Below are 115,343 nucleotides of genomic sequence, written 5' to 3'. Positions count from 1 at the left end.
CCAGTTGTTGGATGCAGGCATTGGTTTTGGAACTATGCCGTCAAGATTGAAAGCCGTATCCACTTTGCCGCTCTTTGAACCCATAAGCTCGGAGGCGGGAATATCACTGAGCTTTTTAGTTTCATCCACAGGCAGCGAGTATCCGGAATAGACGGGAAAGAGCCAGGGCATCTTTTCATATCCGAGCCTGGATGCAAGAACGAGGAAATCCAGTTCCTCATAGAGATTATAAGACAGTCCATAGCTCACCGCGCTGAAGCAGTAAAGGCTGTCAGCCGGCGTCCATGGGTCAGGTTTGTATCCCGTGATTGAAAATTCCGGCGGCAGTTTTTTGTGTGTGCTGATATATGCATTTACCCCTTTCGAAAAGCTTTCAAGGGATGCAAGGTGTTTTTTATCAAGGGTTGCAAGAGCTCCGTTTACAAGCTCCTTTATTCCCAGCGTTCTGAAATAGATATCGGTCTCAAGGGTGTCCTTCCCGACAATCTCGGAGAGCCTCCCCTGCATAACCATACTCCTTAAATACATCTGCCAGAGCCTGTCGGAGGCCATTGCATAACCTGTGGCGAAAAAGAGGTCGTCTTCACTTTCCGCCTCAATATACGGTATGCCCAGGTTATCCCTGCTGATAGTTACCTTTGATTTGATACCATCCATCTTCAATGTGCCTGATGGTTTGTCAACCGAGGCATTGAAGTTTTTCTTGATGATTGCACATCCGGAAAAAAGAAAACTTGCGGCAACCAAAAGGATTAATATTTTTCTCATACGGCCTCCCTTCTCCGCAAGAGTCTAGACTTTCTCTTTTATGGATGAAAGCACTTCATAGACTTCAATTACGGGGGCGCCATCCATCAAAGGGGCTATTTTTTCGAAAAGCTCTGCAAAATACGGCGTCGAGCTGTGAAAGGCAAGCGCTTCCTTGTCCCTGTACCTCTCATACATGAGAAAGCTCTGCGGCTTCTTCTTCATGCGGTGAAGGACATAAGCAAGAGTCCCTTCCTCTGATTCCACCTTCGGGATAATGTCTAGAAAGGCCTTTTCCATCTCTTCCTCTTTTCCGGTCTGCGCATTCATCCGGGCAACAACAATCAGCATCATGACCTCCAATATTGATTTGGTTTATTTGTTAATGTCCTCCTGATCAAATACCGCCTTTGAGCTCAGGAATTAATTAGTTTTTATGCCACACTGATTGGAGTTTAATCAATCAGACAATCTGATACCCCTCATGGCCGGCGATTTTTATCTTCAGCCAGTTTCATGTCTATATATCCTCTGGTTTCGTCAACCGATGCAATCAGCACATCCACCTTGTCGCCCATTGAAATAACATGCCTTCCCATCCTTACTTTCCGGCCTTCCGATATCCTTGCACCCGGAATATCAGCCGCCCTTACCAGACCGTCAACAGGAGGATCCGAAATTTCAACAAAAAAACCGAACGGCAGTATGCCTGTCACAATGCCGCTGAACGTCTCTCCGACATGGCGCTTCATGTATGACGCCGTCTTCAATTTTACGGCCTCCATCATGGCCTCGTTTGTAGTACGTTCTTTCCTGCTTATGTCTGGGGCCAGTTTTTTAAGCCTTCTGGCAAATTTTGATTTTTCATGATCCTTGACGCCTTCCGGCCGGAATAAGCTTTTCAGGACCCTGTGGACCAGCAGATCGGAATATCTCCTGATCGGAGAAGTGAAATGCAGATAACCTGAAAAACCAAGACCGAAATGGCCGATATCCACTATTGAATATTCGGCCTGTCTCAGAGAACGCAGTATATGCCTGTGTACAAAAGCCTCCAGTTCATGTCCTCTGTATGCATCGGCAACCTCATTCAAGACCCTGTTAAGATGCCTGCCGGAAGCTGCCGACTGCGACAGTCTTCCGGTAAGCGCTTTTGGGCAACCAAGGTCATCAAGGATCTCCACCAGTCCATCGATATCTTCCTGCGCAGGCTTGTCATGAACCCTGAAAAGCACTGGCATGTTTCTCTCTTTCAGATAGGAGCATACGGCCCTGTTCGCAAGCAGCATCATTTCTTCAATAAGGCGTTCTGCAGGCCCTCTTGGTCTTCTGGATATGTCCTCGATATAGCCGCTCTCAGATATTTCTATCTCAACTTCAGGCAAGTCAAAATCAAGGCTGCCCGCTTTTTTCCGGGCCCTCATAAGATGGCCTGCCAGCACATTGAGCATTTTCAGTGACTTGTTGACTTCCGCATCCATGCTGGGCTCACCACCCTTGCCTTCAAGGTAGGGCGAGGCTGTTTCATACATGAGCCTTGCCCTTGAACGGATAATGGCTTCATAGCATCTGGTCGAAATAAGTCTTCCCCGGGGGCCGAGTTTCATCTCGGCGACGACGGCAAGCCTTTCCTCGCCGGGTTTCAGGCTTAACACACCGTTAGAGAGAGCCTCGGGAAGCATGGGCAGACATGTTTCGGGGAAATACACGCTGAATCCCCTTTCCTGCGCCTCTTTGTCGAGAACAGAGCCGGTTCTGACGAGCTCTGCTACATCTGCAATTGCAACCCTCAGCAGAAAATTACCGTCATTCAGCTTTTCCATCCCGACGGCATCATCAAAGTCTCTGGCGTTTCTGCCGTCGATCGTGAACAGGACACTGTTTCTCAGATCAACACGGTTTGCAGCACATTTATATAGATCCACAGACGATACTTCATCAGCCTCTTTCAGCGCCTCCTCTGAAAAGCCTGCGGACAGTGAATATTTGATTATTATATGCCTGAGGTCGTCTTTAATATTCTCAGGCATATCAAGTATGGCGTCAACTCTTGCTGCAATGGAATCAATCCTGCCCGAACCCTTTGGTGGTGAAAGGATGGCGGTTACCATATCCCCGTGCCTGGCGCCTGTTTCCCAGCCCTGAGGGACAATAACCGTATAAGGTATCGGTTTTACCGGTTCGATCACTCCCCATTTTTTATATCGGATATACCTGCCGGATATTCTGATGTTATCGCGCTTAAGCACACAGGTCACACACCCTCTGAAGCCTTTGCCCTGCCTGAATATCCTTGCCTCGACCCTGTCTCCGTGCATTGCGCCGCAAAGGTCGGCCGCTCTCAGAAAGACATCCTCTCTGCCGTCGTCCCTTACTAGAAATGCGTATCCCTTTTCATTCCAGACGATAGTACCCTTGGCTTTCATCTGTTTCTTCTTACCACCTGAACGAATAAATTAGTATAATTATGAAGTCTAATTGTTGCATTATCTCATTTCGGATGTTAGTTTTTTATTAAAGACAATGACAAAACTCAAACAGAGACAAAGATACAGTCCTGACGTCCATGTTACCGATGAAGGGATGGTTGAAAAAACATACAGGACAAAGGCGCTTCCTTTAAGGATTTTCGGCGCCCTGTTCATATTCTGGGAATCCTTTATCTATTCCAAGCTGAACGGCATTGAAGGGATCCCCCGCTTCCTTGGCAAACCTGATATATACTCTCTCCACATATCGTTCATGGGTGGCAAGAACCTGAGAGAGACATCAAGAAAACCGGATGCCTCATATTATGAAAGACTTGGCAGGATTATCTCATGCATGCATGAAAGGGATGTCGTTCACATAGATATGCGCAATCGCAGGAATTACGGTATCGATGAAGAAGGCAGACCCTATCTGATAGATTTTTCCCCGTCGCTCTACATACCCTGGCCCAAAACACTCAAGAGGCTGCTCACCCCTCTTGACTGGCTCGGCATGCTTAAAATCAAGGGAAAGGTTTCTCCTGAACTTCTGACTGAAAAGGAAACAAGGAGCATGAAAATAGGCTGTTTCTTAAGCTATTTGTGGCTCCCGAAAAAAATATTCAACCTCGTGAAATCCTTTTTCAAACTCCTTCACTCGGTTTTGCGGCACTAAGGCTTTTCAGGGATTTTTCAATATTTTTCTTCTTGAGCTTAAGTTCTCTCATGTTTTTCATGAAAGCGGTTTTTTCCGGTAAACTTACCAGTATAATCGGCAGCGTACCTGACAGAAACGACAGCAATATCAAAGCCCATAAAGGAATATCCGGGATAAGCCTGTATGAGAGAAATGAAAGCGTACAGGGCATGGGATTGTGTATGCCGAATATTATTGCCGCCAGGATAGATAGGACAAGAATAAGCACTTTTATATATCGCACGGCTTTTTACCTGTTATATATATCCTGGGCATCCTTCTGCCTGTATTGCATATCACCTCATAAGGTATGGTACCGGACCATTGAGCCAGATCCTCGGCGGTTACAATCTCCCGGCCGAACATCATTACCTCCTGGCCGGGGGGATAGACATCATCGCCAAGCTCGACAAGACACTGATCCATGCAGATCATACCCACAAGGGGATATTTTTTCCCATCGATTACGCAGAAGGTCTTGTTGGAGAGGGACCTCATATACCCGTCGGCATAGCCGACAGGAACCGTCCCTATATATGTGTCCCGGCCGGTCTTGTAAGTCAGACCATAAGAAAGGCCGGTACCTTTTCTGACACGCTTGATGAAAACGATACTGGACTTCATGGTCATTGCGGGGATAACGTTCAGTTTTCTTGTGCATTCGGGCGACGGGTAAAGCCCGTAGCAGAGAATGCCGGGCCTCACCATATTCATATATGAATCGGAATGGTTTACAATCGCCCCTGAATTGGCGCAGTGCATATATTTAATGTCCCTGCCCAGGAATCTGGCCTTGTCTATTATCTGCTGGAACATGAATATCTGCTCTTTTGTAAATTCCGTATCGAGAGAATCGGAAACAGGAAAATGCGTGTATATGCCCGAAACCTTTATTTCGTTTATCCCTGAAAGGCTGTTCAAAACATCAAGGGCTTCCTCTGGAGGAAGCCCGAGCCGTCCCATTCCAGTGTCTGTTTTAAGATGAACCTCTATGGGTCTTCCCCACCTCCTTGCCCCGTCCACCATTACTTCGAAATGGTAATTGTCTGTGATAGTAGGGGTAAGGCGGTACTCGAAAAGGGCGTCAATATCTTCCTTGGTCTTATCGACAAGAGTGAATATGAGAACAGGGAGTTTAACACCGGCATCCCGGAGATCGATTCCCTCCTCAATGCTCGAAACACCTAGCATATCAACAAGGCGTTCCCTTTCGACAAGCCTTCCGACTTCACGGGCACCGTGGCCATATGCATCCGCCTTTATCGCCATCATGATGCCTGTGCCGGTAAGTCTTCTGATCTGCTTCAGATTATGGCTTACGGCACCAAGGTCGATTTCAACCCTTGTCGATCGCATACATCTCCTAGTCTGCTTTTTTCCTCAAGAAAGTAGGTATATTGTATGCTTCCATATCCACCATGGTATCATCAATCACCATACCCATCTTTATGACTTCCTTTTCCTTCTTTTCCTTGTTCCTTATATATGTTGGGGTATTATAGTCGACCACCCTGGCCTGAAGAACCCTCACATTATCGGCTTCCTTCTCGTCCTTCATCCTTATCGCCGTTTTGTTCGCATAACCGGTTGCAATAACCATGAGGTTGAATTCGTCAGCCAGATCTTCATTGACTACAAAGCCCCAGATGATGTTCGCATCTTCATGTGCATACGCCTGGATTATCTTGGAGGCCTCGTTGATCTCCTTTATGGTTACCGTTGGATCACCGGTGATGTTGAGGAGTATCCCTTTCGCACCGGAAATGTCCACATCTTCAAGAAGAGGGCTCGATATGGCCATATTGGCCGCTTCCGCCGCCCTGTTTTCGCCTGAGGCCGAACCTATTCCCATAAGGGCCTTGCCCTTTTCGCACATTACCGATTTGACATCGTTGAAATCAACATTCACTACGCCGGTGGTATTTATAAGGTCTGATATGCCCTTTACCGCATTGGTAAGAATCTCATCGGATTTTTTAAATGCCTCCATGATCGGGACACCCTTTGCATCAAGCCCGAGAAGTCTGTTGTTGGGGATTGTTATTATTGCATCGACATTTTCAGAGAGGTCTTTCTCGCCTGCGATGGCAAGCTTCATCTTTCGCGGTCCCTCGAATTCAAAGGGCTTCGTCGCAACGGCCACTGTCAGGGCACCCATTTCTCGTGCTATCCTTGCAACTATCGGTGAAGCCCCCGTCCCGGTTCCTCCGCCGAGACCCGTCGCAATAAAGACCATATCGGCACCTTTGAGGGCTTCCCTTATTTCCTCCTCGCTCTCGCCTGCGGCACTTTTCCCGGTCTCGGGATTTCCGCCCGCCCCCATACCCTTGAGGAGCTTTGATCCGATCTGAACCCTGTTTGCCGACAGGGATTTCTTCAGCGTCTGCGAGTCCGTATTACAGGCCAGAAAGTCAACACCCTTGATGTTGCTGCCGATCATGTTGTTAACCGCATTGCACCCGCAGCCGCCAACACCTATGACCTTGATTTTAGCCCCTGACTGCTCGACTTCTTCCAATACGAACATATCCCCTCCTTATTTTTTTAAAAAACCTCTTTGAACCAGCGGATCATTCTTTCCCAAATCTTTTCGAAAATGCCTTCACCTGAAAAACCTGTGGAAAACGACGGACTCTCGGTTCCGTAAAGACAAAGCCCCACAACCGTTGCATAAGCCGGATTGTCGACAAGTTCGGCAAGGCCTTTGGCCCCCCTGGGTTTTCCTATGCGGACCGGCATATGCATAATTCCTTCGGCAAGCTGTGCAAGACCTTCAAGACAGCTGGCTCCGCCCGTGATAACAAGCCCTGCATGCATGTCTTCAGCAAGGCCCGTATTTCTCATCTCGGTATATGCGATCTTCATGAATTCGACCATTCTGTCCTCGATGATTTCACAAAGATGCCTTCTTGGGATGTTATTAATCATATCGCCGCCTATTGACGGCACTTCTATATGCTCATCCTGGGGCACTTTTGATGAAATTGCATGACCGTATCTTATCTTGATCCTTTCCGCTTCAGCAATCGGCGTCCTCAACCCGACTGCAATGTCGTTCGTCACATGATCGCCGCCGAGCGGAATAACCGCCGTATGTCTGATCGCCCCGTCATTGAATATGGCTATGTCGGTGGTTCCACCGCCTATATCCATCAGCACCACCCCCAGCTTTCTCTCGTCGGGCGTCAGAACGGCCTGCGCGGATGCGATCTGCTGGAGCACTATGTCATGAAGGCCCAGACCGGCCTTCTGTGCACATTTGGAGATATTGCTGACTGCGGATACAGACCCGGTCACAATATGCACCTTTGCCTCAAGCTTTGTCCCTGCCATGCCGACAGGATCGGTTACACCCGGGATATCGTCAACGGTGAATTCCTGCGGAAGCACATGTATTATCTCGACGCCGACAGGTTTCGCAAAATCCTTTGCCTGCTCGACCACACGCTTCTTGTCAGTTTCGGTTATCTCCTCTCCCTTGATAGCGATTACACCGTTCGTGCTGATGCCCTGAATATGGCCGCCCGCAATCCCCGTATATACATCGTCGATCCTGATACCCGCCATTTTTTCCGCATCTTCCACTGCCCTGCGTATGGCCTCGACGGTTTGCTCCATGTTTACGACAAGGCCCCTTCTCAGTCCCATGGACTCGGACTGTCCGAAGCCCGTCACTTCCAGCGAATTTTCCCTTCGCTCGGTAATGAGGCAGCATATCTTTGTTGTGCCTATATCCAGGCCAACTATAATCCTATCCCGCTTTGCTGACACCTGTTTTTAATCCCTCCTCCCTAAGGGGGTTATGCAAAACAATCTTGTCTTCACAGCTCAAATCAAGCATGGTCCCCGGCCCCGGCCCGAGTTCCTGCATGACATACAAAGCGGTATCGATTTTGGCCGGAGTTATGTCTCCCAGAGTTGTAATACTTATACCTGTTTTAAGTCTTATTGTCATCCGTTTACAAGACTCAATTTCAATACTTTCTATATTTAATTTTTTCGAGGCCAGGAGCCTGTTTGCGGCCATGCACCTCGTAAGGATTTCAACCATTTCATCAGCGTTAGGGACATAACCAATTGATTTTATGATAAGACCCTTATATCCCTTCGGCAATGGGGCAAATATTTTTCCTTTTGCGTTCGCCACATACCATTTTTCGTTTATGTTTATCGCCGCGGCAGGCACCTGTTCCTTTACTGAAACTACGATCGAAGCAGGTAATAGTCTTCTTGAAATTGTGAGGTCTTCGATCCATAGATGTTCCTTCAGCCTGTTCCTCGCGGCGGTAAGATCGGCTTTGAAAATTCCGTCTCCCTTTTCGATGTCGAGAAGTGCAAGAATCTCCTCCTGCCTCAGATATGAACACCCCCTTATCGTAATGTTCTTTATATTGAAAATCTTGCTGCTTGAAATATACGCAACAGCGCAGAATATCAGTATGGCGAATGACAGGCCCAGGCTGGACCACATTAATACCCTCAAAAAGGCATTGATCCTTATGACCTTTTTTTTCGAGGACTTAACCCTGAACCTGTCCCTGTAATCCTTAAGCAATTATTACAACCTCCTCTTGAAGTTCTATTGAGAACTGTTTTCTTACCTCATCTTTGATAATCGCTATAAGTTTCAGAATGTCCGTTGTCGAGGCGCTGCCCTCGTTGATTATGAAATTGGCGTGCACGTCCGAGACCACAGCACCGCCCACACGGCACCCCTTGAGACCCGCCTTGTCTATAAGATAGCCGGCGGAAGAACCTTCGGGATTCTTGAATATGCACCCGCTTGACAGTCCTCTCGGCTGATTTCTGCGTTTGTCCATGAATGAAGAGATCCTGGCCCTGACATCATCGGGAGATGTAACCTCAAGGGATAACCCGACGCCGGTTATCACCGCCTTTGACGGCAGTTCCGTATGCCTGTAGCCGTAATCGATTTCGGCCTTTTCCATCCTTCTTGAACCGGTTGCATCCATCAGTTCGACAAACGATACGACATCCATAATGCCTTTATCATTCGTTCCTGCATTCATCCTGACCGCACCGCCTATGGTCCCCGGAATGCCGGCCATGAACTCCATGCCGGAAAGCCCCTTTTCCCTGCACAGGGTAAGTATCGAGGCAATGCTCGCACCGCCGCCTGCATAAAGCATCCCGGATTCATCCGCGTCTACCGCCTCAAATGCCTCCCCCAGTCTTATTACTGGCGTAAGCGTCAATCCGTCGGAAAATATCGTGTTAAATCCTCCGCCCAATATGATATATTCATTTATTCCGGCTAATAGTCTCATCAGTTCATCCCGGGATTCGACGGTAATGAACTGTGCGATACGGCCCCCGCATCGCATCGAGGTAAGGTTCATTGCCTGCGCATCACCTGTTTTCATTTTTTTAATATCTCAAGCAATCTGGGCCCCTGTCTCCAGACATCACCCGCTCCGAGAAAAACCAGCAGATCTCCCTCTCTTAGTTCATCCTTCAACTTCTCCGGAATGGTATTCTTGTCTTCAATATAATACACATTCCTGTGACCGTGGCCTTTGACCTCTTCATAAAGTTTCTGACCGGTGACCCCTGGAATCGGATCTTCCGAAGCCGGGTAAATATCGGTTATGTAGAGGACCGAAGCATCATAAAATGCCGTAATGAAGCTTTCGAACAGATCCCTTGTCCTTGAGTACCTGTGCGGCTGGAATACGGCGATAATCCTTTTATCGGGAAAACCGTTCTTTAATGCTTTCAGTGTCATCCTGATCTCGGTCGGATGATGGCCGTAATCATCCATAACGGTAACGCCCGCCTCTTCGCCCCTTACATGGCATCTTCTCTGAACACCACTGAAAGATTCCATCCCTTCCCTGATCACCTTTATATCGACGCCAAGCTCCATTGCAGTGGCGATTGCCGCCATCGCATTCAGGCAGTTATGAATACCCGGAACCTTAAGTGAAATATCACTCAGGAAAGTGCCGTTCTTATGTGCCTTGAATGTAGACCCGAAACCGCTGAAGCGGGCCTCCTTGAACCGGTACAGTGCCTGGTTATGCGAACCGTATGTGATGACCTTCCTGTTGAGCCTCGGCAGAATATGCTGGATGTTCTTGTCGTCCAGACAGACCATGTTGAATCCGTAGAAGGGGACCTTATTGAGAAACTCTACGAAAGTTTCTCTGATGTCATCAAGGTCTCTGTAGCAGTCCATATGTTCTTCCTCGATGTTCGTGACAACAGCGATGATCGGCGCCAGCTTCAGAAATGACCTGTCGCTTTCATCCGCCTCGGCAACCAGCAGATCACCGTCGCCCAGCTTAGCATTCGAATTGAATATATCGACCTTGCCACCGATTATGGCCGTGGGATCAAGACCGGCACGCGACAGTATAGTCGCAAGCATTGATGTGGTTGTTGTCTTGCCGTGAGTGCCGGCAATGGCAATGGAATATTTCATCCTCATCAGTTCGGAAAGCATCTCGGCCCTTGGTATCACCGGTATAGCCCTGTCTTTTGCGAGCCGGCATTCGGGGTTGTCTGCAGCAACGGCGGATGAAAATACGACCACCTGTGCGTCTTCGAGATTTTCCGCCTTGTGGCCCACGCTTATCCTGGCGCCCATGGCAATGAGCCTTTCTATCGTCTCTGATGAGGCCACATCAGAGCCCGAGACCTTGAACCCGAGATTAAGAAGCAGCTCGGCAATGCCGCTCATGCCTATGCCGCCTATACCGACAAAATGAATTTTCCTTATTCCCCTGAACATTTTATGAGCTCCTCTGTTATATGCTCTGTCCCGTCACCCAGTCCCAGCCGTCTGCCGGCCGATGAAGCAGATGAAAGAGCCTCTTCGTCATTAAGTCTGTTGCTGATCTCGGCCGCAAGCGCCTCGGGCGTCAGCCCAGCCTGCTCCAGAATCCATCCGGCTCCTGCATCGGCTATGTATCTGGCATTAAAATACTGATGGTTGTCTGCCGCATTGGGAAGCGGAATCATTATGGCCGGCACGCCCATGCGTGACAGCTCGGAAAGTGTTATCCCGCCAGCCCTGCATACAGCAAGCTTCGTTCTTGAAAAAACCTGGGCCATGTCTTCGATAAAAGGCTCGACCTTAACTTTTATGCCCTTTTCCTCATAGGCCTTCTTAACCCAGCCCGCATCCGCTCCGCCTGTCTGGTGGATGATCTCAAAACCGTTCAGGCTTTTTCTGATCAGCCCCAGCGCACTAACGGCCGCCCTGTTGATGCTTGTCGCACCAAGGCTTCCGCCCATAATCAGAAGAATCTTCCTGGCAATGCCGTCAACTGGCTTGAATTCCGGGCGCAATGGATTGCCCGTAACTATGGATTTGCCGGCCGGAAACGATCCCGCCGCATCGGGGAATGAAAGGAATATCCGTTGAGAAATCCTTGCAAGTATCCTGTTAGTCAGTCCGGGAATGCTGTTCTGCTCCTGTATCGCACACCTTGCACCTGTGAGCCTTCCTGCGAGAACCACCATCCCGGTCACATAGCCGCCTGCGCCTATGACCCAGTCTGGTCTGAATGAAGACATGATCGTTAATGCGCTTGCAAACGCCCTGATATTGACTGAAACAGCCGAAAGTATGCTCGCAAATGATTTGCCTTTGATGCCTGCTGATTTGAGAGGCACAAATCCAATATTGTATTTTGCTGCAAGCTTCTCTTCAAGCCCGCGGTCTGTGCCTATGAAAAGGATTTCGGTATCCGGCCTTTTTCCCTTGAGCGCCTGAGCAACAGCAAGAGCAGGAATTATATGACCGCCTGTGCCGCCTGCAGTAATGACAAGCCTCATGTCCTGGCCCCCCTTGACACCGACAGGATTATGCCGCAGGCAAGCATCGTCGAGACAAGCGTCGTACCGCCGAAACTGAAAAAAGGAAGAGGTATTCCCGTAGTTGGGAAGAGGCTCATCGCCACACCGATGTTTATGATCGCCTGAAGCCCTACAAGTATTACCGATGACACCGCAAGGAAAAAACCGAAAAGATCGTTCGTGGCCTTGGCAATCTTAAGCCCCCTCCAAACCCATATCCCGAAAAGGACGACAATGACAGCAACGCCAATGAATCCGGTCTCTTCACCAAGAACCGCCATTATGAAATCCGTATGAGGTGCTGGCAGGAAGAACAGTTTCTGTCCTCCTTCGCCAAGACCGGTTCCAAGGAAACCTCCTTTGGAAAAGGCCACCATGGATTGTATTATCTGATAACCGTTGCCCTGCATGTCCTGCCAGGGATTGATGAATGCAGTGAGCCTGGCCCTCCTGTACGGTTCAAAAACCATGAAAAGTACACCAAGGGGTAATGTGGCCGCACCAAGGATCAGAAGGTGCTTTATCCTCATCCCGGCAATAAAGAGCACCATGACCGTCCAGACAAAAAGTATCCCCGCCGTCCCGAAATCGGGTTCAATCAGTATAAGCCCGGCCGCAATCGAGCATATGAAAAGCACGGGGAAAACCCCCACCGAGAATACCTCTATGTTCTTTGATTTCGACGAAAGGAAATATGACATGTAAACGAGCATGGCGATTTTCATCAGCTCGGATGCCTGATATTTTATAATTATCAGATTAACCCATCTTTTAGCATGACCTGCCGTTATGCCCACTCCGGGTATGAAGCACAGGACAAGAGATACAAGCCCTGCAATCAGCAGCAGATATGTAACAGGCCTTGTAAAAACCTTCCTGTAGTCAATGAACATCGCGGTAATCATCACGATGCAGCCGATAACCAGGTGGAAAAGCCTTTTCATAATTATGGCCGAACCGTTGCCGTACATCTCCTTCGAAAGGAAGAAGCTGGCCGAATAGACCATGACCGTACCGGCAACCATAAGCGCCAGCGTTGCCAGCAGGAACGGAACGTCGAAACTCAGTTCCTTTTTGTTGTCTTCAGCTTCTTCACGCAATCTGTAAACACCTCTCCCCTGTGGGCATAGCTTTTATACATATCAAAACTGGCACATCCCGGACTGAGCAACACGATATCCCCTGGGCTCGCCGAATCAAAAGATTTTGTAACCGCATCCATCATGGATTCCGCATACTCGAAATCAGTGATCCCTTTTATTTCGGAAGCGATCCTGGCCGCCGCCTCACCGATGAGAACGGCCTTCCTCAACTTGCCGGAGTGCCTTGCGATAATCTCTCCGAAGTCACCCCCCTTGTCCTTTCCGCCGAGTATTATGACGGCCTTTTTATCCACACTCGCAAGCGCCGTGTCTATGGCTCCGACATTGGTGCCTTTCGAGTCGTCAATGAATACCACACCCCCCAGTTCCCCCGCATATTCGAACCTGTGGTGGATAACCCTGAACGAGAGAAACACGTCTTCCATTATCTTTGGTTCGACACCGAGGTAACGAGTGACGACTGCGGCGGCAAGCATATCCTCGATTGTCCCTTTGCCTACTGCCGCGGCATCAGGCACCTTCGGGCCCTCACCCTCAATCTCACCGTAAAATATTATCCGGCCATCCCTGATATATGCCCCATGCTCGATGTCAGCCTTCGAAAACGAAAATCCCGCTCTGCGCGGGGTTCTGATCATTTCCCTGTACGGGTCGTCATTGTTTATGACGGCTATATCGCCATCAGTCATATTCTCAAAGAGCCTCAGCTTATAATATACATATTCTTCCATAGTATTATAGCGGTCGAGGTGGTCAGGCGTGATATTCATGCAGACGCCGATTGACGGCCTGAACTTCTCTATCCACTCGAGCTGGAATGAGCTTATTTCGGAAACCACATATTCCGGGTCCGCATCGACAAGGCTTATAAGCGGAGGCGAAATGTTGCCGCCTATCCCGGCATTTAATCCCGCTTCAGATAATATCCTGTGGATGAGCGTAACCGTTGTGGTCTTCCCGTTTGTGCCCGTTACCGCAACAAGCCTTCCGGTAAGCATAGAAGCTGCGACCTCTATCTCGGAAAGCACCTTTTTCGCCATTGCGAGCATGGGATGCCCCCTGGGTACACCCGGACTCGGAATTACCAGGTCGGCCCAGGCGATATCGGCTTCCTCAAGCCTACTAGCAGGAAAAGCAAGACCTTCCCCTGGCTCGATCTCATCGACAAGCCTGACGTCATTACCCCTTGCAGCCATCACCCTGGCCGCCTCGATCCCGGTTTCACCGGTTCCCCATACCAGGACTTTCATTTTTTACCTCAGTTTAAGTGTAGATATCGCAAGCATTGCCAGCAGTATCGAGATGATCCAGAACCTTACGATTATCTTGGGTTCCGGCCATCCCTTGAGTTCAAAGTGGTGGTGTATGGGTGCCATGCGGAATATGCGTTTGCCTCTAGTGAACTTGAAGAATCCCACCTGGAGAATTACCGACATGACTTCCATCACAAATATCCCGCCCACTACAACGAGAAGTATCTCCTGTTTTGTTATGACCGCGACAGTACCGAGTATGCCGCCAAGGCTCAGGGAGCCGACATCACCCATGAAGACCTGGGCGGGATATGCGTTATACCAGAGGAATCCCATGCCGGCGCCCACCATGGCGCCAAGGAACACGCTCAGTTCGCCGACACCTGCGATATAATGTATCTGCAGGTACGCGGACGTCTTGAAGTTGCCTGTCAGGTAAGCGAACAGCAGGTATGTTGCGGCAGCTATCGTGCTCGGGCCGATGGCAAGCCCGTCGAGACCGTCGGTCAGATTTACGGCGTTTGCCGCACCCACAATGACCAGCATGGAAAAAGGTATGAAGAACAGGCCCAGGTCAAACTGTACATTTTTAAAAAACGGCACGGTGACAACCGTACTGAATCCCGGGATGGTGGTCAGTATATATCCTACGACGCCGGCGGCCGCAAATTCGATTGCAAGCCTCAATTTCCCGGGCAGCCCCTTCATGTTGCCTTTCCTCGTTTTCACATAATCGTCGATAAACCCCAGTGCGCCGAAGACAATCGTTATGAAAGTAACCAGCCAGACGAACCTGTTCGAAAGGTCTACCCACATGAGCGCCGAGAAGACTATCGTGAATACGATAAAGAGCCCTCCCATCGTAGGGGTACCCGCCTTGTTGTTGTGACCGGGCGTATATGTGCTTATCCTTTCCCCGAAGCTCATCATCCTGAGCCTTTCGATAAACCAGGGTCCGAGAAGCAGGGCAATCAGAAGCGCGGTTATTGTCGCGTAAATGCTCCTGAACGTAAGGTATTTGAAGACATTGAATAACGAATGATATATGTGCAGAGGATAAAGAATATGGTAGAGCATCTACGCCGCCTCCTTGAGGTATGCAACTACACGGTCGAGTTTGAGCGAGCGGGAAGCCTTCACCAGAATGATTGCGTCTTTCAGACTCCTCCTTGCAAGCGTGTTCTTTATATCCTCAACATTTTCCGCAATGGTAATCCGCCTTATATCGAGTCCGGCATTATAGGCCGCCTCTTTTACCGTAAGGGCCATTTCCCCTGTTATGATAAGCTGGCTGATGTTCGATGAGGCAGCCCATCTGCCAAGCTCTTTATGCCAGAACAGTGCATCTTCACCAAGCTCCAGCATATCGCCCAGGACCGCAATCTTGACAGAATGAGACGCTGTGGAGAGTATGTCGAGCGCCGCCTTCATCGAACCGGGATTTGCATTATAGCTGTCGTCGATTATGGTAAGGCCATCGGAGACTACGATCTCGGAGCGCATTCCAGGGAATACGGCCTTTTCAATCCCTTCCTGTATCATCCCGGGTTCAATATCGAACGCAAGGGCGCACGCGCATGCGGCAAGGGCGTTCTGGACATTGTGCATGCCGGGCAGACTGGTCTTTATCTTGATTTTTACATCTCTTAATGCCGCGGTAAAAATTGTTCCCGTGAGGTCCTGTCTGTGAACCTCGCAAGGAAAAACATCGGCGGGATATTTTAAAGAAAATGTGATTTTCCTGAGGCTTTCCGGAACGACCACATTTTTCGTATATTCACCGTTCGGGTCATAGACCGCCGTACCTGTCGTATATTCGAAGATGCTCTGCTTTTCACTGATGATGCCTTCCATGCTTCCAAGACCCTTGAGATGCGCCGGTACAATACCGGTCAACACCGACACGTCCGGCATCGTCATCCCGGCAAGTCTTCTGATCTCACCGGGCGAGTTTGTGCCCATTTCTATGACGGCAAAATCGTGTTCGTCCCTAAGGTCCAGGAGTCTCATCGGCACGCCGATGAGGTTGTTATAGTTTTTCTGTGTTTTAAGGACGTTTCCCGCAAGCGCCAGAATGGATGCAATCATCTCCTTGACAGTGGTCTTGCCTGCAGAACCGGTAATGCCTGTAATTTTTGCATCGTATAAGCGTCTGTTATACGCGGCAAGCGCGCCAAGAGCGGCGAGAGTGTCTTCTACCTGAATAATGTTCAAACCCTTTGCATCCGGCGTGAGTTCAACGACAGCCGCTGCCGCACCCCTTTCAAAAGCCTGTCTGACAAAGTCGTGGCCGTTGAAATTATCACCCTTGAGCGCAATAAAGAGTTCGCCTTTGGTTACCAGCCGCGAGTCGGTCGATATTCCGGCAAAGGGCGTTTCAGGATTGCCTTCTAAAAGGGTGCCGCCGGTTATGCTGGCGGCATCAATCAATCTGCCCCTCATGACATAACCTCCAGAACAGCCCTCCTGGCCATTGCCCGGTCGTCAAAAGGATACTTTTTTGTCCCGATGATCTGATAATCTTCATGGCCTTTGCCCGCAATGATAAGCAGGTCCTCAGCCTCCATCAGCCCCACACCAAGCTTGATAGCCGTTGCCCTGTCAGGTTCTACTATCGGATTGCAGCCGGGTGAAAATCCGGCAAGTATTTCCTTGATAATAGCATTCGGATCTTCCGTTCTCGGATTGTCCGATGTAACTATCACGGTATCTGAATATTTTTCCGCAATGGCCGCCATTAAAGGCCTTTTGGCCCTGTCACGATCTCCGCCGCACCCGAATATGGTATGAACCTTCCCGTGGGAAAGCGCCTTTGCAGCTTCAAGCGCATTTTCAAGCGCTTCGGGCTTATGCGCATAATCTACCAGAATCCTGAGCCCCCTGCTGTTCGGAACAGGTTCCATCCTCCCGGGCACAAACCTGAGATTTGCAATGCCTTCGATTATCGCCACGGTATCAATCCCGAGGCTCATGGCGGCCCCTGTTGCAGCCATGATATTATAGACCTGAAAACGCCCGAGAAGATTGCTCGCCAGTTCGAACCTTCCTCTGGGGGTGTCAAGATTGATTATCATCGAACCTTCGTCAGTCCTGACCGAATTTGCCCTTATATCAGCATTCTTTGAATTGCCGAAAGTTATTGCATTCTGGATCTCGATCTTCAGTTCTTTACCCGCTGAATCATCAATATTTATGACAGCGCCGCCTCTGAGGTATTCCGTGAAAAGCCTCTTCTTAGCATTGAGATATTCCCGCATGTTCCTATGATAGTCAAGATGCTCATGGGAGAGGTTCATGAACACACCTGCATCGAACATAAGACCGTCAACACGTCCCTGGTCAAGGGCATGCGAGCTGACCTCCATTATGCATATGTCCACGTCTTTGCTGGCCATGTCATCGAGCATGCCGAAAAGTTCGACCGGACCGGGGGTGGTTACATTTGCAGGAATTCTTTCTGAGCCGTATCTTATTTCTATGGTTCCTATCAGACCCGGGTTTTTCCACGCGGCCCTGGCAATGGATTCAAGCAGGTACGCAGTCGTTGTCTTCCCGCTTGTGCCTGTTATACCCGCAAGCGTCATTTTCCCTGCCGAAGGGAAAAGGGCCGGAAGTATTACCCTGAGAGCCTTTCTTGTATCAGGCACTTCGATAACCGGTAATCCAATCCGGGAGCTGTCATAACCCGAATTGCATACAATCAGTCCGGCGCCGTTTTTCCGGGCCGTCCTGATATAGTTATGACCGTCAGTCACCGAGCCTTTCAGCGCTATGAATGCCGCCCCTTTTATGATTTTCCTTGTATCGTCGGTTATGCCTGAAACTTCCACGTCAGGCCCTTTCAGGACCGCAGCCGGAATCATGCCTGCAAGAGTCGATGCCTTCACCCCCGTCCCCCTTCTTTTGCCAGTGTTATTATGGGTCGCATATCCATGATATTTGTACACTGCATGGCGATATTCTTGAAAACGGGACACGTAACGATACTGGCATAGTAATACGGATGAGGTTCATCTATGCAGACCAGCATAGTCATAACAGGTTTTCCGGATGAATCCATTATCCCGCCGATGAAAGAGGAAACATGAGCTCCAGCCGAATAGCTTCTTGTCAGAGGATCTACCTTCTGGGCGGTCCCGGTCTTGCCGAATACGGTATAGTTGTTCATTCCTGCAGCCTCACCAGTTCCGCCTTTCAATACCACTGTTTTCATAATGTCAACGATTTCTTCGGATGTCTTTTCAGACATAACCTTCCTCAGAATTTGAGGCTGATATTTGGAGACCCTGCCTGTCGGGTCCGATATGTAGTCGATGAAATGAGGCCTTATGATGACGCCTCCGTTTACCAGGGAATTGAAGGCGGTGATAAGCTGTATGCCTGTTATGGCAAATCCCTGCCCGAAGGCCATGGTCGCCTTGTCTATCATTCGCCAGCCTTTCGGGTTCCTGACAAGTCCTGCAGGTTCGCCTGGAAAGTCGATCCCTGTTGGAAAACCAAATCCGAATGCCTTCAAGCAGTTATACAGTCTGGATGTATCCACAGGACTGAACAGCTTTACCATACCGATATTGCTGCTGTATTTAACGACCTCGCTTACGGTAAGCCAGCCTTTTCCTTCATGGTCGTTTATTGTCGAATGATGAAATTTATATGCCCCGTTCTCACAGAAAACACTTTGGGATGCATTGAGATAATTGGTATCGAGTCCCCATGCGACCCATATCGGTTTTACAACCGAGCCGGGCTCAAAGACATCGGTGATAGCCCTGTTGTGATGGCCTGAAAGATTCCTGTATGAACCGATATTCGGGTCAAATCCTGGATAGGAGGCCATGGAATAAATCTCTCCGGTATGGGGATTTGTTATTATGACAAAACCGCCCTTTGCATTGTTGCTCTCGACCGCATCCTTGATAAATGCATATGAAATATACTGCAGTCTTTTATCGATCGTAAGACCAAGACTGTTGCCGTCCTTGCTGTCATTCACATCCGGCTTTACACCCTGGGCGCATATTATACGCCCCAAACCGTCCTTCTCTACCTCTATGTGTTTCGGCATCCCCTTAAGAACATGGTCATACTGAAGCTCAAGCCCTTCCAGACCGTTTCCGTCAACGCCGACAAAACCCAGAATGTTCGACAGGGCTTCACTTTCGGGATAAAACCGCTTTTTTTCGTTGAAAAAACCAATCCCCTTGATTTTAAGATCTTCAACAGCCTTTATTTCGTCGGGTGTTGCCTGACGCTTTATCCATGCGAAATACTTGCCTTCTCCAAGACGTTTTCTGATATATGAACGGTCCATATCAAGGGCCCTGGCAAGCTTTACTGATGCATCATTATGATCCTTTATAAGCCTCGGGTTTGCCGCAACTGATTTCACGTCCAGACTGATAGCAAGAGGGTGACCTCTCCTGTCATATATGATCCCCCTGCTGGGGCTTAGGTTAACGCTGTGCTCAAATTTCCTGTACGCCCTGGATATTACGTCTTCTGCCTTGAGCACCTGCAGATGAAATGCCTTTGCGCATAAGCCGGCCATGAGGAAAAGAAAAACGACTAATATGACGTTTACTCTTTTTTCCATAGATACACCATCTGTTCAGGTGACGGCGGCGTCATGCCGAGGTTTTTGACGGCGATCGATTCCAGCCTGTCGGTTCTTTTCAGTGTTGAAATCTCCAGCCTGAGCGCCTTGTTTTCGTTTGTAAACTCCTCCTTGATACCCTGCTCCCTGGAAATCTGATATCCAAGGTCCATGGCGAATGTCCTCGTCCAGACATGAAACATGGCCCACAAGCAAAAGGATGAAATAAAGACAATACCGGCAATGAGCATCGTCTTCCTGCTGACTCTTTTCATCCCCTCCTCCTGGCCGCCCTGAGTTTGGCGCTTCTGGACCTTGGATTTGCTTCAATTTCCATTGGTGACGGCAGAACAGGTTTTTTCGTTACCCTTTCCATAACGGGCGTATCAGGTTCGATAAGAACCGGTATACCCCTTGCAGATACATCATGGACAGGACCTGCAAAAAAGCGCTTTACAATCCTGTCTTCGAGTGAATGAAAAGAGATCACAGCCATTACGCCGCCCGGTTCGAGAAGAGATGCCGCTTTGGGAAGAAATTCCCTGAGATTATCAAGCTCTCTGTTTACCTCTATCCTGATTGCCTGAAACGTCCTGGTCGCAGGATGGATATTTGCAGGCCAGTACTTCCTGGGAATCGCTGAAGCTATAATACCGGCAAGTTCCTTAGTGGTCTTAACAGGCCTGCTGTCTGTGATTTTTTCTGCAATTCTCCTTGAAAACCTTTCTTCCCCGTATTCCCGTATAATCCTTGCAAGCTCTTCCTCGTCATATCCGTTGACGACATCATAGGCAGAAAGTTCTGCGCCGGATTCAAACCTCATGTCGAGAGGAGCATCCTTTGAAAAGGAAAAGCCCTTTTCCGGCATATCAAGCTGAAAAGAGGAAACTCCAAGATCAAGAACTATACCCGAAAGGCTGTTCCATCCGAGAGTTTTACAAATCGTGTCGATCGAAGTGAAGTTGTCTCTGAAAAAATGCGCCCTTTCGCCGAAAGGTTTGAATGTCTCCGAGAGTCTTGACAGGGCATCCCCGTCAAGATCGGTTCCTGCGAGCATACCCGAGGGTGAACTTGCTTCTAGGATGGCCAGTGAATGGCCTCCGCCGCCAAGCGTTCCATCGAAATACTTGCCGCCATCCCTTGGAGCTATCACCTGAACGACCTCCTTAAGGAGTACCGTTACATGCCGCATCAGTCTAAAGCCCGAGCTTCGCGAGCTCTTCGCGAAGGTCTCCCGTGCTGGCCAGCGCTTCTTTCATGATCTTTTCATAAGTTTCATGATTCCAGATTTCGAAGCGGTCGGTGATTCCGACAAACAGGCATTTATTCTTGAGGCCCGCATAATCTCGCAGACTCGCATGGACAAGTATCCTACCCTGTGCATCTATCGTGCATTCATCGGCCGATCCTATCACATGCCGTTTGTAGAATATGCCAGCAGGCTTATAACTTGAAAGGCGGGAGGCCTTCTCCTCGACCTTTTCCCATTCATCCGGAGAATACGCAACGAGACAGGATTCTATCCCTTTCGTTATAATGAGCTTATCGGTACCACAGAGATTAAGCTCGTCCCTGAAACGGGACGGAATGCTTAACCTTCCCTTGTCATTAATAGAGTTTACAAAGTGCCCTTTAAACATGTAAACCTCTCATGCCACTTTTTGGCACTATTTAGCCTATATTACAATCATTATTATCGGTCAATAATAATATAACACTTTAACTTGATTTTTATTTTATTTTTTCATGTAGTTATATGGTAACAACAAAATGTCAAAAAGTGTCATAATTGAGTGATTAGGTTTGCACTTGAACAAACTATTCTTTAAAATATATATGAAGGCTGAGATGTTGAACAAACTACCTTAAATAAAGTTTTTAACGGGAGGTACTCATGTTAATGCTGGCTGCTACGGCGTTAGCTGCTCCGGGCCAGTTCAGGGGCGATATTGGGGCCATGGTCATCGATTCTGACCCTATTGTTAAGATCGTGCTTCTTTGTCTGCTGGTTTTTTCAGTTGTTTCATGGGCACTGATCATACAGAAATGGATAGTTTTCAAGAGGGCGAGAAAGAGCGGGGAAATCGTCCTGAATGCTCTGGCGCACGGAGGAACACAATCCAAAATATCGGAAAGGATCAGGCAGGCCGGTGACTCCCCTGTCACAAGGCTGTACAGCGCTGCACAGCTTGAACTTGACAGGATAAGCGGCACCGCCACATCGATATCTCCCGCACTGCTTGAAAATATCGAGGGTATAATCAAAGGCAATTCAGCCGATGAATCGATGTCACTGGGCAGGGGGCTTGGTTTTCTTGCCAGCATAAGCAGTGCATCTCCTTTTATCGGCCTGTTCGGCACGGTCTGGGGTATAATGGATTCGTTCAGGCAGATAGGCCTGATGGGTTCCGCAAACCTTTCAACAGTTGCTCCGGGCATATCCCAGGCGCTTGTTGCAACGGCGGCAGGGCTCTTTGTCGCAATACCGGCAGTCCTGTTCTATAACTATTTCACCGGTGTCATGGATCATATACACCGTCAAATGGATCAGTTCATGATCGAATACATGAACTGGGCCAGAAGGAGCCTGTATGGAGACAGGAAACAGCAAGGGTAAAGTCTTATCAGGCATTAACGTTACACCGATGGTCGATGTAATGCTGGTGCTTCTTATAATCTTCATGGTTTCCGCGCCTATGATGAAGGAAGGCATGAATGTAAACCTTCCCGAGGTTGAATCAAAGGCGCTTCCCGGCCAGTCCCAGGACATAATCGTTACCATAAGCCAGGACAGGAAGATTGATATCAACGGCTCCACAGTGGAAATAGGCAGACTGACCCCGCTGCTTGAACAGATAGTGCAGCAGAGAGGAATTGAAAATGTCTTTCTGCAGGCCGACAAGGGCGTGCCGTACGGGTATGTCGTAGAAGTCATGGCCCTCATCAGGAATTCGGGCCTTACGAAGCTGGGGCTTGTCACTCAACCTCCGATAAACAGGTAAGGATGAGAAAATTTCATGTCTTTCTGGCAATATCCCTTCTGCTGCACATAGGGCTTTTTGCAGCAGTGCTGGTGCCTGATTTTTCATCGAAGCCAAAGACGGTTCCGGTTGTTTACGAGGTCGATATTGTGCCCGGAGTGCCGGGCGCCTCTGTTTCCGGCGGCGCATACAGAAGTTTCTCCATGCCGACATCTGTACCGAAGATTAAAGATTTCGGGGAAATTTCAAGAGACGTTCCTGTCAATGACGGCCCGTCAAGACTGCCGAGCCCTGATCTGGATTCGGAACCTGCACGGTCTTCGGGTTCAGCCCAGTCGGGTCAGTATGACCGTCATGGAGACGACGATTCTACCGGTGGAAGCGCATATGGCGAGGTTGCAAGGAAGGATGCATGGATAGGAATTGTAATGGCAAGATTCAGGAATGTATGGCAGATACCGGAAGGCGTGCCTATAAGACCCGATCTGCAGGCGACATACACCATCAGGATTTCCTCAACAGGCGATATAATCAGCAGAAAGCTTCTGGTCTCCTCGGGAAACAGGCCTTATGACCGCTCGGTTGAAATCGCATTGAGCAGGATCAAGCTTCCGCCGCCCCCGGGCGGAAGATATGAATGGACATTATCGTTCGTCCCGCCCTACAGTAATTAAGGAGATAGCAATGAAACGTAACAGAATGGCCGGTTTATCGGCAATCATTTTTATATTTCTTATATTCAACATCTCTATTGCCCAGGATCACGAAATCATAGTGATTCAGGCAGGCGGCGTAAAAAAAGCAAAGGTGGCCATGCCCTTGTTTGCCGGGCCTCCCGATCTGGCAGGTCCGGCATGGGCGATACTGAAAAAAGATCTGGAAATCGCACAGGTCTACGATATTATCGACCCTAAAACCTATCCGTCGCAGGCATCCATCTCCTCTACATCCCAGGCGAAGCTTTCCGACTTCAGCTCGATCGGAACAGACTTCATTATTACGGGCTCGCTCACGCCTGCCGGAGACAAGTCGGTAAACTTGAAGCTGGAGGCCGCGGACATAACGGGAAAAGTAATTACATCCATTGACTATAAGCCCTTCAAGGATGCCGTTTACCTGAGCATCAACAATTTTGTGGATTCCTTTCTCAAAGATTCCCTGGGCCTTTCTCCCATATTCAACTCGAAGATAGTCTCAGTCATGCAGACGGGTTCAGGCCGGACGCTGTACACATGCAGGCCGGACGGGACCGGTGGTTACCCGCTTTTAAAGTCAAAACCGGACGATATCGTATTGAGCCCCGCCTTTTCTCCGGAGGGAAACCGGATAGCATTCGTTTCCTATGCAAAGAAAAATCCGGATTTGTGGCTTATAAATTTTTCGCAGGGCAACGCTACCCTTCTTTCAGACAGCAGGGGGCTCAATACCGCTCCGGCTTTTCATCCGTCAGGTCAGAAGCTGGCGCTTACAATGTCAAAAGACGGAAACCAGTCCATATATTTGATGGACCTCAATACAAAAGCAGTATCACGTCTGGTCAGTTCGGCGGGTATCGACACCTCGGCAAGCTTTTCCCCGGACGGCGGCAGTATGGTCTTCTGTTCGGACAGGGGCGGCACTCCTCAGCTCTACATAAAGGATTTATCAACAGGAAAGGAGACCAGGATCACCTTTCAGGGGAAAAAGAATACCGAACCCAGATTCTCGCCTAAAGGCGACCTGATCGCTTTTACATATGTCGATGGCGGGGCATTTCATGTTGCCACAATAAGGCCGGACGGCTCAGACCTGAGGGTCTTCGAGGGAACCGAATTCGAAGACTTCTCTCCAGCATTCTCACCCGACGGCAGGCTCATAGTCTTCGCCGCCGGTGACGGCAATCTGTATATAACCGACCTGATCGGAAGCAAACCCGTCCGCATCACAACTTCGGGGGGCAAATTCAGCCAGCCGGTATGGAGTGCTCTTCTAAAATGAAGGCAAATAAATTCTGAGAACAAGGATTTATTTCTGAACCGGCCGTCGAACAACTACATTTGTTTTTTTATAGATACACCTATTCTCAAAGCTGTGATAAAATTTTAGGTGTTAAGAATTTGCTTGCAAGGAGAATTTGATGACTAGGCGGAAAATAGCCTTTATCGTTCTTTTAATGTTTACAATGACTATTCTCTGCTCATGCGCAAAGAAAAAGGTTGAACAGATGTATGGCCCAGCCAACCAGAATCAGGCACAGAGCAGTGTGTCACAAAGTGATTCACAGTCACCGGAAATGCTTCCGCAGCCGATCGAGATACCTCCTTCGCAGTCTCCCGGCTTAACAGGCAACGTTACAGCAACAGAGAGCCTGAAAAAATTCGAGGATGAAGATATATATTTCAATTTTGACGACTTCACCATTTCAGAGGAAGGCAAGAATATACTTGCTTCAAAGGCGGATTTTCTGAGAAGCATGCAGTCGCTCAAAGTCATTATCGAAGGGCATTGTGATGATCGCGGAACTACAGAGTACAACCTTGCACTCGGAGAAAAGAGGGCGCGTGAAGTCAGGAAATACCTTATTTCCCTGGGTATTGACGGAAACAGGCTTTCCGTTATCAGCTACGGCAAGGAAAAACCTGCGGCCAAAGGCCAGAATGAAGCCGCATGGGCAAAAAACAGGAGGGCACACCTTGATGCATTTGAAAAATAAAAAACTATCGGTAACGGTCATACTTCTAATTTCGGTTGCAGTTTTAATGCTTGCCGGATGCGCATCGCAGCGGGATTTTACCAACCTCAAGACCGAGCTTGACGCTGTGAAGGTCAGCAATGACAAACTTGTAAAGGATATTGGAACGATAAGCAGTGACAAGACTCAGGCATTGAAAAACCAGGCGGCCATCCAGGCACAGTTCAATGATCTTCAGACTCAGATCAGGGAGATACAGGGAAGAATCGAGGAACTGTCCGCAACGCCAAAAACCGACATTACAAAGATCAACTTACTGGAGGCTAGAGTCAAGGCGCTTGAAGACTCCATAAAGGGTCAGGCTGCTTCGGCCTCGGCCAGATCTCAGTATAATATGGCAATAGACAAATTCAATGCCGGCAAATTCCTTGAAGCACTCAAGGCATTCGACGCCTATATTGCAGCCAACCCGAACGGCGATCTGGTTGACAATGCAAATTTCTGGGCAGGAGAATGCCTTTTTGCGGAAGGCAATTTTGAATCTGCCATAGACAGGTATGATGTTGTGCTCAAGAATTATCCTAAAAGTCCGAAGGTACCGGATTGCCTGTACAAGGAAGGTCTGGCGCTGATCGAGCTTGGAGATTCCGAGGCAGGCCGCCTGTCGCTGAAAAAAGTGATAAATGAATATCCAGACAGCGATGCAGCAAAAAAAGCGAAGGTGAAAATGGGGGAAAAGTCCTCCGCAAAACCGAAAACCATAAAGGGTAGATAACTTAAAGGCCGCAAACATCTGACAAAATCGAAAAGCCGGGGAACTGGCGGCATGAATTCGACAGGCAGCAGCCTGTATTCACATTGAAAGGGGTTCGCATGCAGATAAAGAAAATACCTTACTGGGTAATGCCGGCACTACCGGAAATGCTCAAGCCTGTTAAAGAGCTGGCCATGAATCTGTGGTTTTCATGGAACCAGCAGGGGCTGAGACTTTTCAGACATATGGACAGGGACCTCTGGGAAAAAATCGCCCACAATCCAGTCAACATGATATCGAAGATTTCCCAGTCAAGGATCATGGACCTCCTTGAGGATGAAGGCTTCCTCTCACAGATGGAGAAGACTTACGAATCTTTTACCGATTACATGTCCGAAAAAGGTGTGTATTCATTCCTTATTTCACAGCCAATCGATTTTAAAATCGGCTATTTCTCTATGGAATACGGCATCACGGAAAGTCTGCCTATATATTCAGGCGGACTGGGAATACTGGCGGGCGATCACCTGAAAAGCGCAAGCGATCTGAGACTGCCTCTGGTCGGCGTCGGTCTCATGTACAAGCACGGCTATTTCACCCAGCAGCTCAACGTTGACGGCTGGCAGCAGGAAAAGGATACGGACAATGACTTTTATCACATGGCGCTAACGCTCGAGAAGGACAGCCAGGGCAATCCCCTAAGGATACCTCTCAGGATGGGGGACCATGATATAAAACTGCAGATATGGCGCTGCAATGTTGGAAGGATTCCGCTTTATCTTCTTGACACCAATATCTCCGAGAACAACGAGGACGACAGGCAGCTGACAGCCAACCTCTATGGCGGCAACGAGGAATACAGGCTGAAACAGGAAATCATCCTTGGAATAGGCGGGATCAGGGCACTCAAGGCCCTCGGCATAGACCCCATGGTCTATCACATGAATGAAGGTCACAGCTTCCTTGTCGGTCTTGAAAGAATAAGGAATTACATGCTGAATACGGGCCTTGATTTTCGCACTGCATTCGCCCTGGTAAGGTCATCCATGGTATTCACAACGCATACGCCGGTCCCGGCGGGCAATGATGTCTTTAATCCAAACCTTGTCGAAAAATATTTAAGGCCGTATGTGGATGAAGTGGGCATATCATGGAACAGCTTCATGAGGATGGGAAGGCAGAACACGAATGACAGTTCGGAACCATTCGGTGCAACCGTTTTTGCCCTCAAAACCTCCGAATTCAGAAACGGGGTAAGCAAGCTTCATGCAGTAGTTTCCAGGAACATGTGGAAAGATATCTGGCCCCATGTATCGTCCGATGAGGTTCCTATTTCATCCATCACCAACGGTATTCACATCCCCTCGTGGATATCCGCAGAAATGGCGGATCTCTTTGACCGGTATCTGGGCCCCGAATGGAAGGAAGACCCGGACAGCAGCAGGCTCTGGGAGAGGATGGATGAAATACCTGACACCGAACTCTGGTACACGCATGAAAGAAGACGCAGAAGGCTTGTCGAATTTTCGAGAAAACGCCTGATCGACCAGTTGAAAAGGCAGGGAGTAAACCCCAGAGAGATCGAAAGGGCCAAGGAGGTGCTTAAGCCCGATGCCCTTACAATAGGCTTTGCAAGACGAATGGCAACATACAAGAGAGGCCTTCTTATCTTCAAGGATATTGATCGTCTGAAGGCTATTCTTTCAAGCAAAGAAAGGCCTGTGCAGCTTATTATTGCAGGAAAGGCCCACCCGAGGGACAGCGAGGGAAAGGACATTATACAGAGGATTATCCATGAAAGCAGGCAGGACCCGTTCAGGGATAAAATCGTGTTCCTCGAAGACTACAATATGAATATCGGAAGATACCTTGTTCAGGGTGTCGATATCTGGCTCAACAATCCGCGCAGACCATTTGAGGCCTGCGGTACCTCCGGAATGAAGGCTACAGCAAACGGCGCCTTGAACTTGAGCATCGAAGACGGATGGTGGGATGAGGGCTATGCACCGGGTCTCGGATGGTCCATCGGCAAGGATGAAAAGTACGACAACTGGCAGAATCAGGACATGGCTGAAAGCAAGGCCATCTACGACCTGCTCGAGCGTGAGATAATCCCGTTATTCTATGAAAGAGGTCTTGACGGTCTTCCGAGGGGCTGGATATCCATGATGAAGAAGTCCATGCGCACATTGTGTCCGGCTTTCAATTCAAACAGGATGGTCGAGGAATATACCGACCGCTGCTATATGGAGGCGGCCCTCAACCACAAGACCCTTTCTGCAAACAATTTCAAAGGGGCCAAAGATATCGTAGCCTGGTGCACTCATCTGATATCGAACTGGAAATCGGTAAAAGTGCTCAGCATGGGACACGAGGGGAGCGCAGAGGTCAAGGTCGATTCCGAGATTATCATCAATGCAGAGATTCAGCTTGGCGCCATCGAGCCTTCTCAGATAAGCGCCCGTGTCTATTACGGCACACTTGATGACGCCAACAATCTTACGGATGCCCGGGACCTTATCATGGAACATGAGGAAAATCTTGGCAACGGCATTCATAAGTTCAGGGCGGTTCTTACCTGTGAAGATACGGGCAGGTTCGGTTATACGGTCAGGATCATGCCGAGGCATGAACATATAAGATATCCGGTGGACATAGGACTCATACGATGGGCCGAAGAATGAAATAAAAAAGGAGGCGATAAAATGGATTTAAGGGGCAAAAAAGCTGTTGTTACGGGCGGTGCAATGGGAATCGGGTTTGCAACCTGCAGAAGGCTCCTCATGAATGGCTGCGATGTCTCTTTTTGGGACATGAACGAAAAAGCCCTCAAGGATGCAAAATCTGATCTTGAAAGGCTGGGAGGAGGAAAGGTCTTTGCCTATCAATGTGATGTCACTGACAAAAACAGGGTAAAAGAACTTGCAGCACAGGCCGAAAAAGACATGGGCCAGGTGGATATCCTTGTCAATAACGCAGGCTTCGTCAAAACCGGCAGGTTCTGCAGCCGCCCGGTCGAAGACTGGGAAAGGGAGACGGACGTCAACCTTACGTCAATGTACTACACGATCCAGGCATTCCTGCCGGGAATGTACAAACGCAACCTGGGTCATATTGTAAACATATCATCCGCTGCAGGCGTTATCGGCGTACCCGACCTTGCAGTTTACTGCGCAACGAAATGGGCCGTGTGGGGTCTGACCGAATCACTCAGGTTCGAGGCCATACTGGACAAGAAGAATATCAGATATACATCGATCCACCCTCATTTCCTTAAGACAGGCATGTTCGAAGGCGGCAGACTGAACTTCCTGGGAGAACTGATAGTGCCCAGGATAGAAAAGCATGACACGGTCGCCGAGGCCATCGTGGAAAAGGCTCTCAAGAAAGGCCGCAATGTAATAAAAATTCCTCCCATGCTTCACATCGGTGTGATTTCCAGGGCGCTTCTGCCGGATTTCATAATGGGCAGGGTGCTGCTTCTCATGGGTCTGGCCAGGGGTATGAAAGAATGGGTCGGCCGTCCCGGTTCGGAGCACGCGGGGAAATAAGGAGTCATAATTGATAGCAGTCACGGGCGGGGCAGGTTTTATCGGCAGTGCAATCATACATGCGCTCAATCAGAGGGGCATGAATGATATTCTTGCAGTGGATCATCTGGGGACCTCATCAAAATGGAAAAACCTTAGAGGCCTTTCTTTCGCGGATTACAGGGAAAAAGACGATTTTTCGGCACAGCTTCACTCGGGCTCACTTCCCGAGCTAGACGCCGTGATCCACATGGGGGCCTGCTCCTCCACAACGGAAGCGGATGCAACCTACCTCATCAGAAACAACTTTCAATATACAAAAGACCTAGCCCTATTCTGCGCAGACAAAGGCGTCAGGTTCATTTACGCCTCATCGGCAGCCACCTACGGCGATGGCTTGAAAGGTTTTTCAGATGATGAAGCGCGCATCGAAGAACTTATTCCCCTCAACATGTACGGCTATTCAAAGCATCTCTTCGACCTTTGGGCGAAAAGAATGGGGCTTCTATCTACAATTGCAGGCTTGAAATTCTTCAATGTCTATGGCCCGAACGAATATCACAAGGCTGATATGAGAAGCTTTGTCCACAAGGGTTATGCACAGATAAAAGAAACCGGAAGACTTAGGCTCTTCAAATCACATAATCCGGAATACAAGGACGGCTGTCAGAAAAGGGACTTCATCTATGTAAAGGATGCGGTCAGGGCCGTCCTCTTTTTTCTGGATAATCACAGCGTCTCTGGAATTTTCAATGTAGGCGCAGGTCAGGCCCGGACATGGCTTGATCTCGCAAACGCCATGTTCTCAGCACTCAATATGGAGCCTCAAATAGACTTTATCGACATGCCTGAAATATTGAGGGACAAATATCAGTATTATACCCAAGCCGATATTTCAAAGCTGAAGAAGGCAGGATATAAAACAGAACCTGCTTCCATTGAAAAGGCCGTCAGGGAATATATTCAGGACTATCTTATGAAGGATGCCTATCTGTCGTCCTGAGAGGGCATCAATAAAAGCTGCCGGTTATATTTCGAAAAGATTCTTGACAAAACAGGCCCTCATGCTGATAGAAGGGGAACGGGCGAGAGTGGCGGAACTGGCAGACGCGCCAGACTTAGGATCTGGTGGAGTGATCCGTGGGGGTTCAAGTCCCTTCTCTCGCACCAAGACTTTTAACTTATACCAGAAAATATCACACACGCATATTATCAGGCATACCAGAAAACGGGTTTATTGCCGCTCTTGATCTTTCTGATGTATGCCCGGCGGGCCTTGTCGATGGAATTAAAGAGTGCAGTAGGGTTCAATTTCACCGGTTTACTGCAGTCAGGGTTGGGGCATTTGCCCATAAAGCCTGAGTTCTTCTGATTATCGATACCGGCGAAGAACACTGAACTGCATGATCCATGGTCATATAACGCCAGCACATTTTGTTTTCTCATTTAAGCACCCTTTTGTTGTTTAAAATTTCTCCAGTAACCTGGCAGATGCATCTCTCCATAGATCAAGCCCTGCAAATTGTCTAATTTTATGATTTAATGGATGTTTTAGAATATTCTAAATGAAAACACAGCTGGTTAGACCGCTCGGATTACAAGGAAATCTGACCATCTGAAACTCTCAGCATTAATACTTAATTTCAACAAACCAAAAAGCACTGGAGTCACTTCAGTAGCATAGTAAGCAGTTCACCATTCATCATCTTAATTGCGGCTGATTTAACGTCCATGGCTCAGCTCTGTATCTGATTGTCCTACCTGTTGCCGGTAAGTCACACCGAAGATGGTGTCGCCCAGCCATTTTTTAAACGACGGGTTGTCGCTGAACTGCTTGAATAGTTCGGTGTGGTCGGCCAGCAGGTCGATCATGACCCGCTGCAGCGCAGCATCATGTTCGATGCGGGCGGTCTTTTTATCGTTGTTCTTCATTGCATTCTGATAGGCCGCATCCGCCGCCACCTTGGCAGGAATTTCTTCGGCGATGACCTTGCTAATCTTATCGCCGTCCTTCCATTCGATGTTGCCGAACTGGTCGTTGAACGCTTTGATGATATTGCTAAGTTGGTCCAGTTCCGGTTCCGGTTTACGGCCGCCGCCGCTGGTCGGAACCGGTCCAACTTCGGCATCCTGATCCGTAAGACTGATTTTCATGCTGGTTTTTACCTCAACCCGATAGCTGTCCATGTCAATGGCTTCCAGGATGCCCCGTGACAGATCATCTTCTTTTGGCGCCGGAAGTTTGGGAATCAGGAAGTTAAGGAAGATCGAAAGCTTCTCCCAGTCGGCATTCGAGTAAGGCAGGATAGAAGCCAGAAAGCCGTAGGTGCGCACGAAGGCCTTGGCCTTGCCTTTGAAGTCAACCTGTTTATTCTCATCGAGATCGGCGTTGTAGATAGCCACACATGCATCCAGAATAGGGTCGAGCTTATCGCGATCCGCCCCGCCAAGGTAGAACTCTACCAAGTCGTCGATCTGCTCTTGCGAGTAGACCTGGCAGCCGTCCAAGTCCGACTTGAGGTCGTGAAGCTTGTTGGGGTCAGTCTCTTCGCTGAGGATGGTAGTGCGGTAATATGGTTCAAATGACTTCTGGATGATTTCAGAGTCATTGTAAAAATCGAGAACAAAGGTGTCATACTTCTGCGGATGGGCGCGATTAAGACGCGAAAGGGTCTGCACCGCTTTTATGCCTGAGAGAGCCTTGTCCACGTACATTGTGTGAAGCAAGGGCTCATCGTATCCTGTCTGGTATTTGTCGGCAACGATCAAGAAGCGGTAAGGGTTCTGCTGAATCTTCTCCGGAATCTGGCTGCTGGGAAAACCGTTCAGCGTCGCTTCGGTCACCTTCTTGCCCCCGTATTCGTGTTCTCCTGAAAAAGCCACAATAGGCTCATAGGGGCTCTTGCGCTCTTTTAGATAATCCTTGAAGGCATGAAAATACTGGATGGCCCGCACGATGCCATTAGTGATGACCATTGCCCGGGCCTGCCCGCCGATCTTGTTGTGTCCGATCACCTGCGTGTGGAAATGATCCACCATGATTTCGGCCTTCTCACGGATGGCATGTTCATGGGATTCAACATAACGTCTCAGCTTTTTCTGAGCCTTATTGGCATCGAAAAGCGGATCGTCTTCCACCGTCTTGGCCAGGCGGTAATAGCTCTCAACCGGTGTATAATCTTTCAGTACATCGAGTATGAAGCCCTCCTGGATGGCCTGTTTCATTGTATAGCTGTGGAACGGGCAATGCTTTACAGCGCCGTCCGGCTGCGGGTCCGACTCGCCAAATATTTCCAGGGTTTTATTCTTTGGGGTGGCTGTGAAGGCGAAATAGCTGGCGTTAGTCACCATCTTCCGGCCTTCCATGATTCTGTTGATCTTGTCTTCAGTGTCAAGTTCATCCCATTCAGTTTTATATTCTTCCATCTTCTCCGCCACAGCCATATTCATTGCTTTGGTCGCCTTGCCGCCCTGGCTGGAGTGGGCTTCGTCAATGATGATGGCAAATTTGCTCTTGCGGTGTTCATTGCCTATCTCGTCGAGGATAAACGGGAACTTCTGCACAGTGGTAATTATGATCTTTTTCCCGGCCTTGAGGAACCGGCGCAGATCGCCTGAGTTTTCTGCATGGCCGACCGTGGCCGATACTTGTGCAAATCTTTTGATGGTATCTCGGATCTGCTTGTCGAGCACCTTACGGTCTGTGACCACGATGACGGAATCAAACAGTGCCTTGCTGCCCTGCTCAAGTCCCACAAGCTGATGCGTTAGCCAGGCTATTGAATTGCTCTTTCCGCTGCCTGCCGAGTGCTGGATCAGATAGCGTCTGCCAACGCCTTTTTCACCGGCGTCTTCCAGCAGCATACGCACTACCTTTAATTGGTGATAGCGCGGGAATATCTGTTTGTATTTTTTCTTTCCGGTCTTCTCGTCCTTTTCCTCAACTATCTGGGCATAGTTTTCCAGGATGTCGGTCAGGCCTTCCTTCGATAGAGTTTCCTTCCATAGATAGTCGGTGGCCAGTCCGGCAGGGTTTGGCGGATTGCCTGCGCCGTCACCGTAGCCTTTGTTAAAAGGCAGAAACCATGAGCCCTTGGCCTTTAGATGGGTGCAGAAACGTACTTCATGATCGTCCACGGCAAAATGTACGGCGCAGCGGCCAAACTGAAATAGCAGTTCCTTAGGGTCGCGGTCTCGCTGATACTGAGCGACGGCATCAAGAACCGTCTGCTTGGTGAGCTTGTTTTTGAGTTCGAAAGTGGCTATGGGCAGACCGTTTATGAACACGGCCATGTCGAGGGCAAGCGCACTATCGACACGGCTGTAGCGTAGCTGGCGGGTAACGCTGAAAATGTTTGCAACGAATCTTTCAGCCGCCTTCACATTCCCTGGTGTAGGTGTGCAATAAAATAAATCAATATGAGATGGGCCGTGCTTGATGCCGCTACGCAGCATATCCACCACTCCGCGCTTGGCGATCTCGCCCTGCAGCCGGTGGAGGAACTGGGTGCGCCTGGGGCCTTCATCGCCTATGCCGAGCTCTTCATAAGCATCTGGCTGAGTGGCGGCGAGAAATTGCAGCAACTTAGATAAATCTACAGCATGCTCCCGGTCATAGTCCTTAGAATCGCCTTGAACATAGCCTGCTTCCTCCACAAGAGAAGCGACAATGATCGATTCCAGGCCTTTTTCGCTGGTGTCGGTCGGTTTCATAAGTCCTCCAGCAATGTGGCGATTTCTTTTGGCGACGGCAACTGTCCTTTCAGCGCCTTGGGCAGGGTCTTTGTGATCTCATAGGTCGCAACGCCTATGGGCTTGCGGGCGTCGTACAGCGCATATTCCACAACCGTACGGTTTTTCTCCTTGCAGAGGATGATGCCAATGGAAGGATTTTCGTCCTCCTGTCTGACCTGTCGGTCAAGGGCTGTCAGGTAGAACTGAATCTTGCCGACAAACTCCGGCATGAATTTGCCGATTTTCAGTTCGATAGCCACCAGAGATTTAAGCCGCCGGTGAAAAAGCAGCAGGTCTATGAAATATTCATCTCCATCCACTTCCAGACGGTACTGACTGCCCATGAAAGCGAACATGCCGCCCATGGCCCGAAGGAAATCCTCGATTCGGGCGATCAGCGCCCGTTCCAGTTCCCGCTCGCTGTGATTCTCGCCCAGCTCCAGAAAGTCGAAAATATACTCATCCTTCACCGCTAATTTAGCCTGCGCTCGCAATTCCGGAGTCAGCGCCTTGTCAAAGTTGGTCTGACCCATCATGGATTTTTCATAGCTCTGGTTATCGATCTGGTGAACAAGAACATTTTTCGACCAGCCGAACTTGCGGGTCATGCGGATATAAAACTCCCGCTCCAGTGGGTCCTTGCAGCGCCCCATAATCACCAGATTGTGGCTCCAGCCGATTTCTCCAACCAGTGGTTGGAGTTTTGGCGTGTCATGATATTCTTGATAGAACTGCCGCATGTACCAGAGATTTTGAATGGAAAAACCGCCAATCCCGGGAAACTCTTTCTGCAGGTCTGTGGACAAGCGTTCTACAACAGATTTGCCCCAGCCCTCGGCATTCTGCCGTTCCACGATCATCCGACCGATGTCCCAGTAAAGGCCGACCAGCTCCTTGTTGACAGCTTTCAGCGCTTCATACTGCGCGGCGCGTATACGATCTTTTATTTCAGAAAGCAGGCGCGAATAGTCGCCATGTTTTGCAATGCCCTTAGTTTGGTTGGTGTCAGCCGGCATTATCCATATCCTCCTTATCTTCAATTACATCATCTGGCTCGGCAGCATCCACATCCAGCGCCAATATATCTTCTTCAGCAACATCGGGAACGTCGATGCCGCGCACATCAACCTTGCCTGTAACAACATCTGAAATCAGACGGGTGCGGTATTCGCTAATCAGCTCTATTTCACGCTCTGCGCGGAAAATGGTCTGGTCGATTTGTGCAGATGATTTCTCAATATTATCTACCAAAGCCCATTGTGTATCATAGTCAGGAAGCGGAATTGACATTGCACCAATTCTTTCAACATTCAGATTCCCCTGTGTATTGACTGGAGCTTCTTTCAGAAATTCTTTTTTCATGGCTGTAAACGTGTAATAAAGGAATTCTAAAGATACGTTTTTGATTGGAACAAAGCCAACAATGCTGTCTGGAAAGCATGCGTCAAAATCAAGGATCGCTACATCGCCTATGTTCGCAGCTATTGTCATAGTAAGTGTTCCTTTTGGAAATTGCTTGCTTACAAAAAATCCCTTTTCATTTAGTGTCTGCTTATATCCAACAATAAATTTACCAGCTCTTGCAACATCTCCAGTCTGAATAAAAGGAAAGATCCCATCATACAAACTGGCATCATTTCGCGGTCGATGGCTAAATTTTCCACGAAGTATCTTTGTTACTGTTTTTATTCTCCTTACATCCCAATGTTCCGGAATATCTCCGATCCATTCCACGCCGCTGGGCTTGAGCTTGACATTAGGATTGAGCCCTCGAGTCACTGCCTGGTTGATAATGTTCTGCTTCTGCTCCTTGAGTAGCTCAATCAACCGCCGCTTATTACGGATGAATTTGTTGATCTGAGCAGTTTTCCAGTCGAGGAAACGTACGATTTGGGTTTGTTCTTCCTCCGAAGGCTTGATAAGTTGCAACCGAAAAAGATCATCTGAATAAATCCTAAGGCGGCTTTCAACCACACCTCTTGACCGTCTTTTGATTTCTGAACGATACTGAGTACAGCGAAGAAGATTATGGTAGTACCATGGCACACCATCTTGAAATTTGTATACACAATAGGCAGGACTCACAACCCCTTGAGCCGATGATACGCCAAGGCTCCCATTCCAGGCTAACATGATGTTGACCACAAGGTCGTTTGTCTCCGCGACCTTATATCCGACTAGGGACTCAGCCCTGGTGTCGGGGTCTTTGCTTCCTTCTTTTTTTCTTCTGTTAGTTACCCCGGTATATTGAGAAACGCTCAACAAGTTGCCTTTGGCGTCCTGCCAACGTTCATCTCTTTCCCTGAGAATGTATTTGGCACGGCGTAGCTCCCAATGCGCTGGAATTTTACCCAGCCACGTCACATTGGAATCTTTGTACTTGTCGTATATTGGAAGGTTCGCCATTCCTTCCTCCTACACAGGAGACAGCATGCCGGAAAACTGCCCAGCCTGACCACTATCATCTATCCAGGTAATCTCGATTTTGAATGGATCAGCATTTCCCATGGTTGGAGCAATTAGGATCGATGTATTAGACCCTGGCCCAATATCGCCTACCCCATTGACACCTTCTGGCACCAGCTTGTGTTCTTTGAATGGAGCCCCATCGAAATGAACTTTGATTTCCCTGGCAGTGGCTTGCCCACGATTTTCGATATGCACCTGAGTTCGTTTCCCATCATTAGTAATGTTGGCTATCAATGAGGCGCTTACTTTTTCACGGATTCTGTCTTGCTCCCTAGCTTCTTCGATAGCCACCATTCGGTACTCGGTCTTCTTGGTTTTGAAAAGCGCTATGATTGCAATAATCAATGCTCCGATGGCTATTGCGTTTCCAAGCCAAGGAGAGGTGAGCCAGTCGGTTATTAATTGAGCATGCTGAGCCAACACAATCAGTTTCCCCCATCCAAAATCTCATCTAACAGTCCTTCGGTTTCCTGCTCCAGGGCGTAGATGTCGGCCTTGATTTCATCCAGGGTGCGCATGGGCACGGGTTTGTAGAAATGGCGGGTGAAGCTGATTTCATATCCAATTTGAGTTTTGGATTCGTCGATCCATGAATCTGGTGTGTACGGCAGAACTTCGCGCTGAAAGAACGACTCTATGCCGCCTTCTTCCAGCAGCGGCACCTGTTCACTGTCGCGCAGGGCGGTATCCGGCTCGTATTCGACCACGCAGGGCTTGCCGTTTATTTCGGCCTCGAACAAGCCATGTATGGAGTCTGGCATGACCTTGCCTGACTTGTGAACCTTTTTAAGAACAGGGGCGGCGTCTTCGCAGGTGTCGCAGAGCTCACTTTGCAGCAGTTTTTTGCGTTTATCGGTGAGCTTGATGCCATGTTTATCGGCATCGGAATCACAGGCGTTCATGAAGACATTGAAGTCCAGGTGCTGGCCGACTCCAAGGGTCTCTGCAACGCAGTGGGCCAGATTGGCCAGCGGCTTATCCTTGGCCTTAGCGCATATTGAATCAAACCGTTCAAGTCGGCCCGGGCTCAAATCGACTGCAAGGCGAAGCGGTCGGTCAACCGTCACCTTCCAGTAGCCAAAGGATTCATTGGGGAATATCTTAGATTTTTCGGTTTCGACCGGACTAACCACCAAGTCGCAGATGGCGCGGATGTGTTCTTCGGATAGTTCGCAGTTCTTTTTGCCAAGATTGCGGCGAAGCGGCGCAAACCAACCCGTAGCGTCGATTAGTTGGACCTTGCCCCGGCGCTCCTCTCTCTTGCTGTTGGTCAGCACCCAGATATAGGTAGCGATACCGGTGTTGTAAAACATATTCTCCGGCAGGGCGATGATGGCCTCCAGCCAGTCATTTTCGATGATCCAGCGGCGGATGTTGCTTTCTCCCTGACCGGCGTCGCCGGTGAATAGTGACGAGCCATTGTGAACCTCGGCAATTCGGCTGCCAAGGCGGGTGGAGTGTTTCATCTTGGAGAGCTTGTTGACCAGGAACATGAGCTGTCCATCTGAGGAACGCGTGATCATCTTGTATTCCGGGTCGCCACCATGCTGGGTGACGAAGCGCGGGTCCTTGATATCGCCCTTGCCGCCCAGTCGCTCAAGATCGGTCTTCCAGCTCTTGCCATAGGGAGGATTGGAGAGCATGAAGTCGAACTCCTGTGACGGGAAGGCATCGCCGGAGAGCGTGGAGCCATACTTCATATTCTCTGCTTCGGCCCCTTCGCCTTTGAGTAGCAGGTCTGCCTTTGAGATGGCGTAGGTTTCGGGTTGTACCTCCTGGCCGAAAAGGTGGATGGAGACATCTTTGCCGTGACTCTGGGCCAGCTCAGCTAGGCGTTCCTCTGCCACTGTCAGCATGCCGCCGGTGCCGCAGGCCCCGTCATAGACAAGATAAGTGCCCGACTCAATGCAATCTGCCACTGGCAGGAAGATCAGATCAGCCATGAGCTTGACAACATCGCGGGGTGTGAAGTGCTCACCGGCTTCTTCATTGTTTTCCTCGTTGAAGCGGCGGATCAGTTCTTCGAATATTGTTCCCATGGAGTGGTTGTCGAGCGCCGGAAGCAGCTCATTCCCATTAACATCCTGTACAGGTTTGGGACTGAGGTTAATGCGACTATCGAGGAACTTCTCGATCAGGTGGCCGAGAATGTCAGCTTCGATCAGCGTGGGTATCTGGTTGCGTAACTTGAACTTATCAAGGATCTCCTGGACATTGGGCGAAAAGCCGTCCAGATAGGCTTCGAAATCCGCCTTGAGCTGTTGCTGCTTGGCGCGGTTTTTCAGATCGCGCAGGGTAAAGGGAGATATATTGTAAAAGGCCTCTCCCGAAGACTGGCAGAGAGCGGCATGCTGGTTGGCGATACCAGCTGCGTCGAGTTGCTTCTTCATACTGAGGACTTTTTCTTTGCTCGGCTCCAGAAGCGCATCGAGACGGCGGATAACTGTCATCGGCAGAATTACATCACGGTACTTGCCACGTACATAGACATCACGAAGAACGTCGTCTGCAATGCCCCAGATAAAATTAACAATGCTATTATGGATAACATGGTTCATAGCCTGTCATTACTCCTTACTTTTTTGTCGGTATCTACAGGCTTGGTTGCTCCACCTGCCTTGACCCATGCGTCCACTTCATCTTTCTTGAACTTCCAGAGGCGGCCCATGCGATGGGCGGGCATTTCGTGTTTATCAATCCATTTGTAAACAGTGTCATTGCTGACCCCGAGGTACTTGCAAATCTCATTTATCGATAACCAGCGATCTTCCATCTCTATCATTGTCTTGCTCCATGGGCGTTTTTATTTTGCTGATTTCTCCAGATGCGAAACGGGAGAGGCTGGGTGCCTCTCTTAGTTCAATGGTTTCTTGAATTATACGAACATGTCATTCTATGTCAAACGATATTAACCGATTTGAGCCGGTTACTTCCAAATTATAAGTACAGGAAATAAAAATTATATATGAATATTATGACAATATTAAGGCGATAAAAAGACAGATGGCCGGCAGCGCGGGTGTGATGCAGTATTTGTTTTGATTTTTCAAGCTTTAATATTCAATTCCAAGAAATAAAAAAATGGAGATGAAGGGATTCGAACCCTCGACCCCAGCATTGCGAACGCTGTGCTCTCCCAGCTGAGCTACATCCCCACAAGTCAGTGCTGATTGATTACAGGATTTGATATTCTCAAGTCAACCTTCTTCTATTTTCTGCCCGGACAGCATTTTCCCGGCAAAGAGCATGGCCTCGTTATAATCCTTTATTTCACCGTTCAGGCCCCTGTCCCTTATCTCCTTTAGACAGACACCAAGTTGCTTGTTCTGTTTGAACCCGAGTTCGATGAGGTCTTTGCCGGTGACAGGAGGCTTATAGTGGCGCCAGGATGTAATGAAAGACGATATTCTTTCCTTCATGTCTAGGCTTCTGGTCTTGGACATTACAAACAGTATCTCTTCCAGACTCGCGCCTTCAACGGTATTGACCACCCACGCAGGAGTCCTCTCCTTTTCTATTGCAAATGCCTTGAAGATTTCAAAGGCCGCGGTTTTTGACGCCAGGAGCTGCCTGATTTCTTCCTTGCCCACGCCAAGACTTTCACCGATTGCAATAATCGTCTTCGGCTTCATCTGATCGGTCAGCGCCATTATGAATACAAACCATGGCCTTAGCCTTTCATGAGTATAAAGAAGGTTGAACCAGCTGAGCGTCTCCTTGACATGCATAAAAAGTTCGGCCGTCTGCTCGTTATAGATGATGCCCTTGTGAATGGCCTCGAGTACTCCCAGATCCTTAAGCCTTTCCATGGATGGCAACGGATCGTTTTCCGAAAGTATCTGGCCTATCTCATGGAATATCCGCCTGCCCGGAATGCCATTTAAGAATCCGGATGCAACCGCCGAGTGAACCAGCGAAAGAGTCTGCTTGCCCAGTGAGAAACCAAGCCGCTTTTCAAACCTGACCGCCCTTAAAATACGTGACGGGTCTTCCACAAAGCTCAGAGAATGCAACACCCTTATCCTTTTTTCCTTGATGTCCCGCTGGCCGCCGAAAAAGTCTATCATCTCGCCGAATCTGTTCGGATTTAAAGCAATAGCCAGTGTATTGATCGTGAAGTCCCTTCTGTACAAATCGAGTTTGAGTGTCGATTCCTCGACCACTGGGAATCCGCCCGGTATCTTGTAATATTCGAGCCTTGCCGTCGCTATGTCTATGTGCCTGCCGTTTTCAAGCGTCAATACAGCTGTCTTGTATTTGTCGTGAGAGGCGATCCTTGCCCCGTTCATCCTGGCAAGCTCTTTTGCAAAGGCTATCCCGTCGCCCTCGACGACAAGGTCTATGTCGAGGTTGTCAATGCGCATGACCATGTCGCGGACTATACCGCCTACGATGAAGAGATTGAAGCCCATCTCGCCCGCCAGTTCTCCGGCCTTTTTGAGCAGTTCGAAAAGCTCTTTCGGAAGTCTTTCAAACAAAAGGGACTGGACGTATTTTTTTGGCGATGACGAAGCCTGCCGGCCCTCCACCTTTCCCATCTTCTCATGCATGATGCGCATAAGGTCAGTGCGGGTTATGACACCGATTACCTTTTTATCGTCCATTACCGGGAGCAGCCTCTGAAATCCGTCTATGACGAGCGAGCGTATCTCTCCTACGGATGCCTCGGGTCTGACCGTTCTGATATCGCGGATCATGTACTCCATCACTTTTGAGCCGCCCAGATTATGCCCCTGCGCCCGGCTCACCACCTGTCTGGTTACTAGGCCGAGGAGCTTTTCGTCCCTTGATTTAACAAGGGCTGCATTGATATTGTATTTGTTCAGCACATCACTCGCATCATCGATTGTTGAGTCGAGGTATACGCCCTTTACCGGAAAGGTCATGATGTCCCTTGCCGTTATCCTGGGTTTCACAATTTTCTTAAGATGCTTCAGCAAAGAGGCCTGTGCCTGATCCAGCCCCAGGTCCTTTACAGAGGCGGCCGATGCGCTCGGATGTCCGCCGCCGCCGAAGATTGCGGCCGCATCCGCTGCATTTATCTGAGGAACAGAACTCCTCGCAACAAAATATATCCTCTCCCCCATCTGACCGAAGGCGAAAATCGCCTCCACCGCGAACATGGGCCTCAGCTTGTGGACAAGCATTGCAAAGTCTTCCACATATTCCAGGGATACCGACTGTGTGAAGAGGATGTCGATACCGTTGATCTGATATGTCCCGGCATTCTTTATGAGCTGGTCAAGCACATCCACCTGTATGGGGCTTAATTCCCTTGAAACCATCCTTGCTACACGATTTACATCTGCGCCCCATGAAATAAGGTCCGCATACGCCATGCAGTCCCTCGGAGTAGTCGAAGGAAAGAGCAGTGAACCGGTGTCTTCGAATATGCCCATTGCCATTACGGTTGCAATTTCGGGAGAAGGCTTTATGGCCTTGCGGTTCAGCTCTTCCACCATGAGTGCAACCGTTGATCCGACCTGCTCGCAATGCTCCATGGTCCCGGTAATGTCATCCGAAGATGCCCTGTGGTGATCGTAAATGATTATCTCGAGTCCTGGTTTCGTCACTATTTCCGAGAACACCCCGATACGCGACGCCTGTTTTGTGTCAACAAGAACCAGCCTGGTGATATCGTCCAGCCTGTCATGCCTTAATTTTTCAATCGAACCCGTTATCTCGACACCCGCGCCCTGCAAATAATCGCGCACGATTTTTTCCTGCGCTCCGGAGAAAACAAGCACCGCATCAGGATAGAGAAGTTTCGCCGCAAGCATTGATGCGAATGAATCGAAGTCGGCCTGGATATGGGTTGTTATGACTTCCATATCAGCCCCTCGGGTGATAGCGGGTGTGGACTTCTTTAAGTCTTTGTGAGGTTATGTGGGTGTATATCTGCGTTGTGGATATATCGGAATGGCCAAGCATCATCTGGACAGAGCGCAGATCCGCCCCTCCCGTAAGGAGGTGCGTGGCAAACGAATGCCTCAACGTATGCGGGGAAATGTCCCTGAAAATGCCTGCGGCAAGCGCATAACGTTTGATGATATACCAGAAGTTCTGCCTGGACATTTCCGTTCCCCTGTTTGAAAAAAAGAGTATCTCGCTTTTTTTAACGATCATGGACGGTCTTACTGTTTCGACATATTCCCTTGTCCAGTGAACCGCCTTTTCTCCCATAGGGACAAGCCTTTCCTTTCCTCCCTTGCCCTTTGTGAGCAGAAATCCCGCACCTAGATTGATGTTGTTCAGCTTCAGCTTTACAAGCTCGCTGACTCTGAGGCCGGTCGCATAAAGAAGCTCCAGCATGGCCTTGTCCCTCTTGCCTAGAGGTTTTGAAGTATCGGGCGCATTCAGCAGTCCTTCCACCTCGTTCACATTAAGCACATCGGGCAGATACTGCGCCCTTTTTGGCATGACTATATCCCTCGACGGGTCCTTCTCAATAACCCCTTCATCGAGAAGGAATTTGTAAAACTGTCTGATTGTCGAAAGCCTTCTGTTGATGCTGGTTGTCTTAAGACCTGTCTCCCTCATGACGGCGGTATATACCGCCAGGGTGTGATAATCCGCCTTTTCAAAGTTCAGACCTTTTTCATCCAGCCACAACCCGTAGGACTTCAGGTCGGTTGAATATGAAGACATGGTGTTTTCTGCAGAAGATCTTTCCGTAACCAGATATTCGATAAAGGAATCGATCAGCGCATCGTTCATCGCGGGGCGACCCTGGCAGAAAGGCCAAGACTCCTGATTTCCTTTTCATAAAAACCCGCAACATCCTCATTAGGGTAAGCACCATACATTACACGAAAACATTTATCATTCTGCTGAATCACATACGCCGAGACGCCCGATTTTCTCACCCTGCGGACCTCTTTTATTGCATTTTCCCTTGTAGCAGCCGTCGCAAGTTCCACGCCATAAGGCATGGGAGCGCCGACATAGGCATCCTTCGGAATCAGCTTCGCGGCTTTAAGCTCCTGCATCCTTGTTACTGCATCTTTAGCACTCTCGAACGCCCCGTGGTCAACAGAGTACCATGCGGTGTTTGAAACAGGCGTTTTGGTAATGAAAGTCTGACCTATTGAATTTGCATATACGTCGGCGGCCTCAAGTGCTGTTTCCTTATATTGATTCATTTCAAGGTGGATGGTGAACGGGTGAAACGGCTGGCTTCTGCATGGAATCTCTTCTTTTAAGCCGGGGGAAGCCTTTCCAGGTTTAACTTCCCTGGCCGTGACCGACAAATCCGGCGAAGGAGGGCTGATCTGTTTTTCCATAATGTTGCTCTTTCCATAACCAGCACCGATTATAAAAATTAACATAATGGCCAGTAAGAGAGGATTTGCCTTTCTCATTGTGTTTTCTCCCTGTCTTTGTCCTTGAACGCATAGCAGGTGTTTGTAACGTATGCATTTATTCCCGCTGCTATCCCGTCAACAACGCTCTGCTGATATTCATCCGTATGCAGCAGTTCGCATTCGTTCGGATTGGTAATAAAGCCTATCTCGACAAGAATGGCCGGCATTTTCGCCCCTATCAGGACATAGAAAGGCGCCTGCTTGACACCATGGTCTTTTGTCACGATGTCATATTTATCAAGGGAGCCGATTATGGATTTTTGCGTTGACGATGCAAACCTTGAGGATTCATTTATCTTGGATGTCAGCATCAGATCGTTTATTATGAACTGAAGGTCGCTTATCGACTTGGTCGTGGTCGCGTTTTCACGCGCCGCAACGCGAATGGCAGAGGCGTCGGTTGTAAGGTTCAGAAAATATGTTTCGACGCCCTTGATGTCCGAGTTGTCGTGGGCATTGACATGAATCGATACAAAAAGGTCGGCCTTCTTCCTGTTTGCAAACGCCGTCCTTTCCTCCAGCGGTATGAACACATCGGTATCCCTGGTAAGAAGCACTTCATAACCCTGGTCTTTCAGCTTCTTTGCCAGCTGCTTTGCTACAGCGAGATTGATGTCCTTTTCCTTTTCGCCATTGGGACCAATCCCGCCCGGGTCTTTTCCACCATGACCGGCATCAACGACTATCTTGGAAACTTTGAGCGAAAGCTGCTTCGGGATCGAAGGGGAGTCTTCCGGCACCTGTGATGATGAGAATTTCTTGACCTTACGGAATTCGGTTTCCGATTGAGGTGAAAGCTTCGTTACATCTTTCGGATCACACATAACCGTGGCCGGGGTGTCAGGACCTGACTTTATATCAAGTACAATCCTTGAAGGATTTTCCATCGGGAATGCCTTGTAATCAGCCTTTGAACTGAGATCCAGCACAATTCTCACCTTGTCCGCCGTATTCTGGCTTACATGCATTGTCTTAAGAAGGGCATCGTTCAAGTCAGCCTTAAGAGGTATGCCTTTGGACAACCTTGCGCCCATCACATCCATGACAATCCTCTGGGGCCTTGCAGCTTCCTCGTCGGGAGGAAGCGAAAAGGTCTTGAAAGCCGCATCACCGTCAAGCTCTATTACAAACCTGGTATAGTCTTTATCAGACCACTGGCGGATATTCTTTACATTAACAGGACCGGCAGATGCCTGCCCTTCTTTTTCCTCTTTTGGAGGAAACGGTTTCGATTCTTTTACAGCATCGCCATTGCTCTTTTTATCCGTTTTAATAATCTTTTTGACTTCAGTCTTCTGGGAAGCGGCTTCATCCTTAATGTTTATGGCATTCAACTCTTCACGCGCCTGCTGGGCCATATCGCTTTTGGGAAACCGGGTCACCGTCTGCCTGTAAAGCTCCACCGCCTTTTTGTTATCCTTAAGCTTAGTCTCATACAGTTTGGCCTGGCTGAACAGTGCATCATCGGCAACCTGACTGTCCGGATATTTTTCAACGACCTTTACATATGCAGCCAGCGCCGAATCAAGGTCACTCTTTTTCCAGAAATAGCCATAGAGCTGCTCATAAAGCTTACCTTCCATCAGGAGGCATTTCGGGGCCTGTGCCGATTTGGGATAATTTTGAGCAACAGCGTCAAACTGTTTTATTACATTCATCCAGCCGGATTTTGTTTTTCTGAGGGCTGCGTCTCTGGAAAGTTCGACATAGCTCTTGTTTGCCGCCTGATAAAGGGTTGCCGCCGTTTCCGCGGAAACTGCCGGGACCGCGATGTATAATATAAGAAGTAAAAATATGACGCTCAGTGGATTCCTTGCCGGTCCTGATTTCATGGCTTTATCCTAACGCAAAACATTGAATGCAACAAGGGCTTCATATGGTATTTTTTGGACAATTTGAGTTTCTGTCATAGATAATTTTGAGTCCTTTAAACATAAGGTTATCATCAATTATATAGCTTTCTTTAAGCCAGTTTGAAATCATCGGAACCATTCCTCCGGTCACAACGACAACTGCCTGAGTATCAATCATTTCAGTCAATCCCCTGATCATTGCCGCCTGCGATGCAACAGCACCGGAAGACATGCATTCCGAGGTTGTCCTGCCGATCAACCTTTCAGCCTTTTCAACAGCGACCTTAGGAAGTTCCGGTGCATTTTCAAGCAGTCCAAAAAGCGCACTCTGAAGGCCTGGTGCAATGATGCCGCCCGCAAATTCACCGCTTGCACTTATCAAGTCTACAGTTGTAGCCGTTCCCAGATCAACAGTTATGACCGGCCTGCCTTTTTTCCTGTACAGATGCCATGCCGCCGCAGCCGTCACCAGTCTGTCTATGCCCAGAGTATCAGGACTTAGGTAGAGATTCCTGATCCCGGTTTCGGTATTGATATCAACTATGAAAGGGGTTTTGCCGAAAAGGGCCATGGCCTCCTCTTTTATTATTTCAAGCGCCTGCTTTCTGACGCTTGCAACAACGATCCCTTTTCCACCTGATTCCGCCAGGGGCATCAGGGAAAAATACCTGTTTTTTCTGATGCACTCTTCGGTGGAAAGATATGATATTTCGGAGACGCCGCCTTCATCAATGACAGCCGCCTTTATATAAGTATTGCCCACATCGATAGCCAGCATGGCCTAAAGATATTTTTTAAGCTGCATAAAATCAAGTGATTATTGAACATTACAGGTTTTTGACAAAATGTCACAATATTCAGGACAGGTATTTTTCAATTTTGACAAAATGTTCCGGCAGGAGCAGTTGATCAGGCAGAACATAATGACACCGTGGCAACATGAGTAATTATCGATGGAATATTACTTTAAATATTATATAGTTATAATTTGTTTGATGCCTGGCATGCCATTTGCTAGATTATGTTCAGAATAAAACAAAACGGAGGTAAACGCCATGTTGATGCTTTGGATAGTAATAGGTTGCTTGTTCCTGACGGGAATCGGAATCAGGTTTACGTATAAAGTCCTCGGACTGACCCCGGTCGAAGCAGCTGCAGTCTATATACTGATAGTGATGCTTGTTGGTGTGAACACTGCACCGGCACGCCAGCTGATCGCGGCTTTATTCTAAAGGATTGGCTGTGGCGCAAGACAGCAGACACCCCCAAAAACCTTCCTCTTCAATCGCAGCGACCGCTCTTAAGGGTCTGGTGATTCTGGCAGGAATCTTTCTGGGGTTGTTCACTGGTCTTTATGCCGATAAAGTAACAGGTTTCGACCCGGGCTTTACGCTCTTATTCATCATGATGGGAATAATTGCAGGAAGCTGGGGTTCGATAAAATTAAGCAGAAAGAAAGGGGTATGAAATGAGCATCATCTTTATAGTAATAGGCGCAGTTTCGCTGGCAGCAATATCGTTCAGGTTCATTTCAAGGGCGGCAAGCCGCCAGGCCAGCGAGCGATACAGTCTCGACGAGAAAGTAAACTGATCAGGCATTATGACCGCTATTCCTGATGAAGGAATAGCGGCATATATCGTCCCTTCTTTTCCATCCGATTTTTTCCCAGAACAGGGCTGCAGCTTTATTGTCAACAAGAACATCGATGTGTGATTTCAGTATGCCTTCTTTTTGAAGTCCTTCGAGACACTTTTCCACAAGGGCCTTTCCTATCCCCTGTTTCCTGAATCCATCGGCAACAGCCAGGTGCTGAAGATAGCCGCGCCTGCCGTCATGACCTGACATGATACAGCCCACGATCCGGCCTGACTCTATCGCCACAAAACTGAGGCCCGGATTGCGCTCAAGGTATCTCGTAATCGCCTCTTTAGAATCCGCATCACGTACAACTACCCCAGGTGCCTCGCGCAAAAGCCCGATCACCTCTTCATAATCCCCAATCGTCATTTGGCGGATGTTAGACATATTTTAACACAGCACATCAACAGCAGTATTAACAGGGCAATGAATAAGCGGTTTTTTGCTGCCGAGAACATGTGTTCATCAGATTGATTGTTCGCGAATTATGGTTTCGCAAAATTGTTTACCTAAAAAATCATCTGAGAGTGAGGCTTTCACCACCTTTACCCAGGCTTTTCGTTCTTCTAGTGGCAACACATCAGAAAGACTTATTAACCTCCTTCTTTCCCATTCGTCCGACCTATCGAAATATTCACGTATAGTTTTAAACTCAGATCGATTGATCATACCTTGCAATCCTTCTAGGGCAATCATTGATCCATATGTAGAAACATCTTTAGCAGGTGTCTTATAAAGCTGAATTAAGGCATTTTTCCTAAAGTAATGAGGATGACTGAGCAACTTTGCTACAGAAGCGCAATGCCATTCAAACGAATAGAGGTCACCACCATTGATTAATGCTTCATATAAATCCGCTATTTCGTTTCGCTGGACTTCCGGGATGAACTCTGAGTTTTTAACAAGCATATCAATAAAATAGTCCAGACCATAAAGGTAGCTACTACACACTCTCGCAATATTTATCAGTGCATCGAAGCGTTGTTGTATAAGTGATGCAATAACAACTTTTTGGATACCCTCAAACTCAACGATCGATTGTTTGCTAAGTGAAGCAATCTCTTCGTCGAGCCTGATAGATTTAAAATTTTTATGCTTTTCTTCCGCTGGCATTGTGAAACGTCTTACTATTCGGTTGTATCCACCTGTTAGCTTTGTTATTGCCTTTAGAACAGTCTCTGCAGAATCTTCCAGTATTTCTGTTTCTGAATCTACTTCCTTCGTACCAGGTATTGCTTCACGAATTTGAGTCTTTCCTGTATTAAGCATTAATCCATCACGAAATAATCTTGTTGTTAACTTGTTCATCCATTCCTGTGCAGTGAGAAGACTCGGTGCAAATAGTCTGTAGTCATCTACATATCGTGTAAATACTATACCTTCAGACAACAAATATTGATCAATATCAATCAATGCTACTTCAGCCAGAATTCTACTCGCAACATTTCCGACTGGAATGCCGTAACTGTCTTTCTTTGACCAAAACAGTAATAGATCATTCGTATGCTTAACCAAATGTTTTGGTACATCAATACTTAGTAAAGTAGATTCTATGCGATGAATATTGACCCTATCGTAAAATGCCGCGATATCGCAAGAAACTATAAATTTACACTTACTGTCTGCCGCCTTGATTTTCGTCTGTTCCTTCCATTGAGAGTAACCAATGGTGCGATCGAAAACACCTTCATTGTTAGGATTGAACCTGTAAGAAAAAACAACATTGTCCTTCAGTGGTACACGCGACGCTTCAACGATCTCGGCATATTGAAATACTATCGCAAGAAACTTGGCAAGGCAAGCGGGGCTCATGATTGCCGCTTTTCTGTAATCGAAAACATATCGATTTTTTGGAGTAAGAATATATTGAAGTGGTCGAAACTCCATTTCAGACACAGAGCCTCGATTCAGTTTGGATTTTATATCTTTCTCAAAATCTGTCCTAAACGCGGCGATCAGCTTCAATTCGAGAGATTCTGAGGTTATATCACTACACCCATCTCGCAGAATACTGTCTACCGCTAGTGATACCGCATCGTTCACATTCAAGAGATCATCTCCTTATGTAGTAAAAAGCAAAGACTTGTTTCAAATCATACTTTTGAATTTCGAAACCTCTCACATTTTGCCCCTTATTCACTCTATTTATTTCATATTCAATAATTATACCGCACTGACACAAACACCAAAGCTAATTAATTCTATGCAATGCATAATACACCTTAGGCGGCAGGGCGTCAGAACAAAGCAGGTCAAGGAGCAACGACGTCGAAAGGTGAGGCATACTAAAGACGTATGCCGCAACCTTGAGACAAGGAGTGACGCAGAGATGCGAAGTTATCACGCCCTGCCTCTACTGAACCTCGGCCACCGCCCTTATCCACCCCGCGCTCGCCCCTTTGATCTTTACCGGGAAGCAGTAGAATTTGAAACCCGTTGACGGAAGCATATCCAGATTTGCGAGCTTTTCTATCTGGAAATAGCCCTTTTCTATACCGGCAAAATGGCCTTCCCAGATTATTGATGCATCTTTTGTTTCGACGAACTCCTTAGCCTGGAAAGGAAGCGGCCTGTCCCAGCTCCAGCCGTCGGTGCCCACCACATGCACACCGTGGCCCAGTATCCAGAGCGTCGCGTCGCGGCTGAACCCGCAGCCCTTGACCAGATATTCCGGCGTACCCCAGTATGGCGCCGCCCCGCTTTTCGCAAGGAATATATCGCCCGGTTTGAGCGTGTATTTAATGTCATCGAGCTTTGCCTTAACATCCTCGACCGTGATGTTGTAGCCGTCGGGGAAATCCGAGAAGTCCAGCTTGACGCCGCTTCCCACGCCCCATTCAAGAGGGAACTGATCAATCGTCATGGCCGGTTTGCCTTTGTCCTGAGTGGGATGAAAATGCCACGGCGCATCCATGTGCGTGCCAGCGTGAGTGGACACTTCCATAACTTCGACAGCCCAGCCCAGCCCGCCCGGGAGATCCCCGGCAGTAAGTCCGGGATAAAAGGACTTCATGCTCTCCGCCCCCAATGCATGGTCTATGTACATTATCTTTGGTATCATCATCGGAGGGTCGCTTGGAAGCCCGCTTTCTATAGTTACAGACAAGTCGATGAATCTGCTCATATCATTACCTCCCTTCAGATTGAGTCATAATTTTACCAAAGAATGATCAATGAATACAAGAAATGTATGCCCTGTCATGATATAGAAACTGCAATGATCCCTAGCAAGGAGACATATATGATTTACAAGGACGACTGGGAAGAAACGAAAAAAAGATTCGAGGCGTTCTGGGCATGCGACATGACAGACAGGTGCTGCGTAGCCGTTACCGCGCCTCGCAGCAAGCCCCTCGATTATACCTTCCCAGACATTAAAGAGCCTGCGGGCCTTTGGGAAAAGTGGACGACCGCAGAAAACTTCTATCACGGGAACGAGTTCGTCTTCAGCATAGCTTCATTCCTCGGTGAGTCTTTCCCCTACCAGTTCATAAACCTTGGACCCGGCATGCTTGCGGCGCCCCTGGGATCGGATTACCGCCTCGACGATACGACGATTTGGTTCGGCCCGAAACAGTCTGCGAACCGGTCCGATTCAATTCCGGATATAAAATTCGACAAGGATCACGGCATGTGGAAAGCGGCGGTTGACATGACCGGCTATTTTGCCGAACGTGCTCCTGACAAATATCTGGTCGGCATGACAGATCTCGGGGGAGGTTTCGACATAGCCGTGTCTCTATGTGGAGCACAGGAACTCATCTTTGACATGATAGAAAGACCCGACGAAGTCAGGAACATGATCGATGCGATAGACGATGCATGGTTCGAGGCCTACGGCATTTTACATAAAATGATTTCAGAAAAATGCGACGGCATGACATGCTGGATGCCACTATGGAGCAGGGACAGGTGGTATCCCCTGCAATGTGATTTCGGGGCGCTGCTTTCCCCGAAGATGTTCGATGAGTTCGTAAAACCGACACTTGAGAGAGAGGCCGCATTCCTCGACAGGGCGCTGTTCCATCTCGACGGGCCGGACATGGTGAAGCATATCGACAGCATTCTCGACATAGAAGGAATCCATGCCATACAGTGGAGGCCGACCGAATACGACGGGCCGGACGCAAGCTATGTCTACGAAAAGTGGATACCGCTCTATAAAAAGATACAGGCCAGGAAAAAGGGAATCGTGATGCTGGGGGTGAACCCGAAGGAGATCGAAGAGATCCTCAAATATGTTTCTCCCAAAGGGCTTTACATGCAGACCAATTGCGACACCGAAGATGATGCGCTCGACCTGCTGAAGCAAGTTAAAAAATGGAGTAAAATCGGGTAACTATCCCGGAGAACTACCCTTATGCCGGACAAGGGTATAACTCTTTTTTAAAATTCCCTCAAAGATTCCTGCACACCTTTGTGTATATCATACCAGAAGGCAAGCCCGGCCTCTCCTGCATCTTTTTCAAACATATCCAGCCATCCGGCAATTTCTTCACTGGCATCGCCGAGTTCTTTTCTTCGTTTCAGAAATGAGTGTATAAACTCCAGGGCGCGTGAAGACTCCCAGAAGCATGATGCATTTCTGGAATTTATGCGGCTTGCCGTTATTGAGATGCTGCTCAGATATTCATCCTTCTTCCCATAGAGTTCGCCGATTATCTCGGGTATCATATCCTCGGCCCACATGCGGTGAAAACGGCACATGCCTATATTGTCCATCACCAGTTCCATTTTCATGCGCTTCGCATTCCTTCTGCCAAGTTCCCTGGGCGGTAGAAATTCCTTGCCGTAATCCATGTAGTATTTGCCCATTATGGGCATCGGCGACAGCACGCCGGGCGTCCAGTACTGATTGGGAACCATCCAGCCGTTGCGCGCGTATGCGGAGTACAGGAAGCAATCAAGAATTTCCCTGCCTTTTGTCCTGCTTATGTTTCTGGCAAGCCTGCGAGCGCCTTCAGTCATATCAAGCATGGGCCGCTTCCGGATCATACCGTCAAGAAGCTCAATGCCAAGCTCGGCATTGTTCATGGAATCGGTCTCGATGCTGAATCCATCAGGCTTGAAGACGGGCATCCTGCTTACTCCCAGTTCTTGAGGGCTTAAGTGTCCTTCGGCCAGGCATTCCATAAGCCATGACACGATCCCGCCTGCGGAAATTGCGTCAAAACCGTACATGTCGGCATGATGGTTCAGCTTCTCGGCCGCGCGCTGGTCGAATATGCCGGATAAAGGCCCCATGGTCTGATAGGGTTCATAGTCCTTCTTGAATTCTCCGTTCATCTTCTTGCACAGCGCGGCGCACGGTTCGCCGCATGTATGCTGCTGTTTGGGGTATATGGTCTCTTCGTTGAACTGCTTAAGGTAGTGACCGGCGATAAGGTTTTTGTGCATATCGAGACGGGCCGATTCATCCATAAAGATAGAGCGGTAATTGAACGCAATGATACCTCCGCCTATTGTGGCAAGGTTTACCCCCAGGGTTCCGCCGGTATTGAAGTCGGGTTCAAACCTGTATTTCGTCGTTGCTTCAAGGTCCTTTGCTGCAAGCTTTTTTGTATACTTGTCTATGAACCACTGGTCGGCAACCTTCCTGTCCCTGAAATCATCATCCAGGTATGTGCCGCCATAGACCACGGCTGCAATGCCGTGCTGTAAAAAGAGCTTTGAACCGAAACCGCCCCTTCCCGCCCAGGTGTCTATATGGGTGGGCTTCCCAGAAACGACCGGCATTGAGCATATCGCACCGAAATCCGTAGAGAGCGAGGCAGGACCGGTAACGAGCACCCTGGGATCGGAAATGTATCTGGAACCGAAAACATCAAGCACATGATCCGTCATGGCATAAACGCCACGTCTGCCGCTTTTCCAGACCTCTTCAGCCTTTACAGGCACAATCTCAACCTCGATTTCCTCGCCGTGAACACGGTTGAGATAAATGATTGACGGGACATGCGCCTTGCCGGTGATCGAGAGCATGTTGATGCCGAGGTTATCGAAGACCAGACCAGCTCCCCCCATTGATGAGATAAAAAAGCCTCCCCAGCAAGGAGAGAAGCCGGTAAATATCATGCGGTTCGAACCCGGGAATATAGACCCTGCAAGAAGACCTACACCGATGTTCAGGGAATTATATCTTCCGGCAAGAAAGAGGCCCAGATCAACCGGCCCGAAAAAGTCACCCAGTCTGTAACGCTCATGACGGTAATATCCGCTTGCCGCATCGACCATAAGAACTTTTAGTCTGGTATCCATTTTTCATCCCTTCATTATAATAACCGGCATGCCGGTGCTAGCCTTTAATATATCGGCAGCGCTTTTCATATTGGCGGAAAATTCCACCGTTCCTGCGCTTCCCTTTATAAGCGCAATTTCACCTTCGGCTATATCCCAATAGGTTGAGGCGGTCCTGCCAATGAACGTATTGTTCACAGTAACACCGCAGCCGTTGAGGGATTCAAAACCTATGTTTGTAATAACGTTGCCGAAACCGTCTATATGTACGATCATCGGAGAGGATGCATCAAAGGATATGGCATTCTTCTTCGGGATGCCCAGTGTTGCAGGCTGTATGCCGTTTAAGAGCATTGCTGCAACCGGGGCCATTATATCCCTGGCATGAAATGTGGGTGATACCTCCGCCTTTGGCCTCCATGTTACCTCAAATATCTTTTCCGCCGGATAAATGAATGAAAATATCCCGTTATCCGGTCCGATGAAAAAATGGCCGTCCTTTTCGAGAACAAGGATTGCCCTCTTAGTGCCCACACCGGGATCGACAACCGCAAGATGAACACTGTTTTTGGGAAAATATTTCCAAGATGTATGCAGAAGCCACGATCCGGAAATGATGTCGAACCTTCCGCACTCATGCGTGATATCGATTATGTTCACATCCGGCGCAGAATTCAGAATTCTACCCTTGACCTGTGCTGCATAGCTGTCTTTAACACCGAAATCCGAAAGAAAGGTCAGTATCTTCTTCATCGATTATCATTATATCATTTTACGGTATTCTCTGAAACGACCATTAATTTACTAAAGGTGTTCCGTTTTGTATTCAAGATGATGCGGAGGAGGCAAGAAGGAAGCGACGCAAGCATACTTTGACGTATGTCTCTACGCCTTCGCTATGCTCGGCTTGAGGAGCGATACCGGATGCTCATGATCCCATTTTTGAGGAGCATTCCGACGCAGCCGACAACGGCAGGGCTTGAATACGAAACGGAACTAAAGAATTATCAGCCAGCGGTATTCCCTAATATGGTCGAAAAATTCCAGGACGATTTCCTGCTCTGGGGTAGTACACGCCCCCGATTCGAACATAAATCTGTAGAACGGCCTGTTTCTGACACCCACCAGCTCGGCATATGAACCGGTCAGGATTTTTCTGCCGAAATGCTGAGCCACTTTGATGAGGTGGCCGAACCTGATCGTATATTCCGAATGTGAATAAAGCCTGATCTCTCGGGGCCAGCTGTCAAGGTCGAGCCCACTAGCAAGCCATGGCATGCTTTCAGGGATGACCGGATCACATGAGTGTTCGGAAATATAAGCCGGAATCCCCTTTTCGCATATCGCCTCAACAGCCTTTATCGCACCGGTATTCAATGAAAATACCCCTGTCTCAGGCATATCCAGTCCATATTTTTCAATGATTGCTGAAATTCCATCAGGTAGTTGCCCCGGCTCAAGGCCGGTTGTCGTATCAAGGTCGCCAATAACCTCGTTCATTATGATTAGATCAATTCCGCTGACTGCAGGAAGTATCTCTTGTATATCAGCATTTATAAAGGATACTATCTCCCTGAAAGCCTCAAGCCTCTTCCTCTGTTTTCTGAGAAGGCAGGGCGAAAGGTCCACCATAAGAACATTTTTGACTAAAGCCCGGTTCCGGTTCAGAAAAGCCTCCATGAAGCTCCCGTATCCGCCGCCGGCTTCCATGATTGTTGAACCCTGCCTGAGCAGTCCATGACCATCAAGCTTTTCGGCGACTATCTGCCCGAACGGCCTAGGCTTTTCAATGCAGGCCATATAATGCGAATCAAGAGAGGACAGCGACTCATTGATCGTGTATTCCCTCATGAGGTCGATTTCGCTTTTTAAATGATAGTCTCTGGTGGAATTATGCTCCATCATAACATATCCATATCCGATTGTCCCGATAATGTACATAGGGGCCTGATAAGAGGTTGCCGGGGCATGGTTGAAACGCTCTTCCGTCTGTGCTAGGACAAGCGCAGCACAAGGAGGATTAATATGAAAAAGATTCACAGGCTATGCACGCTTTCAGTGTTGGCATTACTCCTGACTGCAGGGATATCCCTGGCCGCGACCGCCGATATGTTTCAGGGAGAATGGGTGGCGGATGTTGCGCAGAAGGTTATCCCGTCGGTTGTCAACATCGCATCGACCAAGACCGTGGTTGACCGCTCGCCGTTTTATTCCGATCCGTTCTTCAGGGATTTTTTCGGTAACGCCCCGCAAGAGGAACGGGTTCAGCGTTCACTTGGTTCAGGTGTCATCATATCCCCTGACGGCTATATACTCACAAACAACCATGTCGTAGGCGGTGCGGATAAGGTTGAGGTCAAACTTTCAGACAGCAGGGTGTTTACGGCACACATTATCGGGACAGACCCCAAGAGTGATGTGGCGGTAATAAAAATAGATTCAAGAGGACTTCCCTGGCTGCCTGTCGGTGATTCATCCAAATTAAGGATAGGGACCTTCGTCCTCGCGGTAGGCAATCCGTTCGGACTCGGCCAGACGGTTACGCTGGGTATAGTCAGTGCTCTCGGCCGTTCAGGCCTCGGCATAACCGATTATGAAAACTTCATTCAGACCGACGCGGCGATTAACCCGGGCAATTCAGGTGGTGCCCTTGTGAACATGAGGGGGGAACTCGTCGGGATAAATACCTCTATCCTGTCCAGGTCGGGCGGCAATATCGGAATCGGGTTTGCGATACCGGCGGATTTTGCAATATCCATAAAGAACAGTCTGGTGCGCTATGGAAAGGTAATAAGGGGATGGCTGGGAGTAACGACCCAGGATATCGATGCCGGCATTGCACGCTCTTTGAAGATGGCGACGCCCAGAGGCGTTATCGTTGTCGATGTTTCCAAGGGTTCTCCTGCAGCAAATGCAGGCATAAGACGCGGTGACATTATAACTGCAATAAACGGAAAAGTTGTTCAGAACTCCATTTCAATGAGATTCATGGTATCCGAGATCCTGCCTGGAACCCAGGCTAAGGTGTCAATTATAAGAAAAGACAGGGAATTCGTAATACCTGTACAGGCAGGCGACCTTTCGAGGGCAGCGGCTTCAGGGAGTTCTCTCACCATCAGCAACAACCGCTTCCTTGGGGGACTTACTGCAAGAGAGATTGACGATGCCGTAAGGGACAGCATGAATCTCAGCGCCAATGAATCGGGTGTTATAATAACCGAAATTAAACGGGGTTCAAATGCCGACGGGACAGGACTCAAACCGGGAGACATCATACTCAAGCTTGGCAGAAATGATATAAAAACGCTCGAGGATTTCAAAAAGGCAACCGATTCTCTTACAGGAAGGAAGCTCAGCATGAGTATCCTGAGAGGGGGCGTAGTCATGACCACGACAATATTCAAATAAAGGACAGCTGAGAGTGGTTAGTGACGGTATTGAAATAAAAAGAAGAAAAAGGATAATCACTGCCGCCGTAATGGCGGCATGTGCGGCGATGATAGCGGTTTCAGTTGTATTACTCTATTACTGGTATCCGACCACGCCCATATATTCGCTCTTGAAGGTATCTAATGCCGTCAAAACCCATGACTGGAACACTTTCAGCAGGTATGTTGACATGGAAAGGCTTTCAATGGAACTCGCCAAAGAGATTACGTTTATTGCATATAAGAAAATGGATGATAAGGGCATCCCTTCGCATATCAGCAGAAATCTGGCAGTCAGATACGGGACCATGGTCAGAAAGAGCCTGCCCGGCGATATCGAGGCCTGGATAAGAAACGGCACACCTCCGGCGGCAAGCATCCTGAATTCAATGGTAAAAGGCCCTTCTTCGACAAAATTCAAATTGAAGGGCATCTCATGGAAAGATGATATCGCTCACGCAAAAGTCTCCTCGGGAAAAACCGGTGTACTTGAAATAGAACTGATCAGGGAACAGGGCTCATGGCGCATAACGCGGATTGACAATCTCATTGAGCTCTATGAAAAATCGAAAGGCTAGGCCTGGCATGCGGGCGGTTCTGCAACGGGTAAAAAATGCGTCGGTTGCCATAAATGGCGGTGTCGTATCATCAATAGGCACCGGGCTCCTTTGTTTGGCCGGAATTGAAAGAAATGATTCTCAGGCTGACATCGAATATATCTCGAACAAGATCACAGGGCTCAGAATATTTGACGATGAAAAGGGCTTTATGAACTTGAGCGTCGCTGAAACGGGCGGAGAGGTCCTTCTGATATCGCAGTTCACCCTGCTGGGCGATGTCCGGAAGGGTAGAAGACCTTCATGGTCTTCGGCTGAATCACCCGATGCCGCCAGGGCCATGTTCGATGCATTCGCAGCCCGAATGTCCGCGCTGCTGCCGGGAAAGGTGAAAACCGGCGTATTTCAGGCCATGATGGAGGTGTCTCTGATAAATGACGGGCCTGTGACCATATTGCTGGACAGCAGAAAGCTCTTTTAGAATCCGGAGCCCCAGAGCGAAGATACCGGACATCTTTCGCAGTCCGGATTCTTTTTCCTGCAGAAATCCTTCCCGATAAAGACGATATATGCATGCAGGTCTTTGAACAGCTGGACATCCGGATCGAGCCTGCTCATGAACATTTCCTGTATCTCATGGTATTGAGTTTTATCATCTGCAAATCCATGACGGACAAACATGCGCTTAGTATAGGCATCCACAACGAAGACCGGCCTGTCCGCTGCATAGCAGCATATACTGTCGGCAGTCTCGGGACCTATACCGCTCACTTCGAGCAGACCGGCCCTGAGTGCATCAGTCTGTCTGCAAAAGAACTCATCCATTCCGCCGGTCAGCGCAATTCTATCAAGCAGGTTTTTGAGCCGTCTGGTCTTGATATTGAAGTATCCTGCAGGCCTGATAAGGTTTGCAAGTTTATCGTCTTTCAAGGAATACATGGCATCAAAATCGAGCATGCCCTGCAATTTAAGATTTGATATTGCACGCTCAACATTGGTCCATGCCGTGTTCTGCGTAAGTACCGCACCTACGATGACCTCAAAATCCGTTTCGCCTGGCCACCAGCCCGAAGGGCCGTAGAAAGAAGACAGCTCTGCAAAAAGCTTATAGGGGTCGAACTTACGATATGCGGGAAGCTTTCTTGCCCTGGATGAAATTTTTCATCTCCTTTCTGGCATCTGTCCTGACATTAAGCAGCATGCCCGATATCTCGAGTTCGTATTCGATAGCAGCCTTCGCATCAAGCCTGCTGACGACATCGAATGCCCTTTTAAGGGCCTGGATAGCCTCTCTCGGCCTCTTTTCAAGCTGTCTTGCCCAGAGCATGACTTCATCCCTGAATCTTTCAGGCGGAACCACACGGTTGATGAGGCCGATATTATGAGCCTCGATTGCGCCTATCGGATCTCCCCTTAATGTAAGCTCCTTGCTCCTGGCCATGCCTATACGCGACACAAGCGGCGTAACCAGCGGGTTGAATCCGTATTTAATTTCAGGATGGCCGAAAATGGCGCTTTCGGATGCAATGATTATATCACCCATAAGGGCAAGGTTCAGTCCGCCTCCGAAGGCTATGCCGCTGACTGCCGTTATCAGTATCTTTTCATAGTCTATCAGGCGTGTGTAAAGATCGAGGTAAAGCCTTAAATAACGTGCCGAGTCGTTTCCGTTGAGATCAGGGACTTCCTTGAGGTCAAGACCTGCGGAAAAGCATTCATCCCCGCCGGTGAGCACTACAAGATTGATATTGCTGTCCTCTTTCATGAATGAAGCAAAGGCCGTGTTGAGCTCTCTCATCATAGCCATGGAAAGGGCATTAAGCTCTTTCTTACGGTTCATTTCCACAATGGCGATCTGATTTTCCACCTCTATCCTGATCAGAGAATATTCCATAAGTCCCTCTTTTGCAGATATTTTCTGTGCCGCATATCCCACATTTTCCGGGTGCGGTCAATCAAGGACTGCTTGATTACAGGGTTCCTTATCTGATACTTGACTTAATATGAACTGCTTTACCGTAAGTCAGCTGGGCCAGATTGCAAGGTCACTTCTCAGTGAAACCTTCGGCAACGACACCTGGGTAACGGGAGAGATACACGGCTATAAGATGCATGACCGCTCCGGCCACGCATATTTTGACCTTGTGGAAAAGGACCCCGACGACCCTGCCAGATATATCGCAAAGATCGGATGCGCCTTTTTTAAGAATTCCCTTCTCTCCTGGCGCACAAAATTAAGGCGTGATGGATTTTCTTCATTTCAGCTTGCCGACGGGCTGGAAGTAAAATTGAGGGCGGGCGTCGATCTTTACGTAAAAGAAGGGCGGTACCAGCTTATCGTAAGTGAAGTTGATGCAGGCTACAGCCTCGGGGCAATGGCCAGAAAACGCCAGCAGACCATCGATGAACTGAAAAAGGCAGGGCTCTTTGAAAACAACAGACGGCTTGAAATGAGCGACTGCCCTTTGAAAATAGGCCTGATAACATCTCTCGGTTCAGCCGCCTTCAATGATTTTTTGAGTGTCCTCAATTCCAGCGGATATGCATTCAAATTGTATATATTCGATGCGTACATGCAGGGCGAACACACACCCCGTGACGTTTCAAACGGGATAAAGGCGCTTCAGCAGAAAGACCTGCACGCCATTGCAATAGTAAGGGGCGGAGGGGCAAAGACCGACCTTTTTTATTTCGACGACATAAGGATTTGTGAAGCGATAGCCGGATGCCGTCTGCCGGTTCTCACCGGCATAGGTCATGAAATCGACCTCAGCGTGTCTGATATGGTATCGTACATGCATTTTGTAACGCCCACTGATACCGCCAGATTTCTTACTGCCAGACTTGATGATTTCCGTCAGAGGATTATCGACGCACTCTCAGCGCTTGATGATTCAGCCCGGTCATACACTGAAAAGGAAAACGACAGGCTTAAGATGATTGCATACAGGATGTCGGTATCCGTATCGAAAATGACGAAAGCTCTTGATTCCTCCATCCATGCGGCAGCAGGAAGATTGGGCATGGCGGCGGCGCGTGCATCGGCGCTTGCCGGAAACAGACTCGCCATTATCGAGCGCTCCGTGAAGCCTGCAGTCCGTGCAATAATGAGCACAGCGGAATCGAGACTTATTGAGTATGATAATCTGCTTGCCATCATGGACCCGGCATCCATACTCAAAAGGGGGTTCAGCATCACCATGACCCCTGAAGGCAAGGCATTAACGGACAGCGCCGGAATTCAAAACGGCGACAGGTTGAAGACTGTCCTTTCAAAGGGCAGCCTGACAAGCATTGTCGAGACAAAGGAGAAATCATGAAGAAAAAAACCTATTCGGAAATACTCAGGGAGCTTGAGGCTCTGGTTGAAAAGATGAATTCGGGCGACATTCCGGTTGACAGGCTGGCTGAAACAGTAAAGAGCGCATCCGAAATGATAAAAACCCTCAAGAAGAGCCTCAAATCGACAGAAGTCGAAATCGCAGAAATCCTCAAATCAATCGATGACGGCTCACCCTTTTCCGAATAGCGTATTTCGTTTAATTATGGGATGCCGTCTTTGTCGATCTGATTTCGACAAGAAGTATCCACGAGCTTTTTGTTGCAGATACAAGAAGCATGAACATGGACGATACCATATGATAGAGGCTGCCGGAATCTTCATGGGCAATGACATGGATCGAAGAGGAAATCATAAGGATGAATGCAAGCAGTGACCATCCGTAGCGCTTTAATGATACTGAAACATTGATTTTTCTTACATGCAACGCCATCTCCCTAAGGACAAGATAAAGCCCGTAAACACCTATACAGGTCAGCGGAATTCCCAGACCCTTTCCGCTCTGCTTGGGAATGAGCACCGTTATGGAAAATGTAAGGATAAAGAGATATGTGGCAAACGTCTGCCTGGCCAGCGACATCAGGTGTGCATTTTCCTCAAGGTCAAGGTGCGCCCTGTTTAGGGAAACGGCTACGAAAAGAAGCCCAAGGAGCGTTGCCGCCGCTTCGGCAATCGTGGAATAAAAAGGCTGCCAGCCGGTTATTATCTGCGAAAAGCTCACCATAAAATTATCCTTTTGTGTTTTCTTTCTTTGCTCGTTATCGGAAAAAATAAAAATAATACTTAACCCCTTTCAACTGAGGATATCGGCCCTATATTATATTCATGCCGGACAGCAATGGTAAACTGAAGATCCTCCTGGCCGATGTCAGCATGACATCAAGGCTCGCCCTCGAGCGAATTCTTGAAAATTATGGCTACTGCGATTCCGCGGAAGACGGCATGGACTGTGTTAAGGCCTTCACCCTTGCACTCGAACTGGGCAAGCCTTACGACCTTGTCTGCATAGACCTGATGCTGCCGAGGATTGGCGGAATCGACGCCATCAAAATGATGCGCAAAATAGAACGCGAAATGGGCGTGCTCGTGGCGGATTCCGTAAAGATTATCGTCATTACCGCTGTCGTAAACCCGGCATACATATTTGAGGCATGTTACAGAGGCGGTGCAAACCTGTATCTGTATAAACCGGTGGAACAGAAAAAAATACTGGAAGAGCTGAGAAAATTCGGGCTTATCAAATCGGTCGAAGAATCACTATAAGTGTTCATTCAAGATTCTGTGTGCCGGGCCTTTTATTCCTGGAATAACCGACAAGCTCGACATATCCCTTTCCAAGAACCGGGGAACCTTCCCTTGTGCCCTTTAAATTAACTGCCCCTTCCCAGTAATCGATGGGCGGCAGCCTCATCTCCTGGTCATTCATTACCGGAACCACGTTAAGAGTAAGATCGAGCGGCTTTATACGGATTTCCCACCGGGAAGGATACTCACCACCGGTATTGGGACTCTTCCATGTCGATATGTCTTTGACTTCGATATCGGAGAGAGTCAACCAATTGTATTCTCCTGAGGCGTTTACTATTGTACAGCTCGATTCCTTCACAATCTCGTTTTTATCCTTTATCATGTAAATCATTATGTCGGTCCCGTCATTGAGCTGAAGACTGAACCAGTCCCAGCCTTTGACACCGGGGGCAACCTTCATGATACCGTATTCATGGTCCATCCAGGAAACACCGTGTACTTTAAGGGTCTTGCCGCCTGCCTTAAGCGTACCGCTTACTTCGATCCTGGTTATCGAATAGTAATAATTGCCGTAGCCGCTGCCCTTTGCGACAATCCCGCCGGGTCCGTTCGGAACGGGGTCTTTCAGAGGCTTCAATTCCAGATCGATCTCATAACCTCTCATGTTTGCCTTGAGCTTGTGTATCCCGTCTTCTTCCCTGACTGACCAGTCTCCTATGGAAACCTCGTAACGATCCTTTTCTGCCTTCCATCCAGAGCAAAGATTCGTCTTCTGCGCAAATTTGAATTTTTTACCGTTAACGTCGGTTATGGCAAAATGGCCGACCATTCCTATATCCTTGATCCAGTAGGCGGGAAATTTAAAAATAACAGACTTGTCGTCGCTCATCACCCTCTTGAAAAAAGTGAGTTCGAAACCATATTCGTTCCTGTCTTCATCAAAGAAATGACCGGTGTAGTACCACCACTCGGTCTGCGCGTCGTAATGGGCTGCCTGGTCTTTAGGAAAACTCAAAGGCTCTTTCGGATAATCATGGTTTATCGTATATCGCGGTGCGCAGGCCGCCATAAACATTGCCATCATTACGAGAACTGCAAGTTTTTTCATCATTATCTTCTCCCTGTGTATAGCTGTCGAGCTATTGAGCCATTAAACTTTTCAGCTTCCTTATCCCTGCAGGCGGCTAAACAGTGTCTTTTTCCTGCGCCGCCATGAATTAAATGCGGCAGGGTCATATTCATTCGGGTATTTTTTGTAGTGCGACAGGACGGAATTGAGCGTCATTCCCATTCCGGCAAGCACCGGTATAAAGCGCGGATGTCTTGCCATGCCCATTATCCTTTCAGGAAGCGTGGCAGGTGATATTAGAGGGTCTGAAATAAGCAGTCCGTTCACAATATCCTCTTTATTAAGGAGCCCGGATTCCATCATGTCGGCTACATCATTTTCCTTGAACATGTCGATGGTAAGCCTTGTAACGTCATAGGCCGCCAGCAGCCTGCCCCTTGTCGTCTGGTATTCGGCCGAGTAAGGCCAAAGGGCCCGTACGGTCGTATCGTCTGAGAACAACGCCCTTGATGCAGTCTTTGCAGCAAGAAGGCCTGCATACATGGATGATGCGACGCCGCTTCCGTGCATGGGAAAGACCATGCATGCGGCCTCGCCGACCGCCATGAACCCGTCGGCAACAAGTTTGTCGAGTGAATGTCTGATGCGGATATAGCCTTTTCCCCCGTGGATTTTTCTGCCGAACCACCCTGCATCGTTTATAAAATTATCGACAGCCTGTCCGGCGGTGATACTCTTTTCCAAAGCTTTTTTCAGCCCTATAAGGATATAGGCCCTGTTTTTCCTTGTGGAGAGGAAGGAATATACCGTTGAGTACGGGCCGTAATCACCCAGTCTGGTCCTCACCTCTTCGTCGCCATGCCTGCCCGATCTCACCGCCTCTTCAGCCGCAGATGGTATCGTCTCATTGAAACTGTTGGCCGCGCTTACGACATGCCTGTCATCATCAGGAAACTCAAAGCCAGTATCCTGAGGCAGAACCCTCACAAGAGTGGCATTAAATCCGGTTGAGTCGATCGTGATTCTTGCCGTTGCCGCACCTTTACCTTTTGAAGATTCAAATTCGATGCCTGCTGCCCTTCCTGATGAAATTAACGGCGCAATAACCCTGTGGCCGCCAAAAAATGAGGCGCCTGAGCGTCTGGCTGCTTCAAGCAGGGTCCTTACATAACGGTCAAGGTACATGCCTATTGGTGTAGCGTTTTCCTTATTTCCGATGCTGAAAACCTCTTTCCCCCGGGGTGATATGTAGCGGAGGCATCCGGCATGGTAGGGCACCATGTCGCCTGCGGGCATATCAACGCCTACTATAGGGAATATGGACCTCTCGGCTTCAATGATTATGGGCTTGCCGAGCGTGGTTTCATCCGATGAATCGAACAGGGCCACCCTGTGGCCGGCCTGAGCAAGCTTAATTGCTGCAACGCATCCGCCAGGGCCTGCGCCTGCCACTATAACGTCATAATCATAATGGACCATTATCGATCCCCCTGAACAGGTTCATTTAAACTCTCCTATGACTTCGGAAAGCGTCTTTATCGCCCTGTCGATGGTCGCTTCATCGCTCATGGTGTAATTAAGCCTCATGGTGCCTCTGCCTTCGCCTTTTTTAGTGAAAAAGTATTTACCGGGCACGAATGCAACGTTTTTCTCTATCGCTTTTTCATATACTTTATCCATATCAAGATTCCCTTCCACCCAGATGAACATGCCCCCTTCGGGCCTTGAAAAATAAAAATCAGACGGGAAATATTTACCAAGGGCATTAAGCATCGCCTCCTGCTTCGGTTTATAGATGCCCAGTATCTTGGGAAGGTGCCGCTCGAGATAGCCTCCGGCCATGTATTCTGCTGCAAGGGCCTGATTGAAAGTGCTAGTATGCAGGTCGACGCCCTGCTTTACAAGCACGAGCCATCTGAGGATAACGGGCGGGGCCACGCAGAATCCGAGCCTCAAACCGGGTGCAAAAACCTTTGAAAGGGTGCTTATGTAAACAGTGTTGTCGGGCGCCATTGTCTTGATGGGAGGTAGCGGAACGCCGCGGTACCTGAGCATGCTGTACGGATCGTCCTCTATTAGCAGTGACTTGTATTTGATGATCAATGATGCGATTTTTTCCCTGCGTTCAAGAGAGATCGTCCTTCCGGTCGGGTTCTGGAATGTAGGCACAAGGTATATGAGCTTTACCTCGTTGTTTTTAAGCACCTCTTCAAGCGATTCAGGAATGACGCCGCTGTCGTCCGTTGCGATGCTTACATAATCAGGCTCGTAAGGATTCAGCGCCTGAATTGCGCCGAGATATGTCGGCGCCTCTACCGCCACCTTGTCTCCGGGCGTTATAAGCGCCTTGCCCATTGCGTCGAGAAATCCCTGCGAGCCCGTGCCGATTATTACCTCATCGGGTTTCGCCCTTACGCCCCTTTCTATCAGATAATCCGCAAGAACCTCCCTCAGGGGCGTAAACCCTTCCGTCAGGTCGTACTGGAAGGCCTGGCTGCCGTACTTTTCGATTACACGGGCAGTGAGTTCGGTCATTATTTCAAGCGGAAAACTTTCAGGAGCCGGAATACCGCCTGCAAGAGAGACCATGCCGGGCTGGGATACGACTTTCAGGATTTCCCTGATCGCGCTTGCGCCCATGTTTTCAGTCCGTTTTGCCAGAAGTCTCTTTAGCGGCATGGCTTCCTCCTTTTCAGGTTTAAGATTGAGTCTGAAACTTCAGGTTACGGACTAAAACAGCTCAAGTCAATTTAAAATACTTTAAGAAACCTGTCCGGTAAAAGCCGATATTCAACCAGTCATGATATGAAATTCACAAATATTCCCCTCTGTTCTAAACCTTGTTTCTTGACAATTTTTAAATAAAAGCCATAGTTTATAAATACGGAGCATGATATCCGCAGCAGGGACGGCCGATGACCGTATTATCGCAGGGCACATAATAATTATGCACAGGAGGAGAACGGGTTTATGAAATCATTATGTAAAAAACAGATTATCTTATGGTTGCTTCTTGTAATATTCATTGCCGGAACGCCTTTATTCGCGGATGATGATACCAGTCAGAATGCAAATGACGATTCGTACTCGCTTGTTCAGGTAATGCTGGGCGCGGCCCGCTATGCGAACCTTAACCTCAACTACCAGAGCACAGAATACCCCACTGTTGAAGCAACATCCACATTTACCTGGATGCCCCTCATAGGCGTAGAAGGCGGTATTCCAATATTAAAGAAACCGGTTTCATTAGGCATTGAGGGCGGAGCCCTTTTCAGCTGGATGACAGATTCCGTCAGAGCCGCAGGCACCGTGCCTGGTCAGGTCACTGTGCATGTCGACAACCAGCTTTATCTGCTTGATCTTTCCATCGGCCCGTATGTGAGTGCGGAGATGGGAAAAAGGATACGCCTATACGGAGGTTTGGGACCTATATTGATGTTCGGTCAGAACAACAACCAGTCGAATTATTATGTATCCACTTCTCAAACCGACTATCAAACCAATACATCTTCGGCATTCGGCCCCGGGATTTACGGCCGGGCCGGAATCGAATTCAGGCTCAAGAACAGTTCCTGGATGGGAATTGGCGCGCGCGCCTTCGGGTCGAAACTGAATTTCAGCAATGTATCGGGAACGACCAATATCAACGGTTTCCAGCTTATGCTCACCTACACCGTAGGGGTGAAATCGGACGATGACGGTTTTTAGTTAACGAAGCGCATCCAGACAAGAACAGCAACATGACCAAACCTAAAAACAACTTCTATGCAGTGGCCACAGGCAAAAAGCCGGGCATATACACGACCTGGTTCGGGCCTGATGGAGCTGAAATCCAGGTCCGGGGTGTAGAAGGCGCAAGGTTCAAGGGTTTCGTAAAGCTTCATGAAGCTGAGGCTTGGCTCAAAAACCCCGGGGTGTTCAAATCTTCAGCCCCTGCAAAAGATCCGTCTGCCGGATCGCCACTGTCTGATACCGATAACCGCATAATCATTTATTCAGACGGCGGCAGCATAAACAATCCGGGTCCGGGCGGCTATGGCGTCGTCATTATCGATGGCGGAAAACGCCGGGAGCTTTCAGGCGGTTTCAGGATGACGACAAACAACCGCATGGAGCTGACTGGAGCCATTGCGGGTCTGAAGCTCTTTGAAAAACCCTCTAGAATACTTCTTCGTACGGATTCACAGTATGTGGTCAAGGGCATCATGGAAGGCTGGGCTAAGAAATGGCGCAAAAACGGCTGGATGCGCACCAGAAACAAACCTGCCGAAAATTATGATCTGTGGAAGACGCTGCTTGAGCTTACCGAAAAGCATGATGTCGTTTTCGAATGGTTGAAGGGGCATGCGGGGCATGATGAAAACGAGCGTTGCGATGAACTTGCAAGGTCTGCATCAGAGAAAAAAGACCTGCCTCCGGATATAAACTATGAAGAAAAACGGACAACCGTTCAGCATGGACTCATCTGAACCATAGGGCAGTTTCCTTTGCGTCTCTTAACAGTAAATAACGTCTCAATAAGGTTCGGCGGCCCCCTGATCCTTGACTGCGCAGACCTCAACATCGAGACCGGCGAGCGTATAGGCCTTGTCGGCCGCAACGGCTCGGGCAAATCAACTCTCATGAAACTTATCGCCGGCGAAATCATGCCGGATGAAGGCGGTATCATAAAAAACGGCGATATAAGGACATCTTTGCTCCCGCAGGAGGTTCCTGATAATCTGAGCGGAAGCGTCTATGACGTAGTTGCATCAGGCGGTATGGAACATATCGAACTGTTAAGGGAATACCATGATCTCACCGCCAGAATCGCTTCAAACAGCAGTGAATCCGATATCAGAAAGCTTGAACGCGTCCAGCATCTGCTTGAAACCACAGGGGCCTGGCATCATCACCTGAACGTGGAAACCGTAATCACAAATACCGGTCTTGATGAAAATGCCGAGTTTAAAACCCTTTCCGCAGGTATGAAAAGAAGGGTCTTTCTTGCAAGGGCTCTGGTGAAGGAACCCGATATACTCCTCCTTGACGAGCCCACAAACCATCTGGATATCTCATCCATCGAATGGCTTGAAGCATTCCTCAGGGATTACGGAAAGACCGTCATGTTCGTCTCCCATGACAGGGAGTTTCTGAGAAGGCTTTCAAACCGTATAGTCGAGATCGACCGGGGCAGACTCATCTCATTAACCTGCGGCTACGATGCTTATGCGGAACGCAGGGAAGCAATGCTGGCAGAAGAAGAAAGGCACAGACAGGAGTTCGACAAGAAGCTCGCCAGAGAAGAGGTATGGATAAGACGCGGCGTTGAAGCCAGGCGCACAAGGAATGAAGGCCGGGTCAGGGCGCTCATGCAGATGCGAGAGCTAAGGGCTCAGCGGAGGGATTCAACCGGCAGCGCAAAGATCAATATCCAGCAGGCCGAGGCGAGCGGCAGGCTCATTGTGGATGCAAAAGACATAACCTTCGGCTATTCGGATACCCCGATCATCAAGGATTTTTCCACCACCATCATTCGCGGCGACAAGGTTGGCATAATCGGGCCGAACGGCTCGGGAAAGACCACCCTTTTAAAAATCCTCCTTGGCGGACTCGTGCCTCAGACGGGCGACATACGCATTGGAACGCGAATAAAGATCGCCTACTTCGACCAGCTGAGGGCACAGATAGATGATGATAAGACTCTCATGGAAAATATCGCGGACAAGAACGACATGGTATTTTTAGACGGCTCCCCCAGGCACGTCATGGGCTATCTACAGAGTTTTCTTTTCACAAAGGATCAGATAGTTTCGCCTGCAAAAAAACTTTCGGGCGGGGAGCGCAACCGTCTGCTGCTGGCAAAGCTCTTCAGCACGCCTTCGAATGTCCTTGTCATGGACGAGCCCACAAACGACCTCGACGCTGATACACTGGAAATGCTTGAGGACAGGCTGGTCGAATACGGCGGCACCGTACTGCTCGTAAGCCATGACAGGGCCTTTCTGAACAATGTTGTGACATCGACCATCGCACTTGAAGGGAATGGACGTTTGCAGGAATATGTCGGCGGCTATGACGACTATATCAGACAGCGCTCCCCTGTCATGCCTGAACCGGTACAGAAAAAGAAGGAGATGCCGAAGAAAGAGGCAAGGCCCAAGGAAAAGACCAAGCTCTCATTCAAGGAATCGCGCGAACTTGCTGAACTCCCGGTCAGAATTGAATCGCTCGAAGAGGAAAAACGAGGCCTCACGGAAAAGCTCAATGATGCATCATTTCAGATGAACAGCGCTGCAAAGACCATCAATGATGCAATTGCAAGGCTCGAGGCCGTGGATGCCGAACTCGACGCCCTTTATGCCCGCTGGGAAGAATTAGAAGACCTCGCAATGATGTTGAACCAGTCCTGAAAAGGCCTGCATCAGTCTGCGACTTGTGTATATATCTTTGACATATACATAATATACATATTAAATCATTTTTTTCTTACAAAGCTGCCAGAAGAAGGGGTAAATTGCCATGCGTATTATCGGCATTTCGCTTGTAAAAAATGAAGAGGATATCATTGAGGTTTTTGTCCGCTATAACCTCTGTCATATGGATGCACTCGTGATTGCAGACAATTCGAGCTGCGATAAGACCAGGGAGATTCTTACCCGTCTCATTGAAGAGAATCTGCCTATTGTCGTCATTGATGACCCGGAAGTGGAGCGCAAGCAATCCGAAAAAACCACACATCTCCTCCAGAGCGTATTCAGAACCTTTCATCCTGATTGGATAATTCCGCTCGATGCGGATGAATTTCTCGTACCGGAAGAGAATCATTCGCTTAAGGAAATCCTTGGTTCTGTGCCTGTTGATCATGTGGTCAGCATACCATGGAAGAGTTATGTACCAACGCCCTCCGACGATCAGAATATTATCAATCCCCTGATACGGATACGTCACCGAAGAGAGGTTGAAGATCCTTTCTGGTATAAAGTAGCCATTCCATCTTCGATCCTCTCGGACAAGTCACTGATAGTCGACACAGGCAATCATTCCGTTCATTCAAGTGTAAACGGCCGCAGGTATCCCGTAACCTGTCTGGACACGTTGAAGCTGGCTCACTATCCCATACGCTCGGCCGAACAGATAGTAGGAAAGGCCTTCGTCGGGTGGCTTGCACATATGTGTGATTCCAGCCATATACAGGGAAACAGCTTTCATCAGGAAGAAATGTTCCATCGCTTTCTCGACAATCCTGCCCCGACAGCGGAGGAACTCCGGCAGATCGGACTGAGCTATTCGGGTTGCAATCCCTCATGTAACCTGATTGACGACCCGATTCAACTATCAGAAGACGTATCGATAAGTTACCCTCCGGCAACAACGCCGCTCCTTCTAAAGATAACAAGACAGGCAGAAAAAATAGCCCGGCATTTTGCGAAGCACGTGATGCCGCTTGATACTCTGGCCAGGATGCATCTTGCAGAAGCAGAAGCAAAAGGTGTTGAAGCCGGTCCGTTCGTGGATGGTTTCCGCGATATTCCCCCGCTCCGTTATATAAATGAACGCTTTAGGCCTGCATCCGTTCTGGTAATTGGAGATGGGGTACGTTCGAGCATTGATCATTTAGTGCAGTTGGGTGTTCATGATGCTGAGGCGATTTCAATACCCGACCTTCATCAGAAAACAGGCTCAGGCCGCACATTTGATCTCGTTATGTGTCTTGATGTCATGCAATGGATATCACCTCAGGATGAGGACCGTGCACTGCAAACAATATTAGATTATGCATCCCGAGTTATTGTGTTTTCTTCCATGCAGCCGGGACAGGCACAAACGGAAGCACCCAACCTCAAACCGACTCAGTATTGGGTCGACAGGTTTCATGAAAAAGGCTGGGAAGTTTATCCATTTGCTACTCAAGCATTCCGCATTACAGCCAACCTTCTCAGCTCCAAACACAATGCCATAGTGCTGGTGTCAGCTTCAGCGGCAGACGGCTTATCCTTGGATCATCCATTCAGTGTCGATGAACTCTTCTATCATCATGATGAACCGTTTGTATGGAATGAGCAGAAGCCCGGGCTTTACGAATACACGCTTCCCGGTGACAAGCTTGCCGAATCATTTGCCGGGGCATGCAGCCCCCGTGAATCACTCCTGAGGATACATGAGTTAGAAGCACTTCTTAATCAGCAAGGCTGCCTGATACAACAACAGATCAGGACTCTCAGTCTAATTCATTCTTCGCGAGGTTATAGAATGCTGCAGCAATATTATAAAATCAGAGACTTTATATTCAAATTGCCCTCTCTGATATTTACTTCTTCGAAGTAGCATTCAGCTCTTTTCTACTTATGAAACTTGATAGGCGCCCTCTTAAATTTTCAAGATTCCTTTTTTTTAACCGGATATGATTCCAACAGCCTGACGCTACTACATGAAATATCTTTCAAGCCTTTCAATAAGCGGCTTTAATGTCTTGCGGTCAAGGGCCGAGATGGCGACACCGTCATAGCGCCGGGTCATTGTCTCGACATATTCCTTTTCAGCCTTGTCGATCTTGTTAAAGACCCTGAGCCGGGGTTTGGTTTCAAGCCCGAGGCCGCTCAATATCACGTTGACAGCCTGCATCCTGTAATCGATGAACGGGTCGGATATGTCTATCACCTCGACAAGGAGGTCCGCATCGTTCAATTCCTCGAGCGTTGCCATGAATGCAGCTTTCAAATCAGGCGGCAGGTCGCGTATGAAGCCCACCGTATCAGTTATTATGACCTCGATATCCTTTGGAAATCTCAGACGTTTGCTCGACGGGTCCAGCGTTGCAAATGGCATGTCAGCGGCCAGGACATTGCTCCTGGTAAGCGTGTTGAGAAGAGTTGATTTGCCCGTATTGGTATAGCCTATAATGGATATGACGGGCAGGCGCTTTTCACGGCGCTGTCTGCGTGTCACTGCCCTCTTTTCGCTTATGCGCTCCGCATCCTTTTCGAGCCTCCTCATGCGCTCTTTGGCACGCCTGCGGTCGATTTCGAGCTTGGATTCCCCGGGTCCCCTGATTCCGATGCCGCCCAGCAGACGGGAAAGCGCTGGGTTTTTGCCCACGAGTCTGGGCATGTTGTATTTGAGCTGGGCTAGCTCCACCTGGATTTTTCCTTCCATGGTCCGGGCGCGCTTTGCGAAAATATCAAGGATTACCTGGGTACGGTCAAGCACACGCATGTCGATCTCTTCCGTTATGGATCGGGATTGTGAAGGGCTCAACTCATGGTCGAATATGATTAGATTTGCGTCAACAGCCAGGGCCTTTATGTATATATCGTTCAGCTTGCCCTTGCCGACGATATATTTAGGGTCAGGTTTGGGCCTGCGCTGGATGACCGTATCCAGCACGGCGATTCCTGCGGAAACGGCCAGGTCTTTTAATTCTTCAGTGCAAATCTCGATTTCTTCAGGATCGTTCCCGACTGCAACAAGTATTGCCCTGTCTCCGCTTTCGACATTTCTGGCCGGTCGCATCCTGCCTATTTCAGCCTCGAGCTCGGATATGAAAGTATCGAACTCCAAGTTTAACCTATCGGTTCTTACGGGATCCAGAAGCTTCCATTCAAGCCGCATGCCTTCATCCGGAAAGAGGTGTGCGCCGTATGCAAAACCGGGCCTGCCGCCGTCAAGGACATCGACGGCCCATATCATATCGAGCCTTAGGCGCGAGAGATCGGTCAGGTCCTCGGCGGAAAGGTTCCCGTCGCCCAGATGGGTATGTATCAGCCTCAGCCCCTGCAGCCTGCCGTGGTGAGTCCGCCTGCGGTCGAGAGGAGGTATCGTAAGGCCTGTTGCAGTTCCTGCTATAACATACTGGACTTCGCCGAATCGGTCGAGGATGACACCTGTCTGTATGCCGGAGGCCCATGATATGCGGCAGATCTCGGTTGCAAGCTCGTGAGTGAATACGGCCTCGGCCGGAAGTTTTCTGCGATAGAGCCTTTCGAGTGCCCTCAAGTCGGGCGCCTTCAAACCCCTGGTATCGCCGAAAACGGTATGAATCCGAAACCTCCCGGTATCTATGCCTTTTCCAGCATGGAAGAATGAAGAACCACCTTGGCCCGCTGGTTTACTATCTCAACGAGAATCCTCACCCTGCCCTCGTCGGAATCCCATGAGTCGAAAATTCCGATAACGTCCTTCATCGGTCCCGACATTACCCTGACAAGTTCGCCCTTTTCATACTCGACAGGCTTCTTGATGACGCCTTCGCCCTTCGTCTCGATGTCCTTGAGCATATCGACAAAACCTGATGAGATCGGCACGGGATTGTTGTTGTCGATAAGCATCCGCCTGACCCCGCGGCACCATTTAACCTTGAAGAGCTCGGAATCGGTGTCTTCTGAATTGACAAAAATATAGTTCGGGAAAAGGGGCACTTTTTTAAGCGTTTTCTTTCTGGCATGGAAAACATACTTCTGCATGAGAGGCTGGTAAACCTCAAAACCGCCCTGCCTGAGTTTGGCAATGGCCACAACTTCTTCACGCGGATTCGTGTTTACAACATACCATTCTTTCATGGGAATGGCTTATAGAACAGCGAGAGTCGTTTAGTCAATTGCCCTGATTTGCAAAAACAGCGGCCCGGCTGAAGCTGAAGCGGGGCAGCGCTACAAGGTTCAACCCGCATGACTGGGCGGTTTTTACAGTCTTTTCAAAGGCGTCAGCCTTCACATGCATGCCCGGTTCGACTACAAGTATATGTCCTGCCGGTTTGAGCATTTGCTTTATCTCACCGAAGAGGCGCTCCTGGTCGGGAACTTCATGAACCATGTAAAAGGCCAGGATAAAATCCGCAGGCTCTTTTACATCAAGGGAATCTGGTGTGCATTTATGTGAAATTATTCTGTCTTTCAGACTGTTTTTAATGGCGCGTTTTTCCATACCTTTAAGCATCTTTTCCTGCAGATCAACTGCAATCACCTTTCCTGATTTGCCGACCATCCTGGCAAGCGGGATAGTGAAATAGCCTATTCCGCAACCGATATCCACGGCCGTATCACCTTCTTTCACAAGGCCTTTCAGTATCTCATCAGGCTTTTGAAGGAGTCTCCTTAGCGGATTATCAAAGGTCCGAATAAGCCACCAGGGACATACTTCATCTTTTATGATAAGATTTCTCAACCTTCCCATTATTCTCACTCCTTTATGGGCTTGATCTCTATTGAAACAAAGCTCTCAGTTACGCTGTAGGCCTGCTCAAGCCTGCACGGCCTGCCTGTCTTGTCCTTGAAATGATATTCCGTATTTATGCAGACTTCCAATGTATTTTTTCCTGCATCTCCTTTGGGTTTCGCATAGATGCAGTACGGGCCGAGCCGCGTACCGCCCAGCCTCGGGTTGATATTGTTTCCGATACGGTTTGCCTGACCGCTTTTCTCAAGATCAAGTGTGGCAAAAAGGTATTTCTCTACATCCGGCGACTGTTGGATTACAGGTTTGATGTCATCAAGCAGGAAAGACCCGTCCGCATTTGCAATCGCCGCAGGAAAGATAAAGGCAATTATTACGCCCGTGATTATAGAAGTCCTTACTCTCATACTTGCCTCCTTAATATAATCAGGATATTATTTCTTTGTTGTTCCAAATGATAGATAGAAATTTTGTCTAACTGGGAAAATGTAGATGATGAAAAGGAATGTGCTGATTTTATTATATGTTCTCATACCTGTTTTCTGTTTCATTTCCTGTTCGAAAAAATCTTCCGACAGTATCAGCCAGTCTTTAAGAATCATTCCTGCCGGTTCAGCCGTCTCCGGTTCGGATACACCTGCTGTCATGCCGGGTTTATGGGTAAACGGGACGCTCAGTTTTCTTGACATACCGGAAAATGCCAGTGGGGGAGAGATTTACGATATAAGCGTTTACGAGGGCGTTTATTATTCTGCAGGGATATACTATGTCCCCTGCCCGGATGACCCCCAGTATGACTGCGCCCAGCCTGCCTTCTGGAAAAATGATAAGATTCACGAACTTCCCGTTCAATCGACTTCAGGATACGGCTGCTCGATTATAGTATCACAGGGAAAAGTGTATGTGGCAGGCATGGACGGGCTGTCACCCGTTCTGTGGACGGATTCCGTTCCTGTCAGACTTCCCCTAAGCGACGGGGCAGAGGGAGGAACCGCATATTCCATAATAAAATCGGATATGGATTTGTATATCGGGGGCTCGGTATGGCTTAACGCCACTGACGGGCACAGACCTGCATACTGGAAGAACGGGAACCTGAACATGCTCGGTTTGGGAGACGCGAGTGAGGGCGGCCTCCGCTCGATAACAATTTCGAACGGAAAGATTTACACGGCCGGATGGGTTGAAAAAGGTTCCATCAAACCGGTTTACTGGCTTGATAACAATATGAATTATCTTTCAGACCCTGATGACGGAACCATCGGTATGGTATTTTCGCTGGATGTATATGGTGCAAAAGTTTATGCCGCCGGCTTCATCACAGAGGAAAACGAATCGATATTCAGACCCGTGTTGTGGAATGACGGGACTAAAACGTTACTGTCCCGTCTCGATGAGACCTTGGGAGGGGTTGCATGGCATGTGGAAGTCTATGGAGGAAAGGCCTATGTATCAGGAGGGACCGGCTATGCCGACGGAACCGACGAGAAAAGAAGGGCCTGCATGTGGATTGACGGAACCCGCATAGATCTTCCAACCTCAGGAAAGAAGGCCTCAGCCGGAATGGATTCAATCTTTATTCCTGACAGCATGAAAGGCGACCCTGTGGCGCTTGATGATCCTGATCTGGCGACAGGCTTTATAATCGAAAGCATCACTTCACAGTAGAATACATGACAGCGGGTTTAAATGAATTGAAAGTGCAGGGTTTTAATCCGATTTTACAGGAAATTGCCACAAATATAATAGGTTAAGGAAGGGGTTTTAATATAAATATCCGTGAACAGTGACCCCAATTCAATTGATGACCTCAGGAAGAAGCATGTCTGGATTGTCGTAAGCGTCCTGTTCGCAGCCTTCATGTCGAAGCTCGATGTTTACATTGTGAACATTTCGCTGCCGTCCATCGCGCTTTATTTCAACACTACCCCGTCGGTCGTCGCCAGAACCGTCCTGGCGTATTTGATCGTCGGCACCAGCACGCTGCTCTTCTTCGGAAAACTTGGCGACAGGTTCGGGCAGAAAAGGGTATTCATTGCAGGCTATGCAGTCTTTACTGTCGGCTCGCTCATGTGCGGGATATCGCCCTCCATGAATATTCTCGTTATATCCAGACTCTTTCAAGGCCTGGGCGCTGCCATGCTGATATCAGCAGCATACGCGATAATTCCCAGGCACCTTCCCGGGGAAATCAACGGCTGGGCGTTTGGCATACTCTCGCTCGGGGCGGCGCTCGGCATTGCGGTCGGCGCACCTGTGGGCGGCTTCATAAACAGGTTCATGACCTGGCACTGGGTATTCCTTATAAATGTGCCTGTAGGAATAGTTGCAATAATCATGTCGTGGAAAATGATTCCGCCGGAGAAGACCCAGAAGATGAAAATAAGCATCAGTGAGTTCGACATCCCGGGAACACTGCTAAGCCTCTCAGGCTTGTCGCTGCTTCTTTATGCAATTAACACGGGCCACAGCGCAGGATGGACTTCAGCCCGGGTGCTGCTGCCCATAATGTTTTCGGTTATTCTGATCGCTATTTTCTGCATATGGGAGATGAAGAGCGTCTCGCCCATCCTGGATTTCACGATATTCAAGGATAAGCGCTTTGTATATGCAACTCTCTCCGGATTCTTCGGGCTCGCGGTGCTTGGGGGAAGCTCATTCATAATGCCCTTCTACCTCGAACTAGGCAAGAAGCTTGATTCCATGACAACCGGGATTATTCTGATGTCGTTTTCAATCGGATATGTTGTTGTCGCACCAATCGCCGGAAGGCTTGCCGACAGGATTCAGCCCTCGCTGCTCAGTGCGGCGGGAATGACGTCTCTGGTATTCGCGGCCTTCTTCTTCTCTCAGACGCTTTCGATCGAGGGGCTCGCATTTCCAATCATTTATCTTATCTGGCTGAGCGTTTCCTTCGCCGTATTTTTCTCGCCGAACAACAGCTTTGTCATGTCCATTCCATCCGATGACAAAAAGGGGATGGCCTCGGGCTGCTATAATGCGACAGGCGCTTTCGGCACTGCAATGGGTGTTGCCGTTTTCGAAACCGTGTTTTCATTCGGCGCTTCCCGTAACGGAACCGTATCAGCCATTATCTCTAAAACCCCTGCGGCCACTGCGTACGGCTGCAAACTCGCCTTCATAGCCGGTATGATGCTTGCTATTGTCGCGGCAATCTTTTCAGCTCTCAACATCAGATATCCGCATCGTCATGAGGGGGTGCAGATGAAAAAACATTTCCTCAATCTGCACCACTGAGGCATCTCATCAGGTTCTCATTATGCAGTGATTTCAGGCCCGGGTGTATCCGGCTGCAATTCATGAAGAATGGCTTTGGATTTTCCGTTTGCTTATAAAAGCAGCGGAAACGGATATGTATATATAATTAAGACAATAATTCTTATTGCCGATAAAAAATATATGTTCTGGAAAATAGTTTTAACTGCAATCACAGGTTCGTTCCTGTTCAGCCTGGACGGCAGCATCGTAAATATTGCATTGCCGTCGATTGCTGACAGCTATAACGCGACAGTCAGCGATATCGCATTCATTCCAACGGCATACATGATAACAGTTTCATCGACACTGCTTCTCGTTTCAATGTTTTTTACCCGTTTCGGTATAAAGAAGGTCCTGACCGCAGGCTATCTGCTGTTTTTCTTGAGCACCATCTTATGCTCATTCGCACCCGATCTGAGAATAATGATCATCCTCAGGATCTTTCAGGGACTGGGGGGAAGCGTACTTTTGAACGGCGCCTTCACGCTGATACCCAGGTACATCGATAAAAACAAGATGGGACTCGGCCTCGGTTTCGTCTCTTCATCGCTGGCAGTGGGAATTGCAGCCGGTTACCCACTGGGAGGATACATTACCGATCATTTAGGATGGCGCTATATTTTCATTTTTGTAACAGGCCTTACATTGATACCTTTTACCTATATTTTAAGATCCCTTCCGGATGACGAGCCTGCCGACAGGAATGCCGGTTTCGACATCAGAGGTGTCATGCTGTTTTTCATTGCATTTTCGCTCTTTACCTATTTCCTGCAATATGTCGAATACAGCGGGCTTAAGAACATCAAGGTCACTCTGAGCCTCTTCGGTTTTTTTATTGTTTCGGCAATATTCCTTTACGTTGAAAAAAGAAACAGCAATCCTGTTGTCGACATATCTCTCTTCAAATCCAGAGATTACGGGTTCGCAATGTGCGCCCGGCTTTTTGTAGGAATGCTGCAGTACGGAAACCTTTTCATGATGCCTTTTTTCCTCGGTATCATCAAGAAGATGAGCCCTTCGGAGTCGGGACTTCTGATAGCCACATATTCGATTTTCTATATCCTGATAGCGCCGGTGTCCGGTTTGTTTACTGACCGGTTTTCCCCGCAGAGGATAAGCCTTTTATCCATTATTGTCCTCATGTTCGCCTCGCTGCTGTTCCCTTTGATCATGGGGATCAAAGGCCCGGCACTGATAGTTGCCTATATGATAATTATCTCTATCGGGTTCTCGTTCTTCTATCCGGCGAACAACAAATTCTGTATAACGGCCGTGCCAGCAAACAGGCAGAGCATGTCGGTCGGGATTTTCCTTACAATATGGGTCATCGGCATGTCGCTGGGAGTATCCTTTTTTGAAATGGTTTTTTCAATGTCACTCTTGGGACACGATGAGGGTTTATCAGCGCTGAAAGAGCTTGTCGTCAAAATCCCAGAAGGCATGCTGTTTGACGCATTCAGGAATGTATACACAGCCGGTTTTATTATCATTCTGTCAGCCCTGGTTTTTCTTATGATATCGTTAGGGAGGCAACCCCTCGAAAAAGAAAGGTCTTTATAAATTGTGTGTCCCGGACATTTATCCGCCCGGGACATGCTTGTATTGCAGAAGTAAGGCATCTAGGGCTTGGCCAGGCCTGCCATGCCCATCGCACTTAGATGGTCGTCAATATGCTACGGCAATGATGTTTCCTGTTTGATTTCTGACTGACATCAACGGACTTTTCTGTTGCCACAGCCTGGAAGACCTGCTAATTTATAAGTGTAGAAATAACCATTGGCATATCACCTGAGCCCTTAAATGGATTAGAACAATAAGGGGTCTTGCATTGTGTAAGGCCGCATATAATATATTAACATACCTGGTAGTATACCATACTGTCCTGTTTTCTATGGACTGAAAGGAGGAAACTTTTATGAAAAGAATTTATCTCGTATTGGTCATTGTCTTGTGTCTCGGGTTGGTCGCCTGCGGAAAGAATACTGCAGTTATAACCACGTCAGACCTGACGGGTACAAATGGACAGGTCGTGCTCCTCAACACTGATGACCTTACCCAGCCGCCTGTCACTTTTGAGGGTCTTAACGGCCTTTCTCCTCAGGTTATCGTAAGCCCTGATGGCAGCAAGGCATATGTCTGCCAGGCCCCTTATCCGAATAAAGGTAGCGACAAGATTCTCATCATAGACTTGATCACTCAGGCTCGTACCGAAGTTACGATCAAAGCCTATCCCTTCCCCGACGATGGTCGCAGCATCTGGGACATGGCGCTGAGTGCTGATGGAACAAAGCTGGTGGTCGGGACATGGTCTGTTATCAACGGAGGCCACATCGAGGTCTATGACACCTCTACGCTTGGGCTTACAATATCGTTCAAGCTTTTTTCAGGCCTTACAGACCCCTACAAGTTCGGAAACAAACTCGTACTGGACCCGAAACACGATGTAGTTTACGTCATTACAACCACGGGTATAATCGGTACCAATCCTCAGGTCCGGGGGTTCAATCTCTCTAACGGCAGCATCTTCGACAGCGGCAAGGAGATCGAGTCCGACGAGATTATCACCTACGGCAACTACGACATCGCAGTCGCCCCACAGGGCGATCTCCTGCTAGCCGTGAGCAAAAAGATCTTCCCCTTCAAGATCACCGATACCGGGCTGGAAGCCCTGAACCCCATCGAGGGTAAATCAGGCGACACGTTCTACGGCAAGACCAAAATATTGTTCTCAAAGAACTGGGGCAGAGTATATGTCAACTCCGCAGGCTTTTATCTGCCTTTGCTTTTCAATCTGGGAGGCAGCGCCTACTGCCTTGACAAGGCAAAGATCCTTGCCAATGATCCGAATCCTTACGTCTTCAGCCTGGTGGATTTCGTCCACGATGACCTCATCAAGTGGATTGTAGGCCTGCTTAGCCAGGATATCGAAAATATCATCGATCCTGCACAGCTCTACGGCATAGCCGATTCCGCTATTGAAGGGGATACATGCTACATGGTCATCGCCTCGGTTGCATCAACGGCACTTGACCTTACGGGGTTGCAGGGAGGCAAGTACATACTGGCCATATTCAAGACGCTGCCCTTGGTGGGCAATGTCTGGGTGGGCGGCAAGATTATCGACTGGTATCCCAGCAATATCGGCGTGAATCCTGCCAACAATACTTTGATACTGTCGTATTTCTGGAGGAATCAGGTAGGCGTATACAAGAGGAACCCAGTCCTTGGCTGGCCGCTCACGAGCGAAAAGCTTATTGACATAGGGAATTATCCGCGGGCTCTGGACATATCCACTCAGAAGAATCAATAAAAAGCTCAGGCGCCGCAATGCTTAAAAAGCGCGGCGCCTGAACCCCAAACCCTGACGCCCCGGAAAAACGCCTGGGCACCATTTATTCTGTGTCCTTAAACGTACTCGCCGCAAGCAGGAGAAGCACGACAACGTATCCTGCGAGGGCATAAAAATTGATGAGTATTATGAAGAAGGCACGCTCGTCCCCGATGAGCTGCTGAAGGACATTGTTGGCGTAATAAAGCGGGAATATACGGCTTAAGACCTGCGCCCATTTCGGCAGCTGTGCAACATCGACAATCATACCCGAGAGAAAGGCTGAGGGAACAATTATCAGCGGTATAAACGGAAATATCTGACCTTCGTTCCTGGCGAATGTGGAAATGAATATGCCCAGAAGAACGGAGACAACAGCCAGCAGCCATGTGACCGCAAAAAGGATAAGTATAGTTTCCGGTGAGAATTTAAGTTTGAAAAGCCAGAAGGCTTCCGCCTGGATGATGGCGGTCTGAAATGTCACAAGTGCAAAGTAGCCGAGCAGAAAGCCGGCAATTATCTCGATGCGCGTCACACCTGAAATTATGAGTCGTTCGAGCGTTCCAGCCCTTCGCTCCTGAACGAGAAGGATTGTACAAGTAACAAAACTGATGAAATGGACAATAAAGGCCGTCACCGGCACCACATATCTTGATTTTGGAATATAGAAAGGCAGGGGTATAGCATCAAAGAACACCTTCAAAAAATATATGATGATAAGCGGGCCAAGTATTGAGAGAAGCAGCAGCCTCTTGTCGTGCCTGAGCTGACGCATTATGCGGCCTGCAATTATGAATACTTTTTTCATCTGCCTTCCATCAGTTCGAGAAAAACTTTCTCGATGTCCGGTTTTTTTATCTCAATTGATTTGACCTCTCGCGAAAGTCCGTATTCGTGAAGCGCTTCAGCCATGCTTTCGGGATTGCTGTCGATAATTCTGTTTAAGGACTTTTGCCTCATGCCGATACCGATTTCAGTCCGGCCCTTCTCCAGAATCACCTCCGGCGAAGCGTATAACAGTACCTGCCCCTCTGATAACAGCGCCAGCATGTCGCAATGAAGAGCCTCGTCCATCAGGTGAGTACTGATGATTACGGTCTTGCCGGCATCCGCCAGATGTCTGAACATCTCCCAGAATTTTTTTCTGAGCACAGGGTCTATTGCAGCAGTGGGTTCATCCAGGAAGATGAGTTCGGGATCATGCACCAGAGCACAGGCAAGGGAAACCCTCTTCTTCATGCCGCCTGAAAATGTATGAACTGCATCATCGGCCCTGTCAGCAAGCCCGGTGAATTCAAGAATGTTTTCCGCTCTTGTTTCCGGATTATCCAGACCATGAAGCCCGGCAAAGAATGTTATATTTTCTCTTGCGCTCAGGTCTTCGTATATGGACGGATTCTGCGGCATATAACCGATTTTTTTACGAAGCTCTTTTCTCATTTTGACAGGGTCTTGAGAAAAGACTGAGATTCTGCCCGAAGAGGGTCTGACCGCGCCTGCCATAGCCTTGATAAGCGTGGTCTTTCCCGCCCCGTTGGGTCCGAGAAGGCCGGTTATCCTCCCACCTGGTATATCTATGGATACATTTTTCAAGGCCTCGACCCTGCCGAACGTTTTATTTAAGTCTTTTATTTCAATTGAAAACTGATCCATTTTATCCCCGAACAAGATTTTTTTACCTTGAAATTGCAACGGCATTGCAGTTGCAATGATAAGTTCAGGTCAGATTTTGAACCACAACCATCATATTATCAATATGAAATACAAATCGCATATAAGTCTCAGCCCCCCGGCAGTTTCCGGTCATTATCATTTTATTTCGAAACTCTGCCGTGCAAACATGACAGCTGATTACAATCTATGTTATAAATTTTCAGGGTTTAAAAATAACCCCCAATAGTATGATATTGATTATAAGATAAGTATCAGGGAAGAAAATTAACATCTGAAAGGAGGATGTTTATTAATGAGACCGCATGTGATTGCAGCAATATTAATGATAGTCATGCTACTGATGTGCAGCTCATGCAAAGAAGCCCCCAAGGTAACACATCCGATCGCCGATAAATCGGATTCGAGCTGCCTCGTATGCCATCAGGGCGGCGTAAAAGGGACTCCGGCAACATCCCACCCCAAGTACAAGGACTGCCTGCGCTGCCACGAATATGCAGGCGGCAAAGAACCTGTGAAACAGCAGGTTCAGTCAAACCGGTAAGATGTATTCAATCTTTCAATAATATAGTCCTGGCAGCTGATGTTGTTCATATTTAAAATGTTACATTCCTGTAGAATATCTTTTTCGTTAGTTCCGCTGTTATGATGTAGCATATGGTAATTAAACCCACTGTCAGAAGGAACGAAACAGGCAGGCGGCTGAACCCGAAAATATCTCCAAGAACTGTAAAGGGCAATATCAGTGTCATTGCAACAATTGAAAGCGTTGCCATGAAGAGATATTTTCCGGGCCTGCTTTTAAAAAAAGGCCTTCTAGTGCGCACAACCAACACGATCAGCGCCGCCGAAACAACAGACTCGACAAACCAGCCAGCCCTGAATTCTTTGGGATTCGCATGAAGAATGAACATCAAAACACCGAATGTAATATAGTCAAACACCGAACTCACTATTCCGAAGGTAAACATGAACCTGCGGATGGACTTGATATCCCATCGCCTGGGCTGGTCCACCATTTCATCGTCCACCCTGTCGGAGGCGATGGTCATCTCGGGAAAATCAGTCATGAGGTTCGTGAGCAGAATCTGCTTGGGGAGCAAAGGCAGAAACGGCAGAAAAAGAGAAGCACCGGCCATGCTGAACATGTTTCCGAAGTTGGCGCTGGTCGCCATGAACACATATTTCAGCGTGTTGGCAAACGTGGTCCTTCCTTCACGTACCCCCTGAACAAGAACTCCCAGGTCTTTTTCGAGCAAAACGATATCAGCCGCATCTTTGGCAACGTCGACGGCGCTTTCGACCGAGATGCCGACATCTGCGACATGGAGTGCGGAAGCGTCATTGATGCCGTCTCCCATATAACCCACCACATTCCCTGCTTTTCTGAATGCATGGATAATACGCTCTTTCTGATTGGGTTCGATTTCGGCAAAGACATCCGTATCAGCCACGCGCTTAAGGAGCGCGGCATCACTCAATTGGCCGAGCTCAGGGCCGGAAATTATCCTTGTATCCGATAATCCCATCTGGTTTCCTACACTGGCAGCTACCAGGCGGTTGTCACCTGTTATGATTTTCAGCGAAACTCCCAGGTTTTTCAGGTCTGCAACAGTTTTAATAATACCGGTTTTGGGAGGATCATAAAGCACCAGAAAGCCCAGAAAAGTCATGTCCTTTTCATGGGCCTTGGTTATTGATGACCCGGTTCCGATGTCTTTACAGGCCACACCCAGGGTACGCATACCCTTGTTGCTGAATTCTTCCAGTTTCTGCCTGATTTTTTCCTGCACCTGGGCGATTTCAACAATTTTTCCACCCCCGGTTTCAGATTTCGAACAGACAGCAAGTATTTCCGATAGCGAACCTTTTGTCACCATCTCATGCTTATCACCGTTGGAAACAAGAATGCTTAAACGTTTACGGAAAAAATCATACGGAATTTCGTCAAGCTTTCTGTAACCGGTCAGGTCAAATTGTTTATGGCTTCGTATTGCGTCATCGATAGGATTGGGAAAGCCTGTTTCATAAAAGGCATTCAGATAAGCATACAGCAGGACTTTTTCACTGTGAGCGCCATCGACATCAAGGGTGGATTGCAGATGCACAACGCCTTCGGTCAGCGTACCTGTCTTATCGGAACAGATTATGTTCATACTGCCGAAATTTTCAATTGCAGCAAGACGTTTGACGATCACCTTTTTTTGAGCCATGCGTTTTGCACCATGGGCCAGATTGATGCTGATGATAGCAGGCAGCAGTTGAGGAGTAAGACCTACGGCAAGGGCCAGGGAAAACAGGAATGAATCCAGGACAGGTCTCGCCAGGTACACATTGATGGCGAATATGACCACCACCAGCACCAATGTGACCTCCATAAGAAAAAAACCGAAGCGCCTTATACCGTGCTCAAATTCAGTTTCAAGCGGCCTGAGTTTTAACCGTTCAGACACCTTGCCGAATTCGGTTTCCCTGCCCGTGCTTACAACAACAGCGGAAGCGTTTCCGCTAACTGTGTGCGTTCCCATCCAGAGCGCATTTGTCCTTTGTCCCAGCGGCATTAGCGCCGGTAACACCCCTGCGTTTTTTTCCACAGGAAAAGTTTCACCTGTCAGCATTGCCTCATCAATAAAAAGATCTTTTGAATCAAGAATCAGACAGTCACCCGGGATAATATCACCTGCATGAAGGATAACGACATCGCCGGGAACAATCTCTTCAACAGGAATTTCTCTAACGTTTCCATCGCGAAGGACCGAAGCCTTAATTTTAACTATGGCAAGCAGCCTTTTAACTGCATTTGCCGCATCACGTTCCTGCCAGAATCCGAGCAATCCGCTTACAAGAATAATGATAAGAATGATAAAGGCGTCAACAGGATCATGCAAAAAAAACGACAGCCCTGTTGCAAAAAATAGCATCAAAATGATGGGACTCCTGAACTGGGAAATGAGAAGGGTAAGCCAGTCCGTAGGCTTCGGCGGTTTCAGGAGGTTTGAACCATGAAATGCGAGTCGTTTCGCCGCCTCATCTCCGGTTAATCCTTCCTTTGTTGTTTCAAGCTGCTGCAATAACTCAACATCTGAAAGGCTCCAGAAAGGCGGCTCATTCTGTTTCATACATAATTCCCCTTTCTATTCATGAAGGAATACCTGCATGCAAAACCCTGGCATCAAGTATAATTTATTCTTAAATCCGATGCGATATTTTATTGGAAAGCAGGGATTTATTTCCCCGGAGACGATCATGCGTTCACTAAGGCCTGATGCCAGCCTGCCGCCATGAATCAGGGAATGGCCTGTTCCTGTTCCGGTTCCTGCATTATCGTACTTATTACATTGACAAGCTTCTGCAGCTTGTAAGGCTTCTGAATAAACCCTGCGATAGTACCTTTCTCAAAGGATTTCATCACCACATCTTCACTGTAGCCGCTGGATATGATTATCTTCACATCACTTTTAATCTTAATCATCTCCGTGGCGGTCTCGATTCCATTCATTACAGGCATAGTAAGGTCAAGGATTACCAGCCTGATCAGTTCAGAATTTTCCTTGTAGATATTTAAAGCATCATAACCGTTCAAAGCTGTCATGACATTAAATCCGATTGATTCAAGGAACTTCATGCCTACATCTATGATGTTTTCTTCGTCATCGACCAGAAGGACTGTCCCCTGACCGCGCCATTTTATACTGGTTTCTATCTGTTCGGTTACGGTCTCAAGTTCAAACTGTTCTAATGCCGGGAAGTAAAGGCAGAAAGAAGTTCCCTCGCCAGGACTGCTTTGCAGCCTGATAACCCCGTTCTGACGTTTGACTATGCCGAGTATGGCGGAAAGGCCCAGTCCCCTGCCCATGAATTTGGTTGTGAAAAATGGCTCAAATATTTTTTCTTTTGTCCTGGCGTCCATTCCTGAGCCGGAGTCTGTAATTTCAAGAAACACATAATCCGTTTCGGTTATGTTTTCGCTCATTATCAGGTCCGATTTGGTTATATCCCTTCCGTTAATAAAACCGGTCCGTAACCATATTGAACCGTTGCTGTCACCTATGGCCTCAGAAGCGTTTATAAGAAGATTCATTATCACCTGATTCATCTGCGGCGCATCGGCCTCGATATCCGGGAGATCCGGCATCAGCGAATATTGTATGGTTGCACGTTTTGAGATGGATACCGAAATCATGTTTTTCATATCGTTAATAAGGCCGTTGATATTGACATGTCTGACGGCAATTCTGCCTTTTCCCGCATAGGCCAGCATCTGAGAACAGAGATCGCTTGCCGTCATGCAGGCTTTCTGGGCAGAGTGAAGATTTTTCACCGAATCAGAATCCTCGGGTATTTTCATTAGTGCGATATCTATATTGCCGACAATCGCCATCAAGAGATTGTTGAAATCATGGGCAATGCCTCCGGCAAGAACTCCGAGGCTCTCAAGCTTCTGAACCTGCTGAAGCTGTTCATCTATCTTGCGCCTTTCCCTCTCCGCAGTTTTTCTATCCGAGATGTCATGAAGGATATTGACTATTGCCGGTTTTCCGTGGAAGGTCAGCTTTCCCATAGAGATATCCACATTAACGGCATTTCCTTTGACATCAACACATTTGACCTCAAGAGGAGGCAATATATCCCCATGATTGAATTCCTTTAAACGCTTAGTGACCGCAGCATGATCATCTGTGTGGATATAATCAAGAATGTCCCTGCCGATATGATCGTCCGCATTACCTGCCCCGAAAAGCCTCAATGCTGCAGGGTTTATGAACAGTATCTTTCCGTCCCTCTGAACGACAATCCCGTCAGGAGAAAGGTCGATAAGACTTCGATAGCGCTCTTCGCTCTCCTTCAAAGCCATTTCAGATTTTTCTTTTTCGTCGAGAAATCTCTGAAGATCGCTGATTGTGTAACCCAGGCTTTCCTGCTTTTTATTCAGGTTATTGATTGTATGGCTCAAGTTTTCCTGAACCTTGTTGAGATTATTCTGGGTGCGCTGGCTGTTGAGCATCATGAAAATGACATTTACGCCCGTTTCAAACAGAGGGACTGCAAGAAAGAACACTGACTGCAGAATCGTATTGGAAAAAAGGGTGTAACCCTTCATTGGCAGAACGCTTATCCCGCGCCACAAAAAGAGGCCGCCATAAATGACAAAAAGAATTACAAGCGCGATGTTGAGATATTTGCTGTCCTGACTCAGGTTGATATAAAATTCCCTTGCGATCGCGGCCATAATGAAAACAACGGCAATAGTCACAAACAGCGAACGTATGACCGGACTGTCATCAAAGAGATAAAAGTACAGCTCTGCAAACAGTACCAAAATGGGAATAAACCAGAAAGCAGGGTTGATATCAGGGCGGCTGAAAAATCTTTTCGTCCCTTTAAGCCTGAATATAAGGACGCCGGAAATCCCTGCATTCGCTACGATAATGCTCGCAAAATCCGGCACAACCCCTTTGAGGGTATACAGCAAGCAGAAAACAGCAGCAAGAATGACAGTAATCATCCATTCGACAAAACCCTTATAGGTTTTCTGCCCCAGCCAGAACAGATACATGAAACAGCCAAGAAAAATAAAAAACGCCGTCTGAACAATAAATAGTGTTTTAATATCGACTAACATCGCCATTATTATCGGAAAAATCAGAGCGTGTCATAAATAATTCTTTTCAGTTCAATCCACATGTTGAGAAAATATTTGCAACTGCCGGTTAAGAAAAAGATATATCCTTTATATCCTGTGACGCTAAAAAATCTGATTCATCTCTGCAAGGGTTTATGAGGTTTCCAGTGACTCTGTTAATTTCCTTTACTACATCGGATAAAATGTGTTCAATATTCGGGCAGAGGCTGATCGATGAAAATGAAATTACCGCATAAAATCTGGCCGTTTGGCTCCAAAATTGAGACTGAGACCATAAAGGACACGAATGAAGCCCCCGATATTTTCGAAGGTCTCAACCTTGAGCCTCAGCCTTTTGATTATCTGAGGTTAGACCACATTGTAACAGTAGGGAGAAGATTTTTCGAATACAACAGCATTTTCCTTCTGGATGAGTTCGAACCTTCTGCCGAAAAAATTCTTGATGTAGGGGGCGGTGTAAGTTCGTTTACATATGAAGCGGGTGAGCGAGGATTTGATGTTATGTCAGTGGATCCCATATACGCATTCGATCACTACAAGCTTGCCAGAAAGTGCGAGGAAGATATCGAATACTCGATCAAGAACCTTGAAAAGGCTTCGCACATGCTCAATTGGGGCAAACCGATAGCGGATTTCGAGCATTTGAGACAGGCAAGACAAAGCTCCTACGAAATGTTTCTTGAAGATTTCAAGAATAACCGCTGGCGCTATCTGGATGCACAATTTCCGTATACGCCTTTCATAGTGAGGGATAATTTCACTGTCTCGCTAGTTTCCCACCTGCTTTTTATTTACGACAACCATATTGACTATGATGCTCATGTCAGCATCATTAAGGAAATCCTGCGTGTTACATCAAAGGAAATAAGAATCTATCCGCTTATTAACCTCAGTTTCAAGACATCTGAATTTGTAGCACGGATTATGAAAGACCCTCTTTTTGCAGGGGTTTCTTTTGAGCTTCGTCCTACTGAATATATGATTTTAAAAGGCGCCGATAATATGATGGTGATTAAAAAATAAATTTGATTAACATCAGTAAAGCGCATACTGTCCCGGCAGATTGAGAACCCAGGAAATCCGTTTTTCCACCACTTAACCGCAGGCCCGGAAACTGAGTTCCCGGGACCCGCGTTTTGAATCTTTTTTGTTTCATGATTTGCCGTAGTACCATGCGATAAACTGCTTGAGGTCAGCCCCCACCCATGGATCAGGAAGATAGCCGTAGAGGCCTTTCATGACCTTATCCGTATTGTTCATGATGGCATGCAGGCCATCGACATCGCGGAAACGGGGTACATAGAAGTCATTCTGTTTTACCGAAGGCTTGAATTTGAAGCCGTCAGGAGCTAATGAGCATGCATGCGGCTTATCGGGGCTGAAGACATCGTTGGGATTTAAAAAGTCGATGATCCAGCCGGCAGTCCCTATAGCCGGATAATCGCCGGGTCCGAAGAAGTCGATCTTGTTGCCTGAGTTTTTCTGATCCAGAATGAGCTGCAGGCAGTACTGATATCGCCATACCATTTCAGGCAGAGCGCCCGAAACATACCCCATCTGGACTATCGACTCGAACTGGGATATGCGCATACGAGGGATCAGAAATTCATTAGTAACAACAATAATATCATCGTCCGACTCGAACTGATCCGGAAAGGTATATTCACTGCCATTCGGTCCGCCACCCTCGCCATACCATTTCAGATAGCTTTCCTGATCGGAAAGGTCCGGTGTCTTGGCCGCATCGATGGTCTGTTTGAAAGCATCAGGGAAGACCCATTTCGCACCCCGCAGCATGGTTCCGCTGCGAATGCTGCCGTCGGCGTTAAAGTCATCGCTGTTCTGGTCTTCGGAGTTTTTAAGGTTTTTGATATATGGCTGGATCTTTGTCCGCAGCAGCCAGGGCAACTGATCATAGCCATTGCAGGCCGGATCGCTCATGATAGCCTCAAACACCACGGAGTTGCCGTATTGTGCGCTTGGCGTATCATCAGCCACCATATAATCCCATGGAACGCCGCGCTTGAATTGCCTGAAACGCGCCACAGCCTCATCGATCGTGGCGCAGCTGTTGAGAAGTTCACGGTTGACGATCAGGCAGCCTACACCGGGTTCTTTGGATACGGCGCCGGAAAGGGAAATGTCCACACCAACCGAAACACCCTGGCTGTTCATCCCCACCATCTGCCCTACAAAACCAGGGGAGTTTATCGTGACAAAGGGATATCCGCTCGCCGGCAGGTAGATCACCATGGCAGACTCGTCCTGGAAGACCCCTCCGGTGGTGAACATGAAATCGCGGCCGTGGTATGTTTTCCCGTCATTGGTAAGATTGCCGGTCACCATGAAACCGTTGCAGCCGAAACGTATCAGAGGATTGGCCTGCCGCTTGGGAAAGAGAACCTTAAGGTCAGGGGTGACCTGTATCTCATCAGTGCCGAAATTGCCGTTAGCAAGCAGTTTACCGCCGTTGTTGAGAAGTATTTTCAGCAGATCAGCTATCTGCTGCAGTGTTTCGGCATCCAGGCTCGGGTTGAAGATGAATTTGAGCACATAGGCGAAGAGGGCGTCAATCCCTTCACTGATGGCAAAAACTTCATTAAAAGTTACCTTCTCTGTGCGGCCGATAGCCTTCAAACCGGCGGTGGCCCCATCCGCAATCCCCTGAACCTCCTCCAGAACACTGGGCGGTATGGCGCTCGGATCGTTGCGTTTTCCTGCAATTGCCCTATCGGTACGGGCCTTCTCCGCCAGAACCATTTTCTCGAGATTCTTCCAGAACCAGGCGAAGATCTCATCCGTAATAGGATCAGTGGTGTCAATCGAGATCCCCAGCAGCCCGAACTGAGAAAAAAGGGCTTCCTTGAGAAAAGTGGATGTCATGGCCAGCGTCCCCTCGGGGCGCAGGAAACCTTCCTGATATCCCATGGTATAAGGAGTCCCGCTCAGGACCAGACAATATTTCGGGGCATCCGTGACCCAGGCGTCCACCATGGTGACGTTCCCCTTACTGTCCCGCACTTTCTTCAGGCAGTTCCACTTGCTTTTGTCCGTATAATCGATCGGGTAACCATTGGCATCAATATTTCCCGCTTTGGGAGTTGCATACCCATGGTAACATCCGCACGAGGTCTTCCCGGTGTATTTCCCCAGATACCCGGTATACGCCTTTCCTGTCTGCGGGTCCTGAACGGTTTTGCTGGTGACGAACTCGATACCCTGGTTAGCGAAGACACCACTGATATCCTTGATGGTGGTTTCCTCCCCCGACCCCGGACCCGAGGCATCCTCAAATGTTCCCTGGCTGTCCGAGGAATCAGTTGAAGAGCAGCTTGAGAAAAGCATTACCAGGGCAAAGACCGTAACTGACAGATAAACATAAAATCTTTTTCCCATAAGATAACCTCCTTTTATAAAACCAACTTCAAGCAAAACGTCTTAAAACAAATAACACTTTTTGCTCCGATTGACAATTATTGCGATAAAAATTATCGCTTCAAACTGAAGCACCTGTCGAACCCGGCAATTGTTTCACATAAAAAGTCACCTTTTAACGGGTGTCATAATTTATTCTTTGATATAATGAACTGAAATTATTAGCAGTGGATTCATCATTTATCTTTTACCAGATTGCAAGATTGATTCATTTAATATTGTACTGCTATGTAATATAATTATTTATATTAATATTATAGTGATATACTATATAATTATTAGTTATACTGGGAATATGGCATATCATTTTTTTTGAAAAGGAGGGGTTCATGAAGAATAACGAGACTGTAACTGAAAAAAGCTCAGTATCAGCCGACATCATCCTCCACCTCCACAGAGAACTTGCAGCAATATCTGAGATTGGGGATTATCCCGAACGGATAGCAACAGTCATCAGCAGGGCCATCGAATTCGACAAGCTCTGCGTTTTCTTCTCGGGCGCCAACGACTCTTCGCCTACTTTGCTCCGCAGTGGAGATTGGCCGCTGCCATGGGACAGGATATTTCCGAACATTAAAGCAAAAGATATACATTCGTCCATTCTTTACAGGGGGGAGGCCGGCGACATCTTCCTCAGTCAGGAAATGAAAGGCCCAGGATGCGAAGGAGATGAGAATGCGCTCGGGTTGATAAAACATCACAGCGGGATGCGCCACTCCATCCATCTTGTCCTTGCCGCAAGTATGGGATACAGGCTTCACCTGAGCATGTTCAGGAAGCACGAGCCATTTGACGGTGTTGATGCAGAAACACTTAAGATTCTTGCGCCGCCTTTGACCCTGAGCGGAAAGTCTCTCCTCTCTTCATGGATATCCGCCCGGGGCGACCTGCTGCTTTCCTCGTCGAAAGAAAATTCGGATTGCCGCTACATCATGCTGGACAGCAGTCTCAAGGTTGTTGTCCTTCCTGTTCAGACATCGGACTTCCTCTGCAAACATTTCGAATGCGAAAATGTGAGGGCCCTCCCGGCTACCCTGATGTCATGGATCGAAGGATGCTGCCTGACAGACCAGAGTCCGGCCTGGGAAGGTGAAAGGAGCACGGAGTTCGACACGCGGACCGGCACTGTCTCATGCAGCGCATATCCTTTCGAAGATAACTCGGGAAACAGGGTGTTACTCGTGGCACTCAATCTCATGAGGGAATCGGGTGATTTCTCGCCGCTTTCGAATATAGGACTCACCAGAAGAGAGATCGAGATCCTGGAGGGTCTTTATGCCGGGAAAACAACCTCCCAGGTGGCTGAGGGGCTTGGCATAAAAATGATCACCGTGCGTAAGCATCTCTTAAGGATAGGGGAAAAGCTGCATGCGCTGGGCCGCACCGAAATACTTTCCAAGGCCATCAATTTATGCGATGAGATACCAGCATGGCAGCCCTGTTTGAACGGCAAGCCGACCGTTGAAGCCTTGGCGGAAAACAACCGCATGGAATTCCTCCTTAAAAATAATGCATTCCAAAAAGCTGTTCAAACACTCAACAGGAGATTGTCCACCCTCGAAGATTTCGAGAACGCCCCGGAACTCATCAGATACACTCTGGCGGATTACATCGAGATCGACTGGACAGCTGTCTTTTATGCGAGCACAACCAACGACATGGAGAGGGTGTATTTCAGCTCTGGTTGCAAATGCGACTGGGAGAAGCTGCATCTGTCCACAAGACCCCAGGTCAGATGGAGATCAATAATAGAAAGAGGAGTCCTTGGTGAGGTCTTAAGGTCACATGACTTCATCGATCCCACCAACGAGCAGGACATGGCCATGAAGACCGTCATGGAAGAGGCCACCGGCGCATACTATGATATGCACATGCCTGTGGCGAGAACCGACGGGCACAAAATACACATAGGATTCTACCGGAATGATCCGGAGAAACCCTTTACCGAAGATGATGTGGCTTTCGTTCAGGGGCTGTCACCCGTTTTCATCTCCTGGGCGTATTCACTGGCCCGTATGCAGGAAAACACTCTGAAACAGGCCGGCTGCTGGGATCTTTTGGATAAGGGCCATGTAAGCGCGGCGCTCTTCGACAGTAACCTGTGCGATGTCATATGGACCGGAAATGCTGTGAGCCTGCTTAAAACACGTTGTGGCCCGAACTGGAGGGAAACGATTATTCCTCAAGTCAGAGAATGGATCGCTCATACCGGACTGCTCAATGTTAAAGAGAAAGATAAAGCAAGGTCCTGTCCGGAAAACATTGTCTTCGAGATGTACGGCCTCACATGCAGCGCCTACCCGGTTCAAGGCTCTGTCGTTGTGAACTTCAAACAGCATCAAACCGATCCATTCAGCTATTTGAATAAATACAGCCTCACTGAACGTGAGGTGCAGATAGTCTCATTCCTGCCGCTCGGATATACTAACAATCAGATCGCGTCATCGCTGGGAATACGTGAGATCACCGTCAAGAAGCACCTGGAGAAAATAGGCAGGAAGCTGGGCGTATCTGGGAGGGTGGGCATTCTGCGGCAGGCAGAAATTTTCAGGCGTTCGCTGAATGAGCATTGAGTAGCAGCAGTCCGGGGCAAGCCCGGCACAAGTGAGTGTTCTCTATCTGGAGAGCCAATCCCTCAGAAAGTCGTCATTGGTCGTGGAGAATATCTGTATACCCATACCGTGTTCGGGTACGGGCCTGACCACGGTGCCCATTATTCCCATGTCCATGCCCATATGATATTTGTCGATATGCAGGTGGACAGTTTCTCCGTGGTCTGCCGGGTTCAATGTCTCTATGAAAAGGCCGCCTCTGCTTATATCGCGGATGCGGACATTCTCAGGCGCTTCGGTGCATCCCTTGAACAATGCCGGACAGCCGAGCTTGCGTCTGGGATATTTCCTTTTCTCCTCCATTGATTTCCTCCTTTTAATTAAATCTTATGGTATACACCTTACATGCAATTTGATGTTGCTGTCTTCAACCCGATCCGCCCTGCAGTAATCCAAGATCCCTTAATCAAAATATGATTAAGGGATCCATGGGCTGTAGAACTCCTTTGAATATATCAAATTAAAATAATGATTAGCAATTAATTATTTGAAATAAAAATTAAAAACAATTATCCAAAAGCATAACGTCGTCATGAGTCAGGCCAGCAAACCAGGAGTCGATTCCCTTCCTTCACAGATACAATCCTGTTTTGTATAGAACAGGCAGCCACCTTATGTCATATCCCGGAAGACCTGCTCAATAAGTAGTTATACAGACAGGGGTAATCGATTTCCTGAATGATGCCCACTGCTGCCTCACGAATGCTCCGCTGTACAATTCATGGAATGAGATGCTCTCATTCATTCTTGATTTTCTATCTTATCAACCGATTCGCGTCAGAAGGTATCACTTAGTATACTTCCAGATGATAATCATTAAAGCCGACATACTTCGGAAGCGCCCGAATGGGAAGCGGAATTAAAACTGAGTGACCGGTGTCAGTGGTAACTCCGGATAAATCTGCCCCGCATTCGGCGGCATTGAGTTATAAACACAGTTCAGGTCTATCTCTACTGCCGGAATTATGCCGGGCTTTCTGTGATATTTGCCGCGTACCAGGCATGTCTCCATACTGAACGATGCGCCGTAAACCGCCACATCTGCGCCTTCGGGAATTTCCTTCAGCTCGTCACCATAAGCAATCGGAACCATCACGAGCCTCCTGCTGTCAGGGGCCTGCGCCTGCAATACAGGTGTCAGCCTCGGAAAACCGTCGGTATCTATCCATGATATGAACTTGACCGTCTGCATGCCGTTGAAAAGATTGACAGCAAAAGGCTTCATTATCGGCTCCTTTATGCCGGTCGAGGCAAAAGCCTTCTTGCCAAGCGTAAGCATCGACGAAGCAATTATCGCGGCAAGCTTGAGCGGCTCTTTTCCTGTCGTCTCCACAAGGTCCATGTAGTGGACGGTATGAATACCGAAGTACGAGTTGTAGCGGAACATGGGCTGGTTGTTGAACAGGACATAATCCTCGCCTTCTGTAACTTTATATGTATAGAGCGCCTTGCCTCGCCAAAGGTTTTTCTCGAGGTTGAGTATGGCGAATGCGGTCTTGGGGTTATCAAGCACATGCTTTTTAGACTGCCCTTCCGTGAACTGGCCCCACATCAGATGAGTTTCGTCTTTGGCGCGTATTGCGGTGATAAGCGTTATATGCGGCAGGCCCTCGGGATTAACCGTTGCAATGAAGCCGAGCTTGGCTTCGGGTTCGAAAGCTTTCATATCTTCTTCAGTAAACGCAGTCACCTTATTCATTTTACCCTCCTAATGATTATTCTTCTTCCTCGAGCCGCGTTGCACCGCTCCACTGTACAATGTCCGGCCTGACACCCGAATGTCTTGCCTCTTCGGCAAGCCTTTCCATGGTTTCCTTTCTAAGCGGCTTTGAATCGTGATATTTCCATATAAGCCCGAGCCTCGTATATTTATCCCTGCACAGATTATTGAAAGCGCACAGATCCCAGCGTGTAACGACATCCTTTATGTTTGCCGCTATATACCGTCCAATCTCTTTAATCACCTTTTCATTATCGGTCGCACCGGGAATAATAGGGGTTCTTATCCAGAGCTCTTTCGGCGAGCCTTTTTTCTTCATTACATCCCTTATATAAAGAAGGCTCTCCAGTATCCTTTCATTGGGCGCTCCGGTAAATTCCCTGTGAAGCTTCGAATCCATGACCTTCAGATCAAACAACACCAGATCGGCACCGGGCAGCAGCCCGGCAATCGTTTCTTCTTTACACAGCCCGCAGGTATCAAGCGCCGTATGAATGCCCTTTTCCTTGAGCATCCTGAGCACTTCCATAACAAACCCAGCCTGCATCGTAGGCTCTCCGCCGGATATTGTAACCCCGCCGCCAGAGGTCTCGAAAAATGCCCTGTCCTTTATTAGCTCATCCACCAGCCTGTCCGCTTCCCACTCGTGGCCAAGCAGTTCCATAGCGGTCGAAGGGCATTCATTCGCGCATGTCCCGCATCCTTTACAGATACCCCGGTCAATTTCAATTCCCTTTACACCTTTTTTCAGGGCATCATTGGGACAGACATCTATACAGATATTGCAGCCTATGCAGCGCGAACCCACCCAGTGCACCTGAGGCTTCATGGATATGCTCTCCGGATTGTGGCACCAGATACACGACAATGGACACCCCTTCATGAATACCGTCGTCCTTATTCCGGGCCCGTCCTCAGTGGACATGCGCTGAATTTCCAGTATCGTTCCCTTAGTCATGATGCGATCCTTGCACCCCATCTCCCACCCCTCTTGCCCTCAAGGGCAAGAGGGCAGCCCGTTGATAATAATTCGCACGACGTGCGAATTATTATCAACACATAGCCCCCTCCTGGACAGGAGGGGGTTGGGGGAAGTGGAGTTTTTGTCGGCATTGTCTGCCCCTAGAACTTGCAGTGGCTGAGGCGTTCGATGACTTCGTTCTGCAATTCGCGGCCAATGCTTGTGAAGTAGGCGTTGTAGCCCGTGACGCGTACGAGCAGGTGGCGGTAGTCCTGCGGGTGTTTCTGTGCGTCCTTCAGCATATCGGGGTCGAGCATGTTTATCTGCAGTGCGGTCCCGCCGTTTTCGGCGTAGGCCCTCAGGAATGCCTTGAATTTTGCCTTGTGTTCCGGGTCCTTGAGCACGGAGGGGTTGAATGTGATCGTATGACTTGCACCGTTGGGCAAGGCATTAAGGTAGTCTTCCCAGTCGCCGTCGGCTGATTTGCCGCCGAGAGCCTTGCCGACAGAGTTCGTGTTCGATGTAGGGCCTTTGGTATCTGCGCCGTTGGACGGGCAGATCGCGTTTGAGAGGAACTGGCCCTTGGGCCTTCCATCCGCGCTTGCGGCCATGACATAGCCATCGCCCACCCAGTAGTTCCAGCTGAGCATACCCGGGCGGAACTGACGGCCTGTCGAAGCTGTCTTGTATTTCCAGGTCTCGCCGCACCAGAGGTCCATGACCTTTCTGGCCATGGCATCGGCCTCGTCGTCATCGCGTCCGTATTTGGGTGCCTTGTATTTCGCCTTTGCCTGAAGCACCTCATAGCCCGCCCAGTTATCCTTGAGCGCTCTGATGAGTTCGTCCATAGTGCATTCCTTCTTGTCAAAAACCAGATATTTGACCGCAAGCAGCGAATCGACCGTCGTTGCATAGGTCACGGCTTCCAGCGTGGTAAAGTTGATCTCCGCTCCGCCCTGGGTCACATCGAGGCCTTTTTCCGCGCAGCCTTTTACCAGACAGGAAAGATACGGCGTAGGGTTGTACTTCGCGCGCAGTTCCTCGGAAAGCTCATAGGTTTCTACGCATTTGGCGATGATATACTTCATCTGGATGACAAAGGCATCCCAGAACTCATCGAATGTCCTGAACGTGCGGGGGTCGGGTGTTTCGGGGCCGTCCTGCGTAATGGGTTGAGGTATCATTGTGATAGGGTCGGTAAACTGAAGCAGGTCTTTGCCGCCAGTAAAGGTAAGCTCAACGGCTTTCAGAAGGTTGAGGTTGTTGTCAACCGTACCGGAACGGTCATTGCCTACCATGGTATTCTCGAGACAGCCGACCGGCGCATATTCGTTTACGTTGGTCTCATTGATGAGGTGGGTAATGCCTGCCTTTTTGCCTTCGAGAATCATTCCGGCCATGGAGCGTTCGTCGAAATTGAGCAGGAACGGCGCACCCTGGCTTGTTTCTATCATGTCTATGACCTTGTCCAGAAGCTCTTCAGGTGTGTTTCTATGCAGCCTGACATTGGGCTTTGGTTCGAGTATGGGCGTCATTTCGTCTATGACTTCGAGTATGGCCCAGGTAATGTCGCTGGTCATGTCCCGGCCGTCAGGACCGATGCCCGAAAGTGTAAGGAGCTGTCCGAAGCCTGCTGTTATACCCTGGTTGCCGCCGGTGCGTATCATTCCGTCATAAGCGGTATTGGCATGCACCCACATGCATTTCATGATCTCCTTGCCGAATTCACGGTCCATGCCATGAGCTATTGACTTGTCCCAGAAGGGGGCCAGTATCCTGTCAAGATTTCCGAAGGAGACACCCGGGCCGGGATAGTTCTCGTCGCTCATGACAAGCATGTGATTGAGCCAGAGCGCCATCATGGCCTGCCAGAAATCCTGAGGCGGTTCCCACGGGACTATTTTGAGGTTCTGCGCCATGGTGTTGAGCTCTTTCTTTCGCCTGAAGTCCTTTTCGGCAGCGGCAAGCTTCGTGCAGAGTTCTGAATATTTCGCAGCCAGGTCGCGAGCCATTGTGGAAGCGATAATCATGGCCCTTAACTGTGCGCCCTTTCTGCCTTTTTTATCTGAAGCAGAAAGCTCGTCGTACTTTGTTCTCAAATCCGCATTAACACCTTTCCATCCGATTTTGAGCAGACGCTCGTAGCCTGGAATAAGGTGTCCCGATGTTGCGCCTGCATTGCCATAGCCGTGATCGTGGAACCATTTCATACGGGCGCGTGCGCCGTTTTTACCGAATATTTTTTTATCGCGCGCCTTGTTCTGCGCCTCAGTCAGACACATGGATGTGATTATGTTGAAGCGTGAGCCAGCGAGCAGATCGCCGGGCAGGATCTCCTGAGGCAGATAATTCACGACGACTTCCCTGTTGAACCAGGCCCTGCGTTCCGGCAGGCTCATTTTCCAGAAGTCATTGGGCAGCGCCACCTTCCTTGCTACCTGATTATACGAGGCCCTGAAGGTCTGAAGGAACGGAAACGTCTCTGGGACTATGTAATAGGTGAGCTCATTATACTGAATATCCCAGGGTTCGCCCGTGGTCCATGCAGTGTACTCGTTGTTCCAGGCCCTGTTCACGCCATTGAAGAAATAATCCCTGAGCCATGTGATTCTCGGTGATAAGCCTTTAGGCTCTTTGATCCTGTATTTGCTCTGAACCGCTGCACTTGCCATAAATTCCTCCTTATATCTTAAGGGCGGCCTTAAGCCGCTCCTCACCGTGGTCAAGAATTCGCTTCATTACCTTGACCGCTGCGTCTGCATCCTTTTTCCCGATGGCCTTGAGCATACGGGCGTGCAGATCGAAAACGACCTCAGCCACACTACCGCCCCCGAAAAATACGCCGGAAAGGTTTGTATAAACCTCCTTGAGCGAGTTGAGGAATAGAGGATATATCACGTTTGATGAGGCCAATGCTATCAGATGATGAAATCTGAAGTCCGCTTCGGTCAATGCATCAATATCTGAAGGCATTATGCGCGACTCATTCCTTACATGTTCGATCAGCTCTGATAACTGCTCATCAGTACGGTAGACAGCCGCAAGCCTTGCGGTTTCCATTTCGATTAGCTTGCGCATTTCCATCATGCCCTCAAGAATCTCGGGGCTTATCCTTCCCTGATGATAGTTGAGAAGCGAATTGAGAAGCGTGATGGAGCCTTCTCGCCTGAAGTCGTTTACAACAGCGCCTGCCCTGGGCTTCATCGATACCAGGCCTTTTGTCGCAAGATCGACAAGACCCTCGTGCACGACGGGACGGCTTACGCCGAGCTGAAGTGCAAGCTCCCTTTCTGACGGGAGCTTTTGCCCCATGGACAATCTGCCTGAGAGTATGAGTCCCTCGAATCGCGAAATGAACACCTCCTTGAGGCTTTCGGTCTTTAACGGTTTAAGCAGTTCTTTCATTTTCTTCCTTACTGTTCGTATTTCTCTATAAGATTAGATGCAATATATCCCGAAGCGATTGTTGTCGGAACTCCGCCGCCCGGATGCGCAGACGAGCCTGTCAGGTAAAGCCCCTTTATCGCCCTGGAACGGGCATTGGGTCTGAACGCCGCAGCCGCAGGCAAATCCTGCTGAAGCGCATAGATAGAACCTTCCGGCAAAAGCAGCTTGCGTTCGAAATCGAGCGGCGAGGTGCACTCGATAACCTTTATATGATCCATCAGGCCCGGGATGGCGAATTTGTCCAGAGCCTTAAGCGTACGTTCGACAAAGCGCGGTTTTTCCTCATCCCAGTTCGTACCGTCGAGGCGGTAAAACCCTTCGGGGATAAGGTTCAGTACGTGATGGCCCTCGGGTGCAAGGGATTTGTCCGCATGCGTGGGCCAGCAGATTAATCCGAAATTGTTTTCAGGCAGTATCCCTTTTTCGACGTTGTTGAACCAGTAGTCGTTGACGTCCTGAGGTGTCACTGCAATGAGGCTGTGATGGGAATCGAGCGGCGGTTTGTAATCCAGCCCCACATATATCATGGGTACCCCCTTTGAGTATTTGTAGCTTTTAATACCCTTTCTCACCAGACCCGGCAGGTGCTCTTCGCCGATCAGGTCGAGGTAAAGGGTTTTTGCATTGATATTCGAAACCACCAGGTTTGAAGTGATTTCAGTCCCGTCGGAAAGCATGACTCCCTCGACCTTCCTGTTCCTGACAAGAACTTTCTTTACGAGCGTATTCAGCCTTACATTCATGCCCAGCTTTTCGCCGCAGCGCCTGAAGGCCTCCGGTATCTGTATCATGCCGCCCCTTGGATAATAGACGCCCATATGCTCGGTATATGGGATAAGCGCGAACATGCCAGGTATCATGGCAGGCGGGTGGCCGAAATATAGAGACTGATATCCCATTGTCTTGAGGATCCGCTCATCCTTGAAATATTTCTCCATAATGTCCTGATAGCTCTTCATGAACAGGGGAATGAACTTGAAAAATCTCGGGTCCTTGGCGAACATCTTCGCCATGTCCGAGAGAGAATCGGCAGGCTCGGTAAAGAATGCGTTCAGCGCCACATCGGTGAATTCGCTCATCAGCCTGACAAACTGGCGCCAGCGTTTGCCGTCCGATGGAGAAATTGCCGATATAGTCTCAGCCGTCTTCTCGATTGAACGGGGATAGGTAATCCTGCTGCCGTCACGGTCGATGATGGTCATGACAGGATCACATTCTATAAGGTCAACCTCTCTTTGAAACGTAGTGCCGAGCTTCGCAAAGGCCAATTCAATTGGTTTTATAACCTCGACAATCGAGGCACCCACGTCAAAGGTATAGCCTTCCTTTTTAAATGATGAGCAGCAGCCGCCTATACTCCTGCCCTGTTCGAGAACCAGAACCTTCCTGCCCTGTTTTGCAAGCAATGCACCTGAAGATACGCCGCCGTTGCCCGCGCCAATCACGATTACATCATAGTCTGCCATAGCGTACCCGCCTTATACGAAATAGCGGGGAACAAGATACGGCACCTGTCTGACGAGATCCTTTATGAATCGTTTCTTGGATTCCGTGAGGGTCGAATATACGTAAACTCCTGCACCGATAATGCCCAGATATATAATCTTTTTCATCCGCTATCTCCTTTTTTAGTATGATTGCTTTTTAGATTTTAACTCACCTCTGACCACTCAACACTATTTTTTCTCGTATTTTTCAATCAGATCAGTTGCTATTATTCCTGAAGCGATAGTCGTCGGTACACCGCCTCCGGGATGTGTTGACGCGCCGACCAGATAAAGGCCCTCGAGAGATTTCGATTTCGCAGCCGGCCGCAGCACCGTTTCATTCAGCATATCCTGCCTGAGGGCGTATATGGCGCCGTCAGGGGTGCCGAGCCTGCGTTCGAAGTCGAGGGGAGTTGCCAGCTCAGCCACGTCCACATGTTCTTTCAACCCGGGTATGGCACGCTTTGAATAATAATCAATGTATTTTTCTATCATTTCCGGTTTGGCCTCGTCCCAGGACCTGTTTCCGCATGTTCTCAACGAAGGCGGAAGCGTCAGGATGAGCACATGTTTTCCTTTGGGTGCAAGTTTCGGGTCAGACTGGGAAGTCCAGCTGACGATGGCGAACTGGCGCCTGGTGAATCCGCCGGTGCGGTAGTCTGTCCACCAGAAATCGTTCATTTCTTCCATCGGGACCGTAACCAGCGTGTGATGGGAATTCAGCGGAGGCGTATAGTTGACGCCAAGATAGAGCATCGGCACCGCAATGGCGGTCTCGTAGCTCTTTATGCCGATGCGGGCAAGCCACGGCAGCTGGTCTTCGCCGATCATCTCGAGGTACAATGTCTTGGCGTTTATGTCGGAGACCACGACATCCGCGGATATCTCGGTGCCGTCTTCGAGTTTGACGCCCACAGCTCGTTTGTTGCGTATGATGACCTTCTTGACCTTGGTTTTGAGCCTTACTTCCATGCCTTCCTTTTCCCCGCAGCGCCTGAGTGCCTCGGGAATGCCTATCATGCCGCCTCGAACGTAATAAAGACCGTCGTGCTCCTGAAACGGAATGACAGCAAATATGCCGGGAGCAAGTTCCGGCGGCAGGCCGATGAAGAAGGTCTGGTATGCCATCGATTCCTTGACCTTTTCGTTCTTGAAGTACTTGTTCAAAACATCCTGGTAGCTGGAAATGAACAGCGAACCGTATTTCAGCATGGCGGGCGAATCCTTAATGATTTTTCCCATGTCGGAAAGCGTCAGGACCGGGCTTGTGAAAAAATCGTTCAGGGTGTTTCTGAAATTGTCCATGAGTGTCGAGTATTTACGCCAGCCTTCAACGTCGTCCGGTTCGTGGGCCCGGATAGCATCTTCGGTTCCGGCCATCGATTTAGGTATTGTTATCCTGCTTCCATCCTGAAGAATGACCGTATAGATCGGATCGCATTCGATCAGGTCTACCTCCTTCTCCAGGGTTGTCCCTAATCTTCCGAATGCCCTGTTGAGCAGATCCGGCGCCTCCACGATGGATGCGCCGATATCGAACCTGAATCCTTCCTGTTCATAGGTGGAGCAGCATCCTCCAATCCTTTCGGTCTGCTCAAGGACAAGCACCTTGCGCCCGTTTTTTGCAAGCTGAGCCCCTGCGGAAAGACCACCGCATCCTGCCCCGATCACAATGACATTATAATCCGACATGATTCTCTCCTTTTTGATTTATGACATGCTGGCAACTGGTATTACCAGATGACAATAAATAACCCCTATAATTTTTATAAGTCAAGTCAATTTGCAAAATGCAGAAGTTTAATGAAAAAGCCAGAAGCCCTTGTTGATTCCGGGAGCGGGCCACAACCGATAAAAGCCTTGAACTCACGGGCCATTGTATGGATAATATGCCGTTGCTGCATTTATTATGGGGAGAATTAATATGAGAAAATACTTTATATTTGCAATTCTGATTATTTCCGCTCTTCTTTTTTCCATCCAGGGATGCAGGAAAGGCCAGCTTGCAGGGACTATCGAGAGCGACAAATTGAGGCTGGACGTTTTTTCAGGCCCGTTCTCCTATGAGATAACGGAGAAGGCGAGCGGCGAACTGATTCTCAGAAACACGCAGAGCGCATTCCTGTTTCAGAAATCGATCGCCGCTTCCGACGTCGTCAATCTGAATACCGGCATAGATTTCCTGGAAACCGGCCTTTCAGCGGACGGCTCGCAAATCGCCACTATAAGGTTTGATTTCGTGACGCCGGACCGCATTGAAATAATGATAAAAGCTCATGATGCCAGCCGCATCACGCAGACATTCGCAGATATGGGCGAGCATTATTACGGACTGTGGGAATACGCGTTCGGAGGAGGACTAGACAACCGAGGCGTCAGCGCGGACATGCTGGGCGTTAGGGACAAGCAAAATGTCAATTTCAGCAACGGCCGCGCACCGTTTTACATGACCTCAAAAAAATACGCTGTATATGCCGAGACATTTGCAAAGGGGCATTTCACTCTCGCACAGCTCGGCAGAACATCGTTCTCGTTCGACGCACCTGAGCTCAAGTATCACATCATCTACGGTCCCGGATACGCAGACATGCTGAGAACCTACAATGAAATTGCAGGGCCTTCCGTCATGCCTCCGCTGTGGGCCTTCGGTTCCTTCTGGTGGCGGGACGACGACCATCCGGGACTTTTTGACAGAGGCCTTGCAAATGCACAGGACAGCGTGCTCAGCACCGCATCGAATCTGAGGGAGAACAGGATCCACGCTTCCGCCATCTGGATAGACAGGCCCTATGGCACCGGCGAAATGGGCTGGGGAAATATGGATTTCGATTCCTCGTTCCCTGATCCTTCCGGAATGATTTCGAGCCTTCGCGCAGACGGCTACAACCTCCTTCTCTGGGTAACCAACCGCTGCCTGAATGGACTGAATGAGGAGGCTGAACCGCTCGGATGGCTGTTCGACGGATACGGCGAACCATGGCCGGCCGCGGATGTAAGAAAGCCAGAGGTCTATGACTGGTTCAGATCGAAACTGGATATCTTAGTAAACATGGGAGTGAAGGGCTATAAAATCGACAGGGGCGAAGAAGGCGAAATGCCGCTCACGGTACAGAACGAGGTCACATACTATTTCCACAAACTCTGTGCCGAAGGGCTTGCCGCAAGAAATGGCGGCGATCAAGTAATGCTGGCCAGAAGCGCCTATGACAGGTGCAGGACTTACTCGGTTCTGTGGAACGGCGACACGGATGTGACATTCGCAGGCCTTAGGGCATCCATCAAGAACGGTCTTAGAAGCGGCATGATAAATTATCCATTCTGGGGGTCGGATACAGGCGGTTATATCGGCGGGCTTATTTTCACAAAAGAGCTCTTCGCCAGATGGCTTGAATTCAGCGCCTATTCGCCGCTGATGGAAGTCATGATCGGACCCAACCGCAATTTGTGGGAAAAAACCGTTTTCAACAATTTCGACGACGAACTTCTCGATATAACCCGGGCCTCTGCCGCCACTCACCACGACCTCATACCTTATACGCGCTCGATGATGCATCAGGCAGTAACAACAGGCATGCCGGTTATGAGGGCACTGGCACTCGCCTTCCCGGAAAATGAAAGCGTTCATGACAAATGGGACGAATACCTATATGGAAGCGAACTCCTTGTCGCCCCTGTGGCGGCATGCGGTCTCAGGAGCCGGGATGTCTACCTTCCCGAAGGCAGGTGGATAGATTACAACGACCGGTCATCGATATATGAAGGCAGGTCGTTCGTAAAGGCGGACGCGCCCATCGGCGTCATCCCCGTCTTTGCCAAAGAAGGTGCGATAATACCGAGAGGGGACATACTCAAGGCCAATAACACCTGGACGCCGGATTGGGAACCCCGCATCAGGATCGAATTCTTCCCTGCCGCCTCAGGTATCTCTTCTTTTGATTATTACACCGGTGAAAGCGTTTGCAGAATCAACTCATCGAACGAAGACGGCGTCATAACGATTGAAATAGGCGAAACATCGATGCCCGGAACGGCGGATATTTATGTAAACGGCTGCAAAACGGTCGTACGGAACGGCGAGATTCTGACCGAGGGGTCAGGCTTCACCTATGACAGTGAATCCAAGCTCCTGCGTGTTGATTTCAGCGGATCCGCCAGAATCGAGATAACGGGTGCCGCAAGCCTTTTCAAATGATCTTGGAACAGCCTTTAAATATGGAGTGACGGCAGATGCCTTCGTCAGGTTCCTTAACGGCCCGTTGAGAGTATCCGAGATCGATCTGCCTGACATGGGCGGAAAATCAACAGAAGTTTGTACCTTGCAAGCCTAGTAATTTTTGTACAGGCCCTTCCTGAAATGGGAAAATATTTGTTTGTAGAAGCAGCCTGTTATGAATACAATCCCATTATAAAATCTTCAGGCGGTGAAAAATGAGAATCAGGATTTCAATAATCAGTCTTCTTCTCCTCTTCTGTCTGACGGCATGTTCGAGCGGGTTGAAGATAATTCACACAGGCCAGGACAAGCCCTGGGCAGGGCCTTATGTATCAGGCATGAACGGGGTCGAAAACCTCACATTTGACGGTGCGGGCAACATGTTCGTAACGGGCCTCGACGGGATGATATACCGCGTGGTTCCCACAGATGACCCGTTCAGGGGCAAAATTGCAGATAAAAAGAAGATAGGAAAGATGTGCCTCGATGTTGAGGCCGGTCCTGACGGCATGCTTTATGCGGGCGTCATGGATGAGAAAGGCATAAGCAGAATCTGCCGGATCAGCATGGACTTCACAAGCGTGACCCCTATCTCGTCACCGGTACAGGGCCTGAACGGAATGGCGCAGGACAGGAGCGGTTATCTGTACATCGCGTCTTCCAACCTGTCCTTCTTCAATCCCAAAGGATGCGTGCTGCGTGCAAAAATTGGCGATGACAACAGCTTTATCAACCCCGAGGTCTTTATCGAGACCGGCGGCATAACCAACGGCCTCGCCTTTTCCCCGGATGAATCGAAGCTGTATGTGACCAATCTTAACGGCGTGCTCATGGCCGTCGACATGAAGACCAGAGAAAAGAAGGTCCTCTATTCACCGGGAAAACTTCAGATTTTCGACGACCTCGACACAGCAGCAGACGGAACCGTCTGGCTGTGCTTTAATTCAGAAATGGCGATAATCAGCGTAAAGGACGGACTGGTGACGGCAGGATATCGGACTGGTGACCTGAAAGCCCCGTCATCCTGCAAGTTCGGCAAAGGGCCAGGCTTCCGACCCGATTTCCTTTACATCACCGAGTTCGGGATGAAAGGAAGAAGCCTGAAAATGAACGGCCGCGGTGTTTTTGTCATGCCTGTCCCTGAGATTCCCGAATGAGAGAAAAGGAGATGGGAATGAAATCATTCAGAAAAGAATTGTGGTTCAATATATCTAAAAGGGTTGAGTTCATAAACATAACGCCGGACGTTGAAGATGCGCTCAGGGAAAGCGGCATCACTGAAGGACTCTGTTTGGTGAATGCGATGCATATAACCGCCTCGGTATTCATAAACGATGACGAGAGCGGACTTCATTCTGATTACAGGAACTGGCTCGAAAGGCTTGCGCCGCATGAGCCGGTAAGCTTCTACCAACACAACAGGACGGGTGAGGACAACGGCGACGCCCATCTCAAGCGCCAGGTCATGGGACGGGAGGTGGTAGTGGCGGTCACGAACGGCAGGCTCGACTTCGGGCCGTGGGAGCAGATATTCTACGGTGAATTTGACGGGATGCGCAGAAAGCGTGTGCTGGTGAAGATAATAGGGGACTAGAAATCATTGAAACATCCGGGTATATCATGCCGGTCAGAGGGCCGGCATGACAGGTCCGGACTTTATTTGGGGCAATCCGATGAAAAGCCTTTATAGAAAATATACGACGATAGGCGTGCTGTCGCTCGCTCACATGCTGAACGACCTGTACAGCAACTATCTGCCACAGATGCTCTTGTTTCTGGTCGTTGCAAGGCCTGATTTCACTGCAACAAGGGCGGCAGCCCTGATCTCCGCCTTCACAATATCATCCTCCATAGCCCAGCCGTTCTTCGGCTTTTTCCTGGACCGCAAGGGCAAGCGCTGGCTCGTTTACGTAGGCACTCTATGGATGTCCGTAATGCTGAGCATGACAGGCGTGGTCAAGAGCTACACCGCACTTATAAGTCTTGCAACCCTTGCCGGACTCGGGACTGCCGCCTTCCACCCGCAGGCATCCACAATGGTCAATATTCTGAGCGGAAACCGAAAGGCCCTTATACTCTCGGGGTTCGTGGCGTTCGGAAACATAGGCTTTGCGCTCGCCCCGCTGCTATTCATACCTCTTTTCCAGGCCTTCGGGCTCGGCGTCACGCCATTTATCATAATTCCCGGGATCCTCGTCTCGCTGCTTCTGATCTTCCTCACGCCGAAAGACAGAGTCATTGCGCCCAGTACGCTTGCGCTCTCCGAGGTGTTCCGCTCAATATGGCGCGCCGCACGCGAACTTGCAGCAATAATAAGCGTAATCGCCATAAGGTCGCTAGCATTCGTCGGGCTCTTAACCTTTCTTCCGCTTTATTTCAAATCGAATGGCTACACGAATGTGACCATAGGATACATGGTCACGATCATGCTCTTCTCAGGCGTGTTCGGAGGCATACTCGGAGGCTATCTGTCCGATAATTACGGACGCAAGCCGCTTATCGTATCATCGCTGATGATATCAACCCCTCTGTTGTTCGCCTTTTTCTCAACTGAGGGCACCCTGAGGATCGTGTTCATGATGCTCTCAGGCGCTGCACTCCTTTCAAGCATTTCCGTAACAGTAGTTGCCGCGCAGGAGGCGATCCCGGACAACAAGGCGTTCGCAGCCGGACTCTCGATGGGGTTTGCAGGCGGCATAGGCGGGCTTGCAGTGATAATCTTAGGCCATATCGCTGACACATGGGGAATGCATACCGCGTTGAGCGTTACGTTTATGCTGCCTTTCGTCTCAGGGCTGATCGGTCTTCTGATGAAAAGCCGCCCCGCTGCCAGAAGCATAGGTTAAAGTCTTATTTCAATCAATAAGGCAACGGGCCGCAGGTTCGAATTATTTGCACATGCGCAAATAATTTGCTAAACTCGATTTTCATGAAAAAAGGGCTGATCGATTCGTTTCCGCGCAAGAAGGTCGATGAAATACTCTATAATGCCATGGCCGCAGTCTATCAGTTCGACCAGCAGAAGATAAAGCTCTTCGGCATGACCTATCAGGATTCATATCTTCTTTACTATCTGCGCCGTTCCTCCCCTGTGCGCATGAGCGATATTGCACGGGAGCTGAGCGTTCATATAAGCACGGCGAGCCGCGCCGTGGACCGCCTTGAGAGACGAAAGCTCGTAAGCCGAAGCAAAGACCCGGCGGACAAGCGCAATATACTGGTCGAACTTAACGAGTCAGGTCTTAAGCTGATGAAGGCATCCGAAGACCACTCGTATGAAACAATCCTGTCCGGTGTGAAGGATTACAGTTCAGAGGAACTTGCTGCCGTAATGAAGGCTGCAGCAAACCTGAGCTCGATTCTGGGAGTGCCGCCACTAAACAGCGATCCGGAGTCATCAAATATTGAAAAGGGCGTTCCAATAAAGAGACGGCGCTGAACACAATAGGAGGTTTTTATGTCACGCAGACCTGAATGGTGGCTTTATTTTCTTGCAAAGATCTGGCCGATCACATGGATCAGCGCACAGGCAACAAAGTGGCCGGTTGTGGGCGGTTTTATTGCACGCATTACCGTTCCCATGTTTTCGAAAAAAAACCTCAACATTTCATATATACCGATCAATGCCACGGTTGAGGACTCAACGAATTCACCGCTTCCCGGAGCAATAGTCGAAGAATTGATCAAACGCTCATCGCACCGAGTAATAATAAACCGCTGTACGTGCAGGGACGCAAAGCAGTGCAGGGAGCATCCCGTTGAATACGGTTGCCTGCTCATGGGCGACGGCACACGCGAGATAGACTCGAGGATAGCGCGCCATATCCCCGTTGACGAGGCGATCGCGCATCACCGCAAGCTCGTTGCCGACGGGCTCATACCCATGACCGGACGCGTCAAAGTGGACAATTTCATCTGGGGCGTGCGTGACCGGGGCAAGCTCCTGACAGTCTGCTACTGCTGCCGCTGCTGCTGCACCATACTCAACTCGGGCAAATACTTCCCGCCCGAAGCTGCAAAATCGCTCGTTATGCTCAAGGGCGTTGACATCGTCGTGGACAGCAAGCTCTGTACAGGCTGCGGCACCTGCGCGGCGGAGTGTTTCATGGATGCGGTAACGATCGAAAACGGCATTGCCGTACATAATGCTTCTACATGCAAGGGATGCGGCCGGTGCGCGACGGTCTGCCCTAATAAAGCGGTCACGGTTCGTATCAGTGATATTAATGCTGCAGTCGGCGACCTGATGGGCAGGATAGACAGTCTCATAGACTACCGTTAGCATACAACTGCTTAAGGAGGACTTTATGAAATCCATCTATTTCGATGTAAGCATTCCGCGCATACTTGCCACAAAGGCCCTGGGCGGCTTGTTCCCTCAAGTCTTCTTCTCCCGCCTTTCACCTGTTCGATACGGCACATTGCCCGACCCGGCCCTGCCCGGGTCTGACTGGGTACGCGTAAAGCCCGTGCTTGCAGGTATATGCGGGGCGGACCTTTCGCTGTTCTTTGTCAAGGCGAGCCCCTCCATATCGATTGCGGCCCTGCCCGGCGTACCGCGCGCATTCATGGGGCATGAGCTCATCGGGATAGTTACAGAAACCGGCAGCGCTGTAAAACATCTTAAAACAGGCGACAGGGTGACCATGCAGCGATACCTGCCATGCTGCTCAATGCTGGGCATAAACCCGCCATGCGGGCCGTGCGCCGAGGGCAACTACCCACTGTGCGAGAATTTCTCGGAGAAGAAAATGCCGTCCAATACGGGCGCAGGTTTCGGTGACCAGTTCATCGCACATGAAAGCCAGATGATGAAGGTTCCTGATACCATTGCCGACGAAGAGGCCGTACTTATCGAACCCGTATCAGTCTCGCTCCACGCCGTTCTCAGGAGGCCGCCAGCAGAGGGTGAAAAAGTCCTCGTCATAGGCGCAGGCACCATCGGTCTCAATGTCATACAGTTTGCGCGGGCTTTCAGTCCGGGCTGCTTTATTTATGTGCTCGAACGCATACCTTTCAAAAAGGAGCTTGCCCTGAAGCTGGGAGCCAATGAGATCCTGGAGGGAGACCCCTATGAGGCTGCGGCCCGCGTTACAGGTGGCAAAGTCTACAGGGGGCCTCTTAAGAATACGACCATGCTGGGCGGATTCGATCTGATCTATGACTGTGTGGGCTATAACACAATCGTGCACGATTCCCTCAGATGGCTCAAGGCGCACGGAACCTATGTGATGATAGGAAACCAGCTCAGCCCGATCAGCTTCGACCATACGCCACTCTGGAACCAGGAGCTTACCATGATGGGCGTAAACTCGCACGGCATGGAAAACCGGCAGGGTCGCAGCCTATCAAGCTTTGAGATGGCCATTGAGATGATCACGGAGAAGCGCATATCACTGGACGGCTTTATAACTCACCGCTTCAAACTGGATGACTACAAGTCAGCCTTCAGGCTGGCCCTTGAAAAACCCGGGCACGTCATCAAGGTCATATTTGAGATCTGATAAAACGAGGCCTGAATTGTTTAACGACCCCTGCACAAATCGATGGTGCAGGGGTACGGATAGGATAAACAGAATCCAATCTATCCTAAAAGCGATTCCCTGCCGTTCTTAATGAAGCATTCCCTGATCGACTGGAATTTCTCCTTCGTCATGGGGTGGAAGGTAGTGTCTCCCTTCTCACGGTAAAAAACCTTCATTGCAGGATCGCTGCCCAGGTTGTAATTCTCCTTCTTGTATGGCTTGACAACAATCTTGTTGGTATTGGTCATGGGAAAACTGTCGATAATTCTTATGAAATCAGGCATCCACTTGGGATCCATGCCGCCTTCCTTCTGCTGCCTGACAAGCCACGCATATGTCTCGTCCGGATTGAACTCGCAACCATCTTTCATCTGCACGGCGATCATGACCTTTTCGTCTGATACGTCGCAGGGGGCTCCGTATGCAATGGCCACATCCACTCCGGGTATGTCCTGAGCATACTTGAGCACATTTTCGGCTGAGAAGTTCTCACCGTCCTTCCTGATCCAGTCGTCCGTTCTGCCGTTGAAAAATAGATATCTTTTGCCCTTGACAATCCTTATATGTCCGAGGTCGCCGGAATGGAATATGCCGTCTCTGAATTTCTGACTGGTCGCGTTCGCATTGCCGAAATAGCCCTCGAACCTGAGGTTGTTGTCGCCCACGATGCGGCATATTTCGCCGACCGCCTCGTCATAGTTGATGAGTTTGCCGTTCGCATCCACAATACCCGGAGGACATTCCTTGCCGTTCTCGTCCAGTATGACTACTGACTTCTGGACCCTTCCCACGGTCTCAATAGGGTCACCGGGCCGGTTGGCCGTGGTTATGACCGCTTCCGTCGAACCGTAAATCTCGAAGACATGCTGCATTCCCAGATATTTCGTGAACTTTATGCGGTCCACGATCGAGGCCCCGTTTCCGTAGGCAACCCTGAACCTGTTCTGAGGATGATTTGCAAGCGCCTTTTCCACAGCCTCGCCGTTTCCGTATTTCCTCTCAAGCGCATCGATGATGTAGTGTAGCGGCTGACCCACGTAATTGAGGAAGGTCACGCCGTATTTAAGCATGTCCTCCTCGAAGGCGCTCGCGCTGAATTTGCGCTTCAATACAAAACTGCCGCCAACGATAAGCTGGGGGAGTATGCCTATGTACCATGCATTCGAATGAAAGAGCGGCATTGATATGTAGCCCCTGTCCTTTTTTGTAAGCCGTACGGCCGCCTCCACCACGAAACCTGCACCGAACAGCTTTATGTGGGTGCATGGCACACCCTTGGGCAGGCCTGTCGTTCCTGATGTATAAATGACAATGACCGGGCTGAAATTATCGACCCTGGGAACCGTGTATTTAACGTTTTTTACGGTCGCCTCGTTTACCGCATCGTTGAGCACCCTGTAGGACTTGCCCTCGATCTCAGTTCTGTGGCCGATATAGAGAATATTCTCATCGGCTATCCCTGTTTCTCCCTTAACCCGCTCGGCTTCTACTATGGTACTGGGGTTGATGATGAGAATGGAAATGTCTGCCTGGGCTATTACGTTTGCAAGCGTTTCGCCCCTGAAGCCGGTATTGATGGCGAACAGTATGGAGTTGCTGAGCCCGGCGCCGAGTGCTGCGAAAACGAATTCGGGCACGTTGTCCACATATATGCCTACACTTAGGCGGCCTTCTGCGGGTATCTTTCCTTCGGCAACACGCCTTGCCCGCTCAGAGGCGAAGAATCGTGCAAAATCGAGCGAGCGCTGATAAACCTCTCCATAGGTATATTCACGGTCTTCGAATATGAAAAAGACACGGTTGCGGCGGAACCACAGCCACCACATGCTCGTTTTTATCATGGTCCCGAAATTTACGAACCAGAGATATTTGCGAATCAGCGATTTTAAATTGAGCGCCTTCATGAAACCTCCTTAAATGTTTTCTTCTTGATAATTTCATTTTGTACGATATTATCGTATCATGTTCCATTAATTTATGTTATATGAATTTCATAGTCAATGAAAAAATAGAAGGGGATAGATCATGGGTGAGAAAAGGCTTATTCAATCCATAAAAAGGGCTTCCGATATACTAGAGCTCTTCCTGAGCGAAAAGAAGCCGATAGGTATAACCGATTTTTCAAAACGCCTCGGCCTTGCCAAGACGACCGTATCAAGCATTGTCGTCACTCTCGATGCCCTCGGTTTTCTTGAAAAGGATCACATGAGCGGAAAATACAGGCTCGGGCCTCAGATTTTTCAGCTGGGCATGAGATGCGCCACTAGCATGGATGTGGTCACACTAGGCAGGGCCTGGCTTGAGAGGTTATGCTTTCAGTTCATGGAGCCGGTGAACGTAGGCGTGCTTGTAGGCGAAAAGGTTACAATCATATTAAGAACAGAACCGGAAAACCGTTACATGGTGTTCCCTGAAGCTGGATCGGTTATTCCGGCCCACAGCACATGCATCGGCAAGATGCTCTATGCACATATGGACAGCACAAAGCGCGACGAAATATTAAAGGATTACTCTTTTGATGTCTTCACCCCGAATACGATCAGGACAAAAAAGGCCTTCCTTGAGGAACTCGAACAGGTAAAAAGAGACGGAATAAGCTACGACAGGCAGGAATCCATAAACGGACTGGCCGGAATAGGCGGCCCCATCTTCAACCATGACGGAACGCTGATCGCGGCATTTACCATTTCAGGCAATCCCCGGAACATAGAGCAGAGGAAAACGGATATAATAGCCGCCGTGAGGCTTACATCAAGACAGATTTCCTCGCAGCTCGGATGCCCGGAAGATATCTGAAGTGCGGCATTTCTAAAAAGAGCTTTTTTAAGACCCGTATATGAGGTCGTGTTATTTCTTGACATAGCTTCTTTCATTATTATTATCGTTATCATATTAAAGGAGCGTGCACAGATGAAACCGAATGCTTATACAGGTCTTGTTTTTTCCTTGTTTCTCATATTTTTCTCCATAGTTGGAGCCGGGTGTGGTGGCGGTGGCGGGGGCGGCAGCTCAGAAAGTCTGATCCCCGAAGGACCTATCACATATATAATATCGAATAATGATAATGAACAGTATCTTCAGATCAGCAGCGGCCAAACCGGATTAACTAACGTCTGGGCTGATCTGCAGGGTGTTTATGACACCACGACAAACCATATCACAGTGGAACAGAACAGAAGCGTAACCGTGCAGAGCAATACGCTCTGGAAAGACTACAATTCATATGTAAACACATGCCGTGTCACTGTCCTTGATGAAATTCATATGAACAAGGGCGAGTTCCCCACTCAAGGTGCCTGGAAAATCACATT

General features: G+C 48.9%; 102 protein-coding genes and 2 tRNA genes (2 of these 104 running past the window's edge). 41 read left to right on the top strand and 63 right to left on the bottom strand.

Annotated elements, in window-relative coordinates; all coding sequences use genetic code 11:
- The 3 genes from VIS94_11750 to VIS94_11740 form a co-directional block, all read right to left on the bottom strand.
- Positions 1 to 768, bottom strand: the start of a protein-coding gene (locus tag VIS94_11750; GenBank protein ID HEY9161748.1) for a penicillin acylase family protein. The gene continues 1,809 nt to the left of window position 1, outside the view; only the first 768 of its 2,577 coding nucleotides appear in the window; it begins with the start codon at positions 766 to 768; its stop codon lies off the left edge, out of view.
- Between the two features lie 24 nt (positions 769 to 792).
- Positions 793 to 1,101, bottom strand: coding sequence for a putative quinol monooxygenase (locus tag VIS94_11745; protein ID HEY9161747.1), 309 nt, complete (start codon positions 1,099 to 1,101; stop codon positions 793 to 795).
- 128 nt (positions 1,102 to 1,229) lie between these two features.
- Entirely contained in the window at positions 1,230 to 3,173 is a 1,944-nt protein-coding gene (locus VIS94_11740; GenBank protein HEY9161746.1) for a VacB/RNase II family 3'-5' exoribonuclease, read from the bottom strand.
- 97 nt (positions 3,174 to 3,270) lie between these two features.
- Between VIS94_11740 and VIS94_11735 the strand changes: the two genes are divergently transcribed.
- Positions 3,271 to 3,891: a hypothetical protein gene (locus tag VIS94_11735; protein HEY9161745.1), complete on the top strand. Its 621-nt coding sequence runs from the start codon at positions 3,271 to 3,273 to the stop codon at positions 3,889 to 3,891.
- Here VIS94_11735 and VIS94_11730 read toward each other — a convergent pair.
- Genes VIS94_11730 through mraZ form a run of 17 tightly spaced genes read right to left on the bottom strand, consistent with a single transcriptional unit; the run spans position 3,860 to position 21,325 of the window.
- On the bottom strand, positions 3,860 to 4,156 hold the full coding sequence (locus VIS94_11730; GenBank protein ID HEY9161744.1) for a LapA family protein: 297 nt from the start codon (positions 4,154 to 4,156) through the stop codon (positions 3,860 to 3,862). The two genes, VIS94_11735 and VIS94_11730, sit on opposite strands and share 32 nt — an antisense overlap.
- Positions 4,144 to 5,268: an alanine racemase gene (gene alr / locus VIS94_11725; GenBank protein HEY9161743.1), complete on the bottom strand. Its 1,125-nt coding sequence runs from the start codon at positions 5,266 to 5,268 to the stop codon at positions 4,144 to 4,146. Before alr ends, VIS94_11730 begins: the two co-directional genes overlap by 13 nt.
- Positions 5,269 to 5,275: 7 nt before the next feature.
- Complete coding sequence (gene ftsZ, locus VIS94_11720; protein HEY9161742.1) at positions 5,276 to 6,439, bottom strand: cell division protein FtsZ; 1,164 nt, start codon at positions 6,437 to 6,439, stop codon at positions 5,276 to 5,278.
- Between the two features lie 17 nt (positions 6,440 to 6,456).
- Positions 6,457 to 7,683 carry a cell division protein FtsA gene (ftsA, locus tag VIS94_11715; GenBank protein ID HEY9161741.1) on the bottom strand — a complete coding sequence of 409 codons (1,227 nt, stop codon included), beginning with the start codon at positions 7,681 to 7,683 and terminating at the stop codon, positions 6,457 to 6,459.
- Complete coding sequence (locus VIS94_11710; protein HEY9161740.1) at positions 7,664 to 8,467, bottom strand: FtsQ-type POTRA domain-containing protein; 804 nt, start codon at positions 8,465 to 8,467, stop codon at positions 7,664 to 7,666. The genes ftsA and VIS94_11710 overlap by 20 nt, the downstream gene beginning before the upstream one ends.
- The gene (murB, locus tag VIS94_11705) at positions 8,460 to 9,296 is read right to left on the bottom strand and encodes a UDP-N-acetylmuramate dehydrogenase (GenBank protein ID HEY9161739.1); all 837 of its coding nucleotides are present in this window, start codon (positions 9,294 to 9,296) and stop codon (positions 8,460 to 8,462) included. Before murB ends, VIS94_11710 begins: the two co-directional genes overlap by 8 nt.
- On the bottom strand, positions 9,293 to 10,666 hold the full coding sequence (murC, locus tag VIS94_11700; protein ID HEY9161738.1) for a UDP-N-acetylmuramate--L-alanine ligase: 1,374 nt from the start codon (positions 10,664 to 10,666) through the stop codon (positions 9,293 to 9,295). The genes murB and murC overlap by 4 nt, the downstream gene beginning before the upstream one ends.
- Positions 10,651 to 11,715 (bottom strand): undecaprenyldiphospho-muramoylpentapeptide beta-N-acetylglucosaminyltransferase, encoded by a 1,065-nt coding sequence (gene murG / locus VIS94_11695; protein HEY9161737.1) that lies wholly within the window; start codon positions 11,713 to 11,715, stop codon positions 10,651 to 10,653. Before murG ends, murC begins: the two co-directional genes overlap by 16 nt.
- The gene (gene ftsW, locus VIS94_11690) at positions 11,712 to 12,836 is read right to left on the bottom strand and encodes a putative lipid II flippase FtsW (protein HEY9161736.1); all 1,125 of its coding nucleotides are present in this window, start codon (positions 12,834 to 12,836) and stop codon (positions 11,712 to 11,714) included. The genes murG and ftsW overlap by 4 nt, the downstream gene beginning before the upstream one ends.
- Positions 12,800 to 14,089 (bottom strand): UDP-N-acetylmuramoyl-L-alanine--D-glutamate ligase, encoded by a 1,290-nt coding sequence (gene murD / locus VIS94_11685; protein ID HEY9161735.1) that lies wholly within the window; start codon positions 14,087 to 14,089, stop codon positions 12,800 to 12,802. The genes ftsW and murD overlap by 37 nt, the downstream gene beginning before the upstream one ends.
- 3 nt (positions 14,090 to 14,092) lie before the next feature.
- Entirely contained in the window at positions 14,093 to 15,169 is a 1,077-nt protein-coding gene (gene mraY / locus VIS94_11680; GenBank protein ID HEY9161734.1) for a phospho-N-acetylmuramoyl-pentapeptide-transferase, read from the bottom strand.
- Positions 15,170 to 16,534 carry a UDP-N-acetylmuramoyl-tripeptide--D-alanyl-D-alanine ligase gene (gene murF, locus VIS94_11675; protein HEY9161733.1) on the bottom strand — a complete coding sequence of 455 codons (1,365 nt, stop codon included), beginning with the start codon at positions 16,532 to 16,534 and terminating at the stop codon, positions 15,170 to 15,172. It lies immediately after the preceding gene.
- Entirely contained in the window at positions 16,531 to 17,979 is a 1,449-nt protein-coding gene (locus VIS94_11670; protein HEY9161732.1) for a UDP-N-acetylmuramoyl-L-alanyl-D-glutamate--2,6-diaminopimelate ligase, read from the bottom strand. The genes murF and VIS94_11670 overlap by 4 nt, the downstream gene beginning before the upstream one ends.
- Positions 17,976 to 19,685, bottom strand: a complete 1,710-nt coding sequence (locus VIS94_11665; GenBank protein HEY9161731.1) for a penicillin-binding protein 2 — start codon at positions 19,683 to 19,685, stop codon at positions 17,976 to 17,978. Before VIS94_11665 ends, VIS94_11670 begins: the two co-directional genes overlap by 4 nt.
- On the bottom strand, positions 19,670 to 19,960 hold the full coding sequence (locus VIS94_11660; protein ID HEY9161730.1) for a cell division protein FtsL: 291 nt from the start codon (positions 19,958 to 19,960) through the stop codon (positions 19,670 to 19,672). The genes VIS94_11665 and VIS94_11660 overlap by 16 nt, the downstream gene beginning before the upstream one ends.
- On the bottom strand, positions 19,957 to 20,877 hold the full coding sequence (rsmH, locus tag VIS94_11655; protein HEY9161729.1) for a 16S rRNA (cytosine(1402)-N(4))-methyltransferase RsmH: 921 nt from the start codon (positions 20,875 to 20,877) through the stop codon (positions 19,957 to 19,959). The genes VIS94_11660 and rsmH overlap by 4 nt, the downstream gene beginning before the upstream one ends.
- Positions 20,878 to 20,881: 4 nt before the next feature.
- A complete protein-coding gene (gene mraZ / locus VIS94_11650) occupies positions 20,882 to 21,325 on the bottom strand; it encodes a division/cell wall cluster transcriptional repressor MraZ (GenBank protein HEY9161728.1) in 444 nt (147 codons plus the stop codon).
- 254 nt (positions 21,326 to 21,579) lie between these two features.
- On the opposite strand from mraZ, the gene VIS94_11645 reads away from it, so the two are divergent.
- The 10 genes from VIS94_11645 (at position 21,580) to VIS94_11600 (ending at position 30,791) form a co-directional block, all read left to right on the top strand.
- Positions 21,580 to 22,302, top strand: coding sequence for a MotA/TolQ/ExbB proton channel family protein (locus VIS94_11645; GenBank protein HEY9161727.1), 723 nt, complete (start codon positions 21,580 to 21,582; stop codon positions 22,300 to 22,302).
- Positions 22,277 to 22,687 (top strand): biopolymer transporter ExbD, encoded by a 411-nt coding sequence (locus tag VIS94_11640; GenBank protein ID HEY9161726.1) that lies wholly within the window; start codon positions 22,277 to 22,279, stop codon positions 22,685 to 22,687. Before VIS94_11645 ends, VIS94_11640 begins: the two co-directional genes overlap by 26 nt.
- Before the next feature lie 2 nt (positions 22,688 to 22,689).
- Complete coding sequence (locus VIS94_11635) at positions 22,690 to 23,340, top strand: TonB C-terminal domain-containing protein (protein HEY9161725.1); 651 nt, start codon at positions 22,690 to 22,692, stop codon at positions 23,338 to 23,340.
- A gap of 10 nt (positions 23,341 to 23,350) precedes the next feature.
- Entirely contained in the window at positions 23,351 to 24,643 is a 1,293-nt protein-coding gene (locus tag VIS94_11630; GenBank protein ID HEY9161724.1) for a DPP IV N-terminal domain-containing protein, read from the top strand.
- Positions 24,644 to 24,782: 139 nt separating this feature from the next.
- On the top strand, positions 24,783 to 25,358 hold the full coding sequence (gene pal / locus VIS94_11625; GenBank protein ID HEY9161723.1) for a peptidoglycan-associated lipoprotein Pal: 576 nt from the start codon (positions 24,783 to 24,785) through the stop codon (positions 25,356 to 25,358).
- Positions 25,342 to 26,112: a tol-pal system protein YbgF gene (gene ybgF, locus VIS94_11620; GenBank protein HEY9161722.1), complete on the top strand. Its 771-nt coding sequence runs from the start codon at positions 25,342 to 25,344 to the stop codon at positions 26,110 to 26,112. Before pal ends, ybgF begins: the two co-directional genes overlap by 17 nt.
- 98 nt (positions 26,113 to 26,210) lie before the next feature.
- A complete protein-coding gene (glgP, locus tag VIS94_11615) occupies positions 26,211 to 28,775 on the top strand; it encodes an alpha-glucan family phosphorylase (protein HEY9161721.1) in 2,565 nt (854 codons plus the stop codon).
- Positions 28,776 to 28,796: 21 nt separating this feature from the next.
- Entirely contained in the window at positions 28,797 to 29,642 is an 846-nt protein-coding gene (locus tag VIS94_11610; protein HEY9161720.1) for an SDR family NAD(P)-dependent oxidoreductase, read from the top strand.
- A gap of 10 nt (positions 29,643 to 29,652) precedes the next feature.
- A complete protein-coding gene (gene rfaD, locus VIS94_11605; GenBank protein ID HEY9161719.1) occupies positions 29,653 to 30,624 on the top strand; it encodes an ADP-glyceromanno-heptose 6-epimerase in 972 nt (323 codons plus the stop codon).
- Positions 30,625 to 30,706: 82 nt separating this feature from the next.
- Positions 30,707 to 30,791 (top strand) — tRNA-Leu (locus tag VIS94_11600).
- A 42-nt stretch (positions 30,792 to 30,833) separates the two neighbouring features.
- On the opposite strand, the gene VIS94_11595 is transcribed toward VIS94_11600, so the two are convergent.
- The 13 genes from VIS94_11595 to VIS94_11535 all read right to left on the bottom strand — a co-directional run bounded on the left by VIS94_11595 (position 30,834) and on the right by VIS94_11535 (position 46,819).
- Positions 30,834 to 31,067 carry a hypothetical protein gene (locus tag VIS94_11595; GenBank protein ID HEY9161718.1) on the bottom strand — a complete coding sequence of 78 codons (234 nt, stop codon included), beginning with the start codon at positions 31,065 to 31,067 and terminating at the stop codon, positions 30,834 to 30,836.
- Positions 31,068 to 31,343: 276 nt separating this feature from the next.
- Complete coding sequence (locus VIS94_11590; GenBank protein ID HEY9161717.1) at positions 31,344 to 34,334, bottom strand: type I restriction endonuclease subunit R; 2,991 nt, start codon at positions 34,332 to 34,334, stop codon at positions 31,344 to 31,346.
- Positions 34,331 to 35,371, bottom strand: a complete 1,041-nt coding sequence (locus VIS94_11585) for a PDDEXK nuclease domain-containing protein (GenBank protein ID HEY9161716.1) — start codon at positions 35,369 to 35,371, stop codon at positions 34,331 to 34,333. Before VIS94_11585 ends, VIS94_11590 begins: the two co-directional genes overlap by 4 nt.
- Positions 35,361 to 36,761 carry a restriction endonuclease subunit S gene (locus VIS94_11580; GenBank protein HEY9161715.1) on the bottom strand — a complete coding sequence of 467 codons (1,401 nt, stop codon included), beginning with the start codon at positions 36,759 to 36,761 and terminating at the stop codon, positions 35,361 to 35,363. The genes VIS94_11585 and VIS94_11580 overlap by 11 nt, the downstream gene beginning before the upstream one ends.
- A 9-nt stretch (positions 36,762 to 36,770) precedes the next feature.
- Positions 36,771 to 37,244, bottom strand: a complete 474-nt coding sequence (locus VIS94_11575; GenBank protein HEY9161714.1) for a hypothetical protein — start codon at positions 37,242 to 37,244, stop codon at positions 36,771 to 36,773.
- Positions 37,245 to 37,249: 5 nt separating this feature from the next.
- Positions 37,250 to 39,382 (bottom strand): class I SAM-dependent DNA methyltransferase, encoded by a 2,133-nt coding sequence (locus VIS94_11570; GenBank protein HEY9161713.1) that lies wholly within the window; start codon positions 39,380 to 39,382, stop codon positions 37,250 to 37,252.
- Positions 39,379 to 39,606: a helix-turn-helix domain-containing protein gene (locus tag VIS94_11565; GenBank protein HEY9161712.1), complete on the bottom strand. Its 228-nt coding sequence runs from the start codon at positions 39,604 to 39,606 to the stop codon at positions 39,379 to 39,381. The genes VIS94_11570 and VIS94_11565 overlap by 4 nt, the downstream gene beginning before the upstream one ends.
- A gap of 300 nt (positions 39,607 to 39,906) precedes the next feature.
- Positions 39,907 to 39,979, bottom strand: a tRNA-Ala gene (locus tag VIS94_11560).
- Positions 39,980 to 40,021: 42 nt separating this feature from the next.
- Positions 40,022 to 42,655 (bottom strand): CBS domain-containing protein, encoded by a 2,634-nt coding sequence (locus VIS94_11555; protein ID HEY9161711.1) that lies wholly within the window; start codon positions 42,653 to 42,655, stop codon positions 40,022 to 40,024.
- A 1-nt stretch (position 42,656) separates the two neighbouring features.
- Positions 42,657 to 43,541, bottom strand: a complete 885-nt coding sequence (gene xerD, locus VIS94_11550) for a site-specific tyrosine recombinase XerD (protein ID HEY9161710.1) — start codon at positions 43,539 to 43,541, stop codon at positions 42,657 to 42,659.
- On the bottom strand, positions 43,538 to 44,185 hold the full coding sequence (locus VIS94_11545) for an SPOR domain-containing protein (protein ID HEY9161709.1): 648 nt from the start codon (positions 44,183 to 44,185) through the stop codon (positions 43,538 to 43,540). Before VIS94_11545 ends, xerD begins: the two co-directional genes overlap by 4 nt.
- On the bottom strand, positions 44,182 to 46,020 hold the full coding sequence (locus VIS94_11540) for an N-acetylmuramoyl-L-alanine amidase (protein HEY9161708.1): 1,839 nt from the start codon (positions 46,018 to 46,020) through the stop codon (positions 44,182 to 44,184). The genes VIS94_11545 and VIS94_11540 overlap by 4 nt, the downstream gene beginning before the upstream one ends.
- Positions 46,021 to 46,060: 40 nt before the next feature.
- Positions 46,061 to 46,819, bottom strand: a complete 759-nt coding sequence (locus VIS94_11535) for a type III pantothenate kinase (protein ID HEY9161707.1) — start codon at positions 46,817 to 46,819, stop codon at positions 46,061 to 46,063.
- A gap of 277 nt (positions 46,820 to 47,096) precedes the next feature.
- Between VIS94_11535 and VIS94_11530 the strand changes: the two genes are divergently transcribed.
- From VIS94_11530 to VIS94_11520, 3 genes are read left to right on the top strand one after another with little or no spacing between them, the layout of a single operon-like run.
- Complete coding sequence (locus VIS94_11530) at positions 47,097 to 47,273, top strand: hypothetical protein (GenBank protein ID HEY9161706.1); 177 nt, start codon at positions 47,097 to 47,099, stop codon at positions 47,271 to 47,273.
- 10 nt (positions 47,274 to 47,283) lie between these two features.
- On the top strand, positions 47,284 to 47,508 hold the full coding sequence (locus VIS94_11525; protein ID HEY9161705.1) for an AtpZ/AtpI family protein: 225 nt from the start codon (positions 47,284 to 47,286) through the stop codon (positions 47,506 to 47,508).
- A gap of 1 nt (position 47,509) precedes the next feature.
- Positions 47,510 to 47,632: a hypothetical protein gene (locus VIS94_11520; protein ID HEY9161704.1), complete on the top strand. Its 123-nt coding sequence runs from the start codon at positions 47,510 to 47,512 to the stop codon at positions 47,630 to 47,632.
- Here VIS94_11520 and VIS94_11515 read toward each other — a convergent pair whose 3' ends face one another.
- The 3 genes from VIS94_11515 to VIS94_11505 all read right to left on the bottom strand — a co-directional run bounded on the left by VIS94_11515 (position 47,633) and on the right by VIS94_11505 (position 50,804).
- Positions 47,633 to 48,067: a GNAT family N-acetyltransferase gene (locus VIS94_11515; protein HEY9161703.1), complete on the bottom strand. Its 435-nt coding sequence runs from the start codon at positions 48,065 to 48,067 to the stop codon at positions 47,633 to 47,635. It lies immediately after the preceding gene.
- 78 nt (positions 48,068 to 48,145) lie between these two features.
- Positions 48,146 to 49,723: an RNA-directed DNA polymerase gene (locus VIS94_11510; protein ID HEY9161702.1), complete on the bottom strand. Its 1,578-nt coding sequence runs from the start codon at positions 49,721 to 49,723 to the stop codon at positions 48,146 to 48,148.
- Between the two features lie 310 nt (positions 49,724 to 50,033).
- On the bottom strand, positions 50,034 to 50,804 hold the full coding sequence (locus tag VIS94_11505; GenBank protein HEY9161701.1) for a cyclase family protein: 771 nt from the start codon (positions 50,802 to 50,804) through the stop codon (positions 50,034 to 50,036).
- 117 nt (positions 50,805 to 50,921) lie between these two features.
- On the opposite strand from VIS94_11505, the gene VIS94_11500 reads away from it, so the two are divergent.
- Positions 50,922 to 52,019, top strand: coding sequence for a hypothetical protein (locus tag VIS94_11500; GenBank protein ID HEY9161700.1), 1,098 nt, complete (start codon positions 50,922 to 50,924; stop codon positions 52,017 to 52,019).
- 47 nt (positions 52,020 to 52,066) lie between these two features.
- On the opposite strand, the gene VIS94_11495 is transcribed toward VIS94_11500, so the two are convergent.
- The 3 genes from VIS94_11495 to VIS94_11485 form a co-directional block, all read right to left on the bottom strand.
- Positions 52,067 to 53,938, bottom strand: coding sequence for an aldehyde ferredoxin oxidoreductase N-terminal domain-containing protein (locus tag VIS94_11495; protein ID HEY9161699.1), 1,872 nt, complete (start codon positions 53,936 to 53,938; stop codon positions 52,067 to 52,069).
- 3 nt (positions 53,939 to 53,941) lie between these two features.
- Positions 53,942 to 54,670, bottom strand: a complete 729-nt coding sequence (locus VIS94_11490) for an SAM-dependent chlorinase/fluorinase (GenBank protein HEY9161698.1) — start codon at positions 54,668 to 54,670, stop codon at positions 53,942 to 53,944.
- 243 nt (positions 54,671 to 54,913) lie between these two features.
- Entirely contained in the window at positions 54,914 to 55,858 is a 945-nt protein-coding gene (locus tag VIS94_11485; protein HEY9161697.1) for a class I SAM-dependent methyltransferase, read from the bottom strand.
- A gap of 84 nt (positions 55,859 to 55,942) precedes the next feature.
- Here VIS94_11485 and VIS94_11480 point away from each other — a divergent pair, with 84 nt between their 5' ends.
- The 3 genes from VIS94_11480 to dtd are packed head-to-tail and all read left to right on the top strand — an operon-like array spanning position 55,943 to position 58,383.
- On the top strand, positions 55,943 to 57,325 hold the full coding sequence (locus tag VIS94_11480; GenBank protein HEY9161696.1) for a DegQ family serine endoprotease: 1,383 nt from the start codon (positions 55,943 to 55,945) through the stop codon (positions 57,323 to 57,325).
- Between the two features lie 13 nt (positions 57,326 to 57,338).
- The gene (locus VIS94_11475; protein HEY9161695.1) at positions 57,339 to 57,923 is read left to right on the top strand and encodes a DUF2939 domain-containing protein; all 585 of its coding nucleotides are present in this window, start codon (positions 57,339 to 57,341) and stop codon (positions 57,921 to 57,923) included.
- A gap of 7 nt (positions 57,924 to 57,930) precedes the next feature.
- On the top strand, positions 57,931 to 58,383 hold the full coding sequence (dtd, locus tag VIS94_11470) for a D-aminoacyl-tRNA deacylase (GenBank protein ID HEY9161694.1): 453 nt from the start codon (positions 57,931 to 57,933) through the stop codon (positions 58,381 to 58,383).
- Here dtd and VIS94_11465 read toward each other — a convergent pair.
- Both VIS94_11465 and VIS94_11460 read right to left on the bottom strand, forming a co-directional pair.
- Positions 58,380 to 58,937 carry an endonuclease III domain-containing protein gene (locus tag VIS94_11465; GenBank protein ID HEY9161693.1) on the bottom strand — a complete coding sequence of 186 codons (558 nt, stop codon included), beginning with the start codon at positions 58,935 to 58,937 and terminating at the stop codon, positions 58,380 to 58,382. The two genes, dtd and VIS94_11465, sit on opposite strands and share 4 nt — an antisense overlap.
- An 85-nt stretch (positions 58,938 to 59,022) precedes the next feature.
- Entirely contained in the window at positions 59,023 to 59,796 is a 774-nt protein-coding gene (locus tag VIS94_11460) for an enoyl-CoA hydratase/isomerase family protein (protein ID HEY9161692.1), read from the bottom strand.
- Between the two features lie 109 nt (positions 59,797 to 59,905).
- Here VIS94_11460 and xseA point away from each other — a divergent pair, with 109 nt between their 5' ends.
- Positions 59,906 to 61,222, top strand: a complete 1,317-nt coding sequence (gene xseA / locus VIS94_11455; GenBank protein HEY9161691.1) for an exodeoxyribonuclease VII large subunit — start codon at positions 59,906 to 59,908, stop codon at positions 61,220 to 61,222.
- The gene (gene xseB / locus VIS94_11450) at positions 61,219 to 61,431 is read left to right on the top strand and encodes an exodeoxyribonuclease VII small subunit (GenBank protein ID HEY9161690.1); all 213 of its coding nucleotides are present in this window, start codon (positions 61,219 to 61,221) and stop codon (positions 61,429 to 61,431) included. The genes xseA and xseB overlap by 4 nt, the downstream gene beginning before the upstream one ends.
- Positions 61,432 to 61,441: 10 nt before the next feature.
- On the opposite strand, the gene VIS94_11445 is transcribed toward xseB, so the two are convergent.
- Positions 61,442 to 61,966 (bottom strand): hypothetical protein, encoded by a 525-nt coding sequence (locus VIS94_11445; GenBank protein ID HEY9161689.1) that lies wholly within the window; start codon positions 61,964 to 61,966, stop codon positions 61,442 to 61,444.
- Positions 61,967 to 62,067: 101 nt separating this feature from the next.
- On the opposite strand from VIS94_11445, the gene VIS94_11440 reads away from it, so the two are divergent.
- Positions 62,068 to 62,505: a response regulator gene (locus VIS94_11440; protein ID HEY9161688.1), complete on the top strand. Its 438-nt coding sequence runs from the start codon at positions 62,068 to 62,070 to the stop codon at positions 62,503 to 62,505.
- Between the two features lie 4 nt (positions 62,506 to 62,509).
- Here VIS94_11440 and VIS94_11435 read toward each other — a convergent pair whose 3' ends face one another.
- Genes VIS94_11435 through VIS94_11425 form a run of 3 tightly spaced genes read right to left on the bottom strand, consistent with a single transcriptional unit; the run spans position 62,510 to position 66,238 of the window.
- On the bottom strand, positions 62,510 to 63,601 hold the full coding sequence (locus VIS94_11435; protein ID HEY9161687.1) for a lipocalin-like domain-containing protein: 1,092 nt from the start codon (positions 63,599 to 63,601) through the stop codon (positions 62,510 to 62,512).
- 57 nt (positions 63,602 to 63,658) lie between these two features.
- Complete coding sequence (locus tag VIS94_11430; protein ID HEY9161686.1) at positions 63,659 to 65,038, bottom strand: NAD(P)/FAD-dependent oxidoreductase; 1,380 nt, start codon at positions 65,036 to 65,038, stop codon at positions 63,659 to 63,661.
- 21 nt (positions 65,039 to 65,059) lie between these two features.
- On the bottom strand, positions 65,060 to 66,238 hold the full coding sequence (locus VIS94_11425; protein ID HEY9161685.1) for a PLP-dependent aminotransferase family protein: 1,179 nt from the start codon (positions 66,236 to 66,238) through the stop codon (positions 65,060 to 65,062).
- A 291-nt stretch (positions 66,239 to 66,529) separates the two neighbouring features.
- Here VIS94_11425 and VIS94_11420 point away from each other — a divergent pair, with 291 nt between their 5' ends.
- The 4 genes from VIS94_11420 to VIS94_11405 all read left to right on the top strand — a co-directional run bounded on the left by VIS94_11420 (position 66,530) and on the right by VIS94_11405 (position 71,866).
- Entirely contained in the window at positions 66,530 to 67,267 is a 738-nt protein-coding gene (locus VIS94_11420; protein ID HEY9161684.1) for a hypothetical protein, read from the top strand.
- A 32-nt stretch (positions 67,268 to 67,299) separates the two neighbouring features.
- The gene (gene rnhA / locus VIS94_11415; GenBank protein HEY9161683.1) at positions 67,300 to 68,028 is read left to right on the top strand and encodes a ribonuclease HI; all 729 of its coding nucleotides are present in this window, start codon (positions 67,300 to 67,302) and stop codon (positions 68,026 to 68,028) included.
- Between the two features lie 18 nt (positions 68,029 to 68,046).
- Positions 68,047 to 69,951 (top strand): ATP-binding cassette domain-containing protein, encoded by a 1,905-nt coding sequence (locus VIS94_11410; GenBank protein HEY9161682.1) that lies wholly within the window; start codon positions 68,047 to 68,049, stop codon positions 69,949 to 69,951.
- A 109-nt stretch (positions 69,952 to 70,060) separates the two neighbouring features.
- Complete coding sequence (locus tag VIS94_11405; GenBank protein HEY9161681.1) at positions 70,061 to 71,866, top strand: glycosyltransferase family 2 protein; 1,806 nt, start codon at positions 70,061 to 70,063, stop codon at positions 71,864 to 71,866.
- Between the two features lie 99 nt (positions 71,867 to 71,965).
- Here VIS94_11405 and hflX read toward each other — a convergent pair whose 3' ends face one another.
- The 4 genes from hflX to VIS94_11385 form a co-directional block, all read right to left on the bottom strand.
- Positions 71,966 to 73,534, bottom strand: coding sequence for a GTPase HflX (gene hflX, locus VIS94_11400; protein ID HEY9161680.1), 1,569 nt, complete (start codon positions 73,532 to 73,534; stop codon positions 71,966 to 71,968).
- Between the two features lie 62 nt (positions 73,535 to 73,596).
- A complete protein-coding gene (locus VIS94_11395; protein HEY9161679.1) occupies positions 73,597 to 74,097 on the bottom strand; it encodes a transcription termination/antitermination NusG family protein in 501 nt (166 codons plus the stop codon).
- Between the two features lie 34 nt (positions 74,098 to 74,131).
- Positions 74,132 to 74,710, bottom strand: a complete 579-nt coding sequence (locus VIS94_11390; protein HEY9161678.1) for a class I SAM-dependent methyltransferase — start codon at positions 74,708 to 74,710, stop codon at positions 74,132 to 74,134.
- Positions 74,711 to 74,715: 5 nt separating this feature from the next.
- On the bottom strand, positions 74,716 to 75,117 hold the full coding sequence (locus tag VIS94_11385) for a hypothetical protein (protein HEY9161677.1): 402 nt from the start codon (positions 75,115 to 75,117) through the stop codon (positions 74,716 to 74,718).
- 85 nt (positions 75,118 to 75,202) lie between these two features.
- Between VIS94_11385 and VIS94_11380 the strand changes: the two genes are divergently transcribed.
- The 4 genes from VIS94_11380 (at position 75,203) to VIS94_11365 (ending at position 81,299) form a co-directional block, all read left to right on the top strand.
- Complete coding sequence (locus VIS94_11380; protein ID HEY9161676.1) at positions 75,203 to 76,378, top strand: hypothetical protein; 1,176 nt, start codon at positions 75,203 to 75,205, stop codon at positions 76,376 to 76,378.
- A gap of 111 nt (positions 76,379 to 76,489) precedes the next feature.
- Positions 76,490 to 77,968, top strand: coding sequence for an MFS transporter (locus VIS94_11375; GenBank protein HEY9161675.1), 1,479 nt, complete (start codon positions 76,490 to 76,492; stop codon positions 77,966 to 77,968).
- Between the two features lie 75 nt (positions 77,969 to 78,043).
- Positions 78,044 to 79,549 (top strand): MFS transporter, encoded by a 1,506-nt coding sequence (locus VIS94_11370; GenBank protein ID HEY9161674.1) that lies wholly within the window; start codon positions 78,044 to 78,046, stop codon positions 79,547 to 79,549.
- A 355-nt stretch (positions 79,550 to 79,904) separates the two neighbouring features.
- Positions 79,905 to 81,299 carry a hypothetical protein gene (locus VIS94_11365; protein HEY9161673.1) on the top strand — a complete coding sequence of 465 codons (1,395 nt, stop codon included), beginning with the start codon at positions 79,905 to 79,907 and terminating at the stop codon, positions 81,297 to 81,299.
- An 82-nt stretch (positions 81,300 to 81,381) separates the two neighbouring features.
- On the opposite strand, the gene VIS94_11360 is transcribed toward VIS94_11365, so the two are convergent.
- Together VIS94_11360 and VIS94_11355 are read right to left on the bottom strand one after the other, a co-directional pair.
- Positions 81,382 to 82,125, bottom strand: a complete 744-nt coding sequence (locus VIS94_11360; GenBank protein ID HEY9161672.1) for an ABC transporter permease — start codon at positions 82,123 to 82,125, stop codon at positions 81,382 to 81,384.
- Positions 82,122 to 82,970, bottom strand: coding sequence for an ABC transporter ATP-binding protein (locus VIS94_11355; protein ID HEY9161671.1), 849 nt, complete (start codon positions 82,968 to 82,970; stop codon positions 82,122 to 82,124). Before VIS94_11355 ends, VIS94_11360 begins: the two co-directional genes overlap by 4 nt.
- A gap of 313 nt (positions 82,971 to 83,283) precedes the next feature.
- Here VIS94_11355 and VIS94_11350 point away from each other — a divergent pair, with 313 nt between their 5' ends.
- Positions 83,284 to 83,532, top strand: a complete 249-nt coding sequence (locus tag VIS94_11350) for a hypothetical protein (protein HEY9161670.1) — start codon at positions 83,284 to 83,286, stop codon at positions 83,530 to 83,532.
- Between the two features lie 52 nt (positions 83,533 to 83,584).
- Here the strand turns inward: VIS94_11350 and mgtA are convergent, their stop codons facing one another.
- Both mgtA and VIS94_11340 read right to left on the bottom strand, forming a co-directional pair.
- Positions 83,585 to 86,107: a magnesium-translocating P-type ATPase gene (gene mgtA / locus VIS94_11345; protein HEY9161669.1), complete on the bottom strand. Its 2,523-nt coding sequence runs from the start codon at positions 86,105 to 86,107 to the stop codon at positions 83,585 to 83,587.
- Between the two features lie 167 nt (positions 86,108 to 86,274).
- Complete coding sequence (locus VIS94_11340; protein ID HEY9161668.1) at positions 86,275 to 88,545, bottom strand: response regulator; 2,271 nt, start codon at positions 88,543 to 88,545, stop codon at positions 86,275 to 86,277.
- 300 nt (positions 88,546 to 88,845) lie between these two features.
- On the opposite strand from VIS94_11340, the gene VIS94_11335 reads away from it, so the two are divergent.
- Positions 88,846 to 89,655, top strand: a complete 810-nt coding sequence (locus tag VIS94_11335; GenBank protein ID HEY9161667.1) for a hypothetical protein — start codon at positions 88,846 to 88,848, stop codon at positions 89,653 to 89,655.
- Positions 89,656 to 89,784: 129 nt separating this feature from the next.
- Here the strand turns inward: VIS94_11335 and VIS94_11330 are convergent, their stop codons facing one another.
- Positions 89,785 to 92,028: a carcinine hydrolase/isopenicillin-N N-acyltransferase family protein gene (locus tag VIS94_11330; GenBank protein HEY9161666.1), complete on the bottom strand. Its 2,244-nt coding sequence runs from the start codon at positions 92,026 to 92,028 to the stop codon at positions 89,785 to 89,787.
- 368 nt (positions 92,029 to 92,396) lie between these two features.
- Between VIS94_11330 and VIS94_11325 the strand changes: the two genes are divergently transcribed.
- Complete coding sequence (locus tag VIS94_11325) at positions 92,397 to 94,640, top strand: helix-turn-helix transcriptional regulator (protein HEY9161665.1); 2,244 nt, start codon at positions 92,397 to 92,399, stop codon at positions 94,638 to 94,640.
- A 42-nt stretch (positions 94,641 to 94,682) separates the two neighbouring features.
- Here the strand turns inward: VIS94_11325 and VIS94_11320 are convergent, their stop codons facing one another.
- The 8 genes from VIS94_11320 to VIS94_11285 all read right to left on the bottom strand — a co-directional run bounded on the left by VIS94_11320 (position 94,683) and on the right by VIS94_11285 (position 103,986).
- Positions 94,683 to 94,982, bottom strand: coding sequence for a PilZ domain-containing protein (locus tag VIS94_11320; GenBank protein HEY9161664.1), 300 nt, complete (start codon positions 94,980 to 94,982; stop codon positions 94,683 to 94,685).
- A gap of 556 nt (positions 94,983 to 95,538) precedes the next feature.
- Positions 95,539 to 96,378: a pyridoxamine 5'-phosphate oxidase family protein gene (locus tag VIS94_11315; GenBank protein HEY9161663.1), complete on the bottom strand. Its 840-nt coding sequence runs from the start codon at positions 96,376 to 96,378 to the stop codon at positions 95,539 to 95,541.
- A gap of 16 nt (positions 96,379 to 96,394) precedes the next feature.
- Positions 96,395 to 97,378 (bottom strand): glycyl-radical enzyme activating protein, encoded by a 984-nt coding sequence (locus VIS94_11310; GenBank protein ID HEY9161662.1) that lies wholly within the window; start codon positions 97,376 to 97,378, stop codon positions 96,395 to 96,397.
- A gap of 143 nt (positions 97,379 to 97,521) precedes the next feature.
- Positions 97,522 to 100,032 carry a pyruvate formate lyase family protein gene (locus VIS94_11305; protein HEY9161661.1) on the bottom strand — a complete coding sequence of 837 codons (2,511 nt, stop codon included), beginning with the start codon at positions 100,030 to 100,032 and terminating at the stop codon, positions 97,522 to 97,524.
- A 10-nt stretch (positions 100,033 to 100,042) separates the two neighbouring features.
- Entirely contained in the window at positions 100,043 to 100,765 is a 723-nt protein-coding gene (locus VIS94_11300) for a FadR/GntR family transcriptional regulator (protein ID HEY9161660.1), read from the bottom strand.
- Between the two features lie 8 nt (positions 100,766 to 100,773).
- Positions 100,774 to 102,273 carry an NAD(P)/FAD-dependent oxidoreductase gene (locus tag VIS94_11295; protein HEY9161659.1) on the bottom strand — a complete coding sequence of 500 codons (1,500 nt, stop codon included), beginning with the start codon at positions 102,271 to 102,273 and terminating at the stop codon, positions 100,774 to 100,776.
- A 12-nt stretch (positions 102,274 to 102,285) separates the two neighbouring features.
- Positions 102,286 to 102,420 carry a hypothetical protein gene (locus tag VIS94_11290; GenBank protein HEY9161658.1) on the bottom strand — a complete coding sequence of 45 codons (135 nt, stop codon included), beginning with the start codon at positions 102,418 to 102,420 and terminating at the stop codon, positions 102,286 to 102,288.
- 63 nt (positions 102,421 to 102,483) lie between these two features.
- Positions 102,484 to 103,986, bottom strand: coding sequence for an NAD(P)/FAD-dependent oxidoreductase (locus VIS94_11285; protein ID HEY9161657.1), 1,503 nt, complete (start codon positions 103,984 to 103,986; stop codon positions 102,484 to 102,486).
- A 232-nt stretch (positions 103,987 to 104,218) separates the two neighbouring features.
- Here VIS94_11285 and VIS94_11280 point away from each other — a divergent pair, with 232 nt between their 5' ends.
- The 7 genes from VIS94_11280 to VIS94_11250 all read left to right on the top strand — a co-directional run bounded on the left by VIS94_11280 (position 104,219) and on the right by VIS94_11250 (position 112,011).
- Positions 104,219 to 106,486, top strand: a complete 2,268-nt coding sequence (locus VIS94_11280) for a TIM-barrel domain-containing protein (GenBank protein HEY9161656.1) — start codon at positions 104,219 to 104,221, stop codon at positions 106,484 to 106,486.
- A gap of 236 nt (positions 106,487 to 106,722) precedes the next feature.
- The gene (locus tag VIS94_11275) at positions 106,723 to 107,664 is read left to right on the top strand and encodes an SMP-30/gluconolactonase/LRE family protein (protein ID HEY9161655.1); all 942 of its coding nucleotides are present in this window, start codon (positions 106,723 to 106,725) and stop codon (positions 107,662 to 107,664) included.
- Between the two features lie 17 nt (positions 107,665 to 107,681).
- Entirely contained in the window at positions 107,682 to 108,101 is a 420-nt protein-coding gene (locus VIS94_11270; protein ID HEY9161654.1) for a secondary thiamine-phosphate synthase enzyme YjbQ, read from the top strand.
- A gap of 79 nt (positions 108,102 to 108,180) precedes the next feature.
- Positions 108,181 to 109,353 (top strand): MFS transporter, encoded by a 1,173-nt coding sequence (locus tag VIS94_11265; protein ID HEY9161653.1) that lies wholly within the window; start codon positions 108,181 to 108,183, stop codon positions 109,351 to 109,353.
- 83 nt (positions 109,354 to 109,436) lie between these two features.
- Complete coding sequence (locus VIS94_11260; GenBank protein HEY9161652.1) at positions 109,437 to 109,946, top strand: MarR family transcriptional regulator; 510 nt, start codon at positions 109,437 to 109,439, stop codon at positions 109,944 to 109,946.
- 18 nt (positions 109,947 to 109,964) lie between these two features.
- Entirely contained in the window at positions 109,965 to 110,789 is an 825-nt protein-coding gene (locus tag VIS94_11255) for a 4Fe-4S binding protein (GenBank protein HEY9161651.1), read from the top strand.
- Between the two features lie 25 nt (positions 110,790 to 110,814).
- The gene (locus VIS94_11250) at positions 110,815 to 112,011 is read left to right on the top strand and encodes an alcohol dehydrogenase catalytic domain-containing protein (GenBank protein HEY9161650.1); all 1,197 of its coding nucleotides are present in this window, start codon (positions 110,815 to 110,817) and stop codon (positions 112,009 to 112,011) included.
- An 80-nt stretch (positions 112,012 to 112,091) separates the two neighbouring features.
- Here the strand turns inward: VIS94_11250 and VIS94_11245 are convergent, their stop codons facing one another.
- Complete coding sequence (locus tag VIS94_11245; GenBank protein HEY9161649.1) at positions 112,092 to 113,936, bottom strand: AMP-binding protein; 1,845 nt, start codon at positions 113,934 to 113,936, stop codon at positions 112,092 to 112,094.
- A gap of 121 nt (positions 113,937 to 114,057) precedes the next feature.
- Here VIS94_11245 and VIS94_11240 point away from each other — a divergent pair, with 121 nt between their 5' ends.
- Together VIS94_11240 and VIS94_11235 are read left to right on the top strand one after the other, a co-directional pair.
- Positions 114,058 to 114,828, top strand: coding sequence for an IclR family transcriptional regulator (locus VIS94_11240; GenBank protein HEY9161648.1), 771 nt, complete (start codon positions 114,058 to 114,060; stop codon positions 114,826 to 114,828).
- Positions 114,829 to 114,942: 114 nt separating this feature from the next.
- Positions 114,943 to 115,343, top strand: partial view of a hypothetical protein gene (locus VIS94_11235; GenBank protein ID HEY9161647.1) — the 5' portion only. The gene runs 625 nt beyond the window's last position; only the first 401 of its 1,026 coding nucleotides appear in the window; the start codon lies at positions 114,943 to 114,945; its stop codon lies beyond the right edge, outside the window.

Source organism: Desulfomonilia bacterium (assembly GCA_036567785.1).
In the GTDB taxonomy this organism is placed as follows: domain Bacteria; phylum Desulfobacterota; class Desulfomonilia; order UBA1062; family UBA1062; genus DATCTV01.
The sequence above is the reverse complement of the archived record's forward strand: the minus strand, read 5'-3'. Positions and strand labels throughout refer to the sequence as shown.

Excerpts from the sequence above, each read along its gene's own strand:
- VIS94_11745 (HEY9161747.1), bottom strand. The coding sequence starts at position 1,101 with ATGATGCTGATTGTTGTTGCCCGGATGAATGCGCAGACCGGAAAAGAG.
- VIS94_11740 (HEY9161746.1), bottom strand. The coding sequence starts at position 3,173 with ATGAAAGCCAAGGGTACTATCGTCTGGAATGAAAAGGGATACGCATTT.
- VIS94_11735 (HEY9161745.1), top strand. The coding sequence starts at position 3,271 with ATGACAAAACTCAAACAGAGACAAAGATACAGTCCTGACGTCCATGTT.
- alr (HEY9161743.1), bottom strand. The coding sequence starts at position 5,268 with ATGCGATCGACAAGGGTTGAAATCGACCTTGGTGCCGTAAGCCATAAT.
- ftsZ (HEY9161742.1), bottom strand. The coding sequence starts at position 6,439 with ATGTTCGTATTGGAAGAAGTCGAGCAGTCAGGGGCTAAAATCAAGGTC.
- murB (HEY9161739.1), bottom strand. The coding sequence starts at position 9,296 with ATGAAAACAGGTGATGCGCAGGCAATGAACCTTACCTCGATGCGATGC.
- murC (HEY9161738.1), bottom strand. The coding sequence starts at position 10,666 with ATGTTCAGGGGAATAAGGAAAATTCATTTTGTCGGTATAGGCGGCATA.
- murG (HEY9161737.1), bottom strand. The coding sequence starts at position 11,715 with ATGAGGCTTGTCATTACTGCAGGCGGCACAGGCGGTCATATAATTCCT.
- murD (HEY9161735.1), bottom strand. The coding sequence starts at position 14,089 with ATGAAAGTCCTGGTATGGGGAACCGGTGAAACCGGGATCGAGGCGGCC.
- mraY (HEY9161734.1), bottom strand. The coding sequence starts at position 15,169 with ATGCTCTACCATATTCTTTATCCTCTGCACATATATCATTCGTTATTC.
- murF (HEY9161733.1), bottom strand. The coding sequence starts at position 16,534 with ATGAGGGGCAGATTGATTGATGCCGCCAGCATAACCGGCGGCACCCTT.
- VIS94_11665 (HEY9161731.1), bottom strand. The coding sequence starts at position 19,685 with ATGGAAAAAAGAGTAAACGTCATATTAGTCGTTTTTCTTTTCCTCATG.
- VIS94_11660 (HEY9161730.1), bottom strand. The coding sequence starts at position 19,960 with ATGAAAAGAGTCAGCAGGAAGACGATGCTCATTGCCGGTATTGTCTTT.
- rsmH (HEY9161729.1), bottom strand. The coding sequence starts at position 20,877 with ATGCGGCATGTAACGGTACTCCTTAAGGAGGTCGTTCAGGTGATAGCT.
- mraZ (HEY9161728.1), bottom strand. The coding sequence starts at position 21,325 with ATGTTTAAAGGGCACTTTGTAAACTCTATTAATGACAAGGGAAGGTTA.
- VIS94_11645 (HEY9161727.1), top strand. The coding sequence starts at position 21,580 with ATGTTAATGCTGGCTGCTACGGCGTTAGCTGCTCCGGGCCAGTTCAGG.
- VIS94_11640 (HEY9161726.1), top strand. The coding sequence starts at position 22,277 with ATGGAGACAGGAAACAGCAAGGGTAAAGTCTTATCAGGCATTAACGTT.
- VIS94_11635 (HEY9161725.1), top strand. The coding sequence starts at position 22,690 with ATGAGAAAATTTCATGTCTTTCTGGCAATATCCCTTCTGCTGCACATA.
- VIS94_11630 (HEY9161724.1), top strand. The coding sequence starts at position 23,351 with ATGAAACGTAACAGAATGGCCGGTTTATCGGCAATCATTTTTATATTT.
- pal (HEY9161723.1), top strand. The coding sequence starts at position 24,783 with ATGACTAGGCGGAAAATAGCCTTTATCGTTCTTTTAATGTTTACAATG.
- ybgF (HEY9161722.1), top strand. The coding sequence starts at position 25,342 with ATGCATTTGAAAAATAAAAAACTATCGGTAACGGTCATACTTCTAATT.
- glgP (HEY9161721.1), top strand. The coding sequence starts at position 26,211 with ATGCAGATAAAGAAAATACCTTACTGGGTAATGCCGGCACTACCGGAA.
- VIS94_11610 (HEY9161720.1), top strand. The coding sequence starts at position 28,797 with ATGGATTTAAGGGGCAAAAAAGCTGTTGTTACGGGCGGTGCAATGGGA.
- VIS94_11595 (HEY9161718.1), bottom strand. The coding sequence starts at position 31,067 with ATGAGAAAACAAAATGTGCTGGCGTTATATGACCATGGATCATGCAGT.
- VIS94_11590 (HEY9161717.1), bottom strand. The coding sequence starts at position 34,334 with ATGAAACCGACCGACACCAGCGAAAAAGGCCTGGAATCGATCATTGTC.
- VIS94_11585 (HEY9161716.1), bottom strand. The coding sequence starts at position 35,371 with ATGCCGGCTGACACCAACCAAACTAAGGGCATTGCAAAACATGGCGAC.
- VIS94_11580 (HEY9161715.1), bottom strand. The coding sequence starts at position 36,761 with ATGGCGAACCTTCCAATATACGACAAGTACAAAGATTCCAATGTGACG.
- VIS94_11570 (HEY9161713.1), bottom strand. The coding sequence starts at position 39,382 with ATGAACCATGTTATCCATAATAGCATTGTTAATTTTATCTGGGGCATT.
- VIS94_11565 (HEY9161712.1), bottom strand. The coding sequence starts at position 39,606 with ATGATAGAGATGGAAGATCGCTGGTTATCGATAAATGAGATTTGCAAG.
- VIS94_11555 (HEY9161711.1), bottom strand. The coding sequence starts at position 42,655 with ATGGAAGTCATAACAACCCATATCCAGGCCGACTTCGATTCATTCGCA.
- xerD (HEY9161710.1), bottom strand. The coding sequence starts at position 43,541 with ATGAACGATGCGCTGATCGATTCCTTTATCGAATATCTGGTTACGGAA.
- VIS94_11545 (HEY9161709.1), bottom strand. The coding sequence starts at position 44,185 with ATGAGAAAGGCAAATCCTCTCTTACTGGCCATTATGTTAATTTTTATA.
- VIS94_11540 (HEY9161708.1), bottom strand. The coding sequence starts at position 46,020 with ATGAAATCAGGACCGGCAAGGAATCCACTGAGCGTCATATTTTTACTT.
- VIS94_11535 (HEY9161707.1), bottom strand. The coding sequence starts at position 46,819 with ATGCTGGCTATCGATGTGGGCAATACTTATATAAAGGCGGCTGTCATT.
- VIS94_11530 (HEY9161706.1), top strand. The coding sequence starts at position 47,097 with ATGTTGATGCTTTGGATAGTAATAGGTTGCTTGTTCCTGACGGGAATC.
- VIS94_11520 (HEY9161704.1), top strand. The coding sequence starts at position 47,510 with ATGAGCATCATCTTTATAGTAATAGGCGCAGTTTCGCTGGCAGCAATA.
- VIS94_11515 (HEY9161703.1), bottom strand. The coding sequence starts at position 48,067 with ATGTCTAACATCCGCCAAATGACGATTGGGGATTATGAAGAGGTGATC.
- VIS94_11505 (HEY9161701.1), bottom strand. The coding sequence starts at position 50,804 with ATGAGCAGATTCATCGACTTGTCTGTAACTATAGAAAGCGGGCTTCCA.
- VIS94_11500 (HEY9161700.1), top strand. The coding sequence starts at position 50,922 with ATGATTTACAAGGACGACTGGGAAGAAACGAAAAAAAGATTCGAGGCG.
- VIS94_11495 (HEY9161699.1), bottom strand. The coding sequence starts at position 53,938 with ATGGATACCAGACTAAAAGTTCTTATGGTCGATGCGGCAAGCGGATAT.
- VIS94_11490 (HEY9161698.1), bottom strand. The coding sequence starts at position 54,670 with ATGAAGAAGATACTGACCTTTCTTTCGGATTTCGGTGTTAAAGACAGC.
- VIS94_11485 (HEY9161697.1), bottom strand. The coding sequence starts at position 55,858 with ATGTACATTATCGGGACAATCGGATATGGATATGTTATGATGGAGCAT.
- VIS94_11480 (HEY9161696.1), top strand. The coding sequence starts at position 55,943 with ATGAAAAAGATTCACAGGCTATGCACGCTTTCAGTGTTGGCATTACTC.
- dtd (HEY9161694.1), top strand. The coding sequence starts at position 57,931 with ATGCGGGCGGTTCTGCAACGGGTAAAAAATGCGTCGGTTGCCATAAAT.
- VIS94_11460 (HEY9161692.1), bottom strand. The coding sequence starts at position 59,796 with ATGGAATATTCTCTGATCAGGATAGAGGTGGAAAATCAGATCGCCATT.
- xseA (HEY9161691.1), top strand. The coding sequence starts at position 59,906 with ATGAACTGCTTTACCGTAAGTCAGCTGGGCCAGATTGCAAGGTCACTT.
- xseB (HEY9161690.1), top strand. The coding sequence starts at position 61,219 with ATGAAGAAAAAAACCTATTCGGAAATACTCAGGGAGCTTGAGGCTCTG.
- VIS94_11445 (HEY9161689.1), bottom strand. The coding sequence starts at position 61,966 with ATGGTGAGCTTTTCGCAGATAATAACCGGCTGGCAGCCTTTTTATTCC.
- VIS94_11440 (HEY9161688.1), top strand. The coding sequence starts at position 62,068 with ATGCCGGACAGCAATGGTAAACTGAAGATCCTCCTGGCCGATGTCAGC.
- VIS94_11435 (HEY9161687.1), bottom strand. The coding sequence starts at position 63,601 with ATGATGAAAAAACTTGCAGTTCTCGTAATGATGGCAATGTTTATGGCG.
- VIS94_11430 (HEY9161686.1), bottom strand. The coding sequence starts at position 65,038 with ATGGTCCATTATGATTATGACGTTATAGTGGCAGGCGCAGGCCCTGGC.
- VIS94_11425 (HEY9161685.1), bottom strand. The coding sequence starts at position 66,238 with ATGCCGCTAAAGAGACTTCTGGCAAAACGGACTGAAAACATGGGCGCA.
- VIS94_11420 (HEY9161684.1), top strand. The coding sequence starts at position 66,530 with ATGAAATCATTATGTAAAAAACAGATTATCTTATGGTTGCTTCTTGTA.
- rnhA (HEY9161683.1), top strand. The coding sequence starts at position 67,300 with ATGACCAAACCTAAAAACAACTTCTATGCAGTGGCCACAGGCAAAAAG.
- VIS94_11405 (HEY9161681.1), top strand. The coding sequence starts at position 70,061 with ATGCGTATTATCGGCATTTCGCTTGTAAAAAATGAAGAGGATATCATT.
- VIS94_11395 (HEY9161679.1), bottom strand. The coding sequence starts at position 74,097 with ATGAAAGAATGGTATGTTGTAAACACGAATCCGCGTGAAGAAGTTGTG.
- VIS94_11390 (HEY9161678.1), bottom strand. The coding sequence starts at position 74,710 with ATGGGAAGGTTGAGAAATCTTATCATAAAAGATGAAGTATGTCCCTGG.
- VIS94_11385 (HEY9161677.1), bottom strand. The coding sequence starts at position 75,117 with ATGAGAGTAAGGACTTCTATAATCACGGGCGTAATAATTGCCTTTATC.
- VIS94_11380 (HEY9161676.1), top strand. The coding sequence starts at position 75,203 with ATGATGAAAAGGAATGTGCTGATTTTATTATATGTTCTCATACCTGTT.
- VIS94_11365 (HEY9161673.1), top strand. The coding sequence starts at position 79,905 with ATGAAAAGAATTTATCTCGTATTGGTCATTGTCTTGTGTCTCGGGTTG.
- VIS94_11360 (HEY9161672.1), bottom strand. The coding sequence starts at position 82,125 with ATGAAAAAAGTATTCATAATTGCAGGCCGCATAATGCGTCAGCTCAGG.
- VIS94_11355 (HEY9161671.1), bottom strand. The coding sequence starts at position 82,970 with ATGGATCAGTTTTCAATTGAAATAAAAGACTTAAATAAAACGTTCGGC.
- VIS94_11350 (HEY9161670.1), top strand. The coding sequence starts at position 83,284 with ATGAGACCGCATGTGATTGCAGCAATATTAATGATAGTCATGCTACTG.
- mgtA (HEY9161669.1), bottom strand. The coding sequence starts at position 86,107 with ATGAAACAGAATGAGCCGCCTTTCTGGAGCCTTTCAGATGTTGAGTTA.
- VIS94_11340 (HEY9161668.1), bottom strand. The coding sequence starts at position 88,545 with ATGTATCTGTTCTGGCTGGGGCAGAAAACCTATAAGGGTTTTGTCGAA.
- VIS94_11335 (HEY9161667.1), top strand. The coding sequence starts at position 88,846 with ATGAAAATGAAATTACCGCATAAAATCTGGCCGTTTGGCTCCAAAATT.
- VIS94_11330 (HEY9161666.1), bottom strand. The coding sequence starts at position 92,028 with ATGGGAAAAAGATTTTATGTTTATCTGTCAGTTACGGTCTTTGCCCTG.
- VIS94_11325 (HEY9161665.1), top strand. The coding sequence starts at position 92,397 with ATGAAGAATAACGAGACTGTAACTGAAAAAAGCTCAGTATCAGCCGAC.
- VIS94_11320 (HEY9161664.1), bottom strand. The coding sequence starts at position 94,982 with ATGGAGGAGAAAAGGAAATATCCCAGACGCAAGCTCGGCTGTCCGGCA.
- VIS94_11315 (HEY9161663.1), bottom strand. The coding sequence starts at position 96,378 with ATGAATAAGGTGACTGCGTTTACTGAAGAAGATATGAAAGCTTTCGAA.
- VIS94_11310 (HEY9161662.1), bottom strand. The coding sequence starts at position 97,378 with ATGGGGTGCAAGGATCGCATCATGACTAAGGGAACGATACTGGAAATT.
- VIS94_11305 (HEY9161661.1), bottom strand. The coding sequence starts at position 100,032 with ATGGCAAGTGCAGCGGTTCAGAGCAAATACAGGATCAAAGAGCCTAAA.
- VIS94_11300 (HEY9161660.1), bottom strand. The coding sequence starts at position 100,765 with ATGAAAGAACTGCTTAAACCGTTAAAGACCGAAAGCCTCAAGGAGGTG.
- VIS94_11295 (HEY9161659.1), bottom strand. The coding sequence starts at position 102,273 with ATGGCAGACTATGATGTAATCGTGATTGGCGCGGGCAACGGCGGCGTA.
- VIS94_11290 (HEY9161658.1), bottom strand. The coding sequence starts at position 102,420 with ATGAAAAAGATTATATATCTGGGCATTATCGGTGCAGGAGTTTACGTA.
- VIS94_11285 (HEY9161657.1), bottom strand. The coding sequence starts at position 103,986 with ATGTCGGATTATAATGTCATTGTGATCGGGGCAGGATGCGGTGGTCTT.
- VIS94_11280 (HEY9161656.1), top strand. The coding sequence starts at position 104,219 with ATGAGAAAATACTTTATATTTGCAATTCTGATTATTTCCGCTCTTCTT.
- VIS94_11275 (HEY9161655.1), top strand. The coding sequence starts at position 106,723 with ATGAGAATCAGGATTTCAATAATCAGTCTTCTTCTCCTCTTCTGTCTG.
- VIS94_11270 (HEY9161654.1), top strand. The coding sequence starts at position 107,682 with ATGAAATCATTCAGAAAAGAATTGTGGTTCAATATATCTAAAAGGGTT.
- VIS94_11265 (HEY9161653.1), top strand. The coding sequence starts at position 108,181 with ATGAAAAGCCTTTATAGAAAATATACGACGATAGGCGTGCTGTCGCTC.
- VIS94_11260 (HEY9161652.1), top strand. The coding sequence starts at position 109,437 with ATGAAAAAAGGGCTGATCGATTCGTTTCCGCGCAAGAAGGTCGATGAA.
- VIS94_11255 (HEY9161651.1), top strand. The coding sequence starts at position 109,965 with ATGTCACGCAGACCTGAATGGTGGCTTTATTTTCTTGCAAAGATCTGG.
- VIS94_11250 (HEY9161650.1), top strand. The coding sequence starts at position 110,815 with ATGAAATCCATCTATTTCGATGTAAGCATTCCGCGCATACTTGCCACA.
- VIS94_11245 (HEY9161649.1), bottom strand. The coding sequence starts at position 113,936 with ATGAAGGCGCTCAATTTAAAATCGCTGATTCGCAAATATCTCTGGTTC.
- VIS94_11240 (HEY9161648.1), top strand. The coding sequence starts at position 114,058 with ATGGGTGAGAAAAGGCTTATTCAATCCATAAAAAGGGCTTCCGATATA.